Annotated in this window: 97 protein-coding genes and 2 pseudogenes (1 of these 99 only partly in view); 59 read left to right on the top strand and 40 right to left on the bottom strand. The window is 48.5% G+C overall.

Annotated elements, in window-relative coordinates:
* Positions 1-134 precede the first annotated feature (134 nt).
* A complete protein-coding gene (locus tag AC5I6P_RS18045) occupies positions 135-671 on the bottom strand; it encodes a phycobiliprotein lyase (protein WP_495695168.1) in 537 nt (178 codons plus the stop codon).
* 209 nt (positions 672-880) lie between these two features.
* Here AC5I6P_RS18045 and AC5I6P_RS18040 point away from each other — a divergent pair, with 209 nt between their 5' ends.
* From AC5I6P_RS18040 to AC5I6P_RS18015, 6 genes are all read left to right on the top strand, one after another.
* Positions 881-1825 carry an ABC transporter ATP-binding protein gene (locus AC5I6P_RS18040; RefSeq protein ID WP_495695167.1) on the top strand — a complete coding sequence of 315 codons (945 nt, stop codon included), beginning with the start codon at positions 881-883 and terminating at the stop codon, positions 1823-1825.
* A complete protein-coding gene (locus AC5I6P_RS18035) occupies positions 1818-2591 on the top strand; it encodes an ABC transporter permease (RefSeq protein WP_495695166.1) in 774 nt (257 codons plus the stop codon). Before AC5I6P_RS18040 ends, AC5I6P_RS18035 begins: the two co-directional genes overlap by 8 nt.
* A gap of 235 nt (positions 2592-2826) precedes the next feature.
* A complete protein-coding gene (locus AC5I6P_RS18030) occupies positions 2827-3990 on the top strand; it encodes an ABC exporter membrane fusion protein (RefSeq protein WP_495695165.1) in 1164 nt (387 codons plus the stop codon).
* A gap of 58 nt (positions 3991-4048) precedes the next feature.
* Positions 4049-5287 (top strand): ABC transporter permease DevC, encoded by a 1239-nt coding sequence (gene devC, locus AC5I6P_RS18025; RefSeq protein ID WP_495695164.1) that lies wholly within the window; start codon positions 4049-4051, stop codon positions 5285-5287.
* Positions 5288-5310: 23 nt separating this feature from the next.
* Positions 5311-6021 (top strand): DevA family ABC transporter ATP-binding protein, encoded by a 711-nt coding sequence (locus AC5I6P_RS18020; protein ID WP_495695163.1) that lies wholly within the window; start codon positions 5311-5313, stop codon positions 6019-6021.
* A 428-nt stretch (positions 6022-6449) separates the two neighbouring features.
* Positions 6450-6704: a hypothetical protein gene (locus AC5I6P_RS18015; protein ID WP_495695162.1), complete on the top strand. Its 255-nt coding sequence runs from the start codon at positions 6450-6452 to the stop codon at positions 6702-6704.
* A gap of 65 nt (positions 6705-6769) precedes the next feature.
* Here the strand turns inward: AC5I6P_RS18015 and AC5I6P_RS18010 are convergent, their stop codons facing one another.
* The 3 genes from AC5I6P_RS18010 to AC5I6P_RS18000 form a co-directional block, all read right to left on the bottom strand.
* Positions 6770-8395 (bottom strand): glycoside hydrolase family 3 protein, encoded by a 1626-nt coding sequence (locus AC5I6P_RS18010; RefSeq protein WP_495695161.1) that lies wholly within the window; start codon positions 8393-8395, stop codon positions 6770-6772.
* A gap of 48 nt (positions 8396-8443) precedes the next feature.
* Positions 8444-8833 (bottom strand): 30S ribosome-binding factor RbfA, encoded by a 390-nt coding sequence (rbfA, locus tag AC5I6P_RS18005; RefSeq protein WP_495695160.1) that lies wholly within the window; start codon positions 8831-8833, stop codon positions 8444-8446.
* A gap of 73 nt (positions 8834-8906) precedes the next feature.
* Positions 8907-9101, bottom strand: a complete 195-nt coding sequence (locus AC5I6P_RS18000; RefSeq protein ID WP_495695159.1) for a DUF751 family protein — start codon at positions 9099-9101, stop codon at positions 8907-8909.
* 154 nt (positions 9102-9255) lie between these two features.
* Between AC5I6P_RS18000 and AC5I6P_RS17995 the strand changes: the two genes are divergently transcribed.
* Positions 9256-10146, top strand: coding sequence for a DNA adenine methylase (locus AC5I6P_RS17995; protein ID WP_495695158.1), 891 nt, complete (start codon positions 9256-9258; stop codon positions 10144-10146).
* 50 nt (positions 10147-10196) lie between these two features.
* Here the strand turns inward: AC5I6P_RS17995 and AC5I6P_RS17990 are convergent, their stop codons facing one another.
* Positions 10197-11114, bottom strand: coding sequence for a metallophosphoesterase family protein (locus AC5I6P_RS17990; protein WP_495695157.1), 918 nt, complete (start codon positions 11112-11114; stop codon positions 10197-10199).
* Between the two features lie 114 nt (positions 11115-11228).
* Here AC5I6P_RS17990 and AC5I6P_RS17985 point away from each other — a divergent pair, with 114 nt between their 5' ends.
* Positions 11229-12371, top strand: coding sequence for a hypothetical protein (locus tag AC5I6P_RS17985; protein ID WP_495695156.1), 1143 nt, complete (start codon positions 11229-11231; stop codon positions 12369-12371).
* A gap of 2 nt (positions 12372-12373) precedes the next feature.
* Here AC5I6P_RS17985 and AC5I6P_RS17980 read toward each other — a convergent pair whose 3' ends face one another.
* Positions 12374-12592, bottom strand: a complete 219-nt coding sequence (locus AC5I6P_RS17980; RefSeq protein WP_495695155.1) for a DNA-directed RNA polymerase subunit alpha C-terminal domain-containing protein — start codon at positions 12590-12592, stop codon at positions 12374-12376.
* A 107-nt stretch (positions 12593-12699) separates the two neighbouring features.
* On the opposite strand from AC5I6P_RS17980, the gene AC5I6P_RS17975 reads away from it, so the two are divergent.
* Positions 12700-13344 (top strand): FHA domain-containing protein, encoded by a 645-nt coding sequence (locus tag AC5I6P_RS17975; protein WP_495695154.1) that lies wholly within the window; start codon positions 12700-12702, stop codon positions 13342-13344.
* Here AC5I6P_RS17975 and AC5I6P_RS17970 read toward each other — a convergent pair.
* The 4 genes from AC5I6P_RS17970 to tatC form a co-directional block, all read right to left on the bottom strand.
* Positions 13341-14840 (bottom strand): CoA-acylating methylmalonate-semialdehyde dehydrogenase, encoded by a 1500-nt coding sequence (locus tag AC5I6P_RS17970; protein WP_495695153.1) that lies wholly within the window; start codon positions 14838-14840, stop codon positions 13341-13343. The genes AC5I6P_RS17975 and AC5I6P_RS17970 overlap by 4 nt on opposite strands.
* Before the next feature lie 86 nt (positions 14841-14926).
* Positions 14927-15544, bottom strand: a complete 618-nt coding sequence (locus AC5I6P_RS17965) for a Uma2 family endonuclease (RefSeq protein WP_495695152.1) — start codon at positions 15542-15544, stop codon at positions 14927-14929.
* 170 nt (positions 15545-15714) lie between these two features.
* On the bottom strand, positions 15715-16605 hold the full coding sequence (locus AC5I6P_RS17960; protein WP_495695151.1) for a pentapeptide repeat-containing protein: 891 nt from the start codon (positions 16603-16605) through the stop codon (positions 15715-15717).
* Between the two features lie 296 nt (positions 16606-16901).
* Positions 16902-17711 (bottom strand): twin-arginine translocase subunit TatC, encoded by an 810-nt coding sequence (gene tatC, locus AC5I6P_RS17955; RefSeq protein ID WP_495695150.1) that lies wholly within the window; start codon positions 17709-17711, stop codon positions 16902-16904.
* Between the two features lie 199 nt (positions 17712-17910).
* On the opposite strand from tatC, the gene AC5I6P_RS17950 reads away from it, so the two are divergent.
* Positions 17911-18210, top strand: a complete 300-nt coding sequence (locus tag AC5I6P_RS17950; RefSeq protein WP_495695149.1) for a hypothetical protein — start codon at positions 17911-17913, stop codon at positions 18208-18210.
* Between the two features lie 203 nt (positions 18211-18413).
* On the opposite strand, the pseudogene AC5I6P_RS17945 reads toward AC5I6P_RS17950, so the two are convergent.
* Positions 18414-19204 (bottom strand): annotated as a pseudogene (locus AC5I6P_RS17945) (IS5 family transposase).
* A 93-nt stretch (positions 19205-19297) separates the two neighbouring features.
* Entirely contained in the window at positions 19298-21475 is a 2178-nt protein-coding gene (locus AC5I6P_RS17940; RefSeq protein WP_495695148.1) for a lytic transglycosylase domain-containing protein, read from the bottom strand.
* Between the two features lie 327 nt (positions 21476-21802).
* On the opposite strand from AC5I6P_RS17940, the gene AC5I6P_RS17935 reads away from it, so the two are divergent.
* Positions 21803-23269, top strand: a complete 1467-nt coding sequence (locus AC5I6P_RS17935; protein WP_495695147.1) for a leucyl aminopeptidase — start codon at positions 21803-21805, stop codon at positions 23267-23269.
* 87 nt (positions 23270-23356) lie between these two features.
* Here the strand turns inward: AC5I6P_RS17935 and AC5I6P_RS17930 are convergent, their stop codons facing one another.
* From AC5I6P_RS17930 to AC5I6P_RS17920, 3 genes are all read right to left on the bottom strand, one after another.
* Positions 23357-24475, bottom strand: coding sequence for an LOG family protein (locus tag AC5I6P_RS17930; protein ID WP_495695146.1), 1119 nt, complete (start codon positions 24473-24475; stop codon positions 23357-23359).
* Positions 24476-24640: 165 nt separating this feature from the next.
* Positions 24641-24964, bottom strand: coding sequence for a thioredoxin (gene trxA, locus AC5I6P_RS17925; RefSeq protein ID WP_495695145.1), 324 nt, complete (start codon positions 24962-24964; stop codon positions 24641-24643).
* A gap of 348 nt (positions 24965-25312) precedes the next feature.
* Positions 25313-26476 (bottom strand): GuaB3 family IMP dehydrogenase-related protein, encoded by a 1164-nt coding sequence (locus AC5I6P_RS17920; RefSeq protein WP_495695144.1) that lies wholly within the window; start codon positions 26474-26476, stop codon positions 25313-25315.
* 177 nt (positions 26477-26653) lie between these two features.
* On the opposite strand from AC5I6P_RS17920, the gene sufU reads away from it, so the two are divergent.
* From sufU to AC5I6P_RS17900, 4 genes are read left to right on the top strand one after another with little or no spacing between them, the layout of a single operon-like run.
* Positions 26654-27118, top strand: coding sequence for a Fe-S cluster assembly sulfur transfer protein SufU (sufU, locus tag AC5I6P_RS17915; protein WP_495695143.1), 465 nt, complete (start codon positions 26654-26656; stop codon positions 27116-27118).
* 40 nt (positions 27119-27158) lie between these two features.
* Positions 27159-27677, top strand: a complete 519-nt coding sequence (locus AC5I6P_RS17910; RefSeq protein ID WP_495695142.1) for a Ycf51 family protein — start codon at positions 27159-27161, stop codon at positions 27675-27677.
* Positions 27678-27686: 9 nt separating this feature from the next.
* The gene (locus AC5I6P_RS17905; protein WP_495695141.1) at positions 27687-28847 is read left to right on the top strand and encodes an iron-containing alcohol dehydrogenase family protein; all 1161 of its coding nucleotides are present in this window, start codon (positions 27687-27689) and stop codon (positions 28845-28847) included.
* 45 nt (positions 28848-28892) lie between these two features.
* Positions 28893-30095 carry an aspartate aminotransferase gene (locus tag AC5I6P_RS17900; protein ID WP_495695140.1) on the top strand — a complete coding sequence of 401 codons (1203 nt, stop codon included), beginning with the start codon at positions 28893-28895 and terminating at the stop codon, positions 30093-30095.
* A gap of 202 nt (positions 30096-30297) precedes the next feature.
* Here AC5I6P_RS17900 and AC5I6P_RS17895 read toward each other — a convergent pair whose 3' ends face one another.
* A complete protein-coding gene (locus tag AC5I6P_RS17895) occupies positions 30298-31290 on the bottom strand; it encodes a ribose-phosphate pyrophosphokinase (RefSeq protein WP_495695139.1) in 993 nt (330 codons plus the stop codon).
* A 447-nt stretch (positions 31291-31737) separates the two neighbouring features.
* On the bottom strand, positions 31738-32724 hold the full coding sequence (gene moaA, locus AC5I6P_RS17890; RefSeq protein WP_495695138.1) for a GTP 3',8-cyclase MoaA: 987 nt from the start codon (positions 32722-32724) through the stop codon (positions 31738-31740).
* A 222-nt stretch (positions 32725-32946) separates the two neighbouring features.
* On the opposite strand from moaA, the gene AC5I6P_RS17885 reads away from it, so the two are divergent.
* Positions 32947-34146, top strand: coding sequence for a glycosyltransferase family 2 protein (locus AC5I6P_RS17885; RefSeq protein WP_495695137.1), 1200 nt, complete (start codon positions 32947-32949; stop codon positions 34144-34146).
* A gap of 8 nt (positions 34147-34154) precedes the next feature.
* Here AC5I6P_RS17885 and AC5I6P_RS17880 read toward each other — a convergent pair whose 3' ends face one another.
* Complete coding sequence (locus tag AC5I6P_RS17880) at positions 34155-34913, bottom strand: endonuclease domain-containing protein (protein ID WP_495695136.1); 759 nt, start codon at positions 34911-34913, stop codon at positions 34155-34157.
* Between the two features lie 51 nt (positions 34914-34964).
* Between AC5I6P_RS17880 and uraD the strand changes: the two genes are divergently transcribed.
* The gene (gene uraD, locus AC5I6P_RS17875; RefSeq protein WP_495695135.1) at positions 34965-35465 is read left to right on the top strand and encodes a 2-oxo-4-hydroxy-4-carboxy-5-ureidoimidazoline decarboxylase; all 501 of its coding nucleotides are present in this window, start codon (positions 34965-34967) and stop codon (positions 35463-35465) included.
* A gap of 23 nt (positions 35466-35488) precedes the next feature.
* Here uraD and AC5I6P_RS17870 read toward each other — a convergent pair whose 3' ends face one another.
* Complete coding sequence (locus AC5I6P_RS17870; protein ID WP_495695134.1) at positions 35489-36220, bottom strand: SGNH/GDSL hydrolase family protein; 732 nt, start codon at positions 36218-36220, stop codon at positions 35489-35491.
* Between the two features lie 304 nt (positions 36221-36524).
* Between AC5I6P_RS17870 and AC5I6P_RS17865 the strand changes: the two genes are divergently transcribed.
* On the top strand, positions 36525-38276 hold the full coding sequence (locus AC5I6P_RS17865) for an ATP-binding protein (protein WP_495695133.1): 1752 nt from the start codon (positions 36525-36527) through the stop codon (positions 38274-38276).
* A gap of 4 nt (positions 38277-38280) precedes the next feature.
* On the opposite strand, the gene AC5I6P_RS17860 is transcribed toward AC5I6P_RS17865, so the two are convergent.
* The 3 genes from AC5I6P_RS17860 to AC5I6P_RS17850 all read right to left on the bottom strand — a co-directional run bounded on the left by AC5I6P_RS17860 (position 38281) and on the right by AC5I6P_RS17850 (position 40472).
* A complete protein-coding gene (locus tag AC5I6P_RS17860) occupies positions 38281-38571 on the bottom strand; it encodes an NIL domain-containing protein (RefSeq protein WP_495695132.1) in 291 nt (96 codons plus the stop codon).
* A 392-nt stretch (positions 38572-38963) separates the two neighbouring features.
* Positions 38964-40052, bottom strand: a complete 1089-nt coding sequence (gene arsS, locus AC5I6P_RS17855) for an arsenosugar biosynthesis radical SAM (seleno)protein ArsS (protein ID WP_495695131.1) — start codon at positions 40050-40052, stop codon at positions 38964-38966.
* A gap of 87 nt (positions 40053-40139) precedes the next feature.
* On the bottom strand, positions 40140-40472 hold the full coding sequence (locus AC5I6P_RS17850; protein ID WP_495695130.1) for an arsenosugar biosynthesis-associated peroxidase-like protein: 333 nt from the start codon (positions 40470-40472) through the stop codon (positions 40140-40142).
* An 83-nt stretch (positions 40473-40555) separates the two neighbouring features.
* Here AC5I6P_RS17850 and AC5I6P_RS17845 point away from each other — a divergent pair, with 83 nt between their 5' ends.
* The 8 genes from AC5I6P_RS17845 (at position 40556) to AC5I6P_RS17810 (ending at position 52879) form a co-directional block, all read left to right on the top strand.
* Positions 40556-41116 carry a pentapeptide repeat-containing protein gene (locus tag AC5I6P_RS17845; protein ID WP_495695129.1) on the top strand — a complete coding sequence of 187 codons (561 nt, stop codon included), beginning with the start codon at positions 40556-40558 and terminating at the stop codon, positions 41114-41116.
* A 482-nt stretch (positions 41117-41598) separates the two neighbouring features.
* The gene (locus AC5I6P_RS17840) at positions 41599-42300 is read left to right on the top strand and encodes a DUF4347 domain-containing protein (RefSeq protein WP_495695128.1); all 702 of its coding nucleotides are present in this window, start codon (positions 41599-41601) and stop codon (positions 42298-42300) included.
* 192 nt (positions 42301-42492) lie between these two features.
* Positions 42493-43704 carry a response regulator gene (locus AC5I6P_RS17835; RefSeq protein ID WP_495695127.1) on the top strand — a complete coding sequence of 404 codons (1212 nt, stop codon included), beginning with the start codon at positions 42493-42495 and terminating at the stop codon, positions 43702-43704.
* A gap of 45 nt (positions 43705-43749) precedes the next feature.
* Positions 43750-44112: a response regulator transcription factor gene (locus AC5I6P_RS17830; protein ID WP_495695126.1), complete on the top strand. Its 363-nt coding sequence runs from the start codon at positions 43750-43752 to the stop codon at positions 44110-44112.
* A 12-nt stretch (positions 44113-44124) separates the two neighbouring features.
* Complete coding sequence (locus tag AC5I6P_RS17825; protein WP_495695125.1) at positions 44125-44703, top strand: chemotaxis protein CheW; 579 nt, start codon at positions 44125-44127, stop codon at positions 44701-44703.
* Between the two features lie 20 nt (positions 44704-44723).
* Positions 44724-48989, top strand: coding sequence for a GAF domain-containing protein (locus AC5I6P_RS17820; protein ID WP_495695124.1), 4266 nt, complete (start codon positions 44724-44726; stop codon positions 48987-48989).
* A 114-nt stretch (positions 48990-49103) separates the two neighbouring features.
* Positions 49104-52382 (top strand): hybrid sensor histidine kinase/response regulator, encoded by a 3279-nt coding sequence (locus AC5I6P_RS17815; RefSeq protein ID WP_495695123.1) that lies wholly within the window; start codon positions 49104-49106, stop codon positions 52380-52382.
* A complete protein-coding gene (locus AC5I6P_RS17810) occupies positions 52382-52879 on the top strand; it encodes a chemotaxis protein CheW (RefSeq protein WP_495695122.1) in 498 nt (165 codons plus the stop codon). The genes AC5I6P_RS17815 and AC5I6P_RS17810 overlap by 1 nt, the downstream gene beginning before the upstream one ends.
* Positions 52880-52908: 29 nt before the next feature.
* Here AC5I6P_RS17810 and hpsE read toward each other — a convergent pair whose 3' ends face one another.
* Together hpsE and AC5I6P_RS17800 are read right to left on the bottom strand one after the other, a co-directional pair.
* Positions 52909-53886, bottom strand: a complete 978-nt coding sequence (gene hpsE, locus AC5I6P_RS17805; RefSeq protein WP_495695121.1) for a hormogonium polysaccharide biosynthesis glycosyltransferase HpsE — start codon at positions 53884-53886, stop codon at positions 52909-52911.
* A gap of 159 nt (positions 53887-54045) precedes the next feature.
* Entirely contained in the window at positions 54046-54414 is a 369-nt protein-coding gene (locus AC5I6P_RS17800; protein WP_495695120.1) for a hypothetical protein, read from the bottom strand.
* A gap of 328 nt (positions 54415-54742) precedes the next feature.
* On the opposite strand from AC5I6P_RS17800, the gene AC5I6P_RS17795 reads away from it, so the two are divergent.
* Positions 54743-56233, top strand: coding sequence for a glycosyl hydrolase family 57 (locus AC5I6P_RS17795; RefSeq protein ID WP_495695119.1), 1491 nt, complete (start codon positions 54743-54745; stop codon positions 56231-56233).
* A gap of 109 nt (positions 56234-56342) precedes the next feature.
* Here the strand turns inward: AC5I6P_RS17795 and AC5I6P_RS17790 are convergent, their stop codons facing one another.
* On the bottom strand, positions 56343-57527 hold the full coding sequence (locus tag AC5I6P_RS17790; protein ID WP_495695118.1) for an alpha/beta fold hydrolase: 1185 nt from the start codon (positions 57525-57527) through the stop codon (positions 56343-56345).
* 253 nt (positions 57528-57780) lie between these two features.
* Here AC5I6P_RS17790 and AC5I6P_RS17785 point away from each other — a divergent pair, with 253 nt between their 5' ends.
* The 5 genes from AC5I6P_RS17785 (at position 57781) to AC5I6P_RS17765 (ending at position 61491) form a co-directional block, all read left to right on the top strand.
* On the top strand, positions 57781-57966 hold the full coding sequence (locus AC5I6P_RS17785; protein ID WP_495695117.1) for a hypothetical protein: 186 nt from the start codon (positions 57781-57783) through the stop codon (positions 57964-57966).
* 7 nt (positions 57967-57973) lie between these two features.
* Positions 57974-59656: a beta-carotene ketolase CrtO gene (gene crtO, locus AC5I6P_RS17780; RefSeq protein ID WP_495695116.1), complete on the top strand. Its 1683-nt coding sequence runs from the start codon at positions 57974-57976 to the stop codon at positions 59654-59656.
* 192 nt (positions 59657-59848) lie between these two features.
* Positions 59849-60061, top strand: coding sequence for a hypothetical protein (locus AC5I6P_RS17775; RefSeq protein ID WP_495695115.1), 213 nt, complete (start codon positions 59849-59851; stop codon positions 60059-60061).
* A complete protein-coding gene (locus tag AC5I6P_RS17770; RefSeq protein WP_495695114.1) occupies positions 60036-61022 on the top strand; it encodes a baeRF7 domain-containing protein in 987 nt (328 codons plus the stop codon). Before AC5I6P_RS17775 ends, AC5I6P_RS17770 begins: the two co-directional genes overlap by 26 nt.
* 82 nt (positions 61023-61104) lie before the next feature.
* A complete protein-coding gene (locus AC5I6P_RS17765) occupies positions 61105-61491 on the top strand; it encodes a DUF2267 domain-containing protein (RefSeq protein ID WP_495695113.1) in 387 nt (128 codons plus the stop codon).
* A 136-nt stretch (positions 61492-61627) separates the two neighbouring features.
* Here the strand turns inward: AC5I6P_RS17765 and hemB are convergent, their stop codons facing one another.
* The 3 genes from hemB to rplU form a co-directional block, all read right to left on the bottom strand.
* Positions 61628-62614 carry a porphobilinogen synthase gene (gene hemB, locus AC5I6P_RS17760; RefSeq protein ID WP_495695112.1) on the bottom strand — a complete coding sequence of 329 codons (987 nt, stop codon included), beginning with the start codon at positions 62612-62614 and terminating at the stop codon, positions 61628-61630.
* Positions 62615-62771: 157 nt separating this feature from the next.
* Positions 62772-63038 carry a 50S ribosomal protein L27 gene (rpmA, locus tag AC5I6P_RS17755; RefSeq protein ID WP_495695111.1) on the bottom strand — a complete coding sequence of 89 codons (267 nt, stop codon included), beginning with the start codon at positions 63036-63038 and terminating at the stop codon, positions 62772-62774.
* Positions 63039-63099: 61 nt separating this feature from the next.
* Complete coding sequence (rplU, locus tag AC5I6P_RS17750) at positions 63100-63441, bottom strand: 50S ribosomal protein L21 (RefSeq protein ID WP_495695110.1); 342 nt, start codon at positions 63439-63441, stop codon at positions 63100-63102.
* A 466-nt stretch (positions 63442-63907) separates the two neighbouring features.
* On the opposite strand from rplU, the gene AC5I6P_RS17745 reads away from it, so the two are divergent.
* The 7 genes and pseudogenes from AC5I6P_RS17745 to AC5I6P_RS17715 all read left to right on the top strand — a co-directional run bounded on the left by AC5I6P_RS17745 (position 63908) and on the right by AC5I6P_RS17715 (position 71771).
* Entirely contained in the window at positions 63908-65878 is a 1971-nt protein-coding gene (locus AC5I6P_RS17745; RefSeq protein WP_495695109.1) for a PA14 domain-containing protein, read from the top strand.
* Positions 65879-66065: 187 nt separating this feature from the next.
* Positions 66066-66929, top strand: coding sequence for a PRC-barrel domain-containing protein (locus AC5I6P_RS17740; RefSeq protein WP_495695108.1), 864 nt, complete (start codon positions 66066-66068; stop codon positions 66927-66929).
* A gap of 92 nt (positions 66930-67021) precedes the next feature.
* On the top strand, positions 67022-67831 hold the full coding sequence (locus tag AC5I6P_RS17735) for a M15 family metallopeptidase (RefSeq protein ID WP_495695107.1): 810 nt from the start codon (positions 67022-67024) through the stop codon (positions 67829-67831).
* A gap of 40 nt (positions 67832-67871) precedes the next feature.
* The gene (locus tag AC5I6P_RS17730) at positions 67872-68555 is read left to right on the top strand and encodes a M41 family metallopeptidase (RefSeq protein ID WP_495695106.1); all 684 of its coding nucleotides are present in this window, start codon (positions 67872-67874) and stop codon (positions 68553-68555) included.
* Positions 68556-68620: 65 nt separating this feature from the next.
* A pseudogene (locus tag AC5I6P_RS17725) lies at positions 68621-69189 on the top strand (Uma2 family endonuclease).
* A gap of 176 nt (positions 69190-69365) precedes the next feature.
* Entirely contained in the window at positions 69366-69905 is a 540-nt protein-coding gene (locus AC5I6P_RS17720) for an NADPH-dependent FMN reductase (RefSeq protein ID WP_495695105.1), read from the top strand.
* Positions 69906-69953: 48 nt separating this feature from the next.
* Positions 69954-71771, top strand: coding sequence for a M3 family oligoendopeptidase (locus AC5I6P_RS17715; RefSeq protein WP_495695104.1), 1818 nt, complete (start codon positions 69954-69956; stop codon positions 71769-71771).
* A 58-nt stretch (positions 71772-71829) separates the two neighbouring features.
* On the opposite strand, the gene AC5I6P_RS17710 is transcribed toward AC5I6P_RS17715, so the two are convergent.
* From AC5I6P_RS17710 to AC5I6P_RS17695, 4 genes are all read right to left on the bottom strand, one after another.
* Positions 71830-72255 (bottom strand): PEP-CTERM sorting domain-containing protein, encoded by a 426-nt coding sequence (locus tag AC5I6P_RS17710; protein WP_495695103.1) that lies wholly within the window; start codon positions 72253-72255, stop codon positions 71830-71832.
* A 246-nt stretch (positions 72256-72501) separates the two neighbouring features.
* Positions 72502-73665: an LL-diaminopimelate aminotransferase gene (locus tag AC5I6P_RS17705; protein ID WP_495695102.1), complete on the bottom strand. Its 1164-nt coding sequence runs from the start codon at positions 73663-73665 to the stop codon at positions 72502-72504.
* 15 nt (positions 73666-73680) lie between these two features.
* The gene (locus tag AC5I6P_RS17700) at positions 73681-74013 is read right to left on the bottom strand and encodes a thioredoxin family protein (RefSeq protein ID WP_495695101.1); all 333 of its coding nucleotides are present in this window, start codon (positions 74011-74013) and stop codon (positions 73681-73683) included.
* A 113-nt stretch (positions 74014-74126) separates the two neighbouring features.
* Positions 74127-74906: a PspA/IM30 family protein gene (locus AC5I6P_RS17695; protein WP_495695100.1), complete on the bottom strand. Its 780-nt coding sequence runs from the start codon at positions 74904-74906 to the stop codon at positions 74127-74129.
* A 428-nt stretch (positions 74907-75334) separates the two neighbouring features.
* Between AC5I6P_RS17695 and AC5I6P_RS17690 the strand changes: the two genes are divergently transcribed.
* Positions 75335-75751, top strand: a complete 417-nt coding sequence (locus tag AC5I6P_RS17690) for a COG3650 family protein (protein WP_495695099.1) — start codon at positions 75335-75337, stop codon at positions 75749-75751.
* 33 nt (positions 75752-75784) lie between these two features.
* Here the strand turns inward: AC5I6P_RS17690 and plsY are convergent, their stop codons facing one another.
* From plsY to AC5I6P_RS17675, 3 genes are all read right to left on the bottom strand, one after another.
* A complete protein-coding gene (gene plsY / locus AC5I6P_RS17685; RefSeq protein ID WP_495695098.1) occupies positions 75785-76474 on the bottom strand; it encodes a glycerol-3-phosphate 1-O-acyltransferase PlsY in 690 nt (229 codons plus the stop codon).
* A gap of 130 nt (positions 76475-76604) precedes the next feature.
* A complete protein-coding gene (locus AC5I6P_RS17680) occupies positions 76605-77756 on the bottom strand; it encodes a DUF3086 domain-containing protein (protein WP_495695097.1) in 1152 nt (383 codons plus the stop codon).
* Positions 77757-77791: 35 nt separating this feature from the next.
* Positions 77792-78178 (bottom strand): DUF3119 family protein, encoded by a 387-nt coding sequence (locus tag AC5I6P_RS17675; protein WP_495695096.1) that lies wholly within the window; start codon positions 78176-78178, stop codon positions 77792-77794.
* Between the two features lie 547 nt (positions 78179-78725).
* Here AC5I6P_RS17675 and psaK point away from each other — a divergent pair.
* The 15 genes from psaK to AC5I6P_RS17600 all read left to right on the top strand — a co-directional run bounded on the left by psaK (position 78726) and on the right by AC5I6P_RS17600 (position 92611).
* Positions 78726-79001, top strand: coding sequence for a photosystem I reaction center subunit PsaK (gene psaK, locus AC5I6P_RS17670; protein WP_495695095.1), 276 nt, complete (start codon positions 78726-78728; stop codon positions 78999-79001).
* A gap of 137 nt (positions 79002-79138) precedes the next feature.
* Positions 79139-80380, top strand: a complete 1242-nt coding sequence (locus AC5I6P_RS17665; RefSeq protein ID WP_495695094.1) for a site-2 protease family protein — start codon at positions 79139-79141, stop codon at positions 80378-80380.
* 85 nt (positions 80381-80465) lie between these two features.
* Positions 80466-81446: a CBASS cGAMP-activated phospholipase gene (locus tag AC5I6P_RS17660; RefSeq protein WP_495695093.1), complete on the top strand. Its 981-nt coding sequence runs from the start codon at positions 80466-80468 to the stop codon at positions 81444-81446.
* A 270-nt stretch (positions 81447-81716) separates the two neighbouring features.
* On the top strand, positions 81717-82028 hold the full coding sequence (groES, locus tag AC5I6P_RS17655) for a co-chaperone GroES (RefSeq protein WP_495695092.1): 312 nt from the start codon (positions 81717-81719) through the stop codon (positions 82026-82028).
* 193 nt (positions 82029-82221) lie between these two features.
* The gene (gene groL, locus AC5I6P_RS17650) at positions 82222-83859 is read left to right on the top strand and encodes a chaperonin GroEL (protein WP_495695091.1); all 1638 of its coding nucleotides are present in this window, start codon (positions 82222-82224) and stop codon (positions 83857-83859) included.
* Between the two features lie 258 nt (positions 83860-84117).
* The gene (locus AC5I6P_RS17645; protein WP_495695090.1) at positions 84118-84702 is read left to right on the top strand and encodes a type IV pilin-like G/H family protein; all 585 of its coding nucleotides are present in this window, start codon (positions 84118-84120) and stop codon (positions 84700-84702) included.
* Between the two features lie 168 nt (positions 84703-84870).
* Positions 84871-87102: an O-linked N-acetylglucosamine transferase, SPINDLY family protein gene (locus AC5I6P_RS17640; protein ID WP_495695089.1), complete on the top strand. Its 2232-nt coding sequence runs from the start codon at positions 84871-84873 to the stop codon at positions 87100-87102.
* A gap of 51 nt (positions 87103-87153) precedes the next feature.
* Positions 87154-87384, top strand: a complete 231-nt coding sequence (locus AC5I6P_RS17635; protein ID WP_495695088.1) for a type II toxin-antitoxin system Phd/YefM family antitoxin — start codon at positions 87154-87156, stop codon at positions 87382-87384.
* Complete coding sequence (locus AC5I6P_RS17630) at positions 87381-87764, top strand: type II toxin-antitoxin system VapC family toxin (protein WP_495695087.1); 384 nt, start codon at positions 87381-87383, stop codon at positions 87762-87764. The genes AC5I6P_RS17635 and AC5I6P_RS17630 overlap by 4 nt, the downstream gene beginning before the upstream one ends.
* 200 nt (positions 87765-87964) lie before the next feature.
* On the top strand, positions 87965-88498 hold the full coding sequence (locus AC5I6P_RS17625; RefSeq protein WP_495695086.1) for a class I SAM-dependent methyltransferase: 534 nt from the start codon (positions 87965-87967) through the stop codon (positions 88496-88498).
* Positions 88499-88587: 89 nt separating this feature from the next.
* Positions 88588-89307 (top strand): 6-phosphogluconolactonase, encoded by a 720-nt coding sequence (pgl, locus tag AC5I6P_RS17620; RefSeq protein WP_495695085.1) that lies wholly within the window; start codon positions 88588-88590, stop codon positions 89305-89307.
* 148 nt (positions 89308-89455) lie between these two features.
* The gene (locus AC5I6P_RS17615; RefSeq protein WP_495695084.1) at positions 89456-90181 is read left to right on the top strand and encodes a double zinc ribbon and FHA domain-containing protein; all 726 of its coding nucleotides are present in this window, start codon (positions 89456-89458) and stop codon (positions 90179-90181) included.
* Positions 90182-90275: 94 nt separating this feature from the next.
* The gene (locus AC5I6P_RS17610; protein WP_495695083.1) at positions 90276-90794 is read left to right on the top strand and encodes an FHA domain-containing protein; all 519 of its coding nucleotides are present in this window, start codon (positions 90276-90278) and stop codon (positions 90792-90794) included.
* Positions 90795-90898: 104 nt separating this feature from the next.
* The gene (gene xth, locus AC5I6P_RS17605; RefSeq protein WP_495695082.1) at positions 90899-91684 is read left to right on the top strand and encodes an exodeoxyribonuclease III; all 786 of its coding nucleotides are present in this window, start codon (positions 90899-90901) and stop codon (positions 91682-91684) included.
* Positions 91685-91741: 57 nt separating this feature from the next.
* Positions 91742-92611 carry an SDR family oxidoreductase gene (locus AC5I6P_RS17600; protein WP_495695081.1) on the top strand — a complete coding sequence of 290 codons (870 nt, stop codon included), beginning with the start codon at positions 91742-91744 and terminating at the stop codon, positions 92609-92611.
* A 55-nt stretch (positions 92612-92666) separates the two neighbouring features.
* Here AC5I6P_RS17600 and AC5I6P_RS17595 read toward each other — a convergent pair whose 3' ends face one another.
* Entirely contained in the window at positions 92667-93437 is a 771-nt protein-coding gene (locus tag AC5I6P_RS17595) for a TIGR00297 family protein (protein WP_495695080.1), read from the bottom strand.
* 67 nt (positions 93438-93504) lie between these two features.
* Here AC5I6P_RS17595 and AC5I6P_RS17590 point away from each other — a divergent pair, with 67 nt between their 5' ends.
* Positions 93505-93960, top strand: a complete 456-nt coding sequence (locus tag AC5I6P_RS17590; RefSeq protein ID WP_495695079.1) for a VOC family protein — start codon at positions 93505-93507, stop codon at positions 93958-93960.
* Positions 93961-93963: 3 nt separating this feature from the next.
* Here the strand turns inward: AC5I6P_RS17590 and AC5I6P_RS17585 are convergent, their stop codons facing one another.
* Together AC5I6P_RS17585 and AC5I6P_RS17580 are read right to left on the bottom strand one after the other, a co-directional pair.
* A complete protein-coding gene (locus tag AC5I6P_RS17585) occupies positions 93964-94587 on the bottom strand; it encodes an esterase/lipase family protein (RefSeq protein WP_495695078.1) in 624 nt (207 codons plus the stop codon).
* Positions 94588-95074: 487 nt separating this feature from the next.
* A complete protein-coding gene (locus AC5I6P_RS17580; RefSeq protein WP_495695077.1) occupies positions 95075-95278 on the bottom strand; it encodes a hypothetical protein in 204 nt (67 codons plus the stop codon).
* 152 nt (positions 95279-95430) lie between these two features.
* Here AC5I6P_RS17580 and AC5I6P_RS17575 point away from each other — a divergent pair, with 152 nt between their 5' ends.
* Both AC5I6P_RS17575 and AC5I6P_RS17570 read left to right on the top strand, forming a co-directional pair.
* Positions 95431-96087 carry a chromophore lyase CpcT/CpeT gene (locus tag AC5I6P_RS17575; protein ID WP_495695076.1) on the top strand — a complete coding sequence of 219 codons (657 nt, stop codon included), beginning with the start codon at positions 95431-95433 and terminating at the stop codon, positions 96085-96087.
* Between the two features lie 103 nt (positions 96088-96190).
* On the top strand, positions 96191-96694 hold the full coding sequence (locus tag AC5I6P_RS17570; protein ID WP_495695075.1) for a DUF2243 domain-containing protein: 504 nt from the start codon (positions 96191-96193) through the stop codon (positions 96692-96694).
* Positions 96695-96833: 139 nt separating this feature from the next.
* Here AC5I6P_RS17570 and gatC read toward each other — a convergent pair whose 3' ends face one another.
* Together gatC and AC5I6P_RS17560 are read right to left on the bottom strand one after the other, a co-directional pair.
* Complete coding sequence (gene gatC / locus AC5I6P_RS17565) at positions 96834-97124, bottom strand: Asp-tRNA(Asn)/Glu-tRNA(Gln) amidotransferase subunit GatC (RefSeq protein WP_495695074.1); 291 nt, start codon at positions 97122-97124, stop codon at positions 96834-96836.
* A 38-nt stretch (positions 97125-97162) separates the two neighbouring features.
* Positions 97163-97684: a photosystem I assembly protein Ycf3 gene (locus AC5I6P_RS17560; protein WP_495695073.1), complete on the bottom strand. Its 522-nt coding sequence runs from the start codon at positions 97682-97684 to the stop codon at positions 97163-97165.
* A 170-nt stretch (positions 97685-97854) separates the two neighbouring features.
* Between AC5I6P_RS17560 and AC5I6P_RS17555 the strand changes: the two genes are divergently transcribed.
* A protein-coding gene (locus tag AC5I6P_RS17555; protein ID WP_495695072.1) for a hypothetical protein crosses the window boundary here: on the top strand, positions 97855-98982 show its 5' portion. 177 nt of this gene lie beyond the right edge of the window; 1128 of the gene's 1305 nt are visible here — the first part of the coding sequence; it begins with the start codon at positions 97855-97857; its stop codon lies beyond the right edge, outside the window.

Here is a 98982-nt window from a genome sequence, read left to right as displayed (position 1 = left end):
GCATTCCGGGCACTGCAGAGAATCACCTTATCCATCTCTCCATTATGCAACGCCAGATTCGTTTATATAGCAAAACGCCTACAGATATTTGTCTGTAGGCGTTCTCATCTGTAGGCTTTCTAATCGTGGGTCGATTAAGCAAGCCGTTTTTCCAGATATTGACCGATCATCTGTTGTTCGCCCAAGCGCGAAATAATCGTCTGACGGGTGCGATATTTATCACCCACTAATTTCAATTCTTCTTCAAACACAGAACCTCTATACTCTGTCCGTAAGCATAGTGTGTCAGGATTAGTGAAATAAAATCCAGCCGTTACTGGTTTAGGGGTCGCAAAGCCGCGATCTCGATACAGCATTGACCCAATGACGCCAAACAGTGTTGAGCCTTTCGACTCTTTGCGCCCCGACACCGAATTCTCGCTGTCCCAAGTCACAGCCGCTCCGCACGTCATTGCATCGAGATCCTCCAATCCGTGCAGTTGGGCTAATTTAATGAGTTCAGGACAGCCTGGCTCTAAAAAGCGAGCCGTGATCAGGCTGTTCATTTCTTTGACTTCACCATCGGGCAAGGTGTAATATCGCCGCTCTGAGCGCCACTGCCCCGCCGAGCGCCGGAAAAAATCAGCAATTAGAACATCATCTGCTTTAGAAGAAAAATCTAGGGATATCACGAGAACCGCTCCTGAAAGATGTAAGAGAGAGTAGTTAATCGAGCAGTAAACTTATGCACAAAACATAGCCATCTGCGCAATCTAAGCGATATATTGTAACGTTTATTAATATACTTCTAGATTTCCAAACCATCAATGCACCAGAGGATGAAGTTTCTGTCTGTCATGATAGAGACAAAACATCTCACCTTTAACTCAGATCAGAATCGATGCACGTTTTAGAAGTTCAATCTCTTCAGAAAAGCTATCGCTCGTCCGGCAAAGTGGTCGAAGCGGTGCGAGATGTTTCCTTCAGCATTTCTGCTCAAGAGGTGCTGGCGTTTTTAGGACCGAATGGAGCCGGGAAAACGACCACGATTAAGATGATTGCCGGGTTGATTGTGCCCGATCGCGGTTCGGTGGATATTGCCGGACGCGATCCACACCGCAATTCGAGGGCACTGCGATCGCTCGGAGCCGTTCTCGAAGGCAACCGCAATATCTATTGGCGACTCACGCCCGAAGAAAATCTGGAGTATTTTGGCGTGTTGCGGGGATTGAGCGGTCGCGTGGCACGGCAACGGGCACGAGGATTACTCGATCGCTTTGAGTTGTCGCACAAACGCAAAACCACTGTTCAAACGCTGTCGCGAGGAATGCAGCAAAAGCTAGCGATCGCGGTTGCCCTGATTCACGAACCCCAACTGCTGCTGCTCGATGAACCCACCTTGGGACTTGATGTAGAAGCGACACAGACGGTCAAACAATTGGTGAGAGAAATCGCGCAGGAAGGACGAGCAATTTTGTTAACCACGCACCAATTAGACCTAGCAGAAGAGTTGTCGGATCGGGTAGCGATTATTAATAAAGGAAAAATTGTCGCTCAAGAAAATACAGCCGATCTGATTCGTCAATTCTCTGGAATGGTCTACCAGATTGAATTAGAGGAAGAAATAAACCGGAGTTTTCTAGAGGTTCTTGGACGAGAGCGTGTGGCAAACCTCCAATCCCTTGGCGCAATCCTTGATGGCGATCGCATTTACGTTCGTGAAACTGAACTGTTGTATCAAGCGTTAGAGATTTTGAACCCGCTTGCGATCGCTCGCATCGAAAAAGACCAAGCTAACCTAACTGATATTTTCTTAAAATTCATTCGTGAGGAGCATCATGCTTGAGCTATTTATCGCCCAACTCAAGTGGAGTTCGATTCAATACCGACGCTATGCCAGCGAAGCGATCGGCGGCGTTATCGCTCTAACCGCAACGTTTTATGGACTGTTTCTCAGCGCTAGCTACATTGGTGGCGGCGGTGTTCAGTTTGGCGATCGCTTAGATTCGGTGATCGTTGGTTATGTTCTTTGGTCGCTGGTGATCTTCATCATGGGGGGTATTCCTGGCACCTTGCAGCGCGAAGCTCAAGTAGGAACCTTAGAGCAACTGTTTATTTCGCCGTTCAATGCCACTCAAATTCTATTGTTTAGAGCGATCGGCGATCTAATCATTCAGACGTTTCTCATTTCAATCGTTCTGTTTGTCATCATGCTGACAACTGGGCGTTGGCTATCCTTTTCTCCAGCGTTGATCTTGCCATTTATTAGTGTTGTGCTAGGAGCGTATGGCATTGCCTTTGCGGCGGGAGGATTGGCGCTGATTTTCAAGAGCATTCAGCAATTGTTGGGAATCTTCAACTTTGCGCTGTTGTTTCTACTCACAATCCCAACCGAGAGCTGGAGCGGGACTCAGAAACTTTTAGGATGGATTTTACCGATGACGACAGGAGCGGGATTGTTGCGAGACCTGATGGCGCGATCGCAGTCCTTAAATTTGTCGCTCTTAGGATTAGCGCTGGCGAATGGATTGATTTATTTTGCGATCGGCATCACTTTATTTCGATGGGCAGAGCGAGAAACCAAGCGTAGAGGCAAACTCGCGGGATATTAAGGTTTTTATCTCAGTAATTTCTGATTCTAATCAAAGCGAGCTGCTTCACATTTAGCAATAAAGAAATCATAATGAAAGTGAATCATTGAGTGATATTAAAATTCTTCGCACATCGGTACTGCAAAGCTTCAAAAGGGATTTGCAACGCGAAGTCTAGCAGGAGCATTAGAGAACGTGATTCACTTCTGCCTACTCAACGGTCTCACAACCCAGTTCCTTGTTCCCGAAGGCTGCTATGAGTGCTAAATCGTTTTTGAAGCCAACTAGCGTACGACTGGTTCTAATTGGCTCTGCTATCTCCTTAGCCCTCGCTGGCTTCGGCATTTTTTCCTACGCCAATCGCCCTTCACCCCCATCGGTTCCTTCAACGTCTGCGTCCCCCGTCCCCGATGCAATCAGCGCTTTAGGCCGGCTAGAACCTGAAGGCGGCGTTCTCAAGATTGCGGCCCCGGCTGCCACGTTTGGAGGCAGTGTTGGCGGGTCACGAGTGGCGCGATTGCTGGTCAAAGAAGGCGCACAGGTTAAAGCCAATCAGCCCTTAGCGGTGATCGATAACTATGACTCTCTCGTGGCGTCGGCCATGCAAGCAGAAGCTCAAGTCAAAGAAGCTCAAGCCCAGCTTGCACAGGTTCAAGCGGGAGCAAAGCAAGGTGATATCAACGCGCAACGCGCCACCGTTCTGAGAGCAAACGCCGAATTGCCAAAGGCAGAGGCAGATTTTCAGAGAGCCGATGCCGAATATCGCAAAGCAAAATGGGACGCCGAGCGCTATCAGCAACTGTTTCAATCTGGGGCGATTCCAGAATCAGAGTTGCGCGATCGCGTCCTGACCCTAGAGACGAAAGAAAAACAGCGACAGCAAGCTCAACAAGCGATCGCGCAGGCAAAGCTCGAACTTGAAGGCGCAAGACAAACCCTCAATAGCGTGTCAGAAGTTCGTCCGACGGATGTGCAGCAAGCCGAAGCTAAGGTTCAAGTCGCGATGGCAACCTTGCAGAAAGCCAAAGCAGATTTGAACAATGCGATCGCGCGTGCGCCCATCGATGGTCAGGTACTCAAAATTCATGCTGACCCCGGAGAAGTGATTGGCGATGACGGCATCTTAGATCTCGGTAAAACGAGCCAAATGTATGCGGTGGCCGAAGTGGATGAAACCTACATCGGTAAGGTGAAGGTTGGGCAGCGTGCCAAAATTACAGGCTATGCGTTTCCGGGTGAGATCGAGGGAACGGTGGAGCGGGTTGGATTGCAAGTGAGCAAAAACGCTGTTCTCAGTACTGATCCGGTCGAGAAGACAGACACTCGCATTGTCGAAGTCAAAATCCGGCTCGATAACAGTAGTGCGGTTGCTGGACTGAGTAATTTACAGGTTAAAGTTGCCATTGGCGATGCCCAATAAACGATCGCGCTTTCAACGGGAAGACTCAAACAATTTGAACCCTCGGTTCCATTAACCCATGTTCGCTATTCCTCTTGCCTGGTTACAACTAAAGCGTGAGAAAATCCGGCTACTCGTTGCCTTAGCGGGTATCGGTTTTGCCGTAATTCTAATGTTCTTGCAGCTTGGCTTTCAGGATGCTTTATTCGATAGCGCCATCACCTTTCATCGCAATATTGAAGGTGATATTTTTCTGGTCAGTCCCCAATCGACCTCTCTAATTTCGATGAAGAGCTTTCCAGAGCGGCGACTTTATCAATCGCTTGGCTTTTCTGGAGTGAAATCGATCAGTCCCATTTATATCGGCTTCGGGATTTGGAAAAATCCCTTTTGGGAAGGTCCGCCAACGTCTCAAACTCGAAGTATTTTAGTGATCGGCACTGTTCCCGGAGATGATATTCTCTCTCTTCCAGGAATTCATGAGCGCCAAGCGCAACTTCGTTTATCAGACGTTGTTTTATTTGACAGCGCTTCTCGGGCTGAGTTTGGTCCCATCCCTGCCAAGTTCGAGGCACTGCAACCGGGCGATCCACCGATTAGAACTGAGGTAGAAAGCCGCCGCATCGAAGTTGGTGGAATCTTCACGATGGGGGCATCGTTCGGCGCGGATGGCAACCTGATCACAAGCGATCTCAACTTTCGGCGCATTTTTGCTTCGCGTCAGAAAGACTTGATTGATATCGGTGTGATTCGGCTGGAACCGGGTGCAGATTTGCTAACCACGCTAGAGCGCTTCAAACAAAATTTGCCAGGAGAATTGAGGATCGATCCAAAGAAAACTCCTGAGCAAGCGAAAGAAGATTTTGTTGTCGGGGATGTGCGAGTGCTGTCGAAAGCAGCATTTGTGGCGGTCGAGCAAAACTACTGGAAAGAGAGCACGGCGATCGGCTTTATTTTTACCCTCGGAGCCGCGATTGGGTTTGTGGTCGGAACGGTGATTGTCTATCAAATTCTCTACACCGACGTTGCCGATCACTTAGCCGAATACGCCACGCTAAAAGCGATGGGATATCGCAATCGCTACCTTTTATCGGTGGTGTTCCAGGAAGCGATCATCTTATCGATCATGGGATTTATCCCAGGTTATATTCTCTGCATTGGGCTTTACACCCTGACTCGCAATGCCACTGCCCTGCCGATCGCGATGACCTTAGCCCGGAGCATTACCGTGTTGTGCCTGACTGTTTTGATGTGTAGTATTTCGGGCGCGATCGCGGTTCGCAAAGTCCAACAAGCTGATCCTGCCGACATTTTCTAAGTTGCCGCTTTTAAGTTTCTGTCATGTCAGACATTCCTTCAGACATTCCTATTGTTGAAATTCAGAACGTCAATCACTCGTTTGGTTCGGGGCGGTTGCGGAAACAGATTTTGTTCAACATCAACGCCACGATTAAACCGGGCGAAGTCTTGATCATGACCGGACCCTCGGGATCGGGTAAAACAACTCTGCTCACCCTGATTGGAGCATTGCGCGCGACTCAAGAGGGCAGCCTCAAGGTGCTGGCTCAAGAACTGAGAGACGCGCCAGAGAGCAAACTTGTCGAGTTGCGCCGTAACATTGGTTATATTTTTCAGGCTCATAACCTGCTGAATTCGCTGAAAGCTTGGCAAAACGTGCAGATGTCGGTCGAACTACACCCAGAGGTGTCTAAACAGGACTCCCGTGCAATGGCAGAAGAAATGTTAGCGGCGGTAGGGCTGCGAGAGTGGGTCAACTACTATCCCAGCGAACTCTCAGGCGGACAAAAACAGAGAGTTGCGATCGCGCGTGCCCTCGTCTCTAAACCCAAACTCGTCTTGGCGGACGAACCAACCGCCGCGCTCGACAAAAAATCGGGTCGCGATGTGGTGGAAATTATGCAACGCTTAGCCAAACAGCAAGGCTCCGCCATCATTCTTGTAACTCACGACAATCGAATTCTAGACATTGCCGATCGCACGTTACATATGGAAGATGGATATTTGACGTCTCTTGATGCTGCTCCGCTCTAGTGGTATTTCGGAGTGATTTTGAGAGATGAGAGGGTAGTGTATGTAGACCTGTGGCTCGGGTTGGACGATCGCATTGCCTGTTATAAGAGATGAAACGAAGAGCCTAAGTCACTTCGTTCTTCCTCGCAAAGCCAGTCGAAGACCTCCATCATCCCTACATTGATCAAGTAAGTACTAATGGCCAGTGGTTAAGTTACAGAAAAAGTATAAAGATTGCAACAATCCGATAAAGCATTTATTAAATATTCATAACATTAGTTGTTATGGGAGAAAAAACTGAGGGAACTCTACGAGAAGAATCTACAAACAATACGTCTAAAGATGGATTACACCCACCAGTTGCAGTTTTGAGTAGGTTCTAAATCAGTCAAACACACAGGTATTTCACTATGCGCTCTAACCGCTGTTCCCTCGAATCTGGTCTCAAGTTGAGAAGTACTCTGCCCCGCCCTAAAACCGAGGCAGCGGCGTACTTGAATTTGTACAAACTAACGATTGAGAAAAAACGCCTCGAACACGAACTAGAATCTATTGAAATTCGTCGTCATCGAATTCAAAAGCGATTAACGTTTCTGAGCAGCCAAGTTGCTGAACTTGATAGAAGTGCCACATGCAAGACTCCTGCAACCAAACAAGCCGCTCCTGATAGTGCAGCCTTTAATACTCTGTTCTTGGAGTACTAATTGCAAGTTGTTCCCGTTGTCTTCAGTATGTCAGTAAGGGCGCTTTTGAGCGTCCTTTTGTTTGCTTAGCTGGTTTGATCAACCTTCAGCAGAGTGCTAAGTGCGATCGCTTGTGCCGACTGCATTTGTCCGTAGCTAAACACATAAGATACATCAGATGGCAGCTTTGGAATGAATTGTTCTAGCACATAGGGGCTGCCATAGATTACGAGTGCTTGCAGTTGATCAGAGTACAACAGAAATTCAAACCAATTTTGTGCGGTTTCTGTTAACCCTGCGCTACCACGAAAGGGATTGCCCCGAATAAAAAGTTGCAACAGCGTTGGTTGTGGTTTTACGCTGTCAAATGAAACGTCAGGGGTATGTTGATCGACAATCTGAACGCGCGTAAAACCTGAGTGCTGAGGTAGCGCGATCGCAGGTGCAGTTCGTCCCAAAAAATCGCAATCGATCATGTCATCAACAACGATTAAATTTCGTCCTCCACTTGATTTGTCTAATCGAGACAGAGTGGGTTGGTGAACCTGCATCGATCGCTGCAAAATTTCTTGCACAGTTGCCGCGGAGCTACGCTCTGCTCTGTCTGACTGTCCTAATCGCTCTGCCAAACCATGAGGCGTTGCAAACGAAGCGGCATTGCCGTTTGATGCTGCGATTTTTGATTTTGCGTGCAAAATGCGTTCTACCGACGCCCAAATTCTCTCGCGAGAAATTCGTCCTGACTCCACCGCATCGCAAACGGCTTCGATCGCTTTCTCCGGCTCCAATGGCATCAACAGAATATCGGCTCCCGCTTCTACGGCAAGAATACAGGCTTCTGCGGTTCCGTACCGATTTGCGATCGCGCCCATCACGAGCGCATCGGTTGTCACTAACCCATCAAATCCTAATTCTGCTCGTAATAAATCAGTGAGAATGGGGTGAGAAAGCGTTGCGGGAGCTTGATCATCCAACGCCGGAATTTTCAGATGAGCGCTCATGATCGAATCAACGCCCGCTGCGATCGCGGCTTTAAACGGTGGCAACTCAATTTGATCTAAGCGATCGCGATCGTGGGGAATCGTCGGCAGCTCTAAATGCGAATCGATGGCCGTATCGCCATGTCCCGGAAAATGTTTAGCGACTGTTAACGCGCCCCCAGACTGCACGCCCGCAATAAACGCTGTTGTGAGAGCAATCACGATCTCTGGCGTTTCGCCAAACGATCGCACATTAATCACCGGATTATGGGGATTGTTATTAACATCAACGGTGGGCGCGAGAATCCAATTTAGGCCGATCGCTAATCCTTCTTGAGCCGTGACCTTGCCCATCTGGTGGGATAAGTGGCAAGCAGTTTCGAGATCCGTTTGGGCAATGGCAGCCAGTGCCATGGGTGGCGGAAACCAAGTCGCGCCCGAAAATCGCTGTCCAACACCTTCTTCAACATCAGCGCAGATCAAAAGTGGAGTTGTGGCCCAATCTTGAAACTGGTGCGATCGCAGGGCAATTTCCGCAGCGCTTCCTCCTAGCAGAATGGCCCCTCCCACACCCAATTCTTTGATCCAACGCTGAAGCACTGCCGCCGGGGGTTCCCACAGCGGATAGCGAATTTCGTGATCAAACAAATGCCCAGACGCCCGAACAACCACCATTTGAGCGACTTGCTGAGCCAAGCTCAAAGCGTCTGGATTGGAAAACGGGTTAGACATAGTAAGTTAAACATAGTATCGATGGGTAAATTTGCCCATCGCATCAAATCAATCTTCTTTTACCTCATCTTCCTCATCAAAGTCCTTGCGTTCCTGACTAAGACGACTAATTAAGTTCAAAACCTTATTGCCCCGCTCAATGGAATGATCTTCTAGGAAGACTACTTCAGGGGTGCGACGCAGCCCAATCCGGCCCAACTCGCGACGGACATAGCCCGTCGCCGACTTCAAACCATCCATTGTTTCTGCTTTTGCGGCATCGTCACCATAAACACTGACAAAAATCTTAGCGTGCTGCAAGTCACCCGACACGACTACATCCGTCACGCTAACCATGCCTGTACCCACGCGATCGTCTTTAATGCCGTTCATCAGCATCTGGCTCACTTCGCGTCTAATCTGCTCAGAGACCCGCGCCACTCTTCGATCTGTCGCCATAACCGTCGCCCTTACTTACAAGAAGTTCCTCATCCTAGCACCGTCTATAAAGAGGAGCCGTCTGCCTTCCGTTTTAGATTCCTAACATTGCCCGCAACGTGAAGGTGAAAAAGGCAATCCCTGCTACAAAAAAACCGATAACGGCAACGGCGGTAAGAGGATTTTTTAGCAGAGGTACGAGGGGGGCTAAAGCAAATAAAATTACACCCACCATTACACTAAACAGGAGCCTGGGGTATCTGGAGCTATTAATCAGAAAGTCTCGCATAGGTCGCGTTTGTTAAATTCTTTCTCATCATATCGAGAAACTCGATCCCTTGATGCGGCCTCAACCGATTATCAAATCTGATCGGTGACGCGCAAAACTTAAACAAAGCAGATCAAATGTATTTGTTTTGGGCGAATCAGGTTAGATATTAAATATGGTTAACTCAATCCGATTAGCGCAAAGCGCCACTGCAAAGCAACCGCAGATAGCTCCGCGCCCGTTTCTCAAGTGGGCAGGCGGAAAGCATCAATTGATTGGGCAGTATCTTCCTTATTTTCCGACTGACTACTGCCACTATTACGAACCGTTCGTAGGTGGAGGGGCGATTTTCTTTCACCTCCAGCCTGAGCGAGCAGTTTTGACCGATATCAATCATGAACTGATTAATGTTTATCGCTGCGTTAGAGAAGACGTTGAGAATTTGATTGATCGACTCGAAGAACATCGAGAAGATCATTGCGCTGAGCATTATTATCAGGTGCGCTCCCTTGGGGTTTCGCAAAGTGAATCGCTGCCGACCTCAGCTGATATTGACCGCAATTTAGACCGCGCCGCTCGATTTATTTATCTCAATAAAACTTGCTTTAATGGGCTGTACCGAGAAAATTCCAAAGGCGGGTTTAATGTCCCCCTCGGTAGCTATAAAAATCCTGTTATTTGTGATCCAGATATTCTGCGGGCGGATGCTCAAGCCTTACAGTCTGCCCAGATTGAAGTGCGATCGTTTGATCGAATTCTTGAACAGGCAAAGAATGCTCAAGATTTTGTCTACTTTGATCCGCCTTATGTACCACTCAATGCAACGAGTAAGTTTACGTCTTACAGCCGATACTCGTTTTCAGAAGCCGATCAAATTCGATTGCGGGATGTTGTTGTAGAACTGCGCGATCGCGGCGTCAAAATTATGCTTTCCAATTCTGACTGTCCGTTTGTTCGAGAACTCTACAAAGATTTCAACATCCACACAATCTACGCCACAAGAAACATTAACTGCAATGCAGAAAAGCGTGGAAAAATTACAGAAGTGTTAGTGACTTCGTATTAGCGCCTTACAGAACTCGAATAATGGTTCTTGACTGTGCGATTTCGCTTTTATCAAGCCTTTTGAGCGATTTTAAGCGGGACACTACCGCGATCGTAGACCAAACCATTTGCTCCAATGCCTTGAATTTGCATCCGATTTGGGTAGATTTCGATTGCCGAAAATCCGAAGCGTGATGCTGAATGGGCTGTCCAGTCAGAGCGCCCCACCGATCGCAAATTCGCGCCACCGTGTCCTGTAATCAGATACGTGGTTCCATCAATTGGTTTAGTTCGCTCATAATTATGTTCGTGCCCATTCATGTAAAGCTGAACCTGATATTTCTTAAACAAGGGTGTGAATGCCTCGACCATCTCCGGATTGGTGCCATACTGCCCGGACGAATAGATCGGGTGATGACCATACACAACTTTTACAGGAGCATCGCTACGCTTCAGTTCTCCTTCTAACCAAGCCACTTGAGACTGCCAATCGTTGGTGTCTAATACAAAGAACTGCACCTCTTTTTCTCGGTAAGTATAGTAGCGTCCCTTCATGTTGAACGCAGGATATTTGACTTGTAAATCGCCGTTCGCCGTCCGAATATCGTGATTACCTAACGCTGCTTGAAACCGAACACCGCGCTTTAGGAGTGCCGCATACGGTTGCTCAAACGCAGAGCCAATTTTCTCCATTTCGCCGTTGGTGTAGATGTTGTCGCCTGCCATCACCACCAGCGAGTAAGGGTGGCTTTGATGATACTTCGCCATTGCCTTGCCAACCGCAAACTGATCTTTTGCGCCAGACCCCGTATCCGCGATCGCCACAAACCGCAAAATCAGATTCTTACCAGACGGCTGAAGCGGCAAGGTCGGCAATTTTGCAAATTCAGGCGGACTGGTAACGGGGCGGCTCAAGGTCTTACCAACGACCGTAAGTCCCAGTCCACTCATGCCGCCTAGAAGCAGCAGTTGACGACGGTTTAAGCGCATACTCTGTAAAATCTAGACGCAACAACAGATGATAGATTGAACTGAAAGCACTGTATTGGGTGCGAGTGTCTTTATCGTGTCTTGCAGGCAGCACAGTTATGTCACGAAACGGTTATGCCACGAAACGACTTCAATGATCCGCAATCTTCCCCAGTTCCTAGAAAATCTCGCTCTAGTGTGCCACAGCCTCGCCCGCCAAAGCAAACTCCGCCGCTCGTTAAAACGCTTGGCATCAAAACGCTACGGAGTGCCATTCGAGGGCTAGAAAACCTTGTTGAAACGTTGGAAGCAGAACCGTCAGAGCCATCACCGCATTCTGATGTCTCGCCAAAGCGATCGCTTTGGCAGAATGTTCTGATTCAAGTGCGATTGGCTTTGCCAAGCTCCAGAGGATCGCGACTGCCTAAAAAGTTAAGACGCAACCTCAACGATCGCACACTCACTGGACTGGTTGCCGGAATTGTCGTGATTTGCTTCTGGTTCACGTCTACCCTGTTCTCTTCAACACCGTCTCCAAAAGTTGCATCCGACCCACCGCAGTCTCCGCCCGAAATTGCCTCCAGGCCGGCTGTCTCTAAACCGACTGTCTCTGAACCGACCGTCTCCGAGCCTGATGCCTCCCAGCCAGTCGAACCTGCGCCCAGCCCTTCTGTCGTTCCCACTCCACCCGTCGAGTCCATTCCATCTGATCTGTCTTCTCCTGACTCTGCCGAAATTCCTGTCGCCTTTGAGCCTAAAATCCCGCTTCCCGACGTTTCTGAAACGCCTGCTCCCGCGATCGTCGCCTCTGAGCCGACTTCAGACTCAATCTCTGAGCCAATCGTCGAACCTGCTAAACCAACCGTAGCCTCTGAGCCGCAACCTGAACCTTCCTCTGTTGCCATCGAGCCTGTCCCCCCGCAGCCACCAGAACCGCAACCTGAACCAATCCAACTGACGCCCGAACAAAGTTTAATCGCCTCCATTCAAGGGCAGGTGAGCGAGATTAGCGATCGCTACATCAGCGCTCTTGTGCAGTCGGTGCAGCCAAACTTTCGCAGCAGTCGTCTAGTCGTTCAAGTCGGCGAGGGTTGGTATCAGCTTTCGCCCCAGCAGCAGGATCAGTTGAGCGATGAATTATGGGCGCGATCGCAAGAACTCGACTTTATCAACCTCCACCTTCGCGATCCGAACGGAATGCTAATCGCTCGGAGTCCGGTAGTCGGTTCCTCAATGGTGATTCTCAAGCGCTCACCCAACCTGCAAAAAACGGTTTAGTGCTATTGCAGATCGTTGAGGGGTAGGGTGAGATTGAACTTTTGCTCTAAAGCCGTGATCACTTCTTCTGAACACTCCTTGTCCAAAATTTCGAGGTCTTCTTGGGTGTAGTTCATGAGGTCTGCGATCGTGGCGATTTGCGATCGCTTGAGTGACCCCAGCGCTTTCATAGAAAGCTCCAGCGTTTCTACTGGAATTTGGTCAAATGTGTCTTGGGTCATAGCCAATAGATTTTGTTACTACCAGAATTGATCGTACCGGGTCAAATTCCGTTTTTTTGGGAAACTTTAGACCAATACTCAGATTGCGCCGTGCTAACCCACCTTCTATGACTATAGAATCCAACCTACTAGATTCCGTAAACGCTCCAGAGCAGAGTCCTTTTACCGAATGTCCAACGTCTAATCTGGCTCCGCAGGCTGAAGAATTTTGGTCAGATGATGCGTTTGCAAAAGGTCCAACGGTATCCATTGACCTTGAGAAAGAGCCGTTCGCCATTTCGTCGTCTTCTAAATCTCTTCAATACATTCAAGGTGTGTTGCAGAGCGATCAGGTTTATATTGTCACTAACCTAATGGGCGATCACTCGCAAACCTTGCGCCAACCGCAGACCGCATGGACAATCGGACGAAATCGAGCGGCAGCCTTGCCTCTCCAAGATCGAAGTCTTTCTCGTCGTCATGCCGTGTTGCTCTATGTCGCAGGTGACGGATTTTATCTCGTCGATCTCAATAGCATGAACGGTTCGTATGTAAATGAGCAGCGGGTTCAGCAGCGACAACGGTTACAAGACGGCGATCGCATCCGCATCGGTGCCACCGAGTTCACGTTTTTCCTCAGCGCTGAAGCTCGGCTGCTAGAGCCGCTTCATCCTGAAGTATTGGCTCGACTGACGAATACCGAGTCTCGTCAGTCATATATCGATTTTTCGGAGTTGAATGAAGAAATTTCATTTAATGTTCCGAAGCGCTAAAACTGCCGTGTCCAGTCTTGCCAGCGTTCGACAACCACTTTAGTTTGGGTGAAAAATTCGATGGCATGTGCGCCTTGCCCGTGTAGGTCTCCGAAGAAGCTTTCTTTCCAGCCGCTAAAGGGAAAGAAAGCCATGGGAGCCGCCACGCCAATGTTAATGCCAATGTTTCCGGCTTCGGCTTCGTAACGAAATTTGCGAGCGGCAGCACCACTGGAGGTGAACAAAGACGCCATGTTTCCGTACTGGCTGCGGTTGACTAGCGCGATCGCAGCTTCAATACTGTCTAAATGAATCAAACTCAGGACAGGACCAAAAATTTCAGTTTTCGCGATTTCTCCAGCCGGATCGACGTTTTGTAAAATCGTTGGACGTACAAAGTAACCGTCATAGCCAGAAATATTAGGTTGCCGTCCATCAACTAACACGGTAGCGCCTTCGTGGGTCGCTTGCTGAATTAAGCTTTCGATCCGGGTTTTGCTTTGCGCGGTGATGACAGGCCCCATTTGCGTCGTTGGGTCGAGTCCAGATCCAACAGTACGAGCCGTAGCGGCTTCTGCGATCGCATCGGTAAACGTCTCTTTTGCGTCTCCCACTGTAATAGCAATCGAAGCAGCTAAACAGCGCTGTCCAGCGCAGCCAAAGGCGCTATCTGCCATGATTCGCGTCGTCATTGCAATATCGGCATCTGGAAGCACGATCACTGGATTTTTTGCGCCGCCTTGACACTGCGATCGTTTTCCATTGGCGGCAGCGCGACTGTAGACATATTTTGCGATCGCCGATGATCCGACAAAGCTAATGGCTCGAATTGTGGGATGATCCAACACCGCATCAACGGCTTCTTTTGCGCCGTTCACCAGATTTACAACGCCTTTAGGTAAGTCGGTTTGCTCTAGCAGGCGAAACACCTTTTGCATTGTGAGTGGCACGCGCTCTGAAGGTTTGACAATGCAGGTATTGCCACACGCGATCGCATACGGCAAAAACCAAAATGGAATCATGCCCGGAAAATTAAACGGGGTGATGATCGCAACGACCCCGAGCGGCTGCCGGATCATCTGTTCGTCAATCCCTCGCGCGATATCTTCGGAGTTATAGCCCTGCATCATCATCGGGATACCGCAGGCGACTTCAACATTCTCGATCGCGCGTCGCAGTTCGCCTTTAGATTCAGCTAACGTTTTGCCACATTCGAGCGTAATCGTGTGCGCAAGGGATTCAAACTGATCTTCGAGTAAGGCCTTGAGTTTAAACAGATATTGCACCCGTTCTGTTGCAGGGGTGCGTCGCCAAGATTTGAAGGCTTCTGACGCGGCTTGAGCGGCGCGATCGATATCATCCGCAGAAGAAAGCGGAACTTTGCCTAACGATTCGGTGGTGGCAGGATTGATGACCTCTAAATAGCGGTCAGTCGTTGGGGTAGACCATTCACCGTTAATATAATTTTTTGCGGTTGTTTCTGAGTTGTGCAACGCTGCGATCGCAGAATGATTCATCGTTTCTCTCCTCACTCTCTTTCATCTTGCCGTAACTTGTCTGAAAGCGATGAGTCGTGCTGTACCCTCTCGTAAGTTTTTGCAGTTTATTGCCCTGCTGCAAACATCGCGTCTGCTGTAATCGTTAATTCTGGAAAGAGCGGAGAGTCAATGCGATCGTTGCCTCGAAATTGTCTCACTTCGTATTCCCCATCAATGAGTTGATAGATCGACAACGTGGGCTGCTTAGGATTGCCGATGTATCGTCTGCCGCCCAAGCCAAGGTAATCGACAATCCAGTATTCTACGATGCCAAGCAGTTCGTAGTCTTTTAATTTCATCAAATAGTCGTCTTGCCAGTTGGTGGAAACGGCTTCTACAACCAACCCTACCGATTGCCCTAACGTAATGATCGAACCTTTTTCCCATTGAGGTTCATTTGAAAGGGTGCGATCGTCGAGAATAATCACATCCGGTTCATAACCCGATTGGTCGTCAAGGGATTTAATGATGCACTCTCTTGGAATAAAATAAGGCATTTTAAGGCGTTCTATTTCAACAAACAGTTTTCCACTTGTAAATCCTGCAACTCGTGAATGTTTGCCCCTTGGTTTCGGCATTTCAATAATTTTTCCGTTGTGCAATTCGTAGCGGTATTCTGAGTTTTCTGGATACCAAGCGATGAATTCATCGAAGGTAACTTGGGTCTGAAGAGTTTGAGTCATGGCGTTACTTCCAGTTCTTGTAACCTGCGATTTTTTAGGAGGTGCACTTCGCGCAAATCGCGTACTTTATTCTGACATTTGCAAATGAACACGACGAAAGGATTGACAAACCGACGACTGGAATCAGTGTTTGTCAATCCAAACTTTTAAAGTTCAACGTTACGCCGCTTCTAAGAAGTCACGCTGCGCCGCTTCTGCACATTTTGATTAGCAGTTAACGACAAGTAGCGCAAATTCATTTCTGAAAGCACGGCTTCTGACAAATTAGTTTCATCGATCTTGACGCCCATCATTCTCACGTTGCTCAAATCCGATCTCGCCAAGTTTGCTCGACTTAAATTTGTCCACTGCAAATTTGCGCTGTGCAAAAACGCTTGTTCTAAGTTGGCATCTGTCAGATTCGCGCCCGCTAAATTTGCACCTTGCAGCTTTGCCTCACGAAAATTTGAGGACGCTAGATTGGCTGACTTCAAATTTGCCCCACTAAGTTTGGCAGCACTTAAATTGATGCCTGTTAAATTGAGTCCTTCTAGATCTACCCCGTTTAGGAAGGCGTCTGCCAAGTTGGTGTCGTTGAGAAATGCACCTTTTAAAGTTGCCCCGCTCAGTCTGGCGCTTTGTAGGTTTGCCCAACTGAGGTTTGCACCCCGTAAATCTGCGCCACGCAAGTTGACCGAGAGGAGTTTTGCACTACACAAGTTTGCTCGCTGAAGAATTGCGCTACGCAGATTTGCGTGACTTAAATCTGAACCTGTGAGGCGCGATCGCGTCAGGTCAGATTTCACCATAAACGCCCCGTTGAGCCGCGCTTTGGTAAGGTCAGTGTCAATCAAACACCCTTCGCTGAGTTTAGTAAATTCTAGGTTTGCCCAGTTTAGGAATGCACCACTTAGATTCGCTTTGGTGAGGAAGGCTCGGCTGAGGTTTGCACCCGTTAGATTGGCATTTTCAAGGTTGATATCAACGAGCATTGCCCCTCTAAGGTCAATGCTTCGGAGATCGGCTCCTGCAAAATTTCTTTCGCCCCTCTCGTATCGTCGCATGAGTTCGGTGATATCCATAACGTGACTTTGGCTAGGGATAGTTGACCTGTCTGTAGCAAAGCAAAGGTGTAGCCCCCCTCAGTGTAGAGGTGGAGGTGGAGGTTGTAGAGGGCTTGTATTAGTTAAAGTTGGAAAGTAATAGTTTGTAATAGATGTTTAGCAGAGTTTAAGTTCGCGCGATCGCATGCTCTCAGAAGATCGGTTGGATGGGTGTGAGAGAGGTCAGGACGCTTTTTGCACAGATGATTATTCAGGCACCCAGTTCCACTTCTTGCCCAACTCCGGTTGTTGGACGTGGAAAGCTACAATTTCACTCAACGCCCTAACAATTTAACGAACCCAATTCCACTAAAGTAAAGCACCAAAATAGCTCCGCCCAACAAGCTTTGGGTCAAAGGATCTGTTGACGGGGTGATCACTGCCCCGACGATCGCGGCTCCTAACAAAACATACTTCCATGCTGCCAGCATTTGTTTAGAAGAAACGATGCCCAAAAAACCGAGCAATGCTTGAATGACTGGAACCTGAAACGTTAATCCTGTTCCAAACATTAACAGTAAGATGAATTCAAAATAGCGATCGATCGACCACGCTTGCTCAACAACCTCTGCGCCATAGGAGATAAAGAAATTCAACGCGGCGGGAATCAATGCGATGTACGCAAACGCCAATCCACCTAGAAACAATGTGCTAGAGCCTAAGACAACGGGAGCTAAAAAGCGTTTCTCTCGACGCGTTAGTCCTGGTGTGACAAACGCAATGATTTGATACAAAATAAATGGCGCAGATAAAATTAAGCCGCTATAGCCTGCAACCTTGATCGACACAAAGAAATATTCTCCCGGTGCAAGCTGAAGAAACTTAACGCCTTGCGCTGGTACTTCAAGCAGTTGGACAATCGGTTTGACAAAGCTAAAGCAGCCAATGACGCAGATCGCGATCGCAATCAATGAGTAAAAAATGCGCTGTCGCAGTTCTTCTAAATGATCAAACAGCGACATCTCAACATCATCAAGGGCGCCATTTTCGTCAATGACCTCAGCCGAAGGATTAGCTGTCATTGTTGTGGCAGTCTCTTCAGCGCTATCTAGGCTATTGGTTTCTAGTTCCGAAGGAGCAGTCATGGGTCAAGCTTTCTATCGGGAGGGTTGTACCTATTGTATCGGGGACGGTCTTTTGATGAATAGAATTAGGACGCGTTAATTCTATTCAAGACCGAGATAACGCCTTAGAATTGCTTCAAATTGATTAGTCCCAAGTTTCCCAGTCTATGTTTACTGGTGAAGATTGCATTTTGGAATTGCGAGTGGCGAAAATTAAAAGATGCGCGAGTTTTTGATTAAGTGCCTTGATGATGATTGGTCGCTACCTTATGAGCGGTGGTTAGAAGTGTTTCATCCTAACTCGCTCACCTTCAAAAGGTTGCCAGGAAACCAGTATCGTATTGAGGTTATGAAGGTTCCCATTTACTTTGCTCATGAACCTCCTGGAATTTACCTCTGCGTTGAGGGCAAACTACCGGATATCATAATGAGCCAAATTGTGAATGAAGTGTTAAGTAACTTACAGCAAGTGACAGGACAAGAAGGTGAAATTATCGATCAAAGCTCGATTATTCCTTGAAGAATGGAACTGCCCACTTCATAATATCACACGACAATCGACAGAAAATTACTGCGATCGCCCCACTAAACTTTCGCTTGACGCGGAAGAATTTCTCCACAAAGCAAACAACGAACCCGCCATTCTTTTCGCGGATCATGGCAAGCTAATTCACTGCCAGAGCTAAGAGGATGTTTGGAAATACGGAGAAGGTGAGAAACGATTCAAGCCAGCCTGCGTAGCATAATCCGAATCATCGCAATGTAAATGAAGGCTTCCGAAGACTCGGGTAAGCGCTCATAATCAACATTCAGCCGACGGCACCAATGCAGCCAACCGTAGGTGCGTTCCACGACCCACCGCTTCGGTAACAACACAAACCCTTTCGTACCCTGAGGACGCAGGACGGTTTCTAGCACCAGAGCGAAGGTATCGGTGACCCACCGCAAAAAGTCCACCCCAGAGAAGCCGCCATCGACCCAGATGCGCGTCAGGTGGGGCAACCGTTGCCGCTCATCCTGCACCTGGTGGAGCAATTGCTTTGCTCCTTCCCGTTCGGGGTGCGGACGGCGACCACTTTGAGCGCCATCAGCAGACCGAGCGTATCGACCAGCGTGAAGCGTTTGCGCCCTTTCGTCTGCTTGCCCGCGTCATAGCCAACGGCTTGTTGCACCATGACGGCGGTTGGCACCGTTTGAGAATCGAGACTGCCCGCACTGGGACTGGGGTCGCGCCCTTCGATGACTCTCACCCACGGCACCAAGTGGTCATGCACTCGTTTCCATGTCCCATCGTTGCGCCACTTGCGAAAGTAGTAATAGACCGTCGAGGGCGGTGGATACGAGGGTGGCAACAGTCGCCAAGCGCAGCCACTCACCAAGACATACAAGATCGCTTGCACCACTTGCATCAAATTCACCCTGCGCGGTCGTCCTGTGGGAGCGGCAGGCGGCAGCACCGATGCCAGCAATTCATATTGTTCTAGGGTGAGTTCGCTTGTGTAGGCTAGAGTCATGGCTTCCTGGAGGGCTGGTTCATAGGTATATTCAGCCTAATCCCAGGAAGCTTTTCTCATTACTAGTGCGCCTTGCTACTTTCCAAACATCCTCTAAGACATCTGAGTAATGCGCTGTGAAAGCTCTGGGTTATACAGCCGCATGTAGTTCCAGTAATTACCCAACACTGACTTCACGTATCCTTTCGTTTCGTCGTACGGAATTTGCTCGACAAATTCGTCAGAGTCTTGGGTTTTAGACTTACTGACCCACTCTGCAACTGCTCCAGGGCCTGCATTGTAGCTAGCGACTGCCAGCATAGAGTTATTCGCATACTCTTGATGCGTGTGGTCCAAATACCACGTGCCCAGATTAATGTTGTCTTGAGGATCATCAAGTTTATATTGCTTCAGCTTAATATTGCTGGCAATAAAGGACGCCGTTTCGGGCATCACCTGCATCAGCCCAGCCGCTCCAACACTCGACTTGATCTTCGGCTCAAACCGGGACTCTTGACGAATCAACGCCGTGACTAACATCGGATTGAGTTGACGCTGCTGCGACCACGTTTCGATCTCCTGGACAAAGGGGAAAGGATACAGCGCTTGCCAGTAAGCGGGTTGTTGAGCGAGTTGCTGATACTGCTCTTTGTCTTCGGGCTTCTCGCGATCGCTGAGACTCGACACCATATAAATGCCATCTAAGTTGTCGCCGACGCCTAAGCGCATGATGCCATCTGTAAACTGTTCTGCCACAGTGGGATCGGTGCGATCGCGGTACTCGACTTGCCAATGTGCCCAAGCGTCGCGGTCTTGCCCGATCTGATACAGTTCTTTCATGGCATCCGAACCCGCAGGCAGTACAGGACGGGTTGCCGGTTTTTGCACTTGCGGATTGAGCGATCGCACTGTGCTAAAATCTCCCACATTCCAGCCCAACATGCTGGCGGAGCGCCACGCATAGTACGATTCAGGACGCTCTTTCAAGACGCGCTCAAAGGCCTGTTTCGCCTCTCGCTCTTGACCGAGACGCTGAGACCACTTACCGACCCAAAATCCGGCTTGCGGCGCAATTTCACTTTTTGGACTATTCACGAGAATCGGGGCTGCCCATTCTTTGGCAAGCTTAATATCTCCCGCTTTGGCACGATCTTGAGCATACATCCAGCGCATTTCTGCGGCCGCATCCGAATTGGCATACTGGGTTAACAGGAGTTGACGCATCATGGCCGCCGTTTTAGCGCTCTTAAGAGTGTCGAGCTTCTTCGATTTCTCAAGTAACGCTTCCGCTGCTCGGCTTGGAAAATTCTGAGCGACCTGGTCGTAGTACGCGATCGCGGTCTGAGGGCTCTCGGCTAAGCTACCTAAACGCATTAGGGCCAATCCCGCTTCATCGGATTGCGGAAACTGTTGAACGACTTGCTGATAGCGCTGTTCTCCACCGGGTTTACCCGTGAGATGCAGCCCCCGACCAGAACGATAAACGCTCCTCGCGGTTTGAGGTGCGCGTGAATAGGCGATCGCGGCTTTGTCATAGACCTGGTTTTCCCAGTAGCCAAACGCGATCGCGTCCCAATCTTCGGGCTTCAGTTGGGGTGCAAAGCGACTGGTGAGCGTATCGAGAACGTCAGTATAGCCCTCACTATCGACGCCATATTTTGCGAGCGTGAGCAGAACTGGAAGCTGTTTTTGATTTTTCTTAAAGCGAGTTTTGGCAATTTCGAGCGATCGTGGATGTGATGGAAACTTATCCAACGCTTGATCCCAATACTTGGGGTTGTCTTTTCCTAAGAAAAAGAGCACTTCTGCTGCCGCCGGATCTTTCGGATATTGCTTGATCAGTTCTTGCCAAGCTGCGATCGTTTCTTTTGGCTTGCCTGCCGCCTCGTAAGCTTGGGCACGCTTGAGCAGAATTTGTGGTGCGAGAACGGTGTAGTCTTTCTCTAAATCTTTTAAGGGTTCTAACGCTTTCTCCCCTTGTCCCTGAACCACAAGATCGCTCGCTAACATGTACCGAGCGCGGTTCCGCTCTAGCGACGGATTTAGCTTCTCAACTGCCGCTTCTAAAGTTTGTGCCCGTTGTTTCGGAGATTGCATCACTAGCGGGCTGACAAGCTTACTGGGCGCACCAATCGTATTCGGTTTGGAATGAAATGGTTCTAACGATCCTAAACCCGCAGACGGTTGAGCGTCCTGCTTCAATAATTTTTCGATCGGCAATACTGCGCCTGCAAGGAGCGCCAGCGCCCCGGCTCCGACTGCCAGTGAAATCCAGACCTTCCGTTCCTTCATCAACTATCTCCCAGGGGGTTGGGTAAAATCTCACAAGCTGTTAGCAGTTATAACAAAAATCGATTCTTCTTAACAGTTAATAAGCTAGGGATATCTCACAAGCTGTACCTTTGCCGAGCTTAGCGCAAGTCTAGCGGTTAACACTACTCTTTTACCATCTAATTACATATACGGAACTTCAAATTTAACAGGTACTTGATATACCTTTAATTACTGAAGTCAGTGATCTAGAATTCGTGCGATTTGTCTGACCAAAGCCCAGCCTCATCGTTTGTTTTTGAGCAATACTAGAAACCAGTGGTTGAACCCAATTGAAGGTAGTACTGGATGAATTTACAAGCAACGGGAACGTCGATTCTAGAGTGGTCAGGAGAGGGTTTAGCGATCGGCATGTTTGAGGATGCGACTGCTCTCACAGGCGATCTGGAAACGTTAGATGGCAAGCTATCTGGCGCGATCAAGGATTTGATTGCCGACGCAGATTTTAAGGGCAAGCCTGCTACTAGCGCCTCGACTCGGATTGCAGGTAGCCCCATTCGCAAGCTGATGTTAGTCGGGCTGGGCAAGTCAGACCAAATGACGCTAGAAGGTCTTAGACGGGCAGGAGCTGCTGCCGCGAAGCTGGCGAAGCGCGAGCGCTGCAAAATGGTGGGCATCAGTTTGCCGATCTTTAACAATGATGCCGCCGCTAGTGCCCAAGCGATCGCAGAAGGGGCTGAATTAGCCTTGTATGAGGATCGCCGCTTCAAATCAGAACCCGATGACACGCCGCCCGTCGAGCAAATTGAATTACTGGGGCTAGCTGGGCAAGACGCGGCAATCGAAAAAGCGCACAAGATTTGCTCTGGCGTGTTTCTAGCCAGAGAATTAGTGGCAGCTCCGGCAAATTATCTGACGCCAGTTACCATGGCAGAAACGGCTAGTGCGATCGCATCGGAATTTGGTTTGCAAGCAGAAATTCTTGAAAAAGAAGACTGCGAAAAGCTTGGTATGGGAGCCTTTTTAGGCGTGGCTCAAGCGTCTGATTTGCCGCCAAAATTCATTCATTTGATCTATAGACCAGACGGCGCGGCCCGCAAGAAAGTCGCGATCATTGGCAAAGGCTTAACCTTTGATTCTGGCGGTCTCAATATCAAAGGAGCCGGAAGCGGCATCGAAATGATGAAAACCGACATGGGAGGAGCCGGGGCAACGCTGGGAGCCGCCAAAGCGATCGCGCAACTGAAACCCGATGTGGAAGTGCATTTCATCGTAGCGGCAACCGAGAACATGATTAGCGGTCGAGCCATTCACCCCGGCGATATTTTGACGGCCTCCAACGGTAAAACGATCGAAATTAACAACACTGACGCTGAAGGACGCTTAACGTTAGCTGATGCGCTGGTGTATGCAGAAAAATTAGAGGTCGATGCGATCGTCGATCTCGCCACGCTCACCGGGGCTTGCGTCGTTGCACTCGGTGACAGCATTGCTGGGTTGTGGAGTCCGAGTGACGACGTGGCAAATCAACTCGTCAGCGCGTCCGAACAGGCAGGCGAGAAAATCTGGCGAATGCCGATGGAGGAAAAATACTTCGAGAGCATGAAGTCTGGCATTGCAGACATGAAAAACACAGGGGCTCGCGCAGGCGGTGCAATCTCTGCGGCGATCTTCCTCAAACAGTTTGTTAAAGAAACTCCTTGGGCGCACCTGGATGTTGCAGGGCCGGTTTGGGCAGATAAGGAAAACGGCTACAACGGAGCAGGCGCAACCGGGTATGGCGTTAGAACCCTAGTCAATTGGGTCACAAGCTAATCCTTCAGATCACTCTCTAAACACCGGAACGGACGACGAATCAATTCTATCGCTCACCGATTCGCCACCCGTTCCTCCCTGCTTTGCTTACTTGCGCTCTGGATGAGCCGAGTCCTCTAGTGAAGGCGTACCCCACTCATTGATCGCTCGAATCATTTGATAGAGCCGTCCCAAATCTCTTTGATTGAAATAAAATATCAGACGCGGTAAGTCGGCGGTCTCGTCTCTCGTTTCTTGAGGTAACGCCTGGCTCTTCTCAATGCTGCCAGCTACTAAAATGTCACTGAAGCGATCGTTGAGTTTTTGCACCGCTTCATCTGATAGCTCTGACTTTAACCGCATCACCAGTTGATGTCCCACATAGCGGCTGGAGTGATAGACCTGGTAGAAACTCGAAATCGCATCGCAAGCGACTTCCAAATTATCGGTCAGGGTATAAAGGCTTGGATCTTCAGGGCTGATTAACCCCCGCTTTAGAAGTTGCTTATCAATATACTCTGTCCAATCGTGCCAATAGTTCCCGCCTGGCTTGTCTATCAACACCAGAGGCACAGGAGCGGCTTTCCCGGTCTGGGTCAAGGTCAAGCACTCAAACGCCTCATCCTGCGTCCCAAATCCACCGGGAAACAGTGCCAACGCATCACTCTCTCTTAAAAAGAAGACTTTTCGCGTAAAGAAGTACTTAAACGGAATCAGCTTCGGATCACCTTCAATAAACGGATTTGCGCCTTGCTCAAACGGGAGTTGAATATTGAGACCAAAGGAATTCTCGGCTCCTGCTCCTTCGTTACCCGCTTGCATAATGCCACCCCCTGCACCCGTAATCACCATGTATCCCTGATCTGTTACACAGCGAGCAAACTCTTTCGCCATCTGATACTCAGCCGTACCTGGCTGAATCCGGGCAGAGCCAAAAATGGCAATTTTGCGAACGTGGCGGTAAGGATAAAACGTGGTGAATGCCCGTTCCATATCCTGAACAGAGGCATTGAGAATCTTCCAGTCCAATCGCTCAATGTCTTCTCCAGCAACCCGCGCGATCGTACTCAAAGCCTGAGCAACCATATCGCCATGTTCCAGCTTCGGCAGGTGATCAATTAACTGGTTTACCGTCGCTCGAAGCGCCTCTATGTTCAACGCCGGACGGTTTGTTCTATGGATTTCAAAAGGATTTTGGTTTGCAAGGTCCGAAGGATCAACAGTCATGAACTCCTCCACGCGGTGGCATTCTATTTTAGTCGAGATTCCGACAGGTCGTAAAACCTCAGCAATACCGAAAAACGCCTCAGCTTGGGCTGAGGCGCTAAATACTGTTGGAGTATGATGAATGATTTGAACAGATGAAGCTGAACAACAGATACCAAACCCAGTCTAGAGATACTTCTCTAATGTGTTTGACAACGTAGTCTTCGGCACTGCGCCGACCACCATATCCACACGCTGTCCACCCTTGAAGATCATGAGGGTGGGAATGCTGCGGATGCCATACTTGCTTGCAATGCTGGGATTGTCATCCGTATTGACTTTTACGACCTTGACCTTGCCCTCAAACTGCGCTGCGATTTCATCTACCACAGGCGCTACCATGCGGCAGGGACCGCACCAGGGTGCCCAGAAATCGACTAAAACGGGAACCTCGCTTTGCAGCACCTCTTGGTCGAAGGTAGAGTCTGTAACTTGTGCGGCTGCTGACATGCCTGAAAATCCTTGCCTTATGCTCATTTGACAGAAATTCTACCATAGCAAAAACGGCCTGTCGCGGTTGCAGTGCATATACAAATAGATACAATTTTTGTCTCTCATCCCCCTTTAAAAAGGAACCGCCCGAACCGGAGTTCAGGCGGAGTGTGGTGTGAGGAGTGAACGGAAACATGCGTCTCCGCTCCCTTTATTGTAGACGACATATTTAGTTTTACCAGTGCTTCACAAAACGACAGCTAAACTCTTAAGAAAGCGATCAGAATCTAATCAGTGGTTCGCAGTTCTTAAAGTTTTTCGCGCGATGTTTGTAGTTAAAACCCATCGTACCTCAGAAAGAGTGCTCTATTTGCCCATTCCCAATTGTTGTGCCTTTTGGTAGACTTTCCCTTCTGTTAATAACGATGGTGCAATCACAACTTCGACTTGCTGCATTTCCTTAATGTCTTTTGCTCCCAAAGTTCCCATACTGGTTTGCAGTGCCCCTAGTAGGTTGTGAGTGCCATCGTCTAACTGAGCCGGACCTCGCAAAATTTGCTCTAGGGTTCCAGTCGTGCCGACTCGGATTCGAGTTCCTCTTGGCAGAACTGGGCTTGGCGTTGCCATGCCCCAATGGAAGCCGCGTCCTGGTGCTTCTTGCGCTCTAGCAAAGGGCGATCCAATCATCACCGCATCTGCGCCGCAGGCGATACATTTACAAATGTCGCCTCCGGTAATTAAACCTCCATCGGCGATCACCGGAATGTAGGCTCCAGTTTCGTGATAAAAGTCATCACGAGCCGCCGCACAGTCTGCAACTGCCGTCGCCTGGGGAACACCAACCCCCAAAACACCACGAGAAGTACAGGCTGCGCCCGGACCAATGCCAACCATAATGCCGGCGGCTCCTGCTTTAAGCAGGTTCATCGTTACGTCATAGGTCACGCAGTTGCCGAGAATGACGGGAATTGGCATTTCCTGGCAGAATTTGGCAAGATCGAGCGGGGTGGTCGCGTCGGGTGAGAGATGGGCAGTCGAAACCACGGTGGCTTGAATAAAGAACAAATCGGCTCCTGCATTTGCCGCAATTTGTCCATAGTTCATCGCCGCGATCGGAGTTCCACTCACTGCCGCAATGCCGCCCTGTTGCTTAATTTCTTGAATGCGCTTTTCGATTAATTCCGGCTTGATCGGCTGCGAATACAGTTCTTGCATCAAGGGAACGAATTCGGTTGCCCCTACCGATGCAATGCGATCGAGAATCGGGTTGGGATCGTCGTAGCGCGTCTGAACGCCTTCTAAATTCAGCACCCCTAGTGCGCCTAGCTTCGAGAGTTGCACTGCCATGCCGACATCCACGACCCCATCCATTGCACTGGCGATGATTGGAATTTCTCGTTCGATGCCGCCAAGGCTCCAATGGGTATCTGCTAGTTTTGGATCGAGCGTTCGCCCTCCTGGAACTAGCGCAATTTCATCGAATCCGTAAGCCCTGCGAGCAGTTTTGCCCCTGCCAATTTGAATGTCCACGCCATTGTTCCCCAAGAGTATTTGGATAGAGTATCAAATTTCAATTCCGATTGTGTGGGAAAAATGGGGTGTAGGGGAAACGCGAATAGATTGGAGCGGAAGTCTTGCGGGGTCGATTCGGGGAGACCCTGATAGGATGGAATTAGAAATAGAGCTTGTGCAAAGAAAGAAAAACTCATGACTACGGGTAATTTACGCGATCTCTATCAGCAAGTTATTCTTGAGCGCTACAAAAAGCCCAAGTTTCGCGGCGTGACAGAGCCAGTTCATCGCCATCAGCGCGGGCATAATCCGTCCTGTGGCGATACGATCGAGTTGACGGTGCAACTAAATGAAGCGGGCGATCGCATCGAAAATGTGCGGTTTGAGGGCGAAGGTTGTGCGATCGCGATGGCATCCGCCGATCTAATGGCAGAAGCGATGCGCGGTAAAACAACCGAAGAAGCTCTAGAAATGGTGCAGCGCTTCCAAACCATGATGCAGGGTCAGGCCGAGTTTCCGACAGAACACCGAAAGCTCAATGTGATGCAAGGCGTCTCTCAATTTCCCGTCCGGATCAAATGTGCCACCTTAACCTGGCATACTTTGAAAGCCGCTTTAGAATCGTCTACTCAACCGGCTGAATTTGTCAGCAACGAATAAAGCGTTGTGAATAAGGCGTTGTTCTTCCCCTTTCCCCACCATGTTTGAAACTGATCAACTCTTTACTAGCGCTCAATGGTCTGGCATTGCCACGATCGCCTTTTTGGTCTTCACAATTTTGGCGTTTCTGTTTAAGTGGGGCTTTCGCTTCCGATTAGTTGGGGCCACAGGCTTTATGGCAGTTTTGACAGGCGGAATTTTTGCCCTTGCCCTTGCCCTTTATACCCGTCCTAGCATTCCAAACGCTGTGCGTTACTCGCGGGTGTTCGATACCGGAGCCGCGCAGGTTGTAATTATTGTGCCTCCCACGGTGACCGAGACTCAGCTCGAAGCGACGATGCACCAAGCCTCTTTAGATCTATTTTCACCTGGACGGTTATCGCAAGGCAGCGATCGCATGACAATTCGCGTCCGCACGATTACGCATCCCAAACCAGGCGTTTCTCAGCCGTTATATTTGGGTGAAGTTCAGCGGTCGCTCTCCGCTCGAGAGGATGAATCCGCAACGTTCGATATTTACCGCGATCGCTTGGCTCAGCTTTCTCAATCCAACGCTTAACGTTCTGACATGGCTACTGCAACTGATGCTTTGATCTCGCTGTCGATTGCCCCGGCTCAAGTGATTCGAGGATTTAATGCTTTAGAGCAAATGGGAGACGCGATCGCGCGACTAGGATCGCGTCCCTTAGTAGTGGGAGGCGATCGCACATTAGATCTGATTAAACCGCGCCTCAAGCCAATCTTCAAAGCGCATCATTTAGTAAACGCCAGAATTTCCTACGGTAAAGACTGCAGTGAAACAGCCCTCCAATCGATGCAGCAAGCCGTCGCTGACCATCAAGCGGATCTGGTGATTGGGGTTGGGGGTGGTAAAGCCTTAGATGCGGCGAAGCTGTTGGCGTATCAGTGCAAGCTGCCGATTGTGACTATTCCAACGTCTGCGGCGACCTGTGCCGCTTGGACAGCCCTCTCGAACGTTTATTCTGAGCAACATGCGTTTCTCTATGATGTTGGCTTAGCCAAATGTCCAGACTTACTAGTTTTAGATTATGGCTTGATTGCCACGGCTCCTCAACGGACGCTGGTTGCAGGAATTGGAGACGCGATCGCCAAGTGGTATGAAGCCTCGGTCAGTAGTGGTCAATCGGATAAAACGCTCCTCATTGCCGCTGTTCAGCAAGCGAGAGTTCTCCGTGATATTCTGTTTCAAAAGTCTGCGGCGGCTTTAAACGAACCGGGCGGAAAGGATTGGCAAGAGGTCGTAGACGCTTCAGTATTGATGGCAGGTGTGATTGGCGGCATCGGCGGGGCGCAGTGTCGTACGGTGGCGGCTCATGCGGTTCACAACGGACTGACGCATTTGCTCTCAAGTCATGGCGCGCTGCACGGCGAGAAAGTAGCATACGGAATTTTGGTGCAACTGCGGCTCGAAGAAATGGTTCAGGGTAATCAGCTTGCAGCAACTTCGCGGCAGCAGTTGCTTAAGTTTTATAGCGAGATCGGCTTGCCGCAGACCTTAGCCGATTTGGGGTTAAATGGGATTACGATCGCCGAGCTAAATCATGCGGCGGATATCGCTTGTCTACCTGCTTCCGATCTGCATCGCTTGCCTTTTATGGTCGCTCCCTCTCAACTGATGGCCGCGATGGTTTCAACTACGGCTCCTGGCTTGAGCGCAAAACCAGACATCATGGCGGTGTATCCTGAGTTACGTTCTGAGGTAGAATAGCCAACCTGTAGCCGTTTTTTATCGTCATTCATTCCTCACGTTCCCATGAGCCTGTCTTGGATTTCGACTGCCGATCGCTTAAGTTCTCTGCCTCAATACGTGTTTGCTCGATTGGATGAGTTGAAAGCCAACGCGAGAGCGCAAGGCGTTGATCTGATTGATTTGGGAATGGGAAACCCAGATGGAGCGCCCCCAGCGCCGATCATAGAAGCGGCAATCAGAGCGCTAGAAGACTCTCGAAATCACGGTTATCCTCCCTTTGAAGGCACGGCAAATTTCCGTCGGGCGATCACCGACTGGTATGGTCGCCGCTACAATGTTGAGCTTGATCCCGATGGTGAAGCACTGCCATTGTTGGGCTCGAAAGAAGGATTAACGCATTTAGCCTTGGCATATATTAATCCAGGCGATCTGATCCTAGTTCCAAGTCCATCCTACCCGCCCCATTTTCGCGGTCCCTTAATTGCCGGAGCGGAACTTTACCCGTTGGTTCTGACCGCAGAAAACGATTGGTTAATTGATTTAGCTGCCATTCCTGATGATGTCGCTCAGCGTGCGAAGATTCTCTACTTCAATTATCCGAGTAATCCAACGACTGCCATTGCACCCCGCGAATTTTTTAAGGACATTGTTGCGTTTGCTCGCAAATATGAAATTTTGCTAGTTCACGATCAGGCGTATGCAGAACTCGCGTTTGATGGCTATCAGCCGACTAGTTTGCTAGAAATTCCAGGCGCAAAAGAAATTGGAGTTGAGTTTCATACGCTGTCAAAAACCTACAATATGGCAGGCTGGCGCGTTGGGTTTGTGGTTGGCAATCGCCATGTCATTCAAGGATTACGCACCCTCAAGACGAATTTGGATTACGGTATTTTCGCCGCTTTGCAAACCGCCGCCGAAACGGCTCTGCAATTGCCTGATAAGTATGTGTTTGATGTCCAAGAACGCTACCGGGGTCGTCGAGATTTCTTAATCCAAGGCTTGTCAGAGCTCGGGTGGTCGATTCCTAAACCGAAAGCCACGATGTATCTATGGATTCCCTGCCCGATCGGGATGGGATCAACTGATTTTGCGCTCTCAATGCTACAGCAAACGGGAGTGGTGGTGACGCCAGGAAATGCGTTTGGTGCAGGCGGCGAAGGCTACGTGCGGATTAGTTTAATTGCCGGGTGCGATCGCTTAGGTGAAGCCCTCGAACGATTAAAGCAAGCTAACATCCGCTACGACACGTCTAAAGTTGCAGTTTAGACGGCAATTCTGCGATACAAAAATAATTGCTACAACTAAAGACCAATCGCTCTTTAAGGTTGAGGCGGAGTTGCCGCGTTAGGCTCATGGCTTGATGTGCAGGTAAAAATCTACTGTGGTGGCTTAATTAGCAACCCACCTAAAAATATAGGGCTGGCAATAGATACCAACCCTAAACACCTAGACAAATTAATCAGCGATTTTACCGGAACATGCTGCTAACTGAGCTATCTTCGTGAATCCGCCAAATGGTTTCACCGAGGACGCTTGCCACCGAGAGAATCGTCAATTGCGGAAAGCGATCTTTTTCAAGCACTGGAATCGTGTTTGTCACGATCACCTCTTCTAAAACGCCGCTCGATAAGCGCTCGATCGCAGGCGGCGAAAAGATGGCATGAGTAGCACAGGCATACACCTGACGCGCTCCTTCTTGACGTAGTAGTTTCGCTCCTTCTGTAATTGTGCCTGCGGTGTCGATCATATCATCGACCAGCACTGCCGTTTTGCCTGCCACATCCCCAATCACATTCATGACTTCAGCAACATTATGGGCCTGACGTCGTTTGTCAATGATGGCTAACGGAGCGTCGTCAAGTTTTTTCGCTAAGGCTCTCGCCCGAGCCACCCCTCCGACATCTGGTGATACCACCACAATGTCGGGAAGTTGTTTGCTCTTAAGATAGTCGATCACGGCTGGAGAACCATACACATGATCTAGCGGAATATCAAAATAACCTTGGATTTGAGCCGCGTGTAGATCCATCGCAAGAACACGGTTTGCTCCGGCTTGAGCAATCAGATTGGCGGCTAACTTGGCGGTAATCGATTCTCGTCCCGCCGTTTTGCGATCGGCTCTCGCGTAGCCATAGTAGGGCAGCACCGCCGTGATTTGCCTTGCAGATGCCCGCCGACAAGCATCAATCATAATCAGCAGTTCCATCAAATGATCGTTTACGGGTCGGCACGTTGGCTGAATCAGGTAAACGTCACACCCTCGAATGGACTCTTGAATCTGAACGTAAAGCTCGCCGTCTGCAAACCGTTTCCGCACCATCGGACCGAGATCCATGCCTAGGTAGCGTGCAACTTCCTGAGAAAGCGCAATGTTCGCTGAGCCAGAAAGCAGCCGGAGACGATTATTGTCAGGCAGAGAAGGCAGAGTAGACAGAGGAGTGAGTGTTGCAGAACGGATCACAGTAAGCCCTCAAACGCGTTCACCGCAATGTTATCACTGAGGGATTGAAACCGTCGCCTCAGTTTGTGCCGATCTAAACTGTTTGCTCCTTGAGAAAAGAGCAAACGCTTTATTAAGACTGGACTGCTGACCTGGTATAAAAGCTTGCTCAAAGATTCTTCATCCTGTCAGGAGAATTTGTAGATGTAGGTAGATGACCGAGGCCGCAGAGTTGTTAAATAGTGTTCAACATCACTCATTCTGCCAAATTTGTTTCACGATCGCAATCTATTTCACGAATGATCTGACCTTAGTCTGTAGGGACAGTTTTTTCTGGTGAAAAATTGCTTTTCGCCTAAAAATGTGCTTTTCAATACCATTCTAGAGTTTGTCACATCACAATTTCAGACTTTCCACATTCTTTCCACATTCGGAAGTAGCCATATCAGAGTTTGACGCATCTGAAAGTCAGCCGCCGATTTGTGACATGGTGCGATCGTAGGTTCCGGTTGTGCCCGAGTCTCGTTGTTTATAGTTGATTTCAGGCTTAAGCATAAGTAAATCACTCACCTGTTGGCGTAGTTGTACAGTCGAAACGCCTGATCTTAGGGCAGTCCGCAGATCAAGCTGTCCAACTTCATTGAGCAAACATGGGCGTAACCATCCGTCTGCCGAGAGCCGCATCCGGTTACAGCGATCGCAGAAACATTCTGACATCTGACTAATAAATCCTAGCGTCCCTTTCGCTCCAGGAATTTTGAATACATCAGCAGGGCCATTGCCTTTTACGTAGGCTTCGGTCAGTCCCCAGCGTTGCTTGACTTGCTGTCGAATCGTTTCTGAGTTGATCCAGCCTTTGTTGTCAAATAGTTCACTATTACCGATGGGCATGAATTCGATGAATCGGATATGCCACTCGCGATCGCGGCTTAGGGCAGCCAATTCTAGTACTTCGTGATCATTCACCCCTGGAATGACAACAACATTTAGTTTTAGGGGACTAAAGCCTACTTCATATGCCGCCTGAATGCCATTCCACACTTGCTGCCAGCGAGATCTCCCGCGTTGTCCAATAATTTTGTCAAAGGTTTCAGGCTCTAATGAATCGAGGCTGATGTTGATCCGCCGTAAGCCAGCGTTGTAAAGATCTTGCGCCATGCTAGAGAGCAAAAAGGCGTTCGTCGTCATGGAAAGATCTTGCGTTTGGGGTAGAGATGCGATCGCCCGCACAATGTCTACAACGCCGGGGCGAATCAGTGGTTCTCCTCCGGTCAGTCGAAACCGAGTAAATCCGACGGGAATAAACACGTCTCGTAGCAGCGTCAGCAATTCATTCTGCGACAGCAAATTCTGTTGCAGGACATAGTTGAGATCGGTTCCTTCGGGCATGCAGTACTGACACCGGAAGTTGCAGCGATCGATCAGACTGATTCGGAGGTAATCAACTCGGTTCATGCCTTCATTGTGACTGATATGAGTGATTGCTTCAATTTTTAAGAAGCGGTTGCTTCGACTGTGAGAAAGAATTATGTCAGAAAGGATGATGTAGAGACATTTGCTCGGAATGCCATCATTAGCCAATCCGAATAGCATCACATCGAGGCGTAATGCTGAACACCTCGTCCTACAATCTAAGCTAGGGTGAGAATCGCCTGCTGTGTTTATAAGGTTTTCAACGTGCTACTGCTATGCCTTGTTCTGGGTTTATCGCTGGTTGCGATCGCGCTGTTCTTCAATAATCTGCGTCGCTCTGCATCTCAAGCAATCTCCCTCGTTCCTGGTTCTGTTTCCGATTCGTCGCGCCAGACGTTACCAAAAATCTCAGTGATCATCCCGGCCTACAACGAAGCGTCTAATATTGAAACGTGCGTAATCTCTGTATTAGATAGTACTGATTTAGCCGCCGATCAACTAGAAGTTTTGGTTGTCGATGACCAATCGACCGATGAAACCTTTGCGATCGTTGAACTGCTCCAATCCTCTCGGCACGACGATCGCTTGAAACTCATCGCCGGACAGCCTCGCCCCGTCGATCAAACTTGGATGGGCAAGAACTGGGCATGTACTCAAGCAGTAGCACAGGCGACAGGCGACTATTTTTTGTTCTTAGATGCTGATGTGCAGCTTAAACCTGGCTGTTTAGAAACGACAGTCGCTTTTGCCGAGCAGGAACAGATCGACCTGCTGACCTTTTGGATGACGATCGTCTGTGCTTGTTTTGCAGAATGGATTGCCCAGCCGATCATCGCCAATCTGTTGGCAGTCGGATATGAGTTTGCCAGTGTGAATGATCCTGATCATGAAAAGGTGTTTGCAGTTGGACCTTTTATGCTGTTTCGTCGCACCGCGTATGAGCAGATTGGCGGACATCGTGCCGTGGCTGACTATGTGGTAGAAGACGTTGAACTAGGGCGTCGGATCAAGCAGCACCGCCTCAAACTCTGGTACGGCTTGGGCCATGACTTGGCACAGGTGAGAATGTATCAGTCATTTTCGGCATTGTGGGAAGGATGGACGAAAAATTGGCACTTGGGATCGAACCGAAATTGGCGTGCCACGCTTTACACGGCATCCATCACGTTTCTGGTGTTTGCAGTGCCGCTCCTAGGATTGCTGATTGCCGTTACAAGGGGCGCTGTGCTTGGCTTTGGTGGTTGGACGACTGCCGCAACCGTGTTGGCTTTGATCGGGGTAGTTCTGCACTACCCTATGCGGCGAGTAACTCAGCAATTGACGAACATTCCTCCACGCTACTGGTGGTTGACGGGACTGGGCGGAATTGTAGTGAGCGCGATCCCTATAGCGTCAATCATCAAAGTCGAAACCGGATGGGGTTGGACATGGCGCGGTCGAGAACTTGTCAATCATCCACGGTAAAAGCACGATCACACCACGAATTGGTCATTGCCACAAGTTGAACACTGAACATAATGCCCCTGCCATCGAACCGCTTCACCGCATATTGGGCAATAGAACGTTAACTTGCTATTCATGATCGAGGCTGATTTGTTTCCTTGATCCTGCCGTCGCCGTTTGCTCTGAGATTCCGGTGGCGAAGCGCTCGATAGATAGGAATCGCGGTAGGCAATGTCTGCCATCTGTTGGGCATCCTCTCGACTCCAACGCCGCTCAGGTTTGAGCGTAAGAATCTGCCTGAATGGAGCCATCAAGGCATTCTCACCCGTCAAGGAGGCGATCGTGGCTGCGATCTCTTTACAACAACTTGCTGGAGTCTTCACCACTTGAGCCTCACCAAACCGGATCACAACCCACCCTTGAGCCAGAAAAAACTGATTTCGAGCCGCATCTTTAGGGCAGTCCAACACATGTAGCGGCTGCTTTGAGATGTGGCTATACGGTTCATCGATTTCAATATCAATGTGGAGATGCATACTCAAATCGATGTAGGCAAAATCAGGCACATACGGTTGCTGCAAGCCAGAACGCTCAACCAGTAATCCGGTATAGATTTTGCCCGGAAAGTACTGCCACAAATCCCGTTCAAATTGGGTTTCTGAGTGACCTTTAGGAGCGCTATGGTGGGTTCCGACAGGGCGAACCGTTTGACGTAAGATCTCTAATCGTTCGCTAGGGGTAAGCCTTTGCAGAGCCGGTGGAATCAGGATGGTTGGTAATTTTTCCATATTTCCATTTTGCCGTTTTGCTTTAGGGTGTAGGGGACAACGGCAACCATCATGATGTATTCAATTTCAGCCTTAAACAGAATGGATCAGGCGGCGTTTGTTGAAGCGTTGGGATTTGTGTTTGAGGAGACTCCTGCGATCGCACAGCAAATTTATCACCAGCGCCCGTTTCGCGATCGCTCGGATCTGCATCAAAAAATGGTCGCGCAGGTAAAAGCTATGACCGAGGCAGAGCAACTCGCGCTGATTCGCGCTCATCCAGACTTGGGCAGTAAAGCGAAAATGGCAGATGCCTCAGTTCAAGAGCAAGCCGGGGCAGGACTCAATCAACTAACATCCGCAGAATATGAGCAGTTCCAATCGCTCAATGAGGCTTATAAAACTAAGTTCCAGTTTCCGTTTATTGTGGCGGTTAAAGACTATACCAAAACGACAATCCTTGAGACCTTTCAACAACGATTGCAGCACGATCGCACCACAGAGATGCAGCAAGCCTTGGTGCAAATTTGCCGCATTGCTTGGTTTCGGTTAGTCAACGTTGTGGAGCCGTGAGCCACAGTTTAAGAATTAGCAGATTAAAAATTAGCAGAGCCAATCGTTCTACCGTTAAACAGCTTTACTAGTACCTGTCGGTAGATGCGTTTGCCACTGTCATTCAAATGAACCCCATCGGAGGTAAGAGCGCTCTTGAGGCTGTGATCGTTAAACAGAGGTTGGAGGTCTGACCCATCGAGTTGCACATTCTCCTGATCTGCCACTTGTTGAATTAAGGCGCTGATCTCATCTACTCGTTCGATTGGTCCTGCTTTGCTAGGGTCAAGACTAGCCGCGATCGTGGAATAAAAAGCAGGCAGCACCGTGATTTCTGTCGCGCCCATCGCTCGAACAATCGCGATCGACTGCCTTAAGTTATTGGTAAATGCTCTGTTGTCGATGACATACCAAGCGTCATTCGTTCCAATTGCAATAATTGCTTTTCTGCACTGCACATTGGACGCATACAGCATTTTTAACTGTTCCAGCATTGAGACCGAACTCTGTCCCCCGATCGCAAAGTTAAAGGTAGACTGTCCCAGCGAATTTCCTAGCCCCGATGAAATGGAGTCGCCAAATAAGCATCCTTTGAACTGACGATCGTGAACAGCATTGGCTTGTCCTTGCACTTTCAATCGCCACCATGCAGAAGACGGTAAGTTATCCGCATGAGGAGTCGCCATCGATAGTCCAGTTAGAAGTCCAGTCATTCCTAAACACAGTGCCACGGTTGCTAAAAGGCGCGGCTTGGCTAAAAGAGTTGACTTGAACATGGCTTTCATGCGGTCCGACAGATCCTTAAAATAAGTATTCCTATTAGGATTCCCACCTCAATGAATAAAATCGGGATGAAATCATATTCTCACTAAATAGCAAGATTATCATTCCACAGCAGGATAGAGATGCTACATTCTGGCATCTGTAATTTTCGGCATGATGTCATGGTAAAAGGGCTGCTCAGGCCATTCTCGATAACTGTTTCTCTAAGATCTTTCCACCTTAAATCTTTCTAAGTATGAATGTTTTTAGGCATTTAATTGCTCACAATGGCAAAGTAACTGCATCTAAAGAGAGCTTGTGAACGGAGACGAATTTGTTGAACAGATCCAGGACGTCCAAAAACGAGTGGCTGAACTTCAACAGAATACTGATCAATTGCCGCAAAAACAAAAAAGCCGGTTGACCGAATCTCTTGAACGGCTGACCAATGCCCTGCGAGACTTGCAGGTGGCAGAAGAAGCAATTCAACTGTTACTGTCTGCGGTGCAGCAGTCGAGAGACTCGATCGTGATTACGACTGCCAATCTCAACTCACCGGGTCCTGAGATGGTCTATGTCAATCCTGCGTTTAGCCGCATGACTGGGTACAGGATCGAGGAAAGTTTAGGAAAAACGCCCCGATTTTTGCAAGGCCCTAATACAGACCGTGCGTTACTTGACCGATTGCGTCAGGCGCTAGAGCAGGGCAAGCCCTTTCATGGAGAAGCAATCAACTATCACAAGGATGGCAGTGAATATTACGTCGAGTGGAACATCACTCCGATTCGGAACGCTCATCATGACGTGACTCATTTTGTAGCCATTCAACGCGACATCACCGAGCGCAAGCGCCTTGAGGAAGAGCGAGAACATTTACTCCGCCAAGAACAAGCGGCGCGGGATGAAGCAGAAGCGGCTAGTCGAACGAAAGATGACTTTCTTGCCATGCTCTCCCATGAGTTGAGAACTCCGCTCACTCCCATTTTGGGTTGGGCTAAAGTGTTGCGAACGAAACAACTGCCAGAGGCAAAGTTTCAAGAGGCACTAGAAACGATTGAGCAGAACGCCAAACTTCAGGCGCAACTTGTCGATGATCTGCTAGATCTCTCACGAATTGTGCAAGGCAAGTTGGCTCTTAATCTAGAGCCTGTCTCGCTGATTAAGCCCATTGCAAATGCGCTTGACACAGTGCGTTTTGCGGCTGATGCAAAGTCGATTCGGATCAAAACCAAGCTTGATTCAAACGTTGGGCAGATCATGGGTGATGCAGGTAGGCTCCAACAAGTGATTTGGAACTTACTCACTAACGCGATTAAATTCACGCCGTCACAGGGTTCAATCGCCGTTAACTTAGAGCGATCGCTATCTGAACCTAGCAGGGCGAATAGCATGGCTCAAATTACGGTTAGCGATACCGGGCAAGGAATTAATTTAGACTTTCTCCCCTTTGTGTTTGATCGCTTTCGACAGGAGGATAGTTCCATTACACGTCAGTTTGGCGGGCTGGGGCTGGGGCTATCGCTCTCTCGGCAACTGATCGAAGCGCATGGCGGCACGATCGCGGCTACTAGTGCTGGAGCAGGACAGGGCACAACGATTACGATCCAGTTGCCCCTCAGCGCTCATATGGTATCCAGCGCTCAGATGCCCACCGAACCGTCAGTGTTTGATTTATACGGTGTCCGGGTACTTGTAGTAGAAGATGAACCTTCTACCTTAAAATTTCTCGCGTTTCTCCTAGAGCAAGAGGGCGCGGTCGTCACAGGTGTTCCTTCTGCACAGGAGGCGCTTAGCGCCTTGGAGCAGGATCCATTTGATATTTTAGTCAGTGATATTGGGCTGGAAGGCGTCGATGGTTATGCCCTACTGCAGCAGATTCGCACCGCGTCGCGTTCCCATCAAGTTTCAGAATGCGTCCGCCAACTTCCTGCCATTGCCCTGACAGCTTATGCCTCCGAGAGCGGTCGTCAAAAAGCGCTTGAGACAGGATACCAACAGCATTTAGTCAAGCCGATTGAGCCAGAAGTTTTAATCCGCGCGATCGCGGCAGCTTTGAGTCGCCAAGTGTAGCAGTTCACCAGCCATCCTGACTTAGACCATCTTGATCCAAAATTTCTAAGTCTAATTCTGAAATATAGACGATCGCACTATCAATCTGTGTTGCCTTGCCACGAAGTTCCAAATCAAACCAGCCATCTCCTTGAGCATTGGCTCCTAGCAACGCCGACACTATATTGACGGTGAGGTGATAGTCCGATACCAATCGAGAGATGATTGGCTCCTGATGATAATTTTTGGGAATGCGTAACCGAATGCGAGTTACGATTGGACGCTGATCTGAATTAGAAATAATTGATGTTGCCATAATTGCCTCCTAAGCTAACCTCGGCAATGCCACTACAGGATGACTTGCTTCTAATCTACGGTTTTTCGATCGGGAAATCGTACTTAAGCAATAGTACCGCAAAATTTAGCACCCCGACCAGAAGCCAAAGAATTGCTTAGGGTCCTCAAACCTCTCCTGCTGGTGCTTGTGAATCCGCCACGCTTCAATCTCAGGTTAAGTACAGGAACCCAAGAAACGGCGGGTAGTGTTGTAGACCTGCTTGGCTTCGATGCCCTTCAAGGGCAATGCGATCGTCCAACCGTAGATCTACAACACTATCGAAACTGCGTATTCAGGTCTCCCATTTCTTCGAGAAATCAGAGACCTCTATTGGTGGTAGAGGTCTCTTTATTTAACTTGTCCCTTGTCAGTTAAGCCAGCGCTCCTCCGCAAGAACTTCCTGCCCCTGCTGTGCAGCCAAAGCAATGGCGACCCGTAACAATTTGTCGCTGTGCTAAACGATCGGGATCAAAGTCGCGAATGTGCCAAGGTTTCTGCTTCTCATCCTGACAGGTCAGATCCAACATTTGATTAAAATCGCAATCAAAAATTCGTCCATCCCAACCAATCGAAAGCGTGTTGCGGCACATCAACCCCTCAACCGTGGCAGGATTAAACGCATTTACCAGCACTTCCATATAACTCTGCAAATTGCCCGACTGCTCTAGCCATTCTAGATAGCGAGAAATAGGCATATTGTTGAGGGTGATCAAGCGATCGAAGGTCACGCCCTGATATTTCTCTAATCCTGCCTTCCATTCCTGCTCTAACTTCACTTGGCTACTAGCAAGAAACGCTCCAACCGGATTGCTCACCAGCGTCAGTTGCCGCTTGGAATCGCCTTTACCGTACCCTGCTGCATTGAGACGGTGAAGCGCCTCGATTGATTGCTCAAACGTGCCATCGCCTCGCTGAGCATCCGTGTTGCGTTGACGATAGTGAGGGAGAGAACAGACAATTTCGACGCCGCGATCGCCAAACCAACTCGGCAACTCCTCCATTCCCGGCAGCAACAGTACGGTCAAGTTGCAGCGATCGATCACCTGCTTGCCTCGCGCCACACACTGATCCACCAAGTAGCGAAAATGCGGATTGAGTTCTGGCGCACCCCCCGTAATATCAACCGTCTGTGCCTCTGTGCGGTCTAACGCCTGCAAGCACTGATCGACGGTTTCACGCGTCATATTTTCCTTCGTGCGATCGGGTCCTGCATCTACATGGCAATGCCGACACACCATATTACACAGTTTGCCGATGTTGATTTGAAAGATGTCCAACTTCGCAGGCGTTAATGCAGGGACGCCATGAGCAGACAGTGTTGCTGAAAAATCTCCTCCCTGTATGGTGTGCGACAGTGCAACCTCTGCTAATTTATCTTGTTGATATTGAGCCGATGCGAGAGGAGAACGGCGTCTGAGCAGGGATAAAGATTTAGTCGGAGTGCGATCGGAAGTTTGCATAATGTCAAGTGATGGATTTATAGGAACACGGTGTTTTTTATCTACAGTCTTTTAGCTACACAGTTTTTTAGCTACACGGTTTTTTAGCTACATTGTCAGCTTGTGGGCGTGATCGAGCATCTGCAAGCCATGAATCAGCGACGATCCACCCCGAATTGCTGTTGCCACATGCACTGCCTCTGTCATTTGTTCTAAATCCGAGCCTTGCTGCAAGCTTTCTTTGGTGTAAGCATCAATGCAGTAGGGGCATTGAACCGTATGAGCCACGGCTAGGGCAATCAGCGCCTTTTCGCGTTTTGATAGTGCTCCTTCAGCAAACACAGCCCCGTAGTATGCAAAGAACTTTTCAGCTAACTCTGGGTTGCCCTCACCAATTTCTCCAAACTTCGGAAGGTGTTCTGAATTGTAATATTGATCCATTGTTTCGTTTCCTCTGGCTATCTCTCAGCTTAGAGGATCTGATTTCATCTCACCCATAGTTCTAGTGAATGGATGGTACTCTTATGATTCCTCGTTCGGTATTAACGTTCACTGCAACGGCGACCGAAGCCCTGAAGCAGGGTGCTTTGGGTCTTGGGATCTGTTCGGTTGTGCTAGCGGCAGATCCAACCCAGGTAGATCAACTCATCAACACCAATGACTGTCAAGGCTGTGATCTCTCTAAAGCCAGTATTTATGGAATGGTGCTAGAAGGCGCTAATTTAACCCGCGCCAACCTGTCAGAGGCCGCTTTTCAGGGATCTAAATTGAATTTTGCCAACTTAACGACAGCTATTGGCGATCGCGCAAACTTTGCCCTTGTGCAACTTCAGGACGCAAACTTGCAAGGGGCAAATCTGCAAGAGGCAAATTTCTATGGTGCAGATTTGCGAGGTGCAGACCTTTCTAAAGCCAATCTTCAAAAGGCAGTGCTAGAAGGAGCTGATTTACGAGGTGCAAACCTCAACGGAGCAAACTTGCAAAACGCCAATTTGGTACGGGTGAAACTAGCTGGGGCCACGCTTGAAGGTACGACACTAACTGGCGCTCGAATGCCCGCCGGGTGGGAGCCTAAGAAGAATTAGCTCTTCATTTTGAGTAATAAGAATCTCTGCAACACAGAGTCCATGGAGCGAAACTTCAGTACTTCTGCTCTACAGTTTGCCATGATTATACTGATGTTTGCGAATAAAAACTTTATGAGGATGAAACTATCTAGAATTTTCGTCCGGATAAATACTACTTTGAATGTAAAAAATAATCAGCCTTAGTTAACTACTCAGTGTTTTTAGGGAGATTAAGCATCAACTCACCTTTAACGTTCAATCCTATTCCAGTTCAACACGTTTCGGTATTCTCGCAAATCGATTGCCGCTTCTAGGTAACTCAACTCACTCTTGTTCTACTTGTTCATAACGATTGAGTGATGAGTGTTGAGAAGTTTCAAGGGGATTAGCTTTGCGAAGCCTAAAGACTTGCACACCAGGGCGTGTCTTGAGCCGAAAGCAACATACAACTGCTCGCTATATTGGCTGGCAACTCAGCTTTACAAGGAAGATCAAGCCTTATGAATCCTCTGAGTGGAATCACCCACCTATTAGATCCACTATCTGTTGAATTAGCTCCTCGTCAAGCACTCGCTTTAGACATTCAATCTCCTCTCAATACTCTGGCTGCGCTTCGGTCTGCCCATTCAGTTAGTCCTAGTCCTACGCAAACTCCTAGTGCGCCCAACCCCAAACCAAGCCAAACGGTGGATGAGATTTTATTCATCGATAAGAAAGTGCCGGGTTATCAGCAACTAGAATCTGGTACGAGATCGGGCGTCATTATCATTGAACTTAATCCCAATCAAGATGGAATTGCCCAAATTTCAAACGCATTAGCGCAATTCCAGGTTCGTAAAGCGATTCATGTTGTGTCTCTTGGCGATAAAGGCGTTGTAAAACTGGGTGCAGCCCAATTATTCAAGAGTTCGTTAGGACTCTATGCCAGTGATCTTAGATCATGGGCGAAGTCATTTAATGAAGGAGTAGATATTTTAATGTATGGCTCAAACGTTGGAGCCGATAAAGCGCTGTTAGAGCAAGTGAGTGCCCTAACAGGGGCCGATGTTGCCGCGTCTAGCGATCGCACGGGAAGCTCAGCCTTGAGTGGCGATTGGGATCTTGAACAGAAAGTGCTGCGGGTAAACACAGGCGCAATCGCAACTCAGCTTGCTTTTCAGTCCTCTACTCTTCAGACTTACGCCGCCACTCTCTCCGCATAACCCAGCAGTACTGAAGACTCCTATAAACCCAATGCTTATTAAATCTTAATAAAACCCCAACAGAGAGCCGTGAGCCTATCACGGCTCTCTTGCTGTGTCAATGATCTAGGCAGGGGGTGAGATGTGCCCTTGCTCTGGGAACCATAAGAAAAGAATGAACTTGGGTATGCGTGGACGCATAAGGGGATTGGCATGTTAGTCGATGATTCATCTCCTGATACTCCGAGCGGGCTACTGGGTATCCGGAGTCGGATGCATTTTACCGGTCGGTTAGATGTCCACACGAGTGGGCAGCAGTGGAGTCTCTATCTTTATATGGGCCGGTTAACTTGGGCATCGGGTGGACCTCACCCCAGACGCCGATTGAATCGGTATTTAAACCAACATTGTCCTCAAATCGACGCAAATTCGATCACCGTTAGATTTACAGATGGTGTTCATGGGCAGGATTACCAAACCCTTGCAATACTTGTTAAGCGACAGCAAGTAACTCCAGAACAAGCCGTTGCTGTCATTCGGAGTACGATCGCTGAAGTGTTGTTTGACATTATCCAGCAAGAAGAAACGAAGCTCGTCACCTTCAAATCTGATGCACAAGATGTTCTCGACACTTCACTAGCGGTAGTGAATGCAGAACAACTGCTTGCCGAAGTTCAGCAGCTTTGGAACGTCTGGCGATCGCTCGGTTTAGCTGATCACTCGCCGAATTTAGCGCCTGTCCTTCGCCACCCTGAACAACTGCAAGAACATACCCCTGAGAAGGTGTATAAAATGCTTGTATCACTGGTGGATGGTCGCCGCTCTCTGCGGGATTTAGCAGTTCTGACGAAGCAAGATTTGTTGCAGCTAACGCGCCTTCTAGTGCCGCTTTATCGCAAAGGATTGATTGCTTTAACTAAAATTTCAGATTTGGCAGTTTCTGGAGTAGTGGGGCAATCGACATCGCCTTCAAGACTCGAGGTCACTACCCCAAAGCAAGGAATGCCGCTCCCTCGCACTCCCAGTGGAAGCAGGCCAACAGGTTCAGAAATTGCACCACTGATTGTTTGCATTGATGACAGTTTACGGGAATGCCAGGCTATGGAAAAAATCGTGATCCAAGGAGGATATCGATTTACTGGGATTCAAGACTCTGTACAAGCACTGCCGATCTTGCTAGAGCAAAAACCAAGTCTGATCTTCTTAGATTTGGTCATGCCTGTTGCCAATGGCTACGAGATTTGCGCTCAAATTCGTCGAGTTTCGCTATTTAAAGATACTCCAATTGTTATTTTGACTAGCAACGACGGAATCATAGATCGAGTTCGGGCTCGATTTGTTGGTTCTTCCGGATTTTTGGCAAAGCCTCCAGAAGCTGACCGAGTGTTAACGGTCATTGCAAAACTTCTTCGGGTGCAAAGCTAAGCACTGGTTCACTCCCATTTAAAATCGTGTTACGGAGAAAAAGAAATGAGTACTGTTCTGGTGGTTGAAGATAGCATTACTGAAATGCAGATTTTGAGCAATTATTTACATCAAGCAGGCTTAGCAGTTGTGAGCGCTCACAGTGGAGAAGAAGCGCAAACTAAACTTAGCAATTCGACCCCTGATCTCATTGTGCTAGATGTAATTTTGCCAGGTCAAAGCGGCTTTGAACTCTGCCGAGAACTAAAAGCTGACCCTCGAACCAATCGAATTCCAGTCATCATCTGCTCCACCAAAGATACCGATGTTGATAAGATGTGGGGCAACTTGTTAGGAGCAGATGCTTACATCCCTAAGCCTGTTGACCCAACTCTGTTCCTAACCACAATTCGACAGTTGATCAAGTAGAGGATTGAGTTCATGGCTGAGCTATCTGACATCCCTCCCTTGTTTTCTCCCTATGCATCCTCTATTGCCAGTCTAGAATCTTTACTTGCTGAACCAGCACCGATTGAAATTACGCAGAAATTTCTACGGTTTCGGTTAGAGCCAGATCACGTCGTTCTCGCCCCTGTGCAAGACGTGCTCGCTGTACTCACCATATCGATAACTGAGGTGCTGCCGATTCCCCACATGAACGAGTCCGTATTAGGCGTTCTGAATTGGCGCGGTGAGGCGCTGTGGTTGATTGATCTGTCAAATCAGATCGGATTTAACTCCTTGGTAAGAACAACAAAGCGTCTGTCAACTCTAACTATCATTGTTGTGCAGAAGAAATTGCAGTTGTTAGGACTAGCTGTTTCAGAGGTTCAGGATATTGAAGAACACGCTCCAGAGCAGATGCGTTCGCCCTCAAATGAGCTATTTGCGCCACGCTTGTTGCCTTTTGTAAAAGGTTACTTTCTGCATGAACACACCATCGTTTTAGATACTTCTGCTGTATTGGAAGATCCCCATTTACAAACTCACAAACTTAGAAATTCTAGCGCTGATTATTAACCCTACCTCAGGACATGACCATGCCCGACTCCCGCCACACTGATCCTACGTTGGATATGACTTCTCTATTTTCCTCGGAACCCACGTTAGAAGAATTTACGGCTAGTCTATCAAGTCAGCCCATGCAGAGCTCAAGCAAGCCTACGTTAGAATCAATGGCTGGAGTAGAGCCTGCGCTGCCTCAAAGCCGTAGTAATGGAAATGGTAACGGCAGTGTTAATGGTAAGACAGAGGCTCATAAAACGGGATGGGACATTCATCAGGTTGTCACGGCTCTAACGGGGTTAAAGTCAGAACTTAAGCAGGCAGGGCTTTTAGAGAAGCCAAATGTGCAGAATCTATTTCGTCAAGTTGCTGAATTTGCGGCAACCCAACCGAGAAAAGAAGGACATGTAGCATCGGCTCGTGAATTGCGCCATCAGCGTCAACAATTTCTTGCGATCGCGGCTCAAATGCGTCAGACTTCTGATTTCAATGCCTTGCTAAAGGTGGTTGTGAAGGTGGCGCGAGAAACCTTGCAAGCGGATCGAGCAATCCTCTATCGCTTTGATACAGATAGTGCAGGCAACGTGATCGCCGAGTCTGTGCAACGTGGCTGGACTCCTGCTTTAAATGAAACGCCGCCCATAACATGTTTTTGTTTTGATCAGCCAGAAGAGTATGTCAAACAGCAGGCGGTGCTGATCGAAGATGTTAACCGAGTTGACTTGATGCCATATCAGCATCAACTTTTAGAGCAGTTGCAGGTAAAAGCAAGTTTGAGCCTGCCGATTCTGCTTGCTGGGCAGCCTTGGGGACTGCTGGTGGTGCAGCAATGTTCTCAGACTCGTTTGTGGCAAGAAACAGAAGTGACGCTGCTTTACCAATTGTGTCTGGAGCTAGCTGTTTGTTTGCAGCAGTCTAACTTCTCATCTCGTCTCAATCAGCAAAACGAGAAGGAAAAAGCGATCCTCAAAGTGATCGATCGCATCCGGCGATCGCTCGATACCAAGACTATTTTTCGCACAACAACGCAGGAAGTGCGGCAGCTTCTAAATGTCGATCGCGTCGGAATTTACCGCTTTGAAGAAGACTGGAGCGGTGGATTTGTTGCTGAATCGGTTGCTCCCGGCTGGACTTCCGTGTTGCAAGACCAAGCCGATAATCCTGCCCTGCTAGACAATGTAAGTGATTGCAGCCTTGTCAAGTCGATGCGCGGTGCAGTCTCAAAGGCATCTGATACTTACCTCAAAGAGACTCGCGGCGGTAGTTATGCCGAAGGAGAGGGCTGTCGGGCGGTGTCTGATATTTACCAAGCTGGATTTACGCCTTGCTACCTCGAAGTGCTGGAACGGTATCAAGCACGAGCGTACATTATTGTGCCGATTATGCAGGATCGGAAGCTGTGGGGCTTATTAGCAGCGTATCAAAACTCTGCACCCCGCCAATGGGAGGCACCTGAGACGGCATTAATGACGCAAATTGGCATTCAACTAGGCGTGGCGTTGCAGCAGGCGGACTATTTGCAGCAGGTGCGATCGCAAACCGAGCAATTGAAAAAAGTAGCTGACCGAGAACGAGCTACAGCACGAGTCATCGAAAAAATTCGCACAACGTTAGATGTCAATACGATCTTTAGAACTGCTACGCAAGAAGTCCGACAGTTGCTGAATGCGGATCGAGTCTGTGTATACCATTTTGAGCCGGATTGGAGTGGTGAGGTTGTAGCTGAAGCTTTGACCGGGAACTGGGTGTCATTTATGCAGGCCCAGCAAGAAGATGCCAGTTTCCGTGACAATGCGATGGACTGCACAGCAAAAACATTGGGTGTCAGTAGCAGTGCAAAATTAACCGATACCTACCTTCAAGACACGCAAGGCGGCGCTTACACCAAAGGAGCAAATTTCAGAGCCGTCAGCGACATCTACAAGTCAGGATTTCCCTCCTGTTACGTCAGCTTCTTGGAGCGCTTTCAGGCAAGAGCTTACATCATTGTCCCGATCGTTCAAGGTAATCGGTTATGGGGGCTGCTGGCAGCCTATCAAAACTCAGGAGTGCGGGAGTGGGAAGCATCTGAAACTACGCTGATGATGCAAATTGGAACTCAGCTTGGTGTAGCACTTCAGCAGGCGGAATACACGCAGCAGATCCAGGCACAGTCGGAACAATTGGCAAAGGTTGCCGCTCGCGAACGCAGTTTTATCAACATTATCGAAAAGGTTGGCCAGTCGGTCATCGAGAAGATGCGTCAGGCTCAGGATGTTGAGACGATTTTCGCACAAACGACCCAACAGATTCGCCAATTGCTAGAAGCAGATCGAGTCGCAGTTTACCGATTTAACTCAGACTGGAGCGGACAGTATGTAGCGGAGTCAGTGGATGCAGGCTGGGTTCCTCTCGTAAAAAGCGTCTGGGAAGATACGCACCTCCAAGAAACTGGAGGAGGACGATATCAGAACCACGAAAGCTATGCGGTTAATGATATCTATACCATCGGCCATCACCCCTGCCACATCGCCGTTCTAGAGCAATTTCAGGTTCGAGCCTACGTGATCGTCCCTATTTTTGCAGGTTCTCGGCTTTGGGGATTGCTGTCAGCCTATCAAAACTCTGCGCCGCGTCACTGGGAAGAGTCGGAAATTAACCTTTTGAGCCAAATTGGATCTCAGTTTGGAGTGGCGTTGCAGCAGGCAGAGTATGTGTTGCAGATTCAGCGTCAGGGCGAGCGAGAGAAGATTCTATCGAGGGTAGGCGAGCACCTTCGACAGTCGATCAGCCTGATCGGAAAACCCTCTGACGCGAATACAGTTTTCCAAGTGACGACGCAAGACATTCGGCAGTTACTAAAAGTCGATCGGGTGGCACTGTATCGCTTTAATTCCGACTGGAGCGGCGATTTTGTTCATGAATCAGTTAGCAGTGGCTGGTGCAAACTCGTCGGTACAGAAGTGGGTACAAACGTTCGAGACACCTATCTCATGGAGACGCAAGGCGGACGATATCGCAATCGGGAAAGCCTTGCAGTTGATGACATCTACACCGCAGGTCATGCTCCTTGCCACGTAGAGCTTCTAGAAAAATTTGAGGCAAGAGCGTATGTGCTAGTCCCCCTCTTTAAAGGGCAACAGCTTTGGGGAATTTTGGGAGTTTACCAAAACTCAGAACCCAGGCATTGGGAAGACGCCGATGTTGTGTTACTTAATCAGCTTGCTGGACAGATAGGGGTTGCTTTAGAGCAAGTAGAAGCTTTGGAGAAACTGTGGTTTCAGGGCGAACAGTTAGCTGAATCTGCTGAACGGGAGAAAACTGCTAAAGAGCAACTCCAACAGCAGGTGATTCAGTTGTTGGCGGCGATTAAGCCTGTTTTTTCAGGAGATTTAACGGTTCGAGTCCCAGTTACGGAAACTGAAGTCGGCACGATCGCAGATGCGTATAACAACACGATTCAAAGCTTGCGAAAAATTGTTACTGAGGTTCAATCAACATCGCTCAAAGTGACGCAAACCTCTCACAATAGTGGAGGTGCGATCGCCCAACTCTCTCAACAAGCGGAGGAGCAGTTACAAGAAGTAACCCGGGCGTTGGATCAAATTGAGGGAATGGTGAGTTCGACACAAGCAGTGGCAGCGAATGCGCGGCAAGTCGAATCAGCTGTACAGCAGGCAAATCAAACGGTGCGTTCCGGTGATGCTGCGATGAACCGCACGGTAGACAGTATTATGTCAATTCGTGAAACGGTAGCGGAAACCAGTAAAAAAATTAAGCGCTTGAGTGAGTCGTCGCAAAAGATCTCAAAAGTTGTCAGCTTGATTGGCAACTTCACAACGCAAACGCAATTGCTGGCGTTGAACGCTTCTATTGAAGCAACTCGGGCAGGTGAGTATGGGCGAGGCTTTACAGTCGTAGCGGATGAAGTGCGATCGCTCGCTCGTCAATCTGCTGAGGCAACGCGCGAAATTGAGAAACTAGCCCAGGAAATCCAGTCTGAAACGAGTGCGGTTGCCACAGCAATGGATACTGGAATCCAGCAGGTGGTAAGTGGAACTAGCTTAGTGAACGAAACGCGCCAGCAGTTAACTGAAATTATTAATGCAACGGCTCAAATCAGTCAGTTCGTGCAAGGTATCACGCAGGCAACGCTGGCACAAACACAGCAGACGCAAGCTGTGACGCAAGCAATGACAGACGTGGCAACACTAGCGAACAAAAACTCCGCCCACTCGAACCAAATTTCAGCTTCTTTCCAAGAGTTGATGGCAACAGCACAACAGCTTCAAACAAGTGTGGGTGCGTTCAAAGTGAACTAAGAGTTCTGAGGTTCTGATGCTTGAGTTTTGAGTTGAACATTAGCTCATTCAAACCTTATTTCATTAGCTTCTTTTCATTGCTCAAAACTCGAAATTCAAACCTGATTTCCTATCATGTCTGACAAAACGATTCGCCAACAAACGTACTCGTACTTTCTAACGGAAGCTCAAGATTTGCTGCACAGCATTGAGCAAGATCTGTTGAGCTTGCGCCAGGAGCGCTCTCCTGCTAAAGTCCATAACTTAATGAGAGCCGCACATACCCTCAAAGGGGCGGCCGCTAGCGTTGGGTTTAATGACATTAAAACGATTGCGCACTCGCTAGAAGATGTGGTTAAAGCCCTCTATAACCCGGAGGTCGAGATTGATACCGAGCTAGAGACGCTGTTGTTTGAGGGCTACGAGTGCTTGCGCTTGCCCTTGATGAGCGCCATTAGTACAGATAATCCTGAGGTCAAGAGTAATCCAGCCGTTCTGGCTCAGTCAGAAGCGGTGTTTAAACAGTTACGCATAAAGCTAGGGCAACACTTTAATCCGGAGGCAGCAATTCCGTCTTCTACGGAGTTAGGGTTTGACATCACTCAATCGCTGTTTGAGACGGGAGTGCAAGAGCGGCTAGAGCAATTAGCGATCGCGCTCTCTACCAGCCCGCCTCAGCAGATTGGAGAAACACTACAAACTCAAGCAGAAGTCTTTTTAGGGCTATCAGAATCGTTAAACTTGTCGGGGTTCGGCGCGATCGCGAAGACGGCACTAGAGGCACTGAGAGTTAATCCAGATCAAAGTGCTGCGATCGCGCAAGCCGCGTTGACAGATTTCCGACAAGGGCAATTTGCAGTCCTTGAAGGAGATCGAAGCCGTGGGGGAGAGGTTTCTGAAGCACTAAAGCAGCTGAGTCACCGAAGCGTAGAGAAGGCTACTAGTCGGGTCGATCGACGGACTAAAGTGATGCAATCGTGGAATCGTTTCCTGCGGCTGCTTCACCGCCCTTTATGGACGGCCTCTGATTCCAAAACGATCCGATTAGCACAAGGCACAACTTCGGAGAAAATGGCTGTACCAAGCTCCAAAGGGGTTCGCGAAGCGAAGTCTGTTGGAACACCAATTCAGCCTCAACCTCTGGTAGAGCTTGAGACGAATAAGGATTCTCAAATTGAATTGGACACAGATTCGATTCAGTTAGCTTTACAAGAGTTAGAGCATTCTTTAGACTCCCCTTCATCTTTCGACTTAACGCCTGAAACATCTAGCGACGGACTTAGTACGCACGGCTTTGAGGTTTGGGATGACGAACCTCTGGAGACAACGCAAGCCGAATTGCAGCCATCTCAGCCACCAGCCCAACTGATTCAGCCATCTCAGCCACCAATCCAACAGCCCATCACTCAACGTCTGGCTACTCCGGTTGAGAATATGTCTCATTTGGAAGAGTCTTCTCAAATGGCAATGGTTCGGGTTAATTTAGAGCAGCTAGAATCGCTAAACTACACAACCAGCGAGCTTCTCATCCATCAAAATCAGCAAGTTTTGCAAGACGAGCATTTGCAACTCGTTGTAAGCGAACTAATGGAGGGACTGAGACGGCATCAGCAAACAATGCTGCAACTGCGGGAATGGGCAGATTGCCTATTAGTCTCTCCTGAAACTCTGGTGAACCGCCGCGATCGCCGATCAACCGCAGGCGATGGGCTAAAAATAAAATTTGATGCCCTCGAACTTGATCAGCACAATGAAGTGCATGAATTACTGCAATCTGCTTTAGAAGAGCTAGTACCGCTAGAGATGGAGGCAGAAGCCATCGAGTTGCGTGTGCGGCAAGCCACGATCGCACGCAGCCAACAAGGACGTCTATTAAACTACTTGCGCGATGACTTGATGCTGGCTCGCATGATGCCGATCGGCGCAGTTTTAAACCGTCTTCCGCGAATTGTGCAGCAGCTAACAGAAACCTATGGCAAACACGTTGAGCTGCGGTTGAGTGGGACGCAAGTTCTCGTTGATAAGGCAGTTGCCGAGAAATTATTTGATCCATTGCTGCATTTAATTCGCAATGCATTTGATCATGGAATTGAAGCGACTGAAATTCGTTGTCAGCATGGGAAACCAGAGATAGGATGCATCGCAATTCGGGCTTATCAGCAGGGAAATCGAACGCTGATTGATGTGCAAGATGACGGCGGTGGGCTGGACTTGCACCAAATTTGTCAGCGCGGTTTTGAGTTACGGCAATTACCTTCTGCTCAAGTAGAACAGTTTTCACCCACAGAATTACTGAATTTGTTGTTTGAGCCAGGGTTTTCGACCGCTAAACAGGTGAGTGAACTGTCTGGACGAGGCGTTGGCTTGGATGTGGTGCGATCGCATATTCAATCGCTACGAGGCAATATCACGGTTACATCGGATCTACATCGGGGTACTACATTTTCATTGCAATTGCCATTGACGCTGATGAGTGCGCGATTACTCGTTTGCCAAATTGGGCAGGCGGTTTATGGCTTCTTATCGGACGAAGTGGAACGGATCGTTGCTCCTAATGCGGAACAGCTTGAAGTGGTTGGCAGTACACGAGTTTTTCACTGGCAGCAAGGAGAGGAAGAATGTTCTGCTCCAGTGCATCGAATTTCTCAACTCGTGAGCTACACCACAAGGGTGGCAGTTCCGGAATCGACGCAAAACTCAATGCAAGAGATCGGAACAGTCTCTACCCCTTTGTTATTAGTACGACGGCAGGGAGAATGGGTCGGACTGGAAGTTGAGCGAATTATTGGTGAGCAGGAGTTGGTGATTCGACCCATGGGAACGACCCTGACGCCGCCGCCTTACATCTATGGATGTAGCGTGTTAGGAGACGGACGCTTAATTCTCGTGATTGACGGGGTGACGCTTGTGCAGCAAACCCTTCTTGCTAGAAAGAATTTGCTGGAAGTATCGTCTAAAGTTTCGCTGACGGAAAAGGATGAATTCCATGCTGTAGGTCTACCTCCTGAAATTGAACCAGAAGTTTCCGTTCAGGCGGCGGGCTGCGTTCTGGTGGTTGACGACTCCATTACGGTCAGACAAGCGCTGACGTTCACTTTTCAAGAAGCAGGATATAACGTCATTCAGGCGCAAGATGGCTTAGATGCGATCGCCCAACTCCAGCAGAATCCTAATATTCAACTGATAACCTGCGACGTTGAGATGCCCCGCCTGAATGGATTTGAGTTTCTCATGCGCTACAGCCAGCAATCTAAGCTCAAGCAAGTTCCGGTGATTATGTTGACTTCGCGAAGTAATCAAAAGCACCAGCAGCTTGCGGTGCAGTTGGGCGCTTCAGCCTATATGACAAAACCATTTTCAGAAGATGCTCTTTTGAGTTTAGTGAGTAATTTGATTAGAAAGGAAGTCATGTGATGACCATGTTAGCGCCGCGCTCTAAATCAACGTCAATTGAGACTGTGCTTAAAGTAATTGTTTTCTCGATCGCCGGATATCGGTTAGCTCTGCCGCTGGAGTCAGTGCTACGAGTAGTGAACGCGCCTGTGACTGGGATGCCATCGAGCGCAAATGAGCCCTTGAATGGGGTGGAGTTAGTTCATCTTAAACACTTGGCAATCTCAGTTCTCAATCTCTATTCTCATCTCAGCCTGAAGCAAGTGGACTCTGTTCCGCAATACGGGCAGTTTCTAATCGTGACGCAAGCTGGAGGAGAACTCTGTGCCCTTCGAGTCGATACGCCGCCTGATTTGGTTGAGTTAGATGCGGCTACACTTCGACAGTTACCTGCCCCTTATCAGCAACATCACCCGCTTAGTATCGCAAGTCGTGTAGCGGTGTTGCCTCAAGGTAAGACAACGTCCGTGATCTTTTTGCTAGATATGGAGCGAGTGTTGCAAGTGATTGGCGGTTGAACGGCAGGCTGTTATTTAACCACAAGCTGTTATTTAACCAATAGATTAACCAATAGAGTTTTCCAGATGTAGAAAGGGCTAAAGAGCCTGCCGACAAAAAACTCCATTTCGCAAGCAGCAACGAGATCAACCGAAAGAACGCGGCGATTTTTAAGAAAATAAAGGGAGATTTTGCGGAGGTCGTTGAACAGCAGGAACGGAAACATGAGCGGTCTTTGCCAAGGGCGAAACCGCAGCATCCTAAAGCGGTGCTGGCTCAGACCAATAGTGCGAAAGAAATTTAGCAGATACGATCGCTCAAGTCGCCACTCAGGAATTTGATGCACGATCGTCATGCTTGGGTTGTACCAGATTTCCCAACCTGCAAGCTTGATGTGCGACAGAGCTTCCGTTTCTTCACCTTTGAGCGCAAAGCCATTTTTCACTGGACCCTGAACAATTTGCTTAGAAGAAACGTGGTCTAACCAGACCTGTCTGCGGATGACGAGTCCTGCACCAACCGGAAGCCCCCGTTTGTAAGAATCATAGCGGAAACTGTCTTTCCGCTCCATGGTGGGCAAATAGTGAGCAATGCGATGAAAGTTTTGAGGCGGTTCGACTTCGTATTTTGGTAGAATCTGGCTGCCGTATGCGCCTGCGTTTGGGTGCTGTTGTCCAAACGTGTAGGCGGCCGCAACCCAAGTTAGAGTAGGGATGTTATCGTCATCGAGAAATCCGATCAGAGCGCCCTTTGCAGCTTCGATCGCGCGCCGACGCGCGATCGCGGCTCCTTGTTGGGGCTCAAAAATGTAGCGCAGTTCACAAGACTGATTCCATTCACTTTGATAGTGCTTGACAACTTCTGCCGTATTGTCAGTACTGTTGTTATCAACAACAACAATTTCCCAATGAAGCTCTTTAGTATCTGTTTGCAAGCGCAATTGTTCTAATATGGCTGGGAGCTTGCTTGCTGCGTTATAGCTCCGAATGACAATGGTAATATCTAACTGATCTGATGAGCAGGACATAGTATCGATACAGAATTCTGTATCTTTAAGTTGCCCAACCGGAGCAGTTTTGCCACGATTCGCGCAAGGAACCGCAAAAAAGAGACACCTGCATTGAAAGAATTTAGGTGTCTTTAGCCGTGGAATATTGACGCTAACTAGACCTGAATTTGAAAATGACTAGGTGTAAAGATCAGCTTTGGCGCGATCGCTCAGTAACACTGAACCCTTAGCATCCATGCTAAAGTCTTCTCCGGGTTCTAGCCCTTGGTGAATGAGTTGCTTGTAAAGCGTAATGGTTGTAATGCGGCGAATCTCTCTCATCACATAACCTGGAATGATTTGTTCGACTGCCCAGCAAAACGCGAGAGGATCTACCCAAAGAAGGCGCTCTAAACTAACAATCACGATTCCTGCAACATCTCGTAGGGTTAATTGGCATCTGAGACCAACGATGATAGATTTACCGATGTCAGCGTTGCGAGTCGCTAGAGCGCAAGTTAGTCTACTGATTTCAGAGTCTAGGTGCAGATGGGTTGTTTCTTGCACGGGCTGCTTTCTCCAAGGTTTGTAACGTTTCGTCAATTCGCTGGAATTTTGAAAAGTATACCCTGAGATAGATTTTTGGTTTAGAAGAAATAGGTAGTTTAACAAAAATTTTTAGTTTCAATCTGTAGAAAATAGATAGCTGTTAGGCTGACCTTTGGCTTGACGAAGAGATAGATTAGCTCTTTGTGATTGACAGTCTCAGAAATTTATTGCTTCTTGCGAGTCTAGGGAACCTGCTTTTTGCAAAGGTTCCTGCGATATGATTTGCCATAGACTGCGTGTGATTGGCAAAGAGCGTCTATCTCTTAGGAATTACGAGGAAGAACTTATGACTATCACCACCGATTTACGCGCTCTAAATCCGATTAAGTTGGGTTTACCTAACATTTGTGGTTGGGAAGCAGAAATTGCTTCCATTGTTCAAAGTACAGATCCGGTTTTTCTTCCCACAACCAATCTCAGTCTTGAAAGCATCTCGGCTGGATTTGCGTGTGCGCTGCACATGCATCAACCGACGATTCCCGCTGGAGCAAATGGCGAATTGATCAGCAATTTGCAGCACATGTTTGAGCATCCGAACGATGGGGATAACCACAATGCAGGCGTATTTGCGTGGTGTTATGGTCGCATGGGTGAGTTTATTCCTGACTTGGTTGCCCAAGGCTGTAATCCTCGCATTATGCTCGACTACTCCGGTAATTTGCTGTGGGGATTGCAGCAAATGGGGCGCGAGGACGTTCTGAACCATTTGAAACGAATTACCTGCGACGCTCAGTATCAGCCCTACGTCGAGTGGCTTGGCACGATGTGGAGCCATGCAGTAGTTCCGTCTACGCCCATTCCAGATATTAAATTGCAGATCCAAGCTTGGCAGCAGTATTTTGCCTCGCTGTTTGGCGTTGATGCCTTGAAGCGAGTCAAAGGTTTCTCGCCGCCAGAAATGCATTTACCCAACCATCCGGACACCTTGTTTCAGTACATCAAAGCGTTGAAGGAATGTGGATATCGCTGGTTGATGGTGCAAGAACATTCGGTTGAGCGGTTAGACGGATCTCAATTGCATCATGAACAGAAATATATCCCTAATCGCTTAGTAGCAAGAAATTCTAATGGCGAAACGATCAGCATTACGGCACTAATTAAAACGCAAGGATCGGACACAAAATTGGTTGCGCAAATGCAACCTTATTTTGAAGCGAAAGGATTGGGGAAACAGCAACTTGGTTCGGTTAGCATTCCGCCTCTTGTCACTCAAATTGCAGATGGTGAAAATGGCGGAGTAATGATGAATGAGTACCCACGAGATTTAGTTCGGGTGTATCACGAGATTCGCGATCGCGGTGAAAATCACTCCGGTACAGTCGCGATGAATGGTACGGAATATTTGGAATTGATTGAAGCGGCGGGTGCGATGCCTGACGAGTATCCAACCATTCAAGCGGTTCAGCAGCACAAGATCTGGCAACAGGTGGCTGCGGATCAGGCAATCCCTGAGAAGGTGGAAGAGGTCATTGCAACTCTTAAATCTAGCGACGATCGCTTTCACATGGATGGCGCATCGTGGACAGACGATCTCAGTTGGGTCAAAGGATATGAAAATGTTTTAGAACCCATGAATCGGTTGAGTGCTAAGTTTCATCAAAAGTATGATTCGCTCTTAAGCAGCAATCCCTCGGTAACGCAGCAAGCCGACTATCAAGAAGCACTACTCTGCAATTTACTATTGCAAACGAGTTGTTTCCGCTACTGGGGACAAGGCGCTTGGACAGACTACGCGAGGGAATTGTATCGACGAGGTGAGGCGTTGATCGAGAGTTGAATGGTGAGAGAAGAAACCTTGGATGCCTAAACAGGTTATCAGAATGGGTTATTCAGAACCTCACATACAGCATTCAAACTAGCAATCATGCAAACAAAACCAAATGCAACTATTTTGCTGTTAACACTTCCGCTCTGATCCAATTGATTAATTCTAGATTGACCTGTTCTGGGCATTCGTCATGAGCACAGTGCCCAGCATTGTCTAGCGTCACAACTCGGAGCTTCGGGTTGTAGTTAGAAAAGCGCTCTACTGAATCAAGTGGGATCATTCGATCTTCTTTGCCCCACAGCAGAAGTGACGGCATCTTAACGTTGCTAAAAATAGAGCGAATACTAGGACTAAACGTTGGACTCGCCATTGCTTTAAGAATGGCACAGAACGCTTGGGCTGAACCTTTTGTTCTCGCAGGCTTCACAAGGATCTCTAGTAATTCATCGGTCACTGCTTCTTTACAGGCGTAAGCTACGCTTGCCCAGTGCCGAACAATCCAGGGTTGCCGTAACACGTAAAACAACGGATACAACACAAGCGGCGATAGTAGAATCTTTTGGAGCGTACGGACGAAAGGACGCAACCCTAGCGGAATAGATTCATGGTGGCTAGAGGTGTCTGGCAAGCTAATCATAGCAACGCCTCGCACCATCTCAGGATGAGCGGCGGCAGTCGCTAGACACGTCAATGAACCAATCGAGTTTCCAACTAAAATAACTGGCTTATCAATAAAGGTTTTCCAAAAGTCATGCAGCTGTTCGACCCAAAGATCGACAGAGTACTCAATGTCAGGTTTGTCAGAGGCCCCAAATCCAAGCAGATCGATCGCATAGACGCTGTGAGACTTGGACAGGGCTGACATGTTTTGTCGCCAATGCCCAATTGAGCCGCCAAACCCATGTACAAAGATGACTGGAACCTGGCTACGAGGGTTGGGAAAAACTGTGTGGTGAACCTTCCAGCCATTCCACGTGAATGCCTGCTGATAGCCAAACCGCCGAATTCTCTCAAGGGTAGGAGCCACGTGCTGCTGCTCCTCGGCAGGTTTGAAGGCGCTATAGAGAACTTCTGCGGTGCCGTTGGAGTCAGGATTGAGCAACAACCAGCAGAGCGCGAGAAACGCGATCGTAAAAAACTGCGCTACAGCGATCGCAGGTGGAAGTCCATGACTAAACGCCGTCAGAATACGATCGCCGAGAGCCAATAACCAAGCTAGGTTGCCAAACTCCCAGATATCTCTGCGGAATTGAGCAATAAACTCAGAATTGACGGTAGGAATCTCCAAGCGATCGCTAAACATAGGACAACGCCTCTCAAGCAAGGTTGTAACTAAAAGCTCCGTGAGTTGGGAACTTAGGCAAATAAAGCCCAATTAAAAATAGAACTACCCTTACTTTGACGGACTTCTGAAAGCTTGCCCTCCTTCTTACGTTACGGATTTGTTACAGATTGTTTCTTCCCATTGACACCTCCCTGGATAGATTTTGCTTTCTGAAAGCTAATTTTAATGAGAAGTGTTCGGTATACCAACAATTCGTTGTAAGGATCATGCTATGAGCGGTCATGCAAGCAAAAAAGGGCAGTCTACAAAGCCCAATGTCAATCAAAACAGCAATATTGATACAGATCCAGGTGAAACGCCAACGGAAGCGGATTACTCGCGTGATGACCAAGATGTTACGCCTGTAAACCCGGACGCAATGGAAAGACCAGATACTCACTCTAACGAAAAAGACTAAAGAATAAATGCAAGAATACGACGCAATCATCATTGGGGCAGGACACAACGGATTGGTTTGCGCTGCCTATCTTTTGAAAGCAGGATATAAGGTTCTTTTGCTCGAAAAGCGCGAGATTCCTGGTGGGGCCGCAACCACTGAGGAACTGATGCCAGAAGATGCTCCTGGATTTAAGTTCAGCCCTTGCGCGATTAATCATGTTTTTATTCACTTGGGACCCGTCGTACAGGAGCTAGAGCTTGAGCGCCATGGCTTAGAGTATTTGTTTTGTGACCCCGTTGTGTTCTGTCCACATCCCGACGGGTCATACTTTCTAGCGCACCGATCGGTTGAAAAAACGTGTTCAGAAATTGAGCAATTCAATCCGCGAGATGCTAAAAAGTACGCTGAATACATTGACTTTTGGCAGCACATTATCCGGCTCGTTACGCCCGTTTTTAATGCACCGCCTAAATCGATCATTGATATTATCGGCAATTACGACATCAGTAAGCTAAAAGATGTGTTCTCGCTGACCGGATCGACGGATGGAACGCTGGATCTCATCCGGTCGATTTTAACCAGCGCGACTGACCAGCTAGAGGAGTATTTTGATTCAGAATTCGTCAAAGCCCCTTTAGCACGGTTGGCTGGTGAGCTAAGTTCGCCTCCATCGCAGAAAACAATGTCGATTGGAGCAATGATGTTGGCGTTGCGTCATCATCCTGGAATGGCTCGTCCGAAAGGAGGAACCGGAGCGTTAACGGACGCTCTGGTTCGCTGCGTCCGCAGTTTGGGAGGCGAGATTCTGACTGATAAAGCCATTAAACAGATCTTGGTGGACGGCGATCGCGCAGTTGGAGTTCGATTAACAAACGGTGAAGAATTTCGGGCGAAACGGGGCGTCATCTCTAGTTTGGATGCCAAGCGGGTGTTTTTGCACCTGATGGATGAGAAGGATGTCGATTCTGGATTGCGCGAGCGTGTTGATCGGCGGATTATCAACCGCAATGAAGCGATTCTCAAAATCGATTGTGCGCTGTCTGAAGCACCTCGCTTTGAGCATCATAATCATCGTGATGAATACATGATGGGATCGGTTCTGATTGCCGATTCTGTGAATCAAGTTGAGCTTGCTCATACCGATCCAGAGATTGGTCGCATTCCGATTGATGATCCTTCCATGTATAGCGTTGTACCTTCTCTTCTTGATCCAACCTTAGCTCCAGAGGGAAGACATACGCTTTGGATTGAGTATTTTGTGCCTTACCAGATTGCAGGTAAGGAAGGCACGGGCATGAAGGGGACGGGTTGGACAGAGGAGTTGAAGAACGAGGTTGCCGATCGCGTGCTTCAGAAGTACGCCACCTACGCGCCGAATCTTCAAAACTCGATTATTGCTCGTCATATCGAAAGTCCGCCCGAATTAGAAGACCGCACTGGCATGTTGGGTGGCAACTATTACCACTTGGATATGACGTTTGATCAGATGATGTGTTTTCGTCCGCTGCCTGAAATTGCAAACTACAAAACTCCGATCGAGGGGTTGTATTTGACAGGAGCAGGCACACATCCAGGCGGCTCGATTTCTGGACTGCCAGGCCGCAACTGTGCGCGGATCTTCTTACAAGAGCAGCGATCGCTCACGCAAACATTATCAGACGCAGGAGATTCGATTAAATCGGTTGCAAAATCCGTCTTTGGTGACTAGCACCAAGTCCAATTGAATGTGCTATTTGCCTAGAAGCTTGGCTGAATTGAACGAATTGATTCAAGCTTTTAGGCAAATAGTAATCGCAAAGCTGATTGCGGAAAGCAGGATTTAAGAACATTAGTTAGATCACGATTAACAATCTGTGGCGCAACATAGCGATAAATCAAAAATTGCTTGGAGAGTTATTAAATGAGCATATTAACAGTTGAAGAAGTAAAAACGCTAGTGCAAGAACCTAAAGAGTTGTGCGTTTCGATCTACATGCCCACTGTCGTAGCAGGAGCAGAAACTCGGCAAAATCCAATCCGGTTTAAAAACTTGATCAGGACGGCACAGCAAGCGCTAGTGGACAATGGGCTAGATGAAGATGCTGCTAATGAGTTTTTGCGTCTATGTAATTGACGAGATCGATCGGGATGACTTTTGGCAGCATCAAGATCGCGGACTGGCTATTTTTGTAGCAGATACCTTCTATCGTTACTACCAAGTTCCACAGGATTTCTCAGAACTTGTGGTTGTTACCGACCAATTTCACCTCAAACCGATTCTGCCGTTTCTTACAGGCGATGGACGATTTTATGTGCTCACGTTGAGTCAGAAAGACGTGAGATTTATGCAAGGCGATCGCATGAGCCTGCGGGAGGTTGAGGTTCTCAATCTTCCAACCAGCATGGATGAGGCGTTGCAGTATGACGAAACCGCCGGGGATGGACAGTTTCGTATCGGCACGACAAGCGGCGCATCGAATTTCACCAGTTCTCAACAGCCCGGACAGTTTCATGGACAAGGCAGCCCGGATCAAGATGACATCAAACAAGATTTGCTGCAATTTTTCCATGTTATTGATGATGCAGTTCACGAATTCCTGAAAGATAAACGTGCGCCACTCATTTTGGCAGGGGTCGAATACCTCATGCCGATCTATCACGAGGCGAACACTTATCCTCATCTCGTGACAGAAGACAACATCGCGGGCAATGTGAAAGTTGAGAAGCCAGAAGAATTACACGAAAAAGCATGGGCGATCGCAGAACCACTGTTCACAAAAGCGATCGACGACGCCGCAAATTACTATCACGATTTGTCGAATACTAACGTGACCTCAACCGACCTGAATGAAACGGTTCCTGCCGCCTATTATGGACGAGTGCAGCAGCTTTTTGTGGCGGTTGGAAGGCAGCAGTGGGGACGATTTGATGCCGAAGCAAACGAAATGCAAATCCACTCAGAGCCTGAGCCTGGTGATGAAGACTTGCTAGACGCAGCGGCGATTCAAACCATTGTGAATGGTGGTGTGGTGTATGCGGTTGAGCCTGAAAAGATGCCCGACAAGGCTGCGATCGCGGCAGTATTCCGGTACTAGATCTCATCCTAATTGCAGATTAAGCGCAACGGCAAATAGAAAACACTTGTAACATAAGTTCACTGAATTCAGGATATAACTCATGCAATACGATGAATTCATTAAACACGTACAAAGCTACACTCAAGCTGATTCCCGTGAAACGGCTGAGAAAGCAGTTGTTGCAACGCTAGAAACATTGAAAGAGCGAATTGTAGGAGATGAAGCTAGCCAACTAGCGGCACAGCTTCCAGAGCCTTTAGCAAAACATCTTAGAGGCCGTGAAGGTGAATTCGGCGACCACTTCAACCTAGAAGAGTTTTACAGCCGAGTTAGCCAAAAAGAAGGCGTTGATCCGTCAACGGCGGCTGTCCACGTTAAAGGGGTTTTCTCGGTGCTAAATGCGGCAGTGACGCCAGGAGAATTCCAGGATGTAAAAGCGAACTTCTCGAAAGACTACGATGAACTGTTTGCTCCCTCTGGAAACTGAGAGCATCTCCAATAGTTGGCTCTATCTTTTTAATTCAAGCTCTATCTTTCTAATTCAATCAGACTAATCCAATCAGATCAAAACAGCCTTACCCGAAGAGGGTAAGGCTGTTTTGATGAACGGCAATAAAACAAACTTACGACGCGCCTAACCAACGAGCCGCATCTTTGGCGTGATAAGTGAGAATTAAATCTGCCCCGGCCCGCTTAAAGCTGGTCAGCGTCTCCATAACGATTCGCTCCTCATCGACCCAACCGTTAAGCGCTGCCGCTTTTACCATCGAATATTCACCCGACACGTTGTAAGCCGCAACTGGCAGATTCGACGCTTCTTTGACCCGCAAAATCACGTCCATATAAGAGAGCGCAGGCTTGACCATTAGCATGTCTGCGCCTTCAGCAATATCGAGTTCGATTTCTTTGAGCGCTTCCCGCGCATTGCCTGGATCCATCTGGTAAGTTCTGCGATCTCCAAATTGGGGCGCAGAATCCGCCGCATCTCGGAACGGACCATAATACGCCGACGCATACTTAGCCGCATACGACATAATTGGAATGTCTTGAAATCCTGCCTCGTCCAAGCCTTCGCGAACAGCACTCACAAAGCCATCCATCATCCCAGAAGGCGCAATGATATCGGCTCCCGCTTTGGCTTGAGACACGGCTGTTTTTTTCAGCAGTTCCAGCGTTGGATCGTTCAGCACTCGCCCAGTTAAATCGCCTGTTTCGAGATAGCCGCAGTGACCGTGAGACGTGTATTCACACAAACACGTGTCGTTCATGACAATCAAATCAGGAACGGCTTCTTTAACGGCAGTGGTGGCTTTCTGCACAATGCCGCAGTCGTGCCAAGCGCCGGTTGCGTCTGTGTCCTTATCAGCCGGAATGCCAAACAGGATGATGGACGGAATGCCGAGATCGTAAACTTCTTTTGCTTCTTCTACAATCTTATCGATCGAGAGTTGAAAGACACCCGGCATCGACTTGACTTCATTCGCAATGCCATCCCCCGGAACGGCAAACAACGGATAAATTAAATCGCTTGTATTTAGAACAGTTTCACGCACCATCCGACGCAGTTGGGGATGAGTACGCAGCCGACGAGGACGGTGAGTTGGAAACATAGAGATAAATGCAGGCTTGAGCAGTGGGCAGTATCTTAAAAGTCTAAAACGTTCGAGGCTGCGATCGCTCGCCTATTCAATTACGAACTGTAAAGAAAATCATGAGAAAAGCGCCTCCAATTGGAGCCGCTTTTCCACAAGCTGGAATTTCAGAAGCTTAAGCTTCAACCGCAGTAGGATAAACGCTAATCTTCTTACCACTCTTACCGCGCCGTTCAAACGTCACAATGCCTTCGATCAAGGCAAACAGCGTATCATCGCTGCCCCGACCGACATTGTTTCCAGGGTGGAACTTCGTGCCGCGCTGACGCACCAAAATGTTGCCTGCCTTCACAACCTGACCGCCGTAACGCTTAACGCCCAAGCGCTGAGCGTTAGAATCGCGTCCGTTGCGAGTACTGCCTGTACCTTTCTTATGAGCCATGATTCCCTCTATTGCTTTCTCGTTGATCTTACCGTCTGTCAAAGAGCGGGGCTAAGTTTGCCTAGCCTGCTGCCGTCAGCGTTTCACCACCAATGGTGATCGACTCCACCATCAAGCGAGTCAACTCTTGACGATGACCGCGCTTTTTGCGAGTTTTCTTCTTGGGCTTCATCTTGTAAACGAGTACCTTGCGCCCGCGCAGATGACGCATGATCTTAAACTGCACTGATGCACCTTCTACAAGGGGTTCACCAATGCTAATGTCTCCTTCGTTGTTGACGAACAGCACTCGATCGATCGTGATTTGAGAGTCCGCCTCTCCGACAATCCGATTGAGGTCATAAAATCGACCGTTTTCGACGCGCAGTTGTTGTCCGCCTGCCTCAATAATCGCGTAAAGCATGTGTTTGTCCTTAGTAAAAGCCGTACAGGTTAACTCGCGTTTGCGAATTATTGGGACCTGATCCGAGCCAAAAAATAGTCAATCAGTTTACCAGTATCGCGAATATCAGTGTAAACTGTCAACCGATGATTACTTGAATAAATGATTACAGAGGACTACATAGCCTTTGTCGATAATTTCAAATTTTACTATGGTCGTTAAATGCTGTCGTAGTGCTTGTTTTGGCCTAAATCAGGAGTGTATGTAATGCAGAAATTAAGCCTTCCATACGCACGTATGTGTATAGTTAAACCCAACCTGGGCTAAATAAATGCGCGGCGAAGTACTTTCTATATCGACATGATTTGCTTCACGAGGTTGGCATTGAAGTTGGAACGATAAGGCTGAACCCTAGCAAGGGTTCTACTACAGGGTGCATTTGCCTTAGAAACTCCACCGCTCTAAATCTGCTCGGAGAAATTTATAGATGTCGAATCTCAATCTTGGCGTCCTAGAGGATGGCCTTAGCTTTAGCGCGATCGCAAATACTAGAAACACCACAACCGGAGCGACTGACTCAAATCTATTCAACGATTCTACTGGCTTACAAAATCTCACAGGCAGCAGGAATCTCTCCCGAAGTTCTGACAGCGGCCAAGGGCTACAGGCCCAGTATTACGAAGGTCAGGATCTCACGAATCTAAAATTAACTCGAATTGATTCAACAGTAGATTTTGACTGGGCATCTAGTTCTCCAGATGCTTCCCTTGAGCCAGAGCATTTCTCAGTTCGCTGGACAGGTCAGATTCAGCCCAAATACTCCGAAAATTACACGTTCTATACCTATTCAGATGATGGCGTTCGGCTGTGGGTTGACGGGCAACTCCTGATTGATCATTGGACGGATCACGCACCAACCGAAGACAGCGGAACCATTGCTCTCGCAGCGGGACAGAAGTATGACATCAAGTTGGAATACTACGAAAACACCGTGGGAGCTGTCTCAAAGCTCTTATGGTCTAGTGGCAGCCAAACCAAAGAGATTGTTCCTCAGAACCAACTTTATGCTCCAGCAGCAGATCGTGAGTCAACGCCAGCGCCAGCAGCAAGTTCATCATTTGATGGCATTACAACTACTGTAGATTGGGCAAATGTAGAGGGTTCAACCACAGGACTCGGATTCGGACTCAATGCTTTTCAAGGCTTTCGTCCTGAAAGCTTTAACAGTGCCGCCTACAAAAGCAATATGTCCTTGATGAAACCCGGGTTGATTCGGTTTCACAATGCCACTGCCATGCAGGACTCCAGCACCCCTGATGGATTGATTGACACGGCTCATCGCACCTGGGATACCACCAAGATAAAACAAGCGTTGGAGTCTTCATTTTCCTCGTTTGACGCCAGCAAACCTGAGCGCATGATCAACATTCCTACTTGGCCTAGCTGGATGGATGCTAATAACGATGGCTTCCTTGATGTCAATCAGTTCGACAATTACGCCCAACTCTGTGCCGATCTGGTCAAAATCGTCAACCAGGACTCGAACTTCAAAGTTAAGTATTGGGAAGTCACCAACGAGAAAGACGACTCTTATTTCACTCCGTTTCACACTGAAAGCGGCTGGGGTGGACTCAAAAACCCTGCCCAACCCGATCGTCTGAATGAGCTGATCGAGATTTACAATAAAGCGGCTGTCGCGATGAAGCAGGCTGATCCCACAATTCAAGTTGGAGGACCGGGGATGGCACGGTCAGATCTGCAACCGTTCTATGTCCCCTTCATCCAGGGCACTAAAGCGAACCTTGATTTCTTTACCTACCATCACTATGCCACGGGTAGTGCTTCCACAGCCGACTCCGAAATTTATGATGGTGCAATGGCGATCGGGTCGAGAACGGCCTCGATTGTTCAAGCACTGAAAGAAGCAAGTCCGACGCGAGAAATTCCAGTCATGTTAGGCGAGTACAACATCAGTTGGACGTGGCAGACACGAGACCCACGCATGACGACTCACAAAGGCGTAGTATTCGATGCTTTGGCGATGGTGAGTGCTCAGAAGAACGGGGCAGTAGCGGCTCTGGCATGGAATGAGAAAGATGGCACCTATGGCAAGATGGGCGATCAGAACGATTTGCGGCTAGGCGGAGCATTTTTGCAGGTGTTGAACAATCGCTTGGTGGGCGAGCAGGTGGCGAGTTCGAGCAACAATGAGAAAGCCGTTATGACCTTTGCCGTGAAGAACTCAGCGTTAGGGTACAAGTCGTACTTGCTGATCAATCATTCGGGTACGACCCAAGCGGTGCAAGCAGATGTTAGTGTCAGCAATCCAGGAACGCAGATAGAGCAATACGAGTTCTCAGAGGCAGGGTCAATTCAGAAGACCGTGAGCTGGGATGCAATTAGGGGAGGCATGACCTTGCCGGCTGACTCTGTAACCTTACTCACTTTTGCCGATTAGTCTCGATCGGTTGTATTCACAGAATAGTTTTATCTTTGAGGGGTCAATTTTTGGCATTGTTGTGTTGCAGAGATTCGTTGATGGCCCCTCTTTTCGTACTTTAAATTAAGCTTCTAAAGAACATTGATGCGTTTTTTGCCTTGTACACTAGTAGATACTCGCGGGCTTTCCCTAATTTAGTGTACTTATGTCGAAGCAGCCAGACGCCGTCAAGCACAGTGACTTGTTAAATCAGGTTGTCCTCGAACGCCGCTCAATGCAAGAATTTGGACAACTTGAGGTGCTGTGGACTTACCCTCAAATGCATCGCGTGTTGGGGTTTATCTGTCGATCGGGCTGGCTCGGCTCGAAGAAAACGGCCTTTAATTTAGATCAATTAGACGCGATCGGGGCGAACGGAATCCTGGTGAACTCGAAGCCAGTGGACACCGACGCTGAAAAAGTTCGTCAGATTGAATCGTTAGTGGGCTGGGAAGTCTGGACAGACAACGGCGAGCGGACTGGAAAAATTATTGATTATTTATTTGATCTCGAAACAGGCGAGATCGAGCATTACCTCTTTACCTCCAATAGCTTAGGCGGCATTGCGGGAAGCATTTACATGTTGCCCTTTAACTATATTCTCAGCTTTGGCAATCGTCGCGTGTTAGTGCCTGCGGGCGCAGCGCGATCGTTTGCGCTTTACCGAGAAGGCATCCAAGAAAAGTTCTCAAAAGTCACTGAACTGTTAAAAGAAGAGAAGATCCACCTGACCCAGGATGTGCGATCGCTGTTTGGGCAAGCCAAGGAACGAGCCAAACTGGTTGCTGAACAAGCGAGAGAAAAAGCTAGAACTGTCGTCGAGCAGGTCGATGGCTTGATTGACGACATTGATCTAGACGATGCCTCACAACCCCCTGTTTCTACCAGCCGCAATGAACCCGCTCCTTGGGACGACTGGGACATTGACGCTCCCAAACCTTCAGTTCAAGAACCGCTCAAAAAGCCTGTGAAACCGCCGCAGCCTAAGCCCTCTAAAGATTTGTGGGATGACGATGATGCTTGGCTTTAGCTCCATATTCCTCTTTCTGACCGACTACTTTCTGACATACTAAACTTTCTGACATACTAAATAGATACCCAACGACATTCAGGAGATATTGCTTGAGTAACGCTGGTCTGCCGGGAAAACCTCCCAAAGATTCAAATCCCTCGTTTGATGATATTCCGGTTGCTGAGCGTGAAACCGTTGAAGTTCCGTCAAAGCCGCGTCGCAATTTGACTGGATTGATTGTGGGAGTTGGCGCGATCGCGCTTGCTGCCTCTGGATTGGTTGCTTATCAATATCGCTCTGCTTTGTCTTCGATCGCGTCTAATCCGATCTCCCCCAGTCCTGAAGCCTCTCCCAATGTCAGCCCAACTGATGCCGATGGGCGACTGCTCAATCACTACACCTATGCCGAAGCGCCTCAATCTGAGCTAGAGCCAATTAGTGACGATGGAGGGATAAAGCTGCGCTCTAGTGCTGCGAAAGCTTATCGAGAGATGGTCAATGCCGCTTCAGCCGATCAGGTTGTATTGGTTCCACTCTCTGCGTTTCGATCGATCGCTGAGCAGCAAGACGTGTATTTCAATGTGAAAGCGGAGCGCAATCAGAGTGTCCAGCAACGAGCAGAGGTCAGCGCACCGCCCGGACACAGCGAACATCACACGGGATATGCGATCGATCTTGGCGATGGTAATACGCCCGCAACAAATCTAAGCCCTACCTTTGAAGAAACGGCTGCCTACAAATGGCTGCAAGCCAATGCTGCTCGATTCAATTTTGAGCTTTCGTTTCCAAAAAATAATCAGCAAGGCGTAACCTACGAGCCTTGGCATTGGCGGTTTGTTGGCGATCAGCAGAGTTTAGAAACATTCTACAAAGCTAGACAAAACAAAGAACAGGGAGCTGAAAATACGAACAAGGGTTAAGTAAATCGGCTCTGCTTTAGTTTTCTTACCGTTTATCTCTATGAATCAAACTGGATTAAATCTCGCTGCAATTTCTATTTTCGCAATGACGCTTTCAGTGTTGCTGGGTCCATTGCTAAACATCTCACCGTTTGTTCCTGCGATCGCAGTCTTCGGTGTCTTGAGCGTCGCGACGCTTGATTCACTGCAATGGCAAGGAAAGTTTGGTTCCGTTGTCCTAGATTGGTTCGCCAGTTTCTCACCGGATCACCGCGATCGCGTGATTCATCATGAAGCAGGGCATTTTCTCGTAGCTCAACAGCTTGAGATTCCAGTTGTGGGCTATACCCTCAGCGCTTGGGAAGCGATCAAACAGGGACAAGCCGGGCAAGGCGGTGTTCAGTTCGATACACAAGAACTTGATCAGCAATTGCAACAGGGCAAAATCTCGGCGCAATGGCTCGATCGCTTCTGCACCGTTTGGATGGCGGGCATCGCTGCAGAACAGATCACGTACGGAAGTTCGGAAGGTGGCAGCGACGATCGCAGCAAATTCCGGCAAATCTTGATGCAGTTGGGCATGACAGCATCAGATATCGAACAGCGAGAACGGTTAGCCGTTTTGCGAGCAAAAACGTTGCTGCAAAATCACGAATCGACTTACGAGGCATTGGTTACTGCTCTGCAAGAACGACAAACGATCGAATCTTGCTATGAAGCCATTCACGCCACAATAGAGGCATGAATGAGAGGAGAGGCATGAATGGCGTCTCAAGGTACCTTTAACCAAGAACCAAGGTTGGAATTGCAATGGTACAGACCCCTTCTAAAGCGCTAACGATCGAAGAGTTTCTGCAATTGCCAGAAACTAAACCGGCTAGCGAATACATTAACGGTCAAATCATTCCGAAACCAATGCCTCAAGGAGAACACAGCGTCATTCAAGCCGATTTGGTCGCAGCAATCACACTATTGTTAAGCCTCAAAAGATTGCGAGGGCTTTGCCTGAGTTACGCTGCACCTTTGGCGGACGAGCGATCGTTCCTGACATTGCTGTGTTTACCTACAACAGGATTCCTCGAAAAACTAACGGAGTTATCGCAAATCACTTCACGATCGCCCCAGATTGGACAATTGAAATTTTGTCGCCTGATCAACGTTCGACGAGGGTGATGGACAAAATTTTACATTGCTTAAGTCATGGAACTCAGATGAGTTGGATTATTGATCCGGCTGAGCAAGCCATCTTGGTTTACCCATCCCAAAAGCAGCCGATTTTAGTTTCTCTAGCAACCCCAGAATCTTTTGTTTCCGTTCCTGAATTTGCTGAAGCAGTGAAATTAACGATAGGTGAGATTTTCGGGTGGTTGTCTCAGTAGAGATGAGCACTACCGATGCAAGCTTGTTGGCAGAATTAAGTTTTTTGCTACCTTAAACGTAATCATTACGAGTTCATTTTAGGACGAGGCACGAACTCTAACCCATAACGGATGAGACACCGCCTCAACTCACTCAAAATTCTGATACATTCTCACGCTCTATAGGAACTTCTCTCATGGTCAAATTCGTTGGTATTGCGGGCAGTTTGCGCCCCGAATCGTATACCTTTCAAGCCCTGACCCAAGCCGTAGACCGCTTAAAAGCCTTGGATGCAGAGGTTGAAGTGTTGGATTTACGCACAATGAATCTGCCGCTCTCAAATGGCGGTAACGACTATCCTGATCATCCTGATGTAGAACGATTGCGGACGGCAGTGAAAGAGGCAGACGGTTTGATTTTGGCTACCCCGGAGTATCACGGCAGTGTGAGCGGCGTGCTAAAAAATGCGCTGGACTTGATGAGTTTTGACCAACTCGACGGAAAAGTGACGGGACTGATTAGCGTGTTGGGAGGACAGCCCAACAGTAATGCGTTGAATCATTTGCGGCTCATTATGCGGTGGGTTCACGCTTGGGTGATTCCAGAACAGGTGTCGATCGGGCAAGTTTGGAAAGCGTTTGGACAAGATGGCAAGCTTCTTGATGAAGGTCTTGCCAAACGATTTGATCAGTTCGCCCAAAGTCTCTTGGATAACACTCGGAAGTTAAGAGGATAAGTCAGGGCTAGACAGATGAATTTGCTGTTGAAGTAAGGAATTGAACCGATGACGCAATCAGTTGAGGCGCAGGCTACGTTTCCGGTGGAAAATGCTCAGGAATGGGATTTGTCGGATCTCTATCGAGGATTTGATGATCCGCAGTTAGAACAAGATTTACAGACGTTGCAGAAGCAGGCAACCGAGTTTCGAGATCAGTTTCGAGGTCGAGTCAATACGCTAGCTCCCGAACAGTTGGCGGAGTGCTTTAAAACACTGGAAGCGATCGCAGAGAAATCTGGCTACCTCTATGCCTTCCCATCCCTGATCTTCTCAGCGGATACTCGCAGTACCGAAGCGAAACAGTTTCTCGATCGCGTCATGGAAGCATTGACTGCGATCGAGAATCAGCTCCTATTTTTCGATCTGGAGCTGCAAGGCATTGAGGCAGATCAATTCGATCGGTTGCAGCAAGCAACGGTTCTCAAGACTTACCAGCATTACCTGAATCGGATTGCAAATTACCGCCCGTACAAGCTCTCAGAAGCTGTAGAACAAACTCGTAATCAAGACAGTTTGACCGGACGGCAGGCATTTATTCAACTGCGATCGGTGCATCTTGGCGAACAAGAATATGAGCCTGTCACCACGACGGATAGCAAAACGGCGAACACCGACGCCGAACTCAGTGCATTACTCTATCATCCAAACCCAGAGACGCGGTACGCGGCGTATCAATCGGTTCGCAAGGTGATGAAGCAACACAATTCGCTGTATGGCTACATCCTCAACACCGTCGCGCAAGATCACAAACTAGAGAATCAGATGCGCGGCTACCCATCTACTCTGCACAAGCAACTGTTAGCCGATGAAGTGTCTGAACCTGTGTTTCGGGCCATTATGGATGGTACAGGGGCGCGATTTGATCTGTTTCAGCGCTACTATCAGTTGAAAGCCAAGGCGATCGGGCAGACCATTCGGACGTGCGATCTCTACGCACCTTGGGACACAGGGAACAATCAGACCGCAGCGATTAGCTACAAAGCTGGAGTAGAAACGCTTCTAGCGGCATTAGATCAGTTTGATCCAAATTATGCCCGTCGTGCTGAAGAATTTTTTCTAAACAATTGGGTGGATGCGAAAGTGCGCCCCGGCAAGCGAGGCGGCGCGTTCTGCTCTTACACCTACGGCAAACACAGCTATCTGCTGCTGTCTTACACCGACGATTACAATTCGCTCTTCACCCTTGCCCATGAAATGGGACATGGACTGCACTTTGAATGGATTGGCGATCGCCAGTCGTATTTCAACAGCAATCCGCCGATGGTGTTGGCAGAAATTGCATCGACGTTCAACGAACTGCTCTTGCTCGATTATTTGCTGAAGCAAGCAGAAGGCGACAAGGCATTGACAAAGACGCTGATTACCCGGCAGTTAGAAGATCAGCTCAATCTACTGTTCCGGCAAAGTACGATCAGTCGATTAGAATTGGCAGTCCACGATCGCGCGGCTCAAGGCAGTTTCGACCAGAGTTTTGTGAACGCAGAATGGATGAAGTTGTACCAAGATCTCTGCGGCGATGCGGTGGAAGTGCTGCCTGAACATCAGTACGATTGGGCGCGAATTGGACATATTTACTTCAAGCCGTTCTATTGTTACCAGTACACGGCGTCGAATATTGTCAGCTTGGCGTGCTATCAGAAATATCTTGAGGTCGGCAAAGCGTTCATTCCAGGTTATCTAGAATTACTGGCGTCTGGAGGCAGTATGGATCAGGTTGCAGCCTTGCGGCAGTTTGTCGGCGTCGATATTGAAGATGCTGCCACGATTAAAGGGGCATTGACCTATGTGGAGAATTTGCTGAATCAATTGCAGGCAACTCTTTAATAGTGACTTGTTGCTCCAAAAGAATTAGGTTAGCAAAAGATTCTTTTGGAGCAATAAGTCAGTCGTTAGAAACTCGTGGCCGTTTAATGGTGATTAGTCCTGCGATCGCAATCAATCCCAGCACAACGGATGGCTCAGGAACCTCAACTCGTTTCGGGGCTGGCGGTACTTCTGACTTGATGATCACCTCATCCTTTGCGCGAAGTGCACTAAACGAATTCACACGAGGCACTTCGCGATAAAGGGGTTGCCGAACAAGCAATGAGTGTCTGGAGCCAGCTTGAAGCACTTGCTGAGGTGTAAAGTCTTTTGCTGAGGGGAGGGATTGTTTTTGGCGCTCCTCGTCAACGTACTCATCATATGGTGTTGCTTGCCGAACGCTGAGACTCGCTAGCGTTCCAGCCTGAGCAGAAGCAGTCATCATCCCCATCAAGGAAAAAACGGCTGCTACATAATAAACTTTGGGCAACGATCGTTCTTGCATACGCTAAGGGCAATGGTCGAGCATTAGACTAAGTAAGCTGCAAGTGAGCTTACGAGAATACACCCCAAATCAACCTTGAATTTACAATTCAAGCCGTAGATACCGCAGAAGCTTGAAGCAAACCTTGTACCGAGACTGTAGCCTCAGCAGTTGCCTCTTAGTGTAGACAAAATGGGTACGAAAGATTACAAAGCCAAGACTAAGTATTTTCCGCAAAAATCAAGAATGTGTGAAGTTGAGTCGAGCTTAGAGAAACGTTGCAATGAGATCGACAGCTTCCTCTAGGATTTCTGGTTCATGCACCAATGCAAAGCGCACATAGCCTTCCCCTGATTTTCCAAACCCTGAGCCTGGCGACACCGCTACACCCGTTGCCTGTACAAGTTCCGTACTGAACCGAATCGAATCTGACGCCCATTGCGGCGGTAGTTTTGCCCAAATATACATCGTCGCCTCTGGTGTCGGAACCTGCCAACCGATGCGATCGAGAGCTGCAACAAAGGCATCCCGTCGCCGCCGAAAAATCTCGACTCCTTTCTGTACGCCCATTTGCGAACCCGTTAGAGCTGCGATCGCGCCGTTCAAGATTCCCAAATACTGATTAAAATCCACGGCCGCTTTGACTTGCCGCAACGCGCGGATCAGGTCTGCATTCCCGATCGCATAGCCGATCCGAAACCCGCCCATGTGATAGGACTTTGACATTGTAAAGAACTCAATCGACACCGTTTTTTCAGGATCAGCCTGCAATATCGAAGGAACGGGCGTTTCTCCAAAATATAAATCTGCATAGGGAAAATCATGAACCAGCACAAGATCGTGGCGCTGACAGAACGCCACCGCTTCCTTAAAAAACGGCAGCGGTGCGATCGCGCTGGTTGGGTTGTGCGGATAGCTCAACACCATCATGCGGGACTGTGCTAAAACCGCGTCTGGAACGTCCTCTAGCACAGGCAAAAAGTTATTCTTTTCCAAAAGAGGCATGGCATAAACCTGCCCACCCGCGAGATACACGCCCCCCACGTGAGACGGATAACCCGGATCAAGCAACAGCGCAAAATCACCAGGATTCAACACCGCTAATGGTAAATGTGCCGTTCCTTCTTGAGAGCCAATGAGTGGTAAAACCTCAGTTTCTGGATCAACGGGTATGCCAAATTTATGGGTGTACCAACTTGCGGCAGCTTGCCGAAATGCTTTAGTGCCGTTAAACAACAAATAGCCGTGGGTCGCCGGATCGTGAAGTGACGCTGCGATCGCGTCGATCACATGTGCCTCAGCCGGCAAATCAGACGATCCCAACGACAAATCAATAATGTTCCGTCCGGCGGCTTTGGCAGCGGCTTTTGCCCGATCCATATCCGCAAATACATTGGACTGAAGCCAGTCTAGACGTTTGGCAAATCGCATATCGGGTCACGGTTCTTACGCCGTCAATAGATTTTGGGTCACGAGATCTTCAAGCTTTTGTTTATTGATCGCCCCTTCGGTTGACTTCTTCATTTCGCCATCTTGAAACAGCCGGAACGCCGGAACGCCTTCCACCTTGTACTGAGCAACCGTTTCGGGGTTTGGATCAACTTCCATTTTGATCACTTTGATGCGATCACCATAACTGCTGGCAATGCCATCAACTAACGGAGCCGTCAACCGACACGGACCACACCACGACGCCCAGAAATACACGAGTACAGGCTGAGTGGCATCGAGAACTTCTGCCTTAAATTCGGGATCTGTAATGACGCGAACGCTACTCATACTGCATGGGATACTTAACAACTGCTTTACATAATTTTAAGCCCTAGCTCTCTCATTCGTGAAAGGAAAGCTAGGGCTTGTCATGGAACATTACGAAGAGGTTCAATCTGCCTCTAGAGATTATCTAGCTGCTTTTTAAGATCTTCGAGTTCAGAATCAACCGCCGCATCTCTAGGCGCTTGGGTCTGCGTTTGAGGAGCGGCCTGTCCTGGCAATGCGGCTTGCGGTTGAGCTGAGCCTGCCAACATTTGTTGCTTCATCGCTTCGAGTTCGAGATCAACATCGCCCGATTCTAGGCGAGCAAACTGCGATTCGAGATCTGCACCCGCTAACTCGCCTGCTGCCTGCGCTCTCGCTTCCGACTGTAACACTTTGTCTTCCATCCGCTCAAAGGCAGCCATTGCAGTGCCAGTGCCCATGTTGCTGACCATGCCTTGCAGTTGCTCTTGAGCTTTTGCAGCGCTGGCACGGGCTTTCAGCATATCCTTCTTGGTCTTCGCTTCCGAAATCTTGCCTTCTAGGGCAATCAAACTGCGCTTGAGCGTCTCGACCTGGGTCGATTGCTGATCGAGTTGACCTTTCAGGGCGTTCGCGGTTTCGGTGTGGGTTTTCTTGCGCTGCAAGGCTTCACGAGCGAGATTTTCATCGCCTTTCTGCAGGGCAAGTTGGGCACGTTGCTGCCAGTTGTTTGACTCCGATTGAGCTTGGTTATGCTGCTGCTGCGTGCGTTTTTGGCTAGCGATCGCAGTGGCGACAGCCTGACGCAGTTGCACCAGGTCTTCCTGCATGTCGATCACAGCCTGCTCAAGGATCTTCTCTGGATCTTCCGCTTTGCTCACCATGTCGTTAACATTCGAGCGAACCACACGGCTGATACGATCAAATAACCCCATAATTCTGTTTCCTTTTGGCGTTTCTACATTAAGTATGCCGTTGACACCTACGTTAGCCCACCCTTCTCAAATTAAGAACTTGTTTAAAGTTACGCAGACTAGAACTTTAACGTAGGGATTGCCATTCTCACCACCACTGCTAGAAATACCATCAGTAGTGTCAAGACATGCAACTTGAACAGGCTCTCTCTTAGTTTAGAATTTCAAAGTAAAATCGGCGAACTGATCTGAATTTCCTGCGGTGTTCAACCGTTCCTGCCTGGGATCAAACGATTGGTTATGCAGCCGAACACTGTATTATTAGTGAAGCAAAATTATTATTAGTGAAGCAAAAAATTAGTAGTGAAGCAAAAACAGTAGAGCAATCAGGAAACAGAGGCAGTGGCTTTGAAGTGGTAACTATTATCATCCACAATTGTATGAAACCGATGAAACCCTTACTCTACTTGAGCGTTTTAGTTGGACTGAGTGCGGCTTCTCTGACATTGCATCTAAATGCAGCAAACAGTGCCCAAACATCACCTCCTGCAACTCGTTCCGAAGAATTTAGAGTGGTTGGAACTGAACCTTTTTGGGGAATAAGCGTTGGCAAGCGTGGAATCGTCTACTCCACAACAGATTCAAAGCCGAGATCGTTCCCTTATTCTGCACCGATGACTGCTCAAGGGCGTCCCGCTGATCTTGTTCGGGTCTATCGCTTGCAGAGCAAACCGAATACGAACAATGTTCTGGTGATCAAAAAAGTCGCCGCCTGTAGCGATAGCATGTCTGACAAGCAATATCCCTACTCAGCGACTCTGATCTTAGACAACGCAGTACGAGAAGGATGCGCTGAGAGAAAATAGTGGCGTTAGTTGCGCTAAAGTCGCAGACGCAGTTCAACTCGGATCACTTTCTGGTTCTGATGGCAGCTTTTGCCCTAGCTTTGGTTCAGTGCCAGCCAGCAACCGCCCAATGTTGGTGCGGTGTCGCCAGATCACATAGATACCGCCTGCGATCGCAAACAAGCAGTAGGGCAACGGTTGCTTAAAGATAACCATCAGAATTGTGGCGGCGATCGCGCCTGCGATCGAACTAATCGACACAATTCTGGTGATTGCGATACTCAACCCAAACACGCCTAGTGTGCTGAGTCCCACCATCGGGTTCATTGCCAGCAGAATGCCTAAACTCGTTGCAACTGACTTTCCTCCACTAAAGTTGAGCCAGATGGATTTGCTATGTCCTAGCAATGCCAACAATCCTGCTAGGACTACCATCCAGGGTTGCCAATCTGCAAAGCTTCTGTCTACAAATTTCGTGAAGTAGAGCCAGCCGGGGAGGTGAGTAAAGGCATAGTCGACTGCCAAAATTGCCAATGCGCCTTTGAGAACATCGACGATGAGGACTGCGATCGCAGGCAGTTTGCCCACCGTTCTCAACACATTCGTGGCTCCCGTAGACCCCGATCCTTCTTGACGAATATCAATTCCTTTCAGCATTCGACCCGCTAAATAGCCAGTGGGAATCGAGCCGAGTAGGTAGGCGAGAATGAGCAGAAGTCCGTTGTTGATGAACCAGGGCAGCATGGGGAGGGATGAGGAATGAGGGATGAAAAAAGCCAGCGTTAGCTAATTACGGATTCATTGTAAGTCTTAGCTGAATTTTTCAGCCCAAGAAGCTCAAATCTTGAACAAGCTTTTTCTCTATCCCTCATTCCTAATACAAATACGATTGCTGCTGAATTAGCTGCTGCGGGCTGGGCGCAAACGCCAACCACAGCGGAAATTGCAGCAACGCTAGACTGACCGCTTCTTCGGTTTCGTCAATCACAATGAATGGCAAAAATCCGTCTTTTTCTAATCGTTCGGCTTTGAGGGCGAGTTGTTCGGGGGTTTCAAACATGCTGATGCCGCGATCGCTGCCAAAGTCACTGCGGGTTACGCCCAAGCAATCCTGCAAGCCCCTTCGCCATTCGCCCAACCGCTCTGGCGTATTGGCAAGAATGAGAGTTCTCAGGCGATCGTCGTAGAGATTGTAGAGGATAGAGATCGCGGCGGAGGCAATGAGAATATTTTGCAAGCGAGACCCCATCGTGCGGATCGCGCCTCTTCCACCTTGACTGAAGAACCAGTTTGATACCCGCTCTGCATGGACCGGCTCAAAGGTACGGCGCAGTTTCCAAACAGGGCCGTAGTAGTCGGGCTGATTGCGGAATTGATCAATGACGCTGCGAATTTGGCGTCCTTCGTCCTGAAATTTCTCTTCTGCAAATTTAGGAGTTGGTTTTTGCCCAGGAGCCTCTGACGGGGTAATCTTTTCTGCGTTGCGAGGAGTGCGGGTAGCAGGAACAGGTAAGGCGTCTACGGCGTTGCGCTCTGGGTTAATCGGTTTTTGTAACTCTAGTTGATCTGCGGCGATCGCAAGATCTTGCAGACTGCCGACGAGGTAATCCTTGAAGCTCTGCACCCGAATTGCAATGTCTTGAGATGCGCCCGCAAAGGTCGTTCTCATCTCGTTACGAATTCGATCCTGACGCCGTTCGAGTTGTTCGATCGCCAATTGCAACGTCTGTCTGCGTTGCTCTAAATCGCTCAAATTTTGCTGCACAAACCGCCCCAAAGAGACTTGTGCCTCCATCGTTTGAGTCTGTAAATCGGCACGCGTTGCCATCAGCGCGTTAATTTCCTGCTTGAGATCGTGCTCTTGCTGCTGAAGCTCTAGAATGCGTTGACTTAGTAGAGCTTTGGTCGCCTCACTCACGTCACTATTTCCGTTGGTTTCGGCAGTCGTCTCCAGTTGTACAGGAGCGTCATCCATTGCGGGAGGATCTTGGGCAGATTGAACAGTCGGCAACTCGTCAGAATTCATGAACTAGAGAGTGGGGTACAGGGCACAGAATGGAATTACGGTTTTGGATAGCGTTGCTCTAGGCAAGTCCGTAACATTTTAGGGTCAAAAATGATTGGTAAGAAATGAATACTTTTAACTTCTCGAAAATAAAACAAAATGGGCACAGGTGACCAGAAGATCTCCCAGTTTTGCCACTCTTGGTAGGGAAAGCGCCGAATTCGCGTCTCGCCTCGATAGATATCTAAATCAGTAGGGGTGAATCGCAAGCGAAGCGAGACAGCTTGAAATAATAAGAATGTGCCAAACAGTGCGATCGCAGCACCGACCCACAGATTCACAAAAACAAAGGGGAGACCAACCAAAACCAGCACCAGCGGAATTGCATAATTTGGCGCAAGTTCTACTGTTTCGTTCGATTGAGATGTTGCCGCGTCTGTCACAACCGTTATCCTTTGTTTCACTTCACTCTCTATTGTATAGCGCGGCAAAATTTCTCATAGCGATCGCTCAAATGTTGGCTGCAATTGATTACAGCGTGTGAGACAGTTCTCGATGCGGCGTCTTAAATTAGATGCAATCAGGCCTAAATTCCTTCAGACATAAATTCAACAACTGATAGATTCAACTCAGAGAAGGCTGGTTGAAAACGGAGTCATAGCAATCGAATAAACTCGGATTTCTATAAAGTATTACTATAAAGGCTCAATCTATTTGCTAGAAGTAATAGAACGAATTCTTAGCGATTCAAGGCGTTCAATATCAAACATAATAGAGAGTTAACTGCAAAACCAGGCGATGTGTTAATCCAAACGTAAATCTAAAAAACAGTAGATCTGAAAACGATTAGAAATTGCTTACGCTCTATCGTTTGTATCGAAGTATAAACTATTGTGTTAACTCTTAAAACAAAGTTGCGTTCCCTTGCAAAAGCGTAAACCTAATATCCCTATAATCCAGGTTGATCATAGATTTGCAAGGAGAAATACTGTGCTTCACTCAACCTTACTTGCTGCTGCATCCGTTGCGCCGCGCACTGCTGAATGGTCGCCTGCGATCGGGCTTGTAATGACACTTTGTTGTTTGTTTGCAGTTGCGATCGGTCGGTTTGCGATCAAAAATCGCGGCGTCGGACCGCAACTCCCAGGTTCTAAACCGGCTCTGTTTGAGGGATTTGGATTACCTGAACTGCTCGCCACAATGAGCTTTGGGCATGTGTTGGGTGCAGGCATGATTTTAGGCTTAACCAACGCAGGCGTCCTATAGTTGCCTTGGATGAGGGCTGCTCAACCCGCTCCCCCATTAGAAATAAATTAATCAAGAGTCGGTTTTCATCCCTCATCCCTCATGCCCCATCCCGGCTGTCTCGTCTATCCTGGAAGAAGATGCTTTAGGAAAGAGTCATGCAATCAGGTTGGCGAGTCGGGTCATTATTTGGCATTCCGTTACGGATCGATCCGTCCTGGTTCTTTGTCGTCGCTCTAGTGACTCTGAGCGCGGGAGCTGAGTTTCAAGCCAACTATGCTCAAGAGTGGGGCGCTCAAACGGCTTGGGGAATGGGACTAGCAACAGCACTGCTGTTGTTTCTATCGGTGCTGCTGCACGAGTTAGGTCATAGTCTCGTTGCAAAACTTCAAGGAATTCAGGTTCAGTCGATTACGCTGTTCTTCTTTGGTGGCATTGCAGCGATCGAGCAAGAACCGAAGACACCGGGAAAAGCATTTCAAGTTGCGATCGCAGGCCCTGCCGTTAGCTTTAGCTTATTCCTGATCTTTGGCTTAATCGGATTTCTTACCCCTGGCGTTGATGCTCCCCTGCGCGTTCTTTTCACTCGCCTAGCGGGAATCAACTTAGTTTTGACGTTGTTTAATCTGATCCCAGGACTGCCGCTTGATGGCGGTCAGGTTCTCAAATCGATTGTTTGGAAAGCAACAGGTAGCCAAATTCAAGGCATTCGCTGGGCAGCGAGTTCAGGACGGATGTTGGGATTCATTGCGATCGCTTGGGGATTGGCAGATACATTTGGCGTTTCAAGTGCGCTTGGGTTGCCCTATATTGGTGGTTTGTGGATTGCGCTGATCGGCTGGTTTGTGGTTCAAAATGCAGCAACCTACAGTCGCCTTACCGATTTGCAAGAAGCGCTGCTCAAGATTAAGTCTGAAGACGCGATGACCCGCGAGTTTCGAGTGGTTGATGCAAATATGACCCTACGCCGATTTGCCGATGATCACTTACTGTCAGGAACTCGTGCCCCCGTTTACTATGCGGCATCAAATGGTCGCTATCGGGGCATGGTCGATGTTGATGGATTGCAACTGATCGAGCGTAGTGAGTGGGAAACCAAAACGCTGAGTAGCATTCTCAAGTCATTAAGCGACGTGCCCACGGTTCAGGAATCAACGCCCATTGTAGAAGTGATTCAGTTACTCGACGATAAGAATTTATCTCAGATCACCGTGCTGTCTCCTGCGGAAGCAGTTGCTGGCGTGATCGATCGCGGTGACATCGTTCGGGCGTTAGGGCAGAAGATGAACTTACGGATTTCTGACACCATCATTAAGCAGATCAAAGAGGACGGCACCTATCCGCCAGGCTTGAAACTGGGTACGATCGCTCAGTCAGCGGCTGAGTTGAGAGCAAAATAAGTCTGTAGTTCATCGCCAACTTGACGGCAAATCCTTCACACTCCAAGGATGAATATGGGCAAAGATGCTAATTGGAGGAGTGACTATGAGCTACAAGATCTTATGCTTATCGGGTGGCGGTGTTCGTGGACTAATTACGGCGATCTGGCTACAACGCCTTGAGCAGAAACTAGGGCGGCCCATTGCCGAACACTTTGATCTGATCGCTGGTACATCAACCGGAGCGCTGATCGCCTGCGCCTTAGCTTCAGGCATCCCTGCCACCGCGATCGTTGAGTTATACCGAACTCGTGCTGGAGGGATCTTTCCGGTTCCGAGAGCGTGGTGGCTCAATCGGCTCTGGCGATTTCTCAGACAATTTTTTAGACCTCGCTATGACGGTAAAGGCTTAGAGCGAGTTTTGCGAGATGTTTTTGGCGATCGCAGGTTTGGCGATCTGAACGTGCCAACCCTAATTACCAGCTATAACCTCCAAACTCGCGAAGCCTTAGTATTTAAGACCATCAAAGGCAGAGCGGAAAAATACAACAGAATCCCAATTTGGGAGATCTGCAAAGCTTCGGCATCGGCTCCCGTGTATTTTCCTGCCCACATTACAGACATTGAAGGTCAACGGGTACCGCTGATTGATGGCGGTGTAGTAGCGAACAATCCGGCGGCATGTGCGATCGCAGAGGGAGCGAGAATTTTCCAAGAGCAGCAAGATTCAGAGCTTGCCGGAGATAATTTGAGAGGCTTAAACAGCTTTATCGTTGCCTCGTTTGGCACAGGCGATGTTGCCCGACCGATTAGCCGCTACGAATCTCAAACCTGGGGCGCGATCGGCTGGGTGTTGCCAATTATTAATGTTCTATTTGATGGGTCGGCGGATGCTGTCGATTATATTTCTCGCCAATTACTGTCCACTACAAATTACTTTCGCTTCCAAACGAAACTGCCTCCTGCCTTTGACGATCTCGATCGCTCAGATGATGTTCATCTCAATGCTCTAATTCGAGTTGCTGAAGATTACTTGGCTAGAGAAGGCGATGCCTTGTTAGATCAATTAGTCGCTAAGCTCCGATAGTCCCACTAGGCAAGCCTTCTCGTCCTCTCAGTTCGGGAACCCGTACAGCCTGACAAGTTGCACCTGACCCCAAGCTCCGATAAATTAGCACTCAGGAGTAGAGAGTGCTAACTTAATGCTCCTAATCACAGTAGACTGGTAAACGGTAAGTTACCAGAGCTACCTGTTGGATAGGTTGGACTGCTGCTAATTCAGGCAAGTCGAGTTTGCCTTTCCGACCAGAATCCTCGGTAAGTATTAATTGTGTTCAAGTAGTTTGGAGAATTTGTAATGGCAGCCGTATCTCTGAGCGTATCCACTGTGAAGCCGTTGGGCGATCGCGTGTTTGTGAAAGTCAGTGCAGCAGAAGAAAAAACCGCAGGCGGAATTCTTCTGCCTGACAATGCGAAAGAAAAGCCTCAAGTTGGTGAAATCGTCGCCGTTGGACCTGGTAAGCGCAACGACGATGGTTCTCGTAGCGAAGTTGAAGTCAAAGAAGGCGACAAAGTTCTTTACTCGAAGTACGCTGGCACAGACATCAAACTCGGTACTGAAGAGTATGTTTTGTTGTCGGAAAAAGATATTTTAGCGATCGTTTCCTAGTTTTGGATTTGTGAGTCTAAGATTTTCACTGCTCACTCTTAGTTGAGCAGCTCACTGGCCTCACCCCCAACCCCTCTCGGCTAAAGAGAGGGGAGCCGATTCAAACACCTTGTTCCCTCTCCTTGAGGGCTAGGGTGAGGACGACTCTCTCCTGAATTCTTCTCAAACCCTCAATCTACAACTGGCAGGTTTTATGGCTAAGCGCATTATTTACAACGAAAATGCTCGTCGCGCTCTTGAGCGTGGTATGGACATTCTAGCGGAGGCTGTTGCCGTTACTCTTGGTCCTAAGGGTCGCAACGTGGTGCTAGAAAAGAAGTTCGGCGCACCTCAAATTGTGAACGATGGTGTGACGATCGCGAAAGAAATTGAACTCGAAGACAATGTTGAGAACACAGGCGTTGCGCTAATTCGTCAAGCCGCATCTAAAACGAACGACGCTGCCGGAGATGGAACCACGACTGCTACGGTTTTGGCGCATGCGATCGTGAAAGAAGGAATGCGGAACGTGGCAGCAGGTGCGAACGCCATCTTGCTGAAGCGCGGCATGGACAAGGCGACAAGCTTCTTGGTTGAGAAGATTGCGGCTCACGCTCGTCCCGTCGAAGATTCTAAGTCGATCGCCCAAGTGGCGTCGATCTCGGCTGGAAACGATGATGAAGTCGGTCAGATGATCGCGGCGGCAATGGATAAAGTCGGTAAAGAGGGCGTTATCTCCCTCGAAGAAGGCAAGTCGATGACGACCGAACTGGAAGTCACCGAAGGAATGCGCTTTGATAAAGGCTACATTTCTCCCTACTTCGCAACCGATACCGAGCGGATGGAAGCGGTGATGGAAGAGCCGTTCATCCTGATCACCGATAAGAAGATTAACTTGGTGCAAGATCTTGTTCCAGTTCTAGAGCAAGTAGCGCGTGCAGGTCGTCCGCTGATCATCATCGCGGAAGATATTGAGAAAGAAGCTTTGGCAACTCTAGTGGTCAACCGTTTACGCGGCGTATTAAACGTGGCAGCGGTGAAGGCTCCTGGATTCGGCGATCGCAGAAAAGCCATGCTCGAAGATATCGCTGTGCTGACAGGTGGAACCTTGATCACCGAAGATGCAGGTCTAAAACTTGATGCTACGAAGCTCGATATGTTGGGCAAAGCGCGTCGTATCACCATCACCAAAGACACCACTACGATTGTGGCTGAAGGTAACGAAGCGCAGGTGAAAGCTCGCGTTGAGCAGATCCGTCGTCAAATGGAAGAAACCGAATCTTCCTACGACAAAGAGAAGCTGCAAGAGCGTCTCGCGAAGCTTGCAGGTGGTGTTGCAGTGGTGAAAGTGGGTGCAGCTACCGAAACCGAGATGAAGGATCGCAAACTCCGTCTGGAAGATGCGATTAACGCTACCAAGGCAGCCGTTGAAGAAGGTATCGTTCCGGGTGGTGGTACGACCTTGGCTCACTTGGCTCCTGACCTCGAAAGCTGGGCATCGAGCAACCTCAGCGGCGAAGAACTAATCGGCGCTCAGATTGTGGCTCGTGCGTTGACTTCTCCCCTGAAGCGGATTGCTGAGAACGCAGGTCAAAACGGTGCGGTAATTGCCGAGCGCGTGAAAGAGAAAGATTTCAACGTGGGCTACAACGCGGCGATCGGTGAGTTCGTTGACATGTTTGAAGCAGGCATTGTTGATCCGGCGAAGGTGACTCGTTCTGCTCTGCAAAACGCTGCTTCGATCGCGGCAATGGTGCTAACCACAGAATGTATTGTGGTTGACAAGCCTGAACCGAAAGATGGCGCTCCTGCGGGTGGCGCTGGTATGGGTGGCGGCGATTTCGATTACTAATTGAATCACTGAGTTTTGAAGCCGCGATCGCATCTTTAACCGGGTGCGATCGCGGCTTTTTATTGAAGCTTGTAATCGTAAACTGAAACCAAAGATCTGCGATCGCTAGAAGAGCGCTTTGCAGACCTCACGTAGTAGACCTTCCAGAAATCAGGAAAGTTTCTTAGCGGCAAGTGATATGAAATGCGATCGCTGTGGGCAAGTTATGTTCAGGCGTTAGAAGTTCAACACATCCGCACCTTTTAAGGAGAAATTTCAATGAAATCTGAACTAACTGCAAAGTTTCTACAACACCTAAACCTCAAGAAGAAAGACGGTGGTTTTACCCTGATCGAACTGTTGGTCGTTATCATCATCATCGGTATTTTGTCGGCTATTGCTCTGCCTGCGTTCTTGAACCAAGCTAACAAAGCAAAGCAATCTGAAGCAAAAACAACAGTCGGTTCAATGAACCGCGCTCAGCAAGCGCTGTACATGGAGAAAGGCGCTTTTGCTAGTTCGAGTGCTGAAGACTTCGGTAAGCTCGGTCTTGGTGTTGCGACTGAGACCACCAACTACAAATACACGATTTCAGGTGGTGGTAAATCTGGAGCAGGCACATCTGCGACCGTTGCTACGCTTGTAACGAATCAAGCACAGCCTATCACGAACGCAATCAAGGCATATGTTGGTGGAGTTCAGCAGGGAAGCATTTCTGCAACAAGCGAAGCTACAACTTTGGTTAGGTTGTGCGAAGCTACAAAAGCAAAAGGTGTTACGGGGTTTCCTACAGGCGCTCAAACCGTCACTGGCACAACTGATGGAACGCCTCCTACTTGTCCAACTGACTATGAAGCTCTGTAACATCCATAGGGGTTAATTGCGATCGCTGCTTGAGTATTCAGTTACATTCTTTAGCTTTTTTGAGAGTGGGTAGTGTGAGCTATCCACTCTTTTAGTTTTTGGGCACTCTGAGAAGACCTACGCATCTTGGGCTGAATTTAGCTTCCACTTTTCAACTTTCTGTGAACTATGAATGTCATTACCCCCTTGACTCATTCCATTGATTGGCAACAGCAAGCTTACAACTATCTCGTGCAGGGAGCCTACACTCAAGCTGCAACCTTCTACGAACAAGCATTAGAAGTCGATCCAACTGTTAAATCTCATTACTGGCATCTCGGCTTATTCCTGTTGCTTCAAGGATTAGAAGCTGAAGCGCAAACGACTTGGTTTATGGGAATTGCAGATGGCGAACCCGACCAAATCGAACCGTGGACAGCAGAACTAATAGCGATTTTGCAAACTGAGGCAGAGCGTCGCGAAACTTTACAAGACTATTTGGTAGCATGGTGCATTCGCCAACACATACGAGAAATTTGCCCAGATCGGGTAGAAAACGTTCTGCATCTAATTCTGCTAAGCCAGACGCTAGAAACACTAACTACAGAAAATTGTGTCGAGTGGAATGCCATTCCTCTACTTCGTGCCCAACGAGATCGCAGTGTTGATTCTACTCTATTACTTCAAGCATTAAGTAGTGTATTAAACACACTGTGCCCTGATCCGCTTGTTCTAGAATTTACTGAAGCTTGTTTGCCGCAAATCCAAGACCCTCAAGAGCTGAAAAACATCGTCGCCGGAATTGCATTCAATGTTGCTCATTCAATGCACTGTGTTGATCTCGCAATTCAGCTTTTAGAACTTTGTCTACGTCTAGATTCCACCAATACAGAACTCCTCAGCTATTTAGCGCCCCTTGCTCAAAACGCAGGTCACTTTAACAAAGGCATCGACGCCGCTCAACAATGCTACGACTTAACAAATAATCTTCCAGAAAAGCTGTTTGCTCATCATCTTTTAATCCGTGGTTTGATGTCTGCAAGCGGGCGATGGCAGCAAGCGATCGAGGCATGGCAAACCCATCAACACCTCTTAGCTTCTCTCACGCTAAACGATCTCAAAGCGATGGATATAGGCTACACGCTTCGGTTATTTAATTCTGCTTACTATCTGCCTTACTTCTCAGATCAGCCAGATCAATCTCGCAAGTTGCAAAATCAGTTGACATCGTTGTGCCAAGAGTCGATTCAGCTATCTCAAAAAGCCCAAGTCGAACGCTATCAACAGCGCCACTCGCTTAGAGTCCATTCGTCATCTCGACGCTTAAAAATTGGCTACTTGTCTCATTGCATGTGCCGACACTCTGTTGGTTGGTTGGCTCGGTGGCTAATGCAACACCACGATCGAGACCAGTTTCAACTCCACGGCTATTTTGTCATTCCTAAACAGAATGATGAGCTTCACAACTGGTATATCAGCAGCATGGATAAAGCGCGACAAATTGATCTTGATAGCAAAGTCGATAGCTTCTCCATTGCTGATACAATCCACGATGACGAAATTGATATTCTAATCGATCTCGATAGTATTACTTTAGATATTAGCTGTGCAGTGATGGCGCTTAAACCTGCGCCTGTACAAGTTAGTTGGTTAGGTTGGGATGGGTCTGGTGTTCCTGCGATCGATTACTACATTGCCGATCCTTATGTGCTGCCCGAATCTGCTCAAAGCTACTATTCTGAGAAAATTTGGCGATTGCCTCAGACTTACATTGCAGTTGATGGCTTTGAAGTAGATGTACCAACCTTACGACGAACTGATTTAGAAATTCCGACGGATGCTGTAGTGTTTCTTAGCGCTCAGAGAGGACACAAACGACATCCAGAAACGGCTAGACTGCAAATGCAAATTATTAAAGCCGTCCCTAATAGCTATTTCCTCATTAAAGGAGCGTCTGATCAGTCTTCTCTCAAGAGCTTCTTTGTAGAGCTTGCCGAAGAAATTGGTGTCTCGATCGATCGATTACGGTTTCTATCGGAGGCGTCTATAGAAGCGGCACATCGCGCGAACTTAGCGATCGCAGATGTCGTTCTTGATACCTTCCCCTACAACGGTGCAACCACCACGCTAGAAACCCTGTGGATGGGTATTCCGCTTGTGACTCGTGTAGGTGAACAATTTGCCGCTCGTAATAGTTACACCATGATGGTAAATGCAGGCATTAGCGAGGGTATTGCTTGGAGCAATGAAGAATATGTTGAATGGGGCGTGCGATTAGGCAAAGAGGCCGCACTGCGTCAGAAGATTCATTGGGACTTGATGCGATCGCGCCAAACTGCCCCGCTCTGGAATGCCAAGCAATTCACCCGTGACATGGAAACCGCTTATCAGCAAATGTGGGAGATTTATCAGCGATCGTAGTAAAGCAGAAATGCAATTAAACTAAAGACAACCACTAACTAGGTTATTGTCGTGTTGTCACAGGATTTGAAGGAACAAATTCATCAGCTACCAACGAAAGATAAGCTAGAACTGGTCAAATTTATTTTGCATCAGATTCAAACCGAATCTCAGCCAAACGCAGGCTCACCTATCAGCCCACAGCCGCGCCCATTCGGTCTATGTGCAGGAGAGTTTACCGTTTCTGATGACTTTGACGCGCCTTTGCCAGAGGATATTTTAAGCGCATTCGAGGATGAATGAAAATTCTGCTGGACACGCACATTTTCCTGTGGTTCATCAGTGGTGACAGGCAATTGTCAAGCGGTGTTCGAGAAGTCATCCGTGATTCAAACAACGAAGTATACCTAAGCGTTGTTTCGGTTTGGGAGTCCATGATCAAGTATCAGTTAGGCAAACTGCCGCTTCCAGAATCGCCCGAAGCCTATCTACCAAGGCAGCGCGATCGTCATCAAATTGCCAGCCTGACCCTCGATGAACGCAGCGTTGCTCAACTTGCTGAGCTACCACCCCTGCATCGCGATCCATTTGATAGGATTCTAATCTGTCAGGCTTTGCAGAATGGTTTAACGATCGCGACAGTCGATACAGCAGTTCGAGCGTACTCGATCAGCACTATCTAGGCTTGCGATTGTCCTAGAAAAGCTGCCTTTGCGATTCCTGCTTTGCATAACTCTGAAAGAACTACCCTGCTCAGTAAATGTGAGAGATTTATCAGCGATCGTAATGTAGTAGAAAGACTGCAATATTAGTTCATCTATGTAGCAAGAATTGATGAGCAAATGTGGGAACTCTATCTAACAAATTAGCGAGGTTGCCCCCCATGTCCCCAATAAAGCTACACCTTGGCGGTAAAGAAGCTCATCCAGACTGGAAGATTGTAGACATCGAAGAGCGTCCAGAAGTGGACATAATCTCTGACGCTGCCGATTTGAGCCAGTTCTTAGATAATTCGGTGGAGAGCATCTACGCCAGCCATATTTTGGAACACTTTCACTATGGGCTTAATAACGAACTGCTAAGAACTCTTTCAGAGTGGTTCCGAGTTCTACAACCAGGCGGAAAACTGATGGTTAGCGTTCCTAATCTGCAAGTTTTGTGCTGGCTATACATGAATCCTGCACTTGATCTACTGCAACGTCACCACGTTATGCGAATCATGTTTGGTGGACATATGAATGAATATGATGTGCATCGTGTTGGTTTTGATCCAGAGACCTTAGCATCCTATTTGCAAGAAGTAGGATTTATTAACTGCGTGACTGTAGATGAATTTGGACTGTTTAGCGATTGTAGTAATATGCGCTTATTAGACACTCTCATCAGTGTCAACATGATTGCGGCGAAACCAGGCTGAAGAATTAACTTCTCACATGCGTCTAAAGAGAGCCGAGTAATTGCCAATCTTCTCCTATGCTGACAGGTGGAGTGATTAACCCTAACAGCATGGATAGACACGTTGAAGTTTTGCCCGATCTCGCGGCTCTCGTTGACCGATCGCTAGAGTTGGTTTTAGAAAAGTTAAACGACGCGATCGCACATCGCAGTATTGCGACGATCGCCCTCTCTGGCGGTAGCACACCAAAGCCTCTATACGAAAAACTAGCCGAGCAAGATTTACCTTGGGATCAGCTACACGTCTTCTGGGGCGATGAACGATACGTGCCCCCAACCCACGAAGATAGTAACTATCGGATGGCACGGCTTGCTTGGTTAGATAAAGTTCCAATTCCAGCCAAGAATATTCATCCGATGCTGACGAATGAAGCCGATCCGGCGATCGCGGCTCAAAGCCATGAGGCAGATATCCAAACCTTCTTTCAAATAGAACCCGGAGAGTTTCCCGCCTTTGATGTGATTTTGTTGGGGATTGGCGATGATGCTCACACCGCCTCACTATTTCCAGGAACAGACGCCCTCAAAGTCAGAGAGCGCCTGATCACCGTCGGCAATAAAGACGGACAGCCTCGGATTACGTTCACCGCTCCCCTAATCAACCATGCCCGCACCGTCTTATTTATGGTGGCAGGCGAGAATAAGCAACATGCCCTTTCCCAAATTTTTGCACCCGATGCCGATGCGATGAATTACCCATCGCGTCTCATTCAACCCCAAGGTGAACTCTGGTGGTTGCTCGACCAATCTGCCGGAAAAAACTTCTCATGATTTACTTGGAGAGGAAATATAAGTTGTACTCGTGGCGAATTTCATGTCTGTCCTATGCGGATTCCCATCCGTAGCGAGTGAAGTACCCACTAGTGCCTCTGACGTCTGAGTTTCCCACTTTTTTGACTTACAGACTACACCACATTCCATGCTTGTTTGTCCTAATTGCAATCACCCAAACCCTTCTGGAGCAGTTCAGTGTGAGGCGTGCTATACGCCCCTTCCCGCCACAATGAAATGTCCAAACTGTGGAGCATCTGTGCAAACCGATGCTAGTTTTTGTGGACAGTGCGGCGTCAACTTAAAAACCGTAGCAGGAACTTCCGCGATGCCTACCCCTTCTGAAACGCCCGATCCACAGTCAATTCCGCCTGAACCCGTCATGCTTGATCCGTTAGTAACGCCTGATTCGCTCGTGTTTCCTCACTCTCCTAGTGCCGAAAACCCGGACGAAACCGCGCCCACTGCTCCAGCCCAGCAAGCTCCTCCAGACATGGCTTCACCTCCAGTCAACCCAGTTTCCGCAACCGCGACTCAGCTACAGCAATTTTCTGCTCGTCTGCTGCACCTGCAAACTACGAATGTGATTGAACTGCCGCCGGGGCTGCCCGTGATTCACATTGGCAAACCCAACGATCGCATTCCGCCAGATATTGATGTCTCAGGCTATCCCGACTCGGAAATTGTGTCTCGCATCCATGCTGATATTCGTGCGGAAGGAGATGCCTACTACATTGAGGATGTTGGCAGCTCGAATGGCACGTATATCAACAATGTGCCATTGGCAATGGGCAATCGTCATCGGTTACGATCGGGCGACCGCATCGCGCTTGGCAAAGGCGATAAAGTGACCTTTTTGTTTCAAATGGCGTGAAGCTTTGAGAAGAGGGGAGACCGGAGCGGGATTAAACCGCAAATTTTGGGTATAAGAGAAACGGAATCCCCATCAGAGCTTCTGCTGTGCCAGTGTGATTACACTAACCCTGCTGCATCCCGATCAATTAACCCCGGTTCAACATTGGACGTTTGAGACGGAGCCGATCCTGCGAATTGGACGCTCGACGGACAATCATGTTGTGCTCTACAGTGCCGTTGTGTCTCGCTATCATGTCGAGGTGCAGCAGATCGATTCTGTTTGGCAAGTCATGAGCTTGGGCGCGAATGGAACTTATCTAGACGGCAAACGGATCGTTCAAGTGCCTGTTCAAGATGGCATGATTATCCGCTTAGCTCGCTCTGGGCCTAATATTCAGATTCAGTTAGACCCATCCATTTCAACTAGCGTTAATCCTTCTCCCGCGCGTTCACAAAGACCACCTAAGATAGGCACTGCTTTGGAGCCGAGCCGAGTTTGTCGGATTCCGTTAGCTAGTATTCCTGCTCCGACACCCAATTCTAAAACGGCATTGGATTCGCACTGCTCCCACATGCGAAGAACGCAAGATCTGCGGTCTTGCTTAGATTGTGGAGCCTTTTTGCAAGAGTAGGAGTGAAATGAAAGATTGTCGGGCGCTATTTCCTTGAGTCGCTTTCTTCTCTAGAATGCTAGTCCGGGTCAGTGCCTCTAGTTTCCCCCTGCCCTACCTTCTGAATGAAAATTGCAACCTGGAACGTCAACTCTATCCGCACGCGCCTTGCCCATGTTACGGACTGGTTAACGTCGAGTTCTGTGGATGTGCTGTGTTTACAGGAAACGAAAGTCCCGGATGATTTGTTTCCGCAGGCTGCCTTTACTGAGGTGGGATATCACAGCTATTTCTATGGGCAGAAGAGTTATAACGGCGTGGCGCTACTGAGTCGATCTCCGCTGGAGAAGGTTCAAATGGGGTTTGGGGCAGTACTGCCTGAGAGTTTGGTCGGTGATTTAGACGAGCAAAAGCGGGTCATTACGGGCGTTATAGATGGAATTCAAGTTGTCAATTTGTACGTTCCTAACGGTTCGGCGTTAGACAGCGATAAGTATGTTTATAAATTGCACTGGCTTAAAGTGCTGCGAGAGTATTTGCAAACGCTGTTGGAAACATCGCCTAGTCTGCTCGTGTGCGGCGACTTCAACATTGCCCTAGAAGATATTGATATTCACAACCCGAAAGGCCGCGAAAAGCAAGTGATGGCAACCGATGCTGAACGAGATGCCTTGAGAAATGTGCTGGAGCTTGGGTTGTCAGACGTGTTTCGCAAATTTACGGCTGAAGGCGGGCACTTTAGCTGGTGGGATTATCGCTCGGCGGCGTTTCGACGTGATGCAGGCTGGCGCATTGACCATCATTACCTAACACCAGAGTTGTATCAGCGTGCGATCGCGTGCCGCATCGATAAAGAACCCCGCAAGCTCGAACAGCCGAGCGACCATACGCCCGTGATTGTAGAATTCTAGAGAAATAGTTGGCTTAAATTGTTAGCGTTAGTTAACGATCAATTACAGCGAATTATTATGTTTCTCGTGACTGGAGCGACCGGACAATTAGGACGTAGCATCGTACGGCAACTGAGATTACAGGAGTCACCTGTTCGTGCGTTGGTTCGATTAATGTCGGACTATTCTGAACTTGAGAACCGAGGAGCGGAAATTTTTATTGGAGAGTTGACGCGATCGCGCGACATTGAAAGAGCCGTTCAAGGGGTTCAATATGTTATCAGCGCTCATGGGGGCGCAAGTGAGGCGCTCAACTATCGCGCCAACATTGACTTAATCGATGCAGCGAAAGAACATGGCGTCCAGCATTTTGTGTTTATCTCGGTGTTAGGTGTCGATCGCGGCTATGAGGATGCGCTAACGTTTAAAGCGAAGTGGGAAGTTGAGAAGTATTTACAAGCGAGCGGACTTAACTACACGATTCTTCGTCCCTCAGGATTTGCCTCAAACCTAATTTCGTTAGCCAAGCAATTTCAGCGTACCGGAATTTATTTGCTAGTTGGCGATCCGCAGAGCCGTTCTTCTATTGTCAGCACCGATGATTTAGCCCGCATTGCGATCGCGTCTCCTACCACCGAAGCTGCTCGCAATCAAATTTTTGCAATTGGTGGGCCAGAAATCTTGCAGCGCCAAGCCGTTCCTCAGATTTTTGGGCGCATTTTTAATCGTGAACCCATTGTCATCAACCCGCCTTTATTTGTGTTCGATGGCCTCCGAACTGCTATTGGGATGCTTAATTCAGGCGGCAAAGAATCGCTAGGGACGCTACGGACATTGTTAGCCAACGAATTCTACATAACGCCAGAAGAAGTAGCGCGAATCGAATCCGTATATGGTTTCAAATTGGAACCCTTAGAACAGTTCCTACGCCGTTACGCCAGTCCATAAGGCCGCTAGAGACGCGATATGTCGCGTCTCTACGAACCAATACCAAATCAACAACTCAAACCCAAATTAGTCCCAATAAAATCGCCACGATCGCACCTATCAGGGTGTTCACAATATTGACGATATCGTGTGTCAAAAACGGGATTTTGTCTTCAACAGTGGCTCCAATCAAGCTTTCTACCGTCGTTGCCACAAACGCCGCGATCGCACAATACAAAATTCCGATTGGGGAAATCAATCCTACTGCCCAACCCACCCCTGCGATCGCAATCGATCCGACGACTCCAGCTAGTGTTCCTTCTAAACTGATCGCGCCTTCTGTTCCCCGTGGCACCGCCTTTAAAGTCGTGATTAAAAATGTGCGTTGTCCATAAGCTTTACCAATTTCTGTCCCGCACGTATCCGAGAGTTTTGTGCAAAAACTTGCCACAAATCCGAGCAGCAATAGCGGAATCCAATCGAGGTGCTGCTGTTGCACGGTCAGATACAAAACGCCGATCGCACAGGTGGCTCCAACCAAAGCTGAACCCCAAACATTGCCCGGCCCACGTGCGCCCGATCGCGCCTCTGCAATGCCGAGTTCTTCTTTCTGCGCTTTGCCAATGAATGTCACGCTCGACCCTGCTAGAAAATAAAACATCACCAGCAGGTAGCCTTGCCAACCGAGGCAGACCCAGACCAAAACACCTAAAATCCACGCGTGAGCCAATCCGGCAGGCGTAAGAAGTTTTTTAGGCGCAACAGCCGCAACTCCTAGCAGAGAAGAATTGAGTACGATTGCAACTAGCCAGTCGATCGCCGTCGGAATTTGCATAAGCTCTGACATTGCTTTATTGGAAATTCGCCATAATTATTTTGACACTCTCTACCTTGCCGTTCATCTTTATTTTTCTATGTCGCCAACACTGTTTCATCTTTCCTTTCCGGTAAACGATATTTCGCAAACAAAGAAATATTATGTCGATGGATTGGGCTGTGGCTTAGGGCGAGAAAACGAGCATTCTGTCATTCTGAATTTGTACGGTCATCAGTTAGTTGCTCATGTTACAGATGAGGTATTGACGACTCAACGCGGGATTTATCCTCGTCATTTTGGGTTGGTATTCACCGATGAGTCGGATTGGCAGAAGCTCCTGGAACGGGCACAGCAAAAGCAATTGTCGTTCTATCAGAAATCGAAGCAGCGGTTTGTCGGCACGCCCCTCGAACACCGGACGTTTTTCTTGGTCGATCCGTTTTTTAATCTCATGGAGTACAAGTATTACGCTCGCCATTCGGCAATTTTTGGCGATCGCGAGTTTGCCCAGATTGGCGATCCTTCGGAGCTTGGCAGAGCCAATCGCGCTTAGAAATTACCTTGTTGGCTCTTGAAGCGCCGATAGAACCGGTGCATTTAGGCTCTGATAGATGGCATCAAAAGCTCTAGAATCAGTCACCATCCAAGCGTGAAGCGGCACTTGAACCTGAATGTTTTGCCCGACGGGTAGCTCAGAACTCCGGGCAGGCAGAATTATCGTGTCTAGCGGCGTCCAAATCGACGTGAAATTGATGGCCTCCAGCATGGCTGTGTCCCGCTCGAGATCCTTGAGAAAGGCGCTTTGAGGGCGCATCTGTAGACATCCTGGACGCCCCGAAAGGTAAGCAACTAGCGTTCCATTATGAGGGGACGAAATGGTAACAAAGCGCTGCACCCGCTTGATGCCTCCCAAGCGCTGTACATAGTACCGGCTCACTAGCCCGCCCATGCTGAAGCCAATCAAATCAAAAGGTTGGTTGTTTGGCAAGATTCTATCGACGAAATCAGCGAGCTGATGAGCTAGAAAATCGAGGGTGCGATCGCCATTGGCAGGAATCAGATCCAGACTATAAACTGTCCAGCCTAATTGCTCTAATCGTGTAGTCAATAATTTGAAAATGGCAGCCGTGTCGGTAATCCCATGAACCAATACGACAGGATTTCGAGATTGAGTATTCATTGTCGATCAAAGTCGATCAAAAGGCTTCTTCATCCAGGGTAGTGCAGTGCCTAAGGAGGTCGATCGCAACTGTAGGACACCTGGCAAAATGGCTGTGTATCTGCCTAGTTAAAGATATCATCGATTTCGATGGAGTTGCATCTCGCGCTAACTGTCATCATTCAAAGATGTCGATCTGTTTCTACTATCGATATGCAGGACTTACACGAACCACCGCAGATGTTGCAGGGCATCTGTCTGGACCAACGAGGTTTCTGTCGTGGCAAATTGGATTCGTGTGGTCACCAACGGGGTTCGTGTAGTAACCAACGGGGTTTTTGTGAGAACCAACAAGGTCTGTGTCGTGACAAATCTTGGTTGCGTAGTTAAGTCCAGGTTCAGTGTGGTGACCAATAGATTCGTGTCGTTTGAGGTCAGGGTTACGAGGTCACCTAGTGCGTAAGTCTTGGATAGCAAACACGATATACAACAGATCGACACTGGCGATTTAGTCTTCTGGCAAGATCCATTGAGGCGGAGCCGAGGCTCGCTCTCGTGCTTTTTTGCGTACCGCTTCGTCTGCCATCTCTAGCAGCTTATCTAGAGGTGTGTCGCTGATGAACTGCGAGGTTTGCTCTTTGTACTCAAGATTGGGACATTGATCTCCTAGAACACATCCGTTTTGGCACATTTCGGCACAGTTAATGTCCATAGTCTCTTCTCCGTGATTTTAGAGGCTGATCGGCATGTCCCTATCTTACCGACCATTTCGGATTGTTCTGATCTCCACTATGGAAGAAGAATTCGTCCTAGAGTAGAACAATTCACCAAGGCGATTAATTCTAGTTTTGGGGTGAAGGAGCAATGAGATTCCCTCTACTTTTGGCAAGTTTTGGTTGTCTAGCGATCTCAAACGCGGGGTATGCAGTAGACGTGCTTTCTCCCGAGCAGCAGGTTCGAGAGGTGTCTAATCGTTTGATTGGAGTGATGAGTACGGCGGAGCAGTCTGCCGCTAATCCCAAGATTGCAAATGTTCAAATGACAACCTGTGCTGTGTCAGTGAAAGGGGTGTCAGATCCCAAATCTGTTTATCTCTATCAAGAACAAGCCATTAATGCGGCGCAAAATTCAGGCGCGGCTCAGTTTGGGAAACCTTATCGGCAGCGGTTTTTGCAACTTTCACCTAATGCCGCAAATGGGAGTGTGCGATCGCTATCGTTTCGTCCTGCCGAAGCAACTCGATGGATCGGTCTGTGTAATCGCCCTGAATCTGCGCGAGTTGTGCAACTTCAAGATGTGGGCAAACCAACTTGTGCGGTCTTCTTAAAGCAATCTGGAGACGCCTATATTGGGAGAACTCCGATTAATGGCTGTCCTTCTAATGTTCGGGGAGCCGTGCGTGTTACCAACTATATTGAACTCGAACGCAATCGAATGAATACCTACGATCGCGGTTATGACGCGAATGGCAAACAAGTATGGGGCGCAAAAGAGGGGGCGTATCAATTCAAGAAAATCTGATCACAGCGCAACTTTTGAAGAGAATTGAACGAGTCAACGCCTTAAGGTAGACGGTGAATCATTTCAGCCCCAATACCCTGAAGTAGGTTTCCAGAATTAAACAATGAAGACAACATCTCTCACTTCAAACGCAACACAGACTCAGGATCTGCCAAAGCGATTAATTGCGGCTGGAATTCTTTTGGGACTTGGATTTGCAGGGTTTTTTGATGGCATTGTGCTGCATCAAATTCTGCAATGGCATCATCTACTATCCAATGTTCGCCCAATGCTTAGTTTAGATGATGTGAAAGTTAATACGTTAGCCGATGGATTATTTCATCTGCTGTCTTATGTTTTTGTACTCACTGGCGTTGTGACTTTATGGCAAACTCATCAGCAAACTGATATGCCTAAATCTGCTCAACCATTCCTTGGGGCAATCTTAATGGGTGCTGGAGCATTTAATGTTATTGAAGGTTTAATCGATCATCAGATTCTCGGCATTCATCATGTCCGTTCTGACAGTAATTACATTCTTTGGGATGTTGGTTTTCTTGCGATCGGAGCATTGCTTTTCTTAACAGGTACGGCAATGATTCGGCGTTGGAGAAGTGCTCGCCCATAGATTTAACCTTCTCCCGCCATTTAGAAGATCTGTTCTGTGCGATCGCTGGTTTTTGTCCGATGTCTGAACCAAACGAGCGATCGTAGGTCTGAGCGAGACAACACAATACCTCAAGGAATTGCAAGTACTCAACGTTGACCTACTCGCCCGTCACAATCCTTGGCACTTTGAAGAATTCACCATCGCGATCGGGCGCATTCTCTAGCAACGCTTCGCGCTCTGCATACGTTTGGTGATGGTCTGGGCGCACTACATTACTGACATCGATCGCTCGGGTTGTCGGCGCAACATCAGCAACATCGAGTTCGCTCAATTGCTCAAAATAATCGAGAATATCGTTGAGTTGAGTCGTAAATTGCTCTTCCTCTTCAGACGTAAGTTGAAGACGAGCCAGATGGGCGACTTTTTGAACCTGTTCGCGATCGATCATAAAGATATGGGGTTAGACGACTTCTTGGACACACAACGCTAGAAATAGATATCCATTCCAGAGCGACCTGTGGTCTTGAGCCAGTTCTGAGCCTCGATATAGTTGTTGGGAGCAAGCACGATCGCGCGTTTCCAATACTCTGCCGCTTTATCGAAGAATTCTTCGCTTTCCTTCGTTTGGCCTTCTTCTTCCGCTTTTTCGCCCATGTAGTGATAAATCACTGCAATGTTATTAATCGCTTGCGGCAAGCGAGGATTTTCCTCGATCGCTTGATGGTAATAATCTAATGCTTCTTCATGCTCACCATTACTGGCATGAATTAGACCAACGTTGTAAAGGATATAGCTGCGATCGTTGCCGTCTTCTTCTAGCTTCAGCGCTTCATGGTAATTTTCTAGCGCTTCTGCATATTCGCCATCTGCTTGAGCGGACATGCCATCACGGTAATAAGCAAAGGCGACTTTCTCTTTGCGGCTGGCAGGAAAGACCTTCAAAATCAGATCTGCCATCACCGTAAAGCTTTTATCAATGAAGTTATCGTTGCGTTGCGATCTAGACATAGTTGGCTCTGTAACAAATTGAAAACAGCTTGTTATGCGGCATTCAGACGCTTAATTAGTGTAGCGTTCTCTGACGATACCGCGAAAGGGGTAATTTAACAGACTGCTAGTTCGAAAATCTATACTGGAGATCAGGCAACTCGAATCTAATGTTATGTGGAGGAATGCCAATGACCATGACTCCTGCCCCAGATCCAGCCATTCTTAGGGCTGTCGAGCGGCTTGATTATCGTGTAACTGCCGGAGATATCGCCGCTCAAGCTGGGCTAGATGTCAATTTGGCACAGCAAGGACTGTTAGCGTTAGCCTCCGAAGCGGGCGGACATCTGCAAGTGGCAGAATCGGGCGATGTTGTTTATCAATTTCCTCAAAATTTTCGCGAGGTTCTTCGCAATAAATATTTTCGCTTGCGCCTCAAAGAATGGTGGGAGAAAGTATGGCGCGTTTTATTTTACTTAATTCGGATTTCGTTTGGAATTGTATTAGTGTTGCTGATTGTGCTGGCGATCGCAGCCCTTGTGATTTTGGCGATCGCGGCATCGGCAGCGGGGCGAGACGACAATGACGGTGGCGGCATCGATTTTGGTGGCGGTGGCGGCGGGGGCTTCTGGTTTTTCCCAGACTTTGGCTGGATCTTCTATCCCAACTACACCGACCATTACAGACGCAAAGAGTCTCAGTCTGGTAATTTGAATTTTCTAGAATCGATTTATTCGTTTCTGTTTGGGGATGGTAATCCCAATGCCGATTTAGAAGAGCGACGCTGGAGAACTATAGGAACAGTCATTCGCAACAATCGAGGAGCCGTCATTGCTGAACAGATCTCGCCTTACTTGGATGATGTCGGTCAAGGGTTTGATCAGGAGTATGAGCAATATATGTTGCCTGTGCTGACCCGGTTTGATGGACGCCCAGAAGTGAGTCCAGACGGGCAGTTGGTCTATCACTTTCCCTCGCTGCAAACGACAGTCGTAGAGAAGACGAAATCGCGAGCCATTCCTCCATTTTTGAGAGAAGCCCTCTGGCGATTTACTCAAGCCAGCAGCGGACAGAAGATCACGGCGATCGTTCTCGGTTGCGTCTTATTAGTATTAGCAGGTGTGCTGAATGTATGGGTCGGCGGTGTTGCGATCTCCGGCGGCGCTCTCACATTTGTCAAAGCGATCGCGGTAATTTCCCTGGGTTACAGCGTTGCATTCTTAGGAATTCCGCTGATTCGTTACTTCTGGCTGCAATGGAGAAATCGCAAAATTCAAGCGAGAAATAACGAACGAGAACTGCGATCGCATCAACTCGCG

Source organism: Myxacorys sp. (genome assembly GCF_059501405.1).
This window is presented reverse-complemented; position numbering and strand designations above follow the sequence as displayed.

Coding starts and splice junctions, on each gene's coding strand:
- AC5I6P_RS18040 (WP_495695167.1), top strand. CDS start 881: ATGCACGTTTTAGAAGTTCAATCTCTTCAGAAAAGCTATCGCTCGTCC.
- AC5I6P_RS18035 (WP_495695166.1), top strand. CDS start 1,818: ATGCTTGAGCTATTTATCGCCCAACTCAAGTGGAGTTCGATTCAATAC.
- AC5I6P_RS18030 (WP_495695165.1), top strand. CDS start 2,827: ATGAGTGCTAAATCGTTTTTGAAGCCAACTAGCGTACGACTGGTTCTA.
- devC (WP_495695164.1), top strand. CDS start 4,049: ATGTTCGCTATTCCTCTTGCCTGGTTACAACTAAAGCGTGAGAAAATC.
- AC5I6P_RS18020 (WP_495695163.1), top strand. CDS start 5,311: ATGTCAGACATTCCTTCAGACATTCCTATTGTTGAAATTCAGAACGTC.
- AC5I6P_RS18010 (WP_495695161.1), bottom strand. CDS start 8,395: ATGTCTAACCCGTTTTCCAATCCAGACGCTTTGAGCTTGGCTCAGCAA.
- rbfA (WP_495695160.1), bottom strand. CDS start 8,833: ATGGCGACAGATCGAAGAGTGGCGCGGGTCTCTGAGCAGATTAGACGC.
- AC5I6P_RS18000 (WP_495695159.1), bottom strand. CDS start 9,101: ATGCGAGACTTTCTGATTAATAGCTCCAGATACCCCAGGCTCCTGTTT.
- AC5I6P_RS17995 (WP_495695158.1), top strand. CDS start 9,256: ATGGTTAACTCAATCCGATTAGCGCAAAGCGCCACTGCAAAGCAACCG.
- AC5I6P_RS17990 (WP_495695157.1), bottom strand. CDS start 11,114: ATGCGCTTAAACCGTCGTCAACTGCTGCTTCTAGGCGGCATGAGTGGA.
- AC5I6P_RS17985 (WP_495695156.1), top strand. CDS start 11,229: ATGCCACGAAACGACTTCAATGATCCGCAATCTTCCCCAGTTCCTAGA.
- AC5I6P_RS17980 (WP_495695155.1), bottom strand. CDS start 12,592: ATGACCCAAGACACATTTGACCAAATTCCAGTAGAAACGCTGGAGCTT.
- AC5I6P_RS17975 (WP_495695154.1), top strand. CDS start 12,700: ATGACTATAGAATCCAACCTACTAGATTCCGTAAACGCTCCAGAGCAG.
- AC5I6P_RS17970 (WP_495695153.1), bottom strand. CDS start 14,840: ATGAATCATTCTGCGATCGCAGCGTTGCACAACTCAGAAACAACCGCA.
- AC5I6P_RS17965 (WP_495695152.1), bottom strand. CDS start 15,544: ATGACTCAAACTCTTCAGACCCAAGTTACCTTCGATGAATTCATCGCT.
- AC5I6P_RS17960 (WP_495695151.1), bottom strand. CDS start 16,605: ATGGATATCACCGAACTCATGCGACGATACGAGAGGGGCGAAAGAAAT.
- tatC (WP_495695150.1), bottom strand. CDS start 17,711: ATGACTGCTCCTTCGGAACTAGAAACCAATAGCCTAGATAGCGCTGAA.
- AC5I6P_RS17950 (WP_495695149.1), top strand. CDS start 17,911: ATGCGCGAGTTTTTGATTAAGTGCCTTGATGATGATTGGTCGCTACCT.
- AC5I6P_RS17940 (WP_495695148.1), bottom strand. CDS start 21,475: ATGAAGGAACGGAAGGTCTGGATTTCACTGGCAGTCGGAGCCGGGGCG.
- AC5I6P_RS17935 (WP_495695147.1), top strand. CDS start 21,803: ATGAATTTACAAGCAACGGGAACGTCGATTCTAGAGTGGTCAGGAGAG.
- AC5I6P_RS17930 (WP_495695146.1), bottom strand. CDS start 24,475: ATGACTGTTGATCCTTCGGACCTTGCAAACCAAAATCCTTTTGAAATC.
- trxA (WP_495695145.1), bottom strand. CDS start 24,964: ATGTCAGCAGCCGCACAAGTTACAGACTCTACCTTCGACCAAGAGGTG.
- sufU (WP_495695143.1), top strand. CDS start 26,654: ATGACTACGGGTAATTTACGCGATCTCTATCAGCAAGTTATTCTTGAG.
- AC5I6P_RS17910 (WP_495695142.1), top strand. CDS start 27,159: ATGTTTGAAACTGATCAACTCTTTACTAGCGCTCAATGGTCTGGCATT.
- AC5I6P_RS17905 (WP_495695141.1), top strand. CDS start 27,687: ATGGCTACTGCAACTGATGCTTTGATCTCGCTGTCGATTGCCCCGGCT.
- AC5I6P_RS17900 (WP_495695140.1), top strand. CDS start 28,893: ATGAGCCTGTCTTGGATTTCGACTGCCGATCGCTTAAGTTCTCTGCCT.
- moaA (WP_495695138.1), bottom strand. CDS start 32,724: ATGAACCGAGTTGATTACCTCCGAATCAGTCTGATCGATCGCTGCAAC.
- AC5I6P_RS17880 (WP_495695136.1), bottom strand. CDS start 34,913: ATGGAAAAATTACCAACCATCCTGATTCCACCGGCTCTGCAAAGGCTT.
- uraD (WP_495695135.1), top strand. CDS start 34,965: ATGATGTATTCAATTTCAGCCTTAAACAGAATGGATCAGGCGGCGTTT.
- AC5I6P_RS17870 (WP_495695134.1), bottom strand. CDS start 36,220: ATGTTCAAGTCAACTCTTTTAGCCAAGCCGCGCCTTTTAGCAACCGTG.
- AC5I6P_RS17860 (WP_495695132.1), bottom strand. CDS start 38,571: ATGGCAACATCAATTATTTCTAATTCAGATCAGCGTCCAATCGTAACT.
- arsS (WP_495695131.1), bottom strand. CDS start 40,052: ATGCAAACTTCCGATCGCACTCCGACTAAATCTTTATCCCTGCTCAGA.
- AC5I6P_RS17850 (WP_495695130.1), bottom strand. CDS start 40,472: ATGGATCAATATTACAATTCAGAACACCTTCCGAAGTTTGGAGAAATT.
- AC5I6P_RS17845 (WP_495695129.1), top strand. CDS start 40,556: ATGATTCCTCGTTCGGTATTAACGTTCACTGCAACGGCGACCGAAGCC.
- AC5I6P_RS17840 (WP_495695128.1), top strand. CDS start 41,599: ATGAATCCTCTGAGTGGAATCACCCACCTATTAGATCCACTATCTGTT.
- AC5I6P_RS17835 (WP_495695127.1), top strand. CDS start 42,493: ATGTTAGTCGATGATTCATCTCCTGATACTCCGAGCGGGCTACTGGGT.
- AC5I6P_RS17830 (WP_495695126.1), top strand. CDS start 43,750: ATGAGTACTGTTCTGGTGGTTGAAGATAGCATTACTGAAATGCAGATT.
- AC5I6P_RS17825 (WP_495695125.1), top strand. CDS start 44,125: ATGGCTGAGCTATCTGACATCCCTCCCTTGTTTTCTCCCTATGCATCC.
- AC5I6P_RS17820 (WP_495695124.1), top strand. CDS start 44,724: ATGCCCGACTCCCGCCACACTGATCCTACGTTGGATATGACTTCTCTA.
- AC5I6P_RS17815 (WP_495695123.1), top strand. CDS start 49,104: ATGTCTGACAAAACGATTCGCCAACAAACGTACTCGTACTTTCTAACG.
- AC5I6P_RS17810 (WP_495695122.1), top strand. CDS start 52,382: ATGACCATGTTAGCGCCGCGCTCTAAATCAACGTCAATTGAGACTGTG.
- hpsE (WP_495695121.1), bottom strand. CDS start 53,886: ATGTCCTGCTCATCAGATCAGTTAGATATTACCATTGTCATTCGGAGC.
- AC5I6P_RS17795 (WP_495695119.1), top strand. CDS start 54,743: ATGACTATCACCACCGATTTACGCGCTCTAAATCCGATTAAGTTGGGT.
- AC5I6P_RS17790 (WP_495695118.1), bottom strand. CDS start 57,527: ATGTTTAGCGATCGCTTGGAGATTCCTACCGTCAATTCTGAGTTTATT.
- AC5I6P_RS17785 (WP_495695117.1), top strand. CDS start 57,781: ATGAGCGGTCATGCAAGCAAAAAAGGGCAGTCTACAAAGCCCAATGTC.
- crtO (WP_495695116.1), top strand. CDS start 57,974: ATGCAAGAATACGACGCAATCATCATTGGGGCAGGACACAACGGATTG.
- AC5I6P_RS17775 (WP_495695115.1), top strand. CDS start 59,849: ATGAGCATATTAACAGTTGAAGAAGTAAAAACGCTAGTGCAAGAACCT.
- AC5I6P_RS17770 (WP_495695114.1), top strand. CDS start 60,036: ATGAGTTTTTGCGTCTATGTAATTGACGAGATCGATCGGGATGACTTT.
- AC5I6P_RS17765 (WP_495695113.1), top strand. CDS start 61,105: ATGCAATACGATGAATTCATTAAACACGTACAAAGCTACACTCAAGCT.
- hemB (WP_495695112.1), bottom strand. CDS start 62,614: ATGTTTCCAACTCACCGTCCTCGTCGGCTGCGTACTCATCCCCAACTG.
- rpmA (WP_495695111.1), bottom strand. CDS start 63,038: ATGGCTCATAAGAAAGGTACAGGCAGTACTCGCAACGGACGCGATTCT.
- rplU (WP_495695110.1), bottom strand. CDS start 63,441: ATGCTTTACGCGATTATTGAGGCAGGCGGACAACAACTGCGCGTCGAA.
- AC5I6P_RS17745 (WP_495695109.1), top strand. CDS start 63,908: ATGTCGAATCTCAATCTTGGCGTCCTAGAGGATGGCCTTAGCTTTAGC.
- AC5I6P_RS17740 (WP_495695108.1), top strand. CDS start 66,066: ATGTCGAAGCAGCCAGACGCCGTCAAGCACAGTGACTTGTTAAATCAG.
- AC5I6P_RS17730 (WP_495695106.1), top strand. CDS start 67,872: ATGAATCAAACTGGATTAAATCTCGCTGCAATTTCTATTTTCGCAATG.
- AC5I6P_RS17720 (WP_495695105.1), top strand. CDS start 69,366: ATGGTCAAATTCGTTGGTATTGCGGGCAGTTTGCGCCCCGAATCGTAT.
- AC5I6P_RS17715 (WP_495695104.1), top strand. CDS start 69,954: ATGACGCAATCAGTTGAGGCGCAGGCTACGTTTCCGGTGGAAAATGCT.
- AC5I6P_RS17710 (WP_495695103.1), bottom strand. CDS start 72,255: ATGCAAGAACGATCGTTGCCCAAAGTTTATTATGTAGCAGCCGTTTTT.
- AC5I6P_RS17705 (WP_495695102.1), bottom strand. CDS start 73,665: ATGCGATTTGCCAAACGTCTAGACTGGCTTCAGTCCAATGTATTTGCG.
- AC5I6P_RS17700 (WP_495695101.1), bottom strand. CDS start 74,013: ATGAGTAGCGTTCGCGTCATTACAGATCCCGAATTTAAGGCAGAAGTT.
- AC5I6P_RS17695 (WP_495695100.1), bottom strand. CDS start 74,906: ATGGGGTTATTTGATCGTATCAGCCGTGTGGTTCGCTCGAATGTTAAC.
- AC5I6P_RS17690 (WP_495695099.1), top strand. CDS start 75,335: ATGAAACCCTTACTCTACTTGAGCGTTTTAGTTGGACTGAGTGCGGCT.
- plsY (WP_495695098.1), bottom strand. CDS start 76,474: ATGCTGCCCTGGTTCATCAACAACGGACTTCTGCTCATTCTCGCCTAC.
- AC5I6P_RS17680 (WP_495695097.1), bottom strand. CDS start 77,756: ATGAATTCTGACGAGTTGCCGACTGTTCAATCTGCCCAAGATCCTCCC.
- AC5I6P_RS17665 (WP_495695094.1), top strand. CDS start 79,139: ATGCAATCAGGTTGGCGAGTCGGGTCATTATTTGGCATTCCGTTACGG.
- AC5I6P_RS17660 (WP_495695093.1), top strand. CDS start 80,466: ATGAGCTACAAGATCTTATGCTTATCGGGTGGCGGTGTTCGTGGACTA.
- groES (WP_495695092.1), top strand. CDS start 81,717: ATGGCAGCCGTATCTCTGAGCGTATCCACTGTGAAGCCGTTGGGCGAT.
- groL (WP_495695091.1), top strand. CDS start 82,222: ATGGCTAAGCGCATTATTTACAACGAAAATGCTCGTCGCGCTCTTGAG.
- AC5I6P_RS17645 (WP_495695090.1), top strand. CDS start 84,118: ATGAAATCTGAACTAACTGCAAAGTTTCTACAACACCTAAACCTCAAG.
- AC5I6P_RS17640 (WP_495695089.1), top strand. CDS start 84,871: ATGAATGTCATTACCCCCTTGACTCATTCCATTGATTGGCAACAGCAA.
- AC5I6P_RS17630 (WP_495695087.1), top strand. CDS start 87,381: ATGAAAATTCTGCTGGACACGCACATTTTCCTGTGGTTCATCAGTGGT.
- AC5I6P_RS17625 (WP_495695086.1), top strand. CDS start 87,965: ATGTCCCCAATAAAGCTACACCTTGGCGGTAAAGAAGCTCATCCAGAC.
- pgl (WP_495695085.1), top strand. CDS start 88,588: ATGGATAGACACGTTGAAGTTTTGCCCGATCTCGCGGCTCTCGTTGAC.
- AC5I6P_RS17615 (WP_495695084.1), top strand. CDS start 89,456: ATGCTTGTTTGTCCTAATTGCAATCACCCAAACCCTTCTGGAGCAGTT.
- xth (WP_495695082.1), top strand. CDS start 90,899: ATGAAAATTGCAACCTGGAACGTCAACTCTATCCGCACGCGCCTTGCC.
- AC5I6P_RS17600 (WP_495695081.1), top strand. CDS start 91,742: ATGTTTCTCGTGACTGGAGCGACCGGACAATTAGGACGTAGCATCGTA.
- AC5I6P_RS17595 (WP_495695080.1), bottom strand. CDS start 93,437: ATGTCAGAGCTTATGCAAATTCCGACGGCGATCGACTGGCTAGTTGCA.
- AC5I6P_RS17590 (WP_495695079.1), top strand. CDS start 93,505: ATGTCGCCAACACTGTTTCATCTTTCCTTTCCGGTAAACGATATTTCG.
- AC5I6P_RS17585 (WP_495695078.1), bottom strand. CDS start 94,587: ATGAATACTCAATCTCGAAATCCTGTCGTATTGGTTCATGGGATTACC.
- AC5I6P_RS17580 (WP_495695077.1), bottom strand. CDS start 95,278: ATGGACATTAACTGTGCCGAAATGTGCCAAAACGGATGTGTTCTAGGA.
- AC5I6P_RS17575 (WP_495695076.1), top strand. CDS start 95,431: ATGAGATTCCCTCTACTTTTGGCAAGTTTTGGTTGTCTAGCGATCTCA.
- AC5I6P_RS17570 (WP_495695075.1), top strand. CDS start 96,191: ATGAAGACAACATCTCTCACTTCAAACGCAACACAGACTCAGGATCTG.
- gatC (WP_495695074.1), bottom strand. CDS start 97,124: ATGATCGATCGCGAACAGGTTCAAAAAGTCGCCCATCTGGCTCGTCTT.
- AC5I6P_RS17560 (WP_495695073.1), bottom strand. CDS start 97,684: ATGTCTAGATCGCAACGCAACGATAACTTCATTGATAAAAGCTTTACG.